At 72.2% G+C, this 115343-nt stretch carries 98 protein-coding genes and 1 riboswitch (2 of these 99 cut by a window edge); of the genes, 38 read left to right on the forward strand and 60 right to left on the reverse strand.

The genetic code is table 11. The annotated features are described in order from the left end of the window. Together ACF1A1_RS22995 and ACF1A1_RS23000 are read left to right on the forward strand one after the other, a co-directional pair. Window positions 1–230 carry the 3' portion of a DUF742 domain-containing protein gene (locus ACF1A1_RS22995; protein WP_392002265.1) on the forward strand. 358 nt of this gene lie to the left of the window's left edge, so the window shows 230 of its 588 coding nt (coding positions 359–588); its start codon lies beyond the left edge, outside the window; it ends in the stop codon at window positions 228–230. Continuing rightward, window positions 211–792: an ATP/GTP-binding protein gene (locus ACF1A1_RS23000; protein WP_029183992.1), complete on the forward strand. Its 582-nt coding sequence runs from the start codon at window positions 211–213 to the stop codon at window positions 790–792. Before ACF1A1_RS22995 ends, ACF1A1_RS23000 begins: the two co-directional genes overlap by 20 nt. A gap of 395 nt (window positions 793–1187) precedes the next feature. Here ACF1A1_RS23000 and ACF1A1_RS23005 read toward each other — a convergent pair whose 3' ends face one another. Both ACF1A1_RS23005 and ACF1A1_RS23010 read right to left on the reverse strand, forming a co-directional pair. Then, window positions 1188–1382, reverse strand: a complete 195-nt coding sequence (locus ACF1A1_RS23005; RefSeq protein WP_392002267.1) for an acyl-CoA carboxylase subunit epsilon — start codon at window positions 1380–1382, stop codon at window positions 1188–1190. A 57-nt stretch (window positions 1383–1439) separates the two neighbouring features. Beyond that, entirely contained in the window at window positions 1440–3044 is a 1605-nt protein-coding gene (locus tag ACF1A1_RS23010) for an acyl-CoA carboxylase subunit beta (RefSeq protein WP_392002269.1), read from the reverse strand. Window positions 3045–3432: 388 nt separating this feature from the next. Between ACF1A1_RS23010 and ACF1A1_RS23015 the strand changes: the two genes are divergently transcribed. The 4 genes from ACF1A1_RS23015 to ACF1A1_RS23030 all read left to right on the forward strand — a co-directional run bounded on the left by ACF1A1_RS23015 (window position 3433) and on the right by ACF1A1_RS23030 (window position 6609). Further along, window positions 3433–4050 carry a YceI family protein gene (locus ACF1A1_RS23015; protein ID WP_392002271.1) on the forward strand — a complete coding sequence of 206 codons (618 nt, stop codon included), beginning with the start codon at window positions 3433–3435 and terminating at the stop codon, window positions 4048–4050. Window positions 4051–4245: 195 nt separating this feature from the next. Beyond that, window positions 4246–4872 carry a hypothetical protein gene (locus tag ACF1A1_RS23020; RefSeq protein ID WP_392002272.1) on the forward strand — a complete coding sequence of 209 codons (627 nt, stop codon included), beginning with the start codon at window positions 4246–4248 and terminating at the stop codon, window positions 4870–4872. A gap of 259 nt (window positions 4873–5131) precedes the next feature. Beyond that, the gene (locus tag ACF1A1_RS23025) at window positions 5132–5650 is read left to right on the forward strand and encodes a GNAT family N-acetyltransferase (RefSeq protein WP_392002274.1); all 519 of its coding nucleotides are present in this window, start codon (window positions 5132–5134) and stop codon (window positions 5648–5650) included. Window positions 5651–5826: 176 nt separating this feature from the next. Further along, window positions 5827–6609 carry a serine protease gene (locus ACF1A1_RS23030; RefSeq protein WP_392002275.1) on the forward strand — a complete coding sequence of 261 codons (783 nt, stop codon included), beginning with the start codon at window positions 5827–5829 and terminating at the stop codon, window positions 6607–6609. 84 nt (window positions 6610–6693) lie between these two features. Here the strand turns inward: ACF1A1_RS23030 and ACF1A1_RS23035 are convergent, their stop codons facing one another. The 9 genes from ACF1A1_RS23035 to ACF1A1_RS23075 all read right to left on the reverse strand — a co-directional run bounded on the left by ACF1A1_RS23035 (window position 6694) and on the right by ACF1A1_RS23075 (window position 17076). Continuing rightward, window positions 6694–8049, reverse strand: coding sequence for a hypothetical protein (locus ACF1A1_RS23035; protein WP_392002277.1), 1356 nt, complete (start codon window positions 8047–8049; stop codon window positions 6694–6696). 186 nt (window positions 8050–8235) lie between these two features. After that, window positions 8236–9846 (reverse strand): citramalate synthase, encoded by a 1611-nt coding sequence (cimA, locus tag ACF1A1_RS23040; protein ID WP_392002278.1) that lies wholly within the window; start codon window positions 9844–9846, stop codon window positions 8236–8238. Window positions 9847–10159: 313 nt separating this feature from the next. Then, a complete protein-coding gene (locus ACF1A1_RS23045) occupies window positions 10160–10762 on the reverse strand; it encodes a TetR/AcrR family transcriptional regulator (RefSeq protein ID WP_392002280.1) in 603 nt (200 codons plus the stop codon). After that, a complete protein-coding gene (locus ACF1A1_RS23050) occupies window positions 10759–10989 on the reverse strand; it encodes a hypothetical protein (protein ID WP_392002282.1) in 231 nt (76 codons plus the stop codon). The genes ACF1A1_RS23045 and ACF1A1_RS23050 overlap by 4 nt, the downstream gene beginning before the upstream one ends. A 9-nt stretch (window positions 10990–10998) precedes the next feature. Next, window positions 10999–12042 carry an agmatine/peptidylarginine deiminase gene (locus ACF1A1_RS23055; protein ID WP_392002283.1) on the reverse strand — a complete coding sequence of 348 codons (1044 nt, stop codon included), beginning with the start codon at window positions 12040–12042 and terminating at the stop codon, window positions 10999–11001. 9 nt (window positions 12043–12051) lie between these two features. Then, entirely contained in the window at window positions 12052–13722 is a 1671-nt protein-coding gene (locus tag ACF1A1_RS23060) for an urease subunit alpha (protein ID WP_392002285.1), read from the reverse strand. Then, window positions 13719–14399, reverse strand: coding sequence for an urease subunit gamma (gene ureA / locus ACF1A1_RS23065; protein ID WP_392002287.1), 681 nt, complete (start codon window positions 14397–14399; stop codon window positions 13719–13721). Before ureA ends, ACF1A1_RS23060 begins: the two co-directional genes overlap by 4 nt. 262 nt (window positions 14400–14661) lie before the next feature. After that, window positions 14662–15750, reverse strand: coding sequence for a branched-chain amino acid aminotransferase (locus ACF1A1_RS23070; protein WP_392002288.1), 1089 nt, complete (start codon window positions 15748–15750; stop codon window positions 14662–14664). 282 nt (window positions 15751–16032) lie between these two features. Next, window positions 16033–17076 (reverse strand): 3-isopropylmalate dehydrogenase, encoded by a 1044-nt coding sequence (locus tag ACF1A1_RS23075; RefSeq protein WP_392002290.1) that lies wholly within the window; start codon window positions 17074–17076, stop codon window positions 16033–16035. A 130-nt stretch (window positions 17077–17206) separates the two neighbouring features. Between ACF1A1_RS23075 and ACF1A1_RS23080 the strand changes: the two genes are divergently transcribed. Beyond that, window positions 17207–18766 (forward strand): purple acid phosphatase family protein, encoded by a 1560-nt coding sequence (locus ACF1A1_RS23080; RefSeq protein ID WP_392002291.1) that lies wholly within the window; start codon window positions 17207–17209, stop codon window positions 18764–18766. Between the two features lie 58 nt (window positions 18767–18824). Here ACF1A1_RS23080 and ACF1A1_RS23085 read toward each other — a convergent pair whose 3' ends face one another. Together ACF1A1_RS23085 and ACF1A1_RS23090 are read right to left on the reverse strand one after the other, a co-directional pair. Next, the gene (locus tag ACF1A1_RS23085; protein ID WP_015493350.1) at window positions 18825–18956 is read right to left on the reverse strand and encodes a hypothetical protein; all 132 of its coding nucleotides are present in this window, start codon (window positions 18954–18956) and stop codon (window positions 18825–18827) included. A 225-nt stretch (window positions 18957–19181) separates the two neighbouring features. Continuing rightward, window positions 19182–20075, reverse strand: a complete 894-nt coding sequence (locus ACF1A1_RS23090) for a LysR family transcriptional regulator (RefSeq protein WP_392002292.1) — start codon at window positions 20073–20075, stop codon at window positions 19182–19184. A gap of 104 nt (window positions 20076–20179) precedes the next feature. Here ACF1A1_RS23090 and ACF1A1_RS23095 point away from each other — a divergent pair, with 104 nt between their 5' ends. Together ACF1A1_RS23095 and ACF1A1_RS23100 are read left to right on the forward strand one after the other, a co-directional pair. Then, window positions 20180–21181 carry an NADP-dependent oxidoreductase gene (locus tag ACF1A1_RS23095; RefSeq protein WP_392002293.1) on the forward strand — a complete coding sequence of 334 codons (1002 nt, stop codon included), beginning with the start codon at window positions 20180–20182 and terminating at the stop codon, window positions 21179–21181. A gap of 67 nt (window positions 21182–21248) precedes the next feature. Next, window positions 21249–21455: a DUF5988 family protein gene (locus ACF1A1_RS23100; protein ID WP_392002295.1), complete on the forward strand. Its 207-nt coding sequence runs from the start codon at window positions 21249–21251 to the stop codon at window positions 21453–21455. A gap of 77 nt (window positions 21456–21532) precedes the next feature. On the opposite strand, the gene ACF1A1_RS23105 is transcribed toward ACF1A1_RS23100, so the two are convergent. The 3 genes from ACF1A1_RS23105 to ACF1A1_RS23115 all read right to left on the reverse strand — a co-directional run bounded on the left by ACF1A1_RS23105 (window position 21533) and on the right by ACF1A1_RS23115 (window position 25064). Further along, window positions 21533–22393 (reverse strand): alpha/beta fold hydrolase, encoded by an 861-nt coding sequence (locus tag ACF1A1_RS23105; RefSeq protein ID WP_392002296.1) that lies wholly within the window; start codon window positions 22391–22393, stop codon window positions 21533–21535. 73 nt (window positions 22394–22466) lie between these two features. After that, window positions 22467–24098 carry an L-glutamate gamma-semialdehyde dehydrogenase gene (gene pruA / locus ACF1A1_RS23110; RefSeq protein ID WP_392002298.1) on the reverse strand — a complete coding sequence of 544 codons (1632 nt, stop codon included), beginning with the start codon at window positions 24096–24098 and terminating at the stop codon, window positions 22467–22469. Window positions 24099–24137: 39 nt separating this feature from the next. Next, entirely contained in the window at window positions 24138–25064 is a 927-nt protein-coding gene (locus ACF1A1_RS23115; RefSeq protein WP_392002299.1) for a proline dehydrogenase family protein, read from the reverse strand. Between the two features lie 164 nt (window positions 25065–25228). Between ACF1A1_RS23115 and ACF1A1_RS23120 the strand changes: the two genes are divergently transcribed. The 5 genes from ACF1A1_RS23120 (at window position 25229) to ACF1A1_RS23140 (ending at window position 31403) form a co-directional block, all read left to right on the forward strand. Next, window positions 25229–26413, forward strand: a complete 1185-nt coding sequence (locus ACF1A1_RS23120) for a PucR family transcriptional regulator (protein ID WP_392002300.1) — start codon at window positions 25229–25231, stop codon at window positions 26411–26413. Window positions 26414–26538: 125 nt separating this feature from the next. Next, window positions 26539–28032 (forward strand): ABC transporter substrate-binding protein, encoded by a 1494-nt coding sequence (locus tag ACF1A1_RS23125; RefSeq protein WP_392002301.1) that lies wholly within the window; start codon window positions 26539–26541, stop codon window positions 28030–28032. Next, complete coding sequence (locus ACF1A1_RS23130) at window positions 28029–29762, forward strand: ABC transporter permease subunit (protein ID WP_392002303.1); 1734 nt, start codon at window positions 28029–28031, stop codon at window positions 29760–29762. Before ACF1A1_RS23125 ends, ACF1A1_RS23130 begins: the two co-directional genes overlap by 4 nt. Next, complete coding sequence (locus ACF1A1_RS23135) at window positions 29752–30729, forward strand: ABC transporter ATP-binding protein (protein WP_392002305.1); 978 nt, start codon at window positions 29752–29754, stop codon at window positions 30727–30729. Before ACF1A1_RS23130 ends, ACF1A1_RS23135 begins: the two co-directional genes overlap by 11 nt. Continuing rightward, window positions 30726–31403 carry an ATP-binding cassette domain-containing protein gene (locus tag ACF1A1_RS23140; RefSeq protein WP_392002306.1) on the forward strand — a complete coding sequence of 226 codons (678 nt, stop codon included), beginning with the start codon at window positions 30726–30728 and terminating at the stop codon, window positions 31401–31403. Before ACF1A1_RS23135 ends, ACF1A1_RS23140 begins: the two co-directional genes overlap by 4 nt. A 72-nt stretch (window positions 31404–31475) precedes the next feature. Here the strand turns inward: ACF1A1_RS23140 and serA are convergent, their stop codons facing one another. The 6 genes from serA to ACF1A1_RS23170 all read right to left on the reverse strand — a co-directional run bounded on the left by serA (window position 31476) and on the right by ACF1A1_RS23170 (window position 41513). Further along, entirely contained in the window at window positions 31476–33065 is a 1590-nt protein-coding gene (gene serA / locus ACF1A1_RS23145; protein ID WP_392002308.1) for a phosphoglycerate dehydrogenase, read from the reverse strand. A 268-nt stretch (window positions 33066–33333) separates the two neighbouring features. Beyond that, the gene (gene ilvC, locus ACF1A1_RS23150) at window positions 33334–34332 is read right to left on the reverse strand and encodes a ketol-acid reductoisomerase (RefSeq protein ID WP_392002309.1); all 999 of its coding nucleotides are present in this window, start codon (window positions 34330–34332) and stop codon (window positions 33334–33336) included. Between the two features lie 140 nt (window positions 34333–34472). Continuing rightward, entirely contained in the window at window positions 34473–34997 is a 525-nt protein-coding gene (gene ilvN, locus ACF1A1_RS23155; RefSeq protein WP_358561389.1) for an acetolactate synthase small subunit, read from the reverse strand. Window positions 34998–35017: 20 nt separating this feature from the next. Then, the gene (locus ACF1A1_RS23160; RefSeq protein WP_392002310.1) at window positions 35018–36871 is read right to left on the reverse strand and encodes an acetolactate synthase large subunit; all 1854 of its coding nucleotides are present in this window, start codon (window positions 36869–36871) and stop codon (window positions 35018–35020) included. Between the two features lie 243 nt (window positions 36872–37114). Continuing rightward, window positions 37115–40135 carry a putative bifunctional diguanylate cyclase/phosphodiesterase gene (locus tag ACF1A1_RS23165; RefSeq protein WP_392002312.1) on the reverse strand — a complete coding sequence of 1007 codons (3021 nt, stop codon included), beginning with the start codon at window positions 40133–40135 and terminating at the stop codon, window positions 37115–37117. 409 nt (window positions 40136–40544) lie between these two features. After that, window positions 40545–41513 carry a 2-hydroxyacid dehydrogenase gene (locus ACF1A1_RS23170; RefSeq protein ID WP_392002313.1) on the reverse strand — a complete coding sequence of 323 codons (969 nt, stop codon included), beginning with the start codon at window positions 41511–41513 and terminating at the stop codon, window positions 40545–40547. Window positions 41514–41589: 76 nt separating this feature from the next. Here ACF1A1_RS23170 and ACF1A1_RS23175 point away from each other — a divergent pair, with 76 nt between their 5' ends. Further along, window positions 41590–42588: an aldo/keto reductase gene (locus tag ACF1A1_RS23175; RefSeq protein ID WP_392002314.1), complete on the forward strand. Its 999-nt coding sequence runs from the start codon at window positions 41590–41592 to the stop codon at window positions 42586–42588. A 153-nt stretch (window positions 42589–42741) separates the two neighbouring features. Then, on the forward strand, window positions 42742–43902 hold the full coding sequence (locus ACF1A1_RS23180; protein WP_392002316.1) for a PQQ-dependent sugar dehydrogenase: 1161 nt from the start codon (window positions 42742–42744) through the stop codon (window positions 43900–43902). A 10-nt stretch (window positions 43903–43912) separates the two neighbouring features. On the opposite strand, the gene ACF1A1_RS23185 is transcribed toward ACF1A1_RS23180, so the two are convergent. From ACF1A1_RS23185 to ACF1A1_RS23265, 17 genes are all read right to left on the reverse strand, one after another. After that, complete coding sequence (locus tag ACF1A1_RS23185; protein ID WP_392002317.1) at window positions 43913–44197, reverse strand: DUF6191 domain-containing protein; 285 nt, start codon at window positions 44195–44197, stop codon at window positions 43913–43915. Window positions 44198–44230: 33 nt separating this feature from the next. Further along, window positions 44231–44491, reverse strand: coding sequence for a type II toxin-antitoxin system RelE/ParE family toxin (locus tag ACF1A1_RS23190; RefSeq protein ID WP_392002318.1), 261 nt, complete (start codon window positions 44489–44491; stop codon window positions 44231–44233). Window positions 44492–44517: 26 nt separating this feature from the next. Next, window positions 44518–47550 carry an AAA family ATPase gene (locus ACF1A1_RS23195; protein ID WP_392002320.1) on the reverse strand — a complete coding sequence of 1011 codons (3033 nt, stop codon included), beginning with the start codon at window positions 47548–47550 and terminating at the stop codon, window positions 44518–44520. 668 nt (window positions 47551–48218) lie between these two features. Then, complete coding sequence (locus ACF1A1_RS23200) at window positions 48219–48839, reverse strand: hypothetical protein (protein ID WP_392002322.1); 621 nt, start codon at window positions 48837–48839, stop codon at window positions 48219–48221. A 35-nt stretch (window positions 48840–48874) separates the two neighbouring features. Then, a complete protein-coding gene (locus ACF1A1_RS23205) occupies window positions 48875–49450 on the reverse strand; it encodes a GNAT family N-acetyltransferase (RefSeq protein ID WP_392002324.1) in 576 nt (191 codons plus the stop codon). Beyond that, complete coding sequence (locus tag ACF1A1_RS23210) at window positions 49428–51656, reverse strand: MMPL family transporter (protein WP_392002326.1); 2229 nt, start codon at window positions 51654–51656, stop codon at window positions 49428–49430. Before ACF1A1_RS23210 ends, ACF1A1_RS23205 begins: the two co-directional genes overlap by 23 nt. Before the next feature lie 203 nt (window positions 51657–51859). Next, a complete protein-coding gene (locus ACF1A1_RS23215) occupies window positions 51860–52282 on the reverse strand; it encodes a hypothetical protein (RefSeq protein ID WP_392002328.1) in 423 nt (140 codons plus the stop codon). Between the two features lie 103 nt (window positions 52283–52385). Beyond that, a complete protein-coding gene (gene gatB / locus ACF1A1_RS23220) occupies window positions 52386–53894 on the reverse strand; it encodes an Asp-tRNA(Asn)/Glu-tRNA(Gln) amidotransferase subunit GatB (protein ID WP_392002330.1) in 1509 nt (502 codons plus the stop codon). Between the two features lie 16 nt (window positions 53895–53910). After that, window positions 53911–54150 carry a hypothetical protein gene (locus ACF1A1_RS23225; protein WP_392002332.1) on the reverse strand — a complete coding sequence of 80 codons (240 nt, stop codon included), beginning with the start codon at window positions 54148–54150 and terminating at the stop codon, window positions 53911–53913. Then, window positions 54147–55649, reverse strand: a complete 1503-nt coding sequence (gatA, locus tag ACF1A1_RS23230; RefSeq protein ID WP_392002333.1) for an Asp-tRNA(Asn)/Glu-tRNA(Gln) amidotransferase subunit GatA — start codon at window positions 55647–55649, stop codon at window positions 54147–54149. The genes ACF1A1_RS23225 and gatA overlap by 4 nt, the downstream gene beginning before the upstream one ends. 5 nt (window positions 55650–55654) lie before the next feature. Beyond that, entirely contained in the window at window positions 55655–55951 is a 297-nt protein-coding gene (gatC, locus tag ACF1A1_RS23235) for an Asp-tRNA(Asn)/Glu-tRNA(Gln) amidotransferase subunit GatC (protein WP_018531282.1), read from the reverse strand. A gap of 97 nt (window positions 55952–56048) precedes the next feature. Continuing rightward, window positions 56049–56540 (reverse strand): cupin domain-containing protein, encoded by a 492-nt coding sequence (locus ACF1A1_RS23240; protein WP_392002334.1) that lies wholly within the window; start codon window positions 56538–56540, stop codon window positions 56049–56051. Between the two features lie 247 nt (window positions 56541–56787). Continuing rightward, the gene (locus tag ACF1A1_RS23245; protein WP_392002336.1) at window positions 56788–59031 is read right to left on the reverse strand and encodes a putative bifunctional diguanylate cyclase/phosphodiesterase; all 2244 of its coding nucleotides are present in this window, start codon (window positions 59029–59031) and stop codon (window positions 56788–56790) included. A gap of 269 nt (window positions 59032–59300) precedes the next feature. Further along, window positions 59301–61493, reverse strand: coding sequence for an NAD-dependent DNA ligase LigA (ligA, locus tag ACF1A1_RS23250; protein ID WP_392002338.1), 2193 nt, complete (start codon window positions 61491–61493; stop codon window positions 59301–59303). A gap of 15 nt (window positions 61494–61508) precedes the next feature. Further along, window positions 61509–62510: a methionine synthase gene (locus ACF1A1_RS23255; RefSeq protein WP_392002340.1), complete on the reverse strand. Its 1002-nt coding sequence runs from the start codon at window positions 62508–62510 to the stop codon at window positions 61509–61511. Between the two features lie 388 nt (window positions 62511–62898). Then, window positions 62899–63588, reverse strand: a complete 690-nt coding sequence (locus tag ACF1A1_RS23260) for an SDR family oxidoreductase (protein WP_392002342.1) — start codon at window positions 63586–63588, stop codon at window positions 62899–62901. Between the two features lie 27 nt (window positions 63589–63615). Continuing rightward, window positions 63616–64155: a TIGR00730 family Rossman fold protein gene (locus ACF1A1_RS23265; protein ID WP_392002344.1), complete on the reverse strand. Its 540-nt coding sequence runs from the start codon at window positions 64153–64155 to the stop codon at window positions 63616–63618. Window positions 64156–64205: 50 nt separating this feature from the next. On the opposite strand from ACF1A1_RS23265, the gene ACF1A1_RS23270 reads away from it, so the two are divergent. Both ACF1A1_RS23270 and ACF1A1_RS23275 read left to right on the forward strand, forming a co-directional pair. Continuing rightward, window positions 64206–64529 (forward strand): DUF427 domain-containing protein, encoded by a 324-nt coding sequence (locus tag ACF1A1_RS23270; protein WP_392002345.1) that lies wholly within the window; start codon window positions 64206–64208, stop codon window positions 64527–64529. A 38-nt stretch (window positions 64530–64567) separates the two neighbouring features. Further along, window positions 64568–65362, forward strand: a complete 795-nt coding sequence (locus ACF1A1_RS23275; protein ID WP_392002347.1) for an alpha/beta fold hydrolase — start codon at window positions 64568–64570, stop codon at window positions 65360–65362. A 208-nt stretch (window positions 65363–65570) separates the two neighbouring features. Here ACF1A1_RS23275 and mnmA read toward each other — a convergent pair whose 3' ends face one another. Continuing rightward, on the reverse strand, window positions 65571–66698 hold the full coding sequence (mnmA, locus tag ACF1A1_RS23280) for a tRNA 2-thiouridine(34) synthase MnmA (protein WP_392002348.1): 1128 nt from the start codon (window positions 66696–66698) through the stop codon (window positions 65571–65573). An 83-nt stretch (window positions 66699–66781) separates the two neighbouring features. Here mnmA and ACF1A1_RS23285 point away from each other — a divergent pair, with 83 nt between their 5' ends. After that, window positions 66782–67441, forward strand: coding sequence for an N-acetylmuramoyl-L-alanine amidase (locus tag ACF1A1_RS23285; RefSeq protein WP_392002349.1), 660 nt, complete (start codon window positions 66782–66784; stop codon window positions 67439–67441). A 212-nt stretch (window positions 67442–67653) separates the two neighbouring features. On the opposite strand, the gene ACF1A1_RS23290 is transcribed toward ACF1A1_RS23285, so the two are convergent. The 3 genes from ACF1A1_RS23290 to ACF1A1_RS23300 all read right to left on the reverse strand — a co-directional run bounded on the left by ACF1A1_RS23290 (window position 67654) and on the right by ACF1A1_RS23300 (window position 69527). Beyond that, window positions 67654–68823 carry a cysteine desulfurase family protein gene (locus ACF1A1_RS23290; RefSeq protein WP_392002350.1) on the reverse strand — a complete coding sequence of 390 codons (1170 nt, stop codon included), beginning with the start codon at window positions 68821–68823 and terminating at the stop codon, window positions 67654–67656. 248 nt (window positions 68824–69071) lie between these two features. Next, a complete protein-coding gene (locus ACF1A1_RS23295; protein ID WP_392002352.1) occupies window positions 69072–69338 on the reverse strand; it encodes a DUF4190 domain-containing protein in 267 nt (88 codons plus the stop codon). 21 nt (window positions 69339–69359) lie between these two features. Next, the gene (locus tag ACF1A1_RS23300; RefSeq protein WP_392002354.1) at window positions 69360–69527 is read right to left on the reverse strand and encodes a hypothetical protein; all 168 of its coding nucleotides are present in this window, start codon (window positions 69525–69527) and stop codon (window positions 69360–69362) included. Between the two features lie 120 nt (window positions 69528–69647). Between ACF1A1_RS23300 and ACF1A1_RS23305 the strand changes: the two genes are divergently transcribed. Continuing rightward, complete coding sequence (locus tag ACF1A1_RS23305) at window positions 69648–70292, forward strand: TetR family transcriptional regulator (protein ID WP_392002355.1); 645 nt, start codon at window positions 69648–69650, stop codon at window positions 70290–70292. Between the two features lie 781 nt (window positions 70293–71073). On the opposite strand, the gene ACF1A1_RS23310 is transcribed toward ACF1A1_RS23305, so the two are convergent. Continuing rightward, complete coding sequence (locus ACF1A1_RS23310; RefSeq protein WP_392002357.1) at window positions 71074–71931, reverse strand: thioesterase family protein; 858 nt, start codon at window positions 71929–71931, stop codon at window positions 71074–71076. A 147-nt stretch (window positions 71932–72078) separates the two neighbouring features. Here ACF1A1_RS23310 and ACF1A1_RS23315 point away from each other — a divergent pair, with 147 nt between their 5' ends. Further along, complete coding sequence (locus ACF1A1_RS23315; RefSeq protein ID WP_392002358.1) at window positions 72079–73308, forward strand: alpha/beta hydrolase; 1230 nt, start codon at window positions 72079–72081, stop codon at window positions 73306–73308. Here ACF1A1_RS23315 and ACF1A1_RS23320 read toward each other — a convergent pair. The 9 genes from ACF1A1_RS23320 to ACF1A1_RS23360 all read right to left on the reverse strand — a co-directional run bounded on the left by ACF1A1_RS23320 (window position 73217) and on the right by ACF1A1_RS23360 (window position 83384). Continuing rightward, a complete protein-coding gene (locus tag ACF1A1_RS23320; protein WP_392002360.1) occupies window positions 73217–73873 on the reverse strand; it encodes a trimeric intracellular cation channel family protein in 657 nt (218 codons plus the stop codon). The genes ACF1A1_RS23315 and ACF1A1_RS23320 overlap by 92 nt on opposite strands. 63 nt (window positions 73874–73936) lie before the next feature. Continuing rightward, on the reverse strand, window positions 73937–75304 hold the full coding sequence (locus ACF1A1_RS23325) for an ABC transporter ATP-binding protein (RefSeq protein WP_392002362.1): 1368 nt from the start codon (window positions 75302–75304) through the stop codon (window positions 73937–73939). Next, window positions 75301–76398, reverse strand: a complete 1098-nt coding sequence (locus ACF1A1_RS23330) for an ABC transporter ATP-binding protein (protein WP_392002364.1) — start codon at window positions 76396–76398, stop codon at window positions 75301–75303. The genes ACF1A1_RS23325 and ACF1A1_RS23330 overlap by 4 nt, the downstream gene beginning before the upstream one ends. Continuing rightward, window positions 76395–77393 (reverse strand): ABC transporter permease, encoded by a 999-nt coding sequence (locus tag ACF1A1_RS23335; RefSeq protein ID WP_392002366.1) that lies wholly within the window; start codon window positions 77391–77393, stop codon window positions 76395–76397. Before ACF1A1_RS23335 ends, ACF1A1_RS23330 begins: the two co-directional genes overlap by 4 nt. 142 nt (window positions 77394–77535) lie before the next feature. Beyond that, window positions 77536–79335, reverse strand: a complete 1800-nt coding sequence (locus ACF1A1_RS23340; protein WP_392002368.1) for an ABC transporter substrate-binding protein — start codon at window positions 79333–79335, stop codon at window positions 77536–77538. Window positions 79336–79403: 68 nt separating this feature from the next. Continuing rightward, on the reverse strand, window positions 79404–80411 hold the full coding sequence (locus tag ACF1A1_RS23345) for an ABC transporter permease (RefSeq protein ID WP_392002369.1): 1008 nt from the start codon (window positions 80409–80411) through the stop codon (window positions 79404–79406). A 336-nt stretch (window positions 80412–80747) separates the two neighbouring features. Further along, window positions 80748–81551, reverse strand: a complete 804-nt coding sequence (locus ACF1A1_RS23350; protein WP_392002370.1) for an enhanced serine sensitivity protein SseB C-terminal domain-containing protein — start codon at window positions 81549–81551, stop codon at window positions 80748–80750. Between the two features lie 181 nt (window positions 81552–81732). Further along, complete coding sequence (locus ACF1A1_RS23355; protein WP_392002372.1) at window positions 81733–82539, reverse strand: enhanced serine sensitivity protein SseB; 807 nt, start codon at window positions 82537–82539, stop codon at window positions 81733–81735. A 170-nt stretch (window positions 82540–82709) separates the two neighbouring features. Next, window positions 82710–83384 carry an AAA family ATPase gene (locus ACF1A1_RS23360; protein ID WP_392002421.1) on the reverse strand — a complete coding sequence of 225 codons (675 nt, stop codon included), beginning with the start codon at window positions 83382–83384 and terminating at the stop codon, window positions 82710–82712. Window positions 83385–83555: 171 nt separating this feature from the next. Next, window positions 83556–83664: riboswitch (glycine riboswitch) on the forward strand. A 209-nt stretch (window positions 83665–83873) separates the two neighbouring features. Here ACF1A1_RS23360 and gcvT point away from each other — a divergent pair. The 5 genes from gcvT (at window position 83874) to ACF1A1_RS23385 (ending at window position 88815) form a co-directional block, all read left to right on the forward strand. Beyond that, window positions 83874–85001, forward strand: a complete 1128-nt coding sequence (gene gcvT, locus ACF1A1_RS23365; RefSeq protein WP_392002373.1) for a glycine cleavage system aminomethyltransferase GcvT — start codon at window positions 83874–83876, stop codon at window positions 84999–85001. 131 nt (window positions 85002–85132) lie between these two features. Beyond that, entirely contained in the window at window positions 85133–85510 is a 378-nt protein-coding gene (gene gcvH / locus ACF1A1_RS23370) for a glycine cleavage system protein GcvH (RefSeq protein ID WP_392002375.1), read from the forward strand. Between the two features lie 15 nt (window positions 85511–85525). Beyond that, window positions 85526–86788: a serine hydroxymethyltransferase gene (glyA, locus tag ACF1A1_RS23375; protein WP_392002377.1), complete on the forward strand. Its 1263-nt coding sequence runs from the start codon at window positions 85526–85528 to the stop codon at window positions 86786–86788. A 59-nt stretch (window positions 86789–86847) separates the two neighbouring features. After that, the gene (locus ACF1A1_RS23380) at window positions 86848–88215 is read left to right on the forward strand and encodes an L-serine ammonia-lyase (RefSeq protein WP_392002379.1); all 1368 of its coding nucleotides are present in this window, start codon (window positions 86848–86850) and stop codon (window positions 88213–88215) included. 48 nt (window positions 88216–88263) lie between these two features. Next, window positions 88264–88815 (forward strand): MOSC domain-containing protein, encoded by a 552-nt coding sequence (locus ACF1A1_RS23385; RefSeq protein WP_392002381.1) that lies wholly within the window; start codon window positions 88264–88266, stop codon window positions 88813–88815. A gap of 365 nt (window positions 88816–89180) precedes the next feature. On the opposite strand, the gene ACF1A1_RS23390 is transcribed toward ACF1A1_RS23385, so the two are convergent. From ACF1A1_RS23390 to ACF1A1_RS23400, 3 genes are all read right to left on the reverse strand, one after another. After that, the gene (locus tag ACF1A1_RS23390; protein WP_392002382.1) at window positions 89181–89843 is read right to left on the reverse strand and encodes an NADPH-dependent F420 reductase; all 663 of its coding nucleotides are present in this window, start codon (window positions 89841–89843) and stop codon (window positions 89181–89183) included. A gap of 165 nt (window positions 89844–90008) precedes the next feature. Further along, window positions 90009–90221, reverse strand: a complete 213-nt coding sequence (locus ACF1A1_RS23395) for an EF-hand domain-containing protein (protein ID WP_392002383.1) — start codon at window positions 90219–90221, stop codon at window positions 90009–90011. A 73-nt stretch (window positions 90222–90294) separates the two neighbouring features. Next, window positions 90295–91209 carry a MerR family transcriptional regulator gene (locus ACF1A1_RS23400; RefSeq protein ID WP_392002385.1) on the reverse strand — a complete coding sequence of 305 codons (915 nt, stop codon included), beginning with the start codon at window positions 91207–91209 and terminating at the stop codon, window positions 90295–90297. Window positions 91210–91255: 46 nt separating this feature from the next. Here ACF1A1_RS23400 and ACF1A1_RS23405 point away from each other — a divergent pair, with 46 nt between their 5' ends. Continuing rightward, complete coding sequence (locus ACF1A1_RS23405; protein ID WP_392002386.1) at window positions 91256–91921, forward strand: GNAT family N-acetyltransferase; 666 nt, start codon at window positions 91256–91258, stop codon at window positions 91919–91921. Between the two features lie 110 nt (window positions 91922–92031). Here ACF1A1_RS23405 and ACF1A1_RS23410 read toward each other — a convergent pair whose 3' ends face one another. The 3 genes from ACF1A1_RS23410 to glgX all read right to left on the reverse strand — a co-directional run bounded on the left by ACF1A1_RS23410 (window position 92032) and on the right by glgX (window position 96506). Further along, window positions 92032–93225, reverse strand: coding sequence for a YncE family protein (locus ACF1A1_RS23410; protein ID WP_392002388.1), 1194 nt, complete (start codon window positions 93223–93225; stop codon window positions 92032–92034). Then, window positions 93225–94037, reverse strand: coding sequence for a polysaccharide deacetylase family protein (locus tag ACF1A1_RS23415; RefSeq protein ID WP_392002389.1), 813 nt, complete (start codon window positions 94035–94037; stop codon window positions 93225–93227). The genes ACF1A1_RS23410 and ACF1A1_RS23415 overlap by 1 nt, the downstream gene beginning before the upstream one ends. A 234-nt stretch (window positions 94038–94271) precedes the next feature. Further along, the gene (gene glgX, locus ACF1A1_RS23420) at window positions 94272–96506 is read right to left on the reverse strand and encodes a glycogen debranching protein GlgX (protein WP_392002390.1); all 2235 of its coding nucleotides are present in this window, start codon (window positions 96504–96506) and stop codon (window positions 94272–94274) included. 152 nt (window positions 96507–96658) lie between these two features. On the opposite strand from glgX, the gene ACF1A1_RS23425 reads away from it, so the two are divergent. The 9 genes from ACF1A1_RS23425 to ACF1A1_RS23465 all read left to right on the forward strand — a co-directional run bounded on the left by ACF1A1_RS23425 (window position 96659) and on the right by ACF1A1_RS23465 (window position 109834). Continuing rightward, complete coding sequence (locus ACF1A1_RS23425; RefSeq protein ID WP_392002391.1) at window positions 96659–97903, forward strand: Ig-like domain-containing protein; 1245 nt, start codon at window positions 96659–96661, stop codon at window positions 97901–97903. A gap of 144 nt (window positions 97904–98047) precedes the next feature. Next, window positions 98048–99295, forward strand: a complete 1248-nt coding sequence (locus ACF1A1_RS23430) for an Ig-like domain-containing protein (protein ID WP_392002392.1) — start codon at window positions 98048–98050, stop codon at window positions 99293–99295. A 79-nt stretch (window positions 99296–99374) separates the two neighbouring features. After that, a complete protein-coding gene (locus ACF1A1_RS23435; RefSeq protein WP_392002394.1) occupies window positions 99375–100142 on the forward strand; it encodes an enoyl-CoA hydratase/isomerase family protein in 768 nt (255 codons plus the stop codon). Between the two features lie 326 nt (window positions 100143–100468). Then, window positions 100469–100972: an ATP-binding protein gene (locus ACF1A1_RS23440; protein ID WP_392002396.1), complete on the forward strand. Its 504-nt coding sequence runs from the start codon at window positions 100469–100471 to the stop codon at window positions 100970–100972. A 288-nt stretch (window positions 100973–101260) separates the two neighbouring features. Continuing rightward, window positions 101261–103186 carry an ABC transporter ATP-binding protein gene (locus tag ACF1A1_RS23445; RefSeq protein ID WP_392002398.1) on the forward strand — a complete coding sequence of 642 codons (1926 nt, stop codon included), beginning with the start codon at window positions 101261–101263 and terminating at the stop codon, window positions 103184–103186. Beyond that, entirely contained in the window at window positions 103183–105039 is a 1857-nt protein-coding gene (locus ACF1A1_RS23450; RefSeq protein ID WP_392002399.1) for an ABC transporter ATP-binding protein, read from the forward strand. The genes ACF1A1_RS23445 and ACF1A1_RS23450 overlap by 4 nt, the downstream gene beginning before the upstream one ends. Before the next feature lie 280 nt (window positions 105040–105319). Further along, on the forward strand, window positions 105320–107365 hold the full coding sequence (locus ACF1A1_RS23455; RefSeq protein ID WP_392002401.1) for a M4 family metallopeptidase: 2046 nt from the start codon (window positions 105320–105322) through the stop codon (window positions 107363–107365). 212 nt (window positions 107366–107577) lie between these two features. After that, window positions 107578–109236, forward strand: a complete 1659-nt coding sequence (locus tag ACF1A1_RS23460; RefSeq protein WP_392002402.1) for a M4 family metallopeptidase — start codon at window positions 107578–107580, stop codon at window positions 109234–109236. Between the two features lie 76 nt (window positions 109237–109312). Further along, window positions 109313–109834 (forward strand): DUF1990 family protein, encoded by a 522-nt coding sequence (locus ACF1A1_RS23465; RefSeq protein ID WP_392002403.1) that lies wholly within the window; start codon window positions 109313–109315, stop codon window positions 109832–109834. Window positions 109835–110317: 483 nt separating this feature from the next. Here ACF1A1_RS23465 and ACF1A1_RS23470 read toward each other — a convergent pair whose 3' ends face one another. Further along, on the reverse strand, window positions 110318–112942 hold the full coding sequence (locus ACF1A1_RS23470) for a glycosyltransferase family 1 protein (protein WP_392002404.1): 2625 nt from the start codon (window positions 112940–112942) through the stop codon (window positions 110318–110320). 266 nt (window positions 112943–113208) lie between these two features. On the opposite strand from ACF1A1_RS23470, the gene ACF1A1_RS23475 reads away from it, so the two are divergent. Further along, on the forward strand, window positions 113209–114426 hold the full coding sequence (locus ACF1A1_RS23475; protein WP_392002406.1) for a S8 family peptidase: 1218 nt from the start codon (window positions 113209–113211) through the stop codon (window positions 114424–114426). Window positions 114427–114702: 276 nt separating this feature from the next. After that, window positions 114703–115343 carry part of the coding region annotated (locus ACF1A1_RS23480) for a maltotransferase domain-containing protein (protein ID WP_392002408.1) on the forward strand (this coding region is incomplete at its 3' end). 685 nt of the annotated region lie beyond the right edge of the window, so 641 of the 1326 annotated nt are shown.

The following is a 115343-nucleotide window of genomic DNA, read 5'->3' on the forward strand; positions in this document are numbered from 1 at the left end:
GGCAGCTGCCCGAGCATCAGCGGATCTGCAACCTCTGCCGTGAGATCAAGTCGGTAGCCGAGATCTCGGCCCTCCTGACAATCCCTCTCGGCGTGGCCAGGATCCTCGTCGCCGACTTGGCGGAGGCGGGACTGGTCGCCATCCATCAGCCCGGCGGCGACGAGAACGCCGGCGGCCAGCCAGACGTGACACTGCTCGAAAGGGTGCTCAGTGGACTTCGCAAGCTCTAGCGGCGGTCCTTCCCGCTCCACCACCTCGGCGAAGATCGTGGTGGCGGGTGGCTTCGGCGTGGGCAAGACCACGTTCGTCGGGGCCGTTTCGGAGATCAACCCGCTGCGCACAGAGGCCGTGATGACTTCCGCTTCGGCGGGCATCGACGACCTCACCCACACCGGAGACAAGACGACCACCACGGTCGCCATGGACTTCGGCCGCATCACGCTGGACCAGGACCTGATCCTGTACCTCTTCGGTACGCCCGGCCAGGACCGCTTCTGGTTCATGTGGGACGACCTGGTGCGCGGCGCGATCGGCGCCATCGTCCTGGTGGACACGCGCCGGCTCGCCGACTGCTTCCCGGCGGTCGACTACTTCGAGAACTCCGGTCTCCCCTTCGTGATCGCCCTGAACGGCTTCGACGGCAACCAGCCGTACTCGCCGGACGAGGTCCGCGAGGCCCTCCAGATCGGCCCCGACACCCCGATCATCACGACCGACGCCCGCCACCGCGCGGACGCCAAGAGTGCGCTGATCACGCTGGTGGAGCACGCGCTGATGGCCCGCCTGCGGTAGGGCAGCCGCGCGACGGCACGACAAGGGGGCGCCCTCTCCGGCCGGAGAGGGCGCCCCCTTGTCATGGACGGACGCCGTCTTCCCGTGCGTCGTGGGTCCAGGAGGTCCGCAGGGCGGTCGCAGCGGCGGCGCGTCCGCGGCGCCACGGGGACGGTCGTCGTCCGCCGCGGGCGGAGGGGGCGGCGGCCTGACGCTCGCCGGGGCGGGCGAGGGCGGTGCGGTGCCTCTCCAGCGCGCTCGCCGAAGGCTTCGGACTCAGGCCGGTCGGGATGCCGGCCGGTTCGCCGGCCGCGCCGGTACGCGCGCCGTGTGAGCCCTTGCCGCTCCCGACCCCAACCGGAAGGCCCCGGCCGCCCTTGCGGGGCGTCGGGGCCTTCGGCGTACGGCGCGGGCGCTCAGCGCCAGCTGTGGGGTGCCCGGAAGCCGGGCTCGCGCTCCAGGCGGCGCCAGCCGGCCCTGGCGCGGCCGCGGTGGGCCGGGGTGGACTCGGAGGAACGGGCGGCGGCGCGGGCCAGGAGGATCGCCGTGATGGCGGCGACTTCCTCGGGCTCGGCGTGGCCCTTCTCGACGCGGATGTCAGGGGTGTCCATGGATGTCAGTCTCCGTGAGAGAGGTTTCCGCGAGGGTGTCGCGGAAAGTCCGCTGGGTTACTGCGGGGGGTTGCCGTGCTTGCGCGAGGGCAGGTCGGCGTGCTTGCTGTGCAGCATCGCCAGGGACTTGACGAGGACCTCGCGGGTCTCGGCGGGGTCGATGACGTCGTCGACCAGGCCGCGCTCGGCCGCGTAGTACGGATGCATCAGTTCGGACTTGTACTCCTTGACCATGCGGGCCCGCATGGCCTCGGGGTCCTCGGCCTCGGCGATCTGGCGGCGGAAGATGACGTTGGCGGCACCTTCGGCGCCCATGACGGCGATCTCGTTCGTCGGCCAGGCGTAGGTGAGGTCAGCACCGATGGACTGGCTGTCCATGACGATGTAGGCACCTCCGTACGCCTTGCGCAGGATCAGGGAGATCCGGGGCACGGTCGCGTTGCAGTAGGCGTAGAGGAGCTTCGCGCCGTGGCGGATGATCCCACCGTGCTCCTGGTCGACGCCGGGAAGGAAGCCGGGGACGTCCAGAAGAGTGATGATCGGGATGTTGAAGGCGTCGCACATCTGCACGAAGCGCGCGGCCTTCTCACTGGCCTCGATGTCCAGGACACCGGCGAGCGTCTGCGGCTGGTTGGCGATGATGCCGACCACCTGGCCGTCGAGGCGGGCCAGCGCGCAGATGATGTTGCGCGCCCAGCGCTCGTGGACCTCCAGGTACTCGCCGTCGTCGACGATCTCCTCGATCACCTTGGTCATGTCGTACGGACGGTTGCCGTCCGCCGGAACCAGGTCGAGCAGGACGTCGCCGCGGCGGTCGGCCGGGTCGGAGCACTCGACGCGCGGGGGGTTCTCGCGGTTGTTCTGCGGGAGGAGGGAGAGGAGGTAGCGGACCTCCGCGATGCAGGTCTCCTCGTCGTCGTAGGCGAAGTGGGCCACGCCGCTCGTCTCGGCGTGCACGTCCGCGCCGCCGAGGCCGTTCTGGGTGATCTCCTCACCGGTGACGGCCTTGACCACGTCGGGGCCGGTGATGAACATCTGCGAGGTCTCGCGGACCATGAAGACGAAGTCGGTCAGGGCGGGGCTGTAGGCCGCGCCGCCCGCGCACGGGCCGAGCATCACCGAGATCTGCGGGATGACACCGGAGGCCTTCGTGTTGCGCTGGAAGATGCCGCCGTAGCCGGCCAGGGCGGAGACGCCCTCCTGGATACGGGCGCCCGCGCCGTCGTTGAGCGAGACCAGCGGGGCACCGGCCGAGATGGCCATGTCCATGATCTTGTGGATCTTCGTGGCGTGGGCCTCGCCCAGCGCGCCGCCGAAGATGCGGAAGTCATGGGCGTAGACGAAGACCGTACGGCCCTCCACCGTGCCCCAGCCGGTGATGACACCGTCGGTGTGCGGCTTCTTCGCCTCCAGGCCGAAGCCGGTCGCCCGGTGCCGGCGCAGCTGCTCGACCTCCTGGAAGGACCCCGGGTCCAGGAGCAGCTCGATGCGCTCGCGGGCGGTCAGCTTGCCCTTGGCGTGCTGCGCCTGGGTCGCCTTCTCGCTCGGCCCGGCCAGCGCCCGCGCACGGATCTCGTGCAACTCGGCGACGCGCCCGCGCGCGTCCGTCGGCTCGGCAGGCTCCGCGGTCGGCTCACCCGTCGTCTCTTCCAAAACGGTCATGTAGTGACCTTACGAAGCCCGCCAAGGAAAGCGAGACGTCGACTCCGTACAGTCTCCGACGCGTTTTCCTGGTACCACTGAACAGAACCAAGGGGGCGTGCAGGCGTTCCGACTGCTCAGAGGGCCTGGCGGTTGTAGAGGTCGCACAAAGGTGACGCGTGAGATCCACTTCACATTCACCGGCGTGGCGCGCCCTCCGGACGGGTGACACGACGAGCCTAGCCCCAGCCGGCGAGCGCCGGAGCGGGGCGGTCGCACACAGCTCCGGCGTCCGCAGTCCACAGATGTTGAAACTTGAACGGAATAGGTCTACGGTCGTTCTCGTTGACGTCGTTGAACGTTCAACATCCTGGATCACCTCCTCGATCCCGTCCCCAAGGAGCACGTCATGGGCATCTTCGGCCGCAAGACCACCGAGTCCACCGAGTCCGCCACCACCCCCGCCGTCGCCGTCGTGAACCCGGAGCTCGCCGCGCTGACCGGCGACTACTCGATCGACCCGGCGCACTCGACGATCGGCTTCGTCGCCCGGCACGCGATGGTCACCAACGTCAAGGGCAAGTTCAACGACTTCACCGGCGCGCTGCACCTGGACGGCACCGACCCGTCGCGGTCCACCGCCACCATCGACGTCAAGATGGACAGCATCGACACCGGGTCCGCCGACCGTGACGGCCACCTGAAGAGCGCCGACTTCTTCCGGACCGAGGAGTTCCCGACGATGACGTTCCGCTCGACCGGTGCGCAGACCCTCGGCGGCGACGACTACCGCATCACCGGCGACCTGACCGTCCTCGGCGTGACCAAGCCGCTCACCATCGACCTGCAGTTCAACGGCTGGGCGAAGGACCCGTTCGGCAACGAGCGCGTCGGCTTCGAGGGCAAGGCCGAGATCCTGCGCTCCGAGTGGGGCCTGACCTGGAACGCGGCGCTGGAGACGGGCGGCGTCCTGGTCTCCGACAAGATCAAGCTGAACTTCGACATCTCGGCGATCAAGAACGCGTGACGTCCCGCCGACCGCCCCTCCCCGAGCGCGCCCGCCCTCCACTCCCCTTGGGAGGGCGGGCGCTCGGCGTGTCCGGGCCGCGCGCCCCGAACGCTTCCTGTACGCACCCCGGGCCGCGCCACGGTCGTCGGCGCCGCTCGTTGACCAGGGCACCCCCGCCGGCACGGCCGGGGAGACCGCGAGCCAGGAGGCGCCATGAGCCCCAGGACAGGACCACAGCACTACCCGGGCGCGAACCGCGACCACTGGTACCAGGACGACTTCGGCGGAGCCCGCATGGAGGTCAACGCCGTCGTCCTGCACACCACCGAGGGCCGATCGCTGCCCGGATACGGGGGCGGCGCCTCCGCGCCGAACCTGACGGCGGTGCCGGACCTCGCCGCCAAGAAGCTGAAGTGGTACCAGCACTTCGACATCGACATCTCCTCGCGTGCCCTGGTCAACAAGCCCGGCGGCGTCGAGACCAACACCCTGAACGTCTGTCAGGTCGAACTCGTCGGCACCTGCGACCCCGAGCTCCACACCAAGTGGAAGACGAGCGGCCATGCCCACATCTACTGGCCCAAGGCCCCCGACTGGGCCCTGCTCGGCGTCGCCCGCTTCCTGGCCTGGATCCACACCCACCACGGCGTCCCCCTGCGCGGCCCGGCCCTGTGGCCCGCCTACCCCAGGTCCGCCGGGAACGGGGGCGGGCAACGGATGAGCGGGGCCCGGTGGAACGACTTCCGGGGCGTGTGCGGGCACATGCACGTACCCGAGAACACGCACGGGGATCCGGGGGCGATCGACTTCGAGCGGCTGATGGAACTGGCGAGGGGCTGACGCAGGGGCGGCATCGGCCCGGGGGCCGGGGGGCGGCCGCCTCCGGTTCCGCGGCGCCGGCCTGGCCGTGTCCTTCCGGATCAGCCCGATGCCGGGCTGCGGCACGGTCCCGGGACGATCCCACGGACACGGCCTGGCCCCGAGCCGGCCGTCGGCGGCGTCCGGGAGGTTCCCGGGGACGGACGACCCCTGGGGGAGCCGTCGGCTTCCCGCCGGAACGCCGTGGACAGGGCTCGGCGCGGTGCCGCATGATCCCCGCATGATCCGAGCCGCCACCGTGCACGACATCCCCGAGATCCGGGCGATGATCCGCGAACTCGCCGACTACGAACGGGCCGTCGAGCAGGCGCGGGCCACGGAGGAGCAGCTCCGGGAGGCGCTGTTCGGGGAGCGGCCGGCGGCGTACGTGCTGATCGCGGAGGACGACGGGAGCGGTGAGACGGCCGGCTTCGCGCTGTGGTTCCCGCGGTTCTCGACCTGGACCGGCACGCGGGGCATGCATCTCGAGGATCTGTACGTCCGGCCGCACGCCCGGGGCGCGGGGCACGGCAGGGCTCTGCTCGCCGCGCTCGCCGCGATCTGTACGCGCAGCGGGTACGAGCGGTTCGAGTGGTGGGTGCTGGCGTGGAACCGGCCCACGATCGAGTTCTACACGTCCCTCGGGGTGGAGTTCCTGGACGAGTGGACGGTGTGCCGGCTGAGCGGAGGGCCGCTCGACGAGCTCGCCGCCACGGCGCCGGCCGTCGGGGAGCGGGCGCCCGGGTCCGGACGTGGCTGAATCGCACCCCTTGTGTGAAAGCTTGCGACGTTCTCATAATCCAGCGACAGATTTGACCTGCCCATGCCAGCAATGGGCTCTTCTTTGTTGCCGCTGTTGTCATGCGCGCGTCAATTCCGTGTCTCGGTTCCACCCGGTTCCACACCCCAGGTCAACCCCCCACGGAAGGCATCACGTTGAAGAGACTCCTCACGGCGCTCAAGAGACTCGCGGTCGTCGGCGCCGCCGCCCTCGCGGTCGCCAGCCTTCAGCCCGTCTCGTCCGCGCAGGCCGCCCCCTCGCCCGTCGTCGGCGGAACCCGCGCCGCGCAGGGCGAGTTCCCGTTCATGGTCCGGCTCTCCATGGGCTGTGGCGGCGCGCTCTACACCCAGCAGATCGTGCTCACGGCGGCCCACTGTGTGGGCGCCACCGGCCCCAACACCAGCATCACCGCCACCGCCGGTGTCGTGGACCTCCAGTCCACCTCAGGCCGCGTCCAGGTCCGCTCCACGTACGTGTACCGGGCCCCGGGCTACAACGGCAACGGCAAGGACTGGGCGCTCATCAAGCTCGCGTCGCCCATCAACCTGGCGACGCTGAAGATCGCCACCACGACGCAGTACAACACCGGCACCTTCACCGTCGCCGGCTGGGGCGCGGCCACCGAGGGCGGTGCCCAGCAGCGCTACATGCTCAAGGCCAGCGTGCCCTTCGTGAGTGACGCGACCTGCCGTTCGTACAGCGGCTACAGCGGTCTGATCGCGAGCGAGGAGATCTGCGCCGGCTACGCGGCCGGCGGCGTCGACACCTGCCAGGGCGACTCCGGCGGCCCGATGTTCCGCCGTGACGCGTCCAACGCCTGGATCCAGGTCGGCATCGTCAGCTGGGGCATCGGCTGCGCCCGGCCCAACGCGCCCGGCGTCTACACCGAGGTCTCCACCTTCGCCTCGGCCATCGCCTCGGCAGCGGCCTCCCTCTGACGCACACCCCCTCTCGTCGTACGACGTCCACGGGCCCGGCGCGCTCCGCGCCGGGCCCGTGCCCATGACGGTGGGAAAGGGGGGTCAGAAGCCTCCGCCGAAGTCCCCGCCGCCGAAGTCCCCTCCCCCGCCGCCGCCGAAGTCGCCGAAGTCGCCGAAGCTCCCGGTGTCGAAGTCCGCGCCGGACACGTCGCCGCCCTCGTAGCCGCCGCCGAAGTCGCCATAACCGGAGCCGTAGTCGGCGGCGTAGGTCGGGGTGGCCATCATGCTGCCGAGCATCGTGCCGATCAGGAGGCCCGGCAGGATGCCACCGCCGAAGTAACCGCCCGCCCAGGGGCCGTAGGCCGGGCCCGCCTCCCAGTACGGGCGGCGGCCGTAGTCGGTGTCGACCTCGCGGATCACCGGGTCGCGGCCGTCGGCCAGGCGGGTCCGGTCGGCCGCGCAGACCGGGACCTCGCGGGGCGCCCCGCCGGGCGGGGTCCAGGCGGCGTCGGCGACGGAGGGACCGTGGCGCGGGTCGAAGAAGCAGGGCGGGCGACGCTCGGGCAGCGGGCTGCCCGCCCTGCGCGCGGTGAGCCGGGCCAGGGAGAAGCGGCCGTCCTCCAGGGCCTCGGTGACGGCGCGGACGTCCTCCGGTTTCGTCGCGGCCGCCATGAACGACTTGGCCTTCTCGTAGGCGTCGAGGGCGTGCTCGTAGTCGGCGCGCATGGCGTCGTCGGCGCCCGGTTCGGCCGGGTGGAAGTCCAGGCGGTCGAGTTCCTCGCCGAAGGCGGTGATGTCCTCGTCGACGACGACCCGGAGCCGTTCGAGGGCGGCCCGCTGTTCCTCCTCGTGCCGCCGGCGGTTGTGGCGTACGAGGGTGTAGGCGCCGGCGCCGCCGGCCACCAGGACCGCGCCCGCGGTGATCAGGGCGGTGGACGAGATTCCGCCGCCGTCGGAGCCGCTCCAGCTCGCGGGGGCCGAGCCGCCCATGTTGGCCAGGGCGCGGTCGGTGAAGTCGTCGAGCTGGGTGGCCGCGTCGGTCTGGCCCTGGACGCTGCCGACGAGGTTGCGGACGGCCGCGTTCGGCAGGACCGCGGGGTCGGCGCGGGCGTCGAAGCGCTCGCCGAGGCGGATGGCGTACAGGCCGGTCACGCCGGTGGCGGTGCGCAGGTCGGTGAAGAGGTTCTCCGTGGGGTAGCCGGCCGGGAGGACCACGACGAACACGGGCTTGTCGGCGCCCTCGATCTTCTTCTGCAGCGCGACGGCGTCGCCCCGCGAGAGGAGGTTCGAGGCCTCTGGCTCGACGTAAACGGGACTCTCGCGCAGAGCCGCGGCGATCGTCGAGACGCTGCTGTCCGCGGCGGCGCGGGGGGCGCCGGCCGAGAGCAGGGTCAGGGTGGCGAGTGCCAGCGCGATCAGCAGTCCGGCGAAGGCACGGGTCGATGATGCGACCTTCATACTTCGAAGCTACCCGAATACGCACAAAATAGGGCACCCCCTGTTGTGTGCAGGGGGTGCCCTGCGGAAAACCGGGGCTGCCGGGTCAGGCCCCGGCGGTACGGCCACCGCGGGTCGTACCGCCGGCACCCGGCGCGTGGACCGCGTTGCCCGGTCTCGCGCGCCGGGGCGGGCCCGTCCGGGCGGCTACTCCGCGGGGTCCACTCCCGCCCGCAGCAAGCCGTACGTGTAGGCATCCTCCAGCGCCTGCCACGACGCCGCGATCACGTTCTCCGCGACGCCCACCGTCGACCACTCTCCCGTGCCGTCGGTGGTGGAGATGAGGACGCGGGTGGTGGACTGGGTGCCGTGGACGCCCTCCAGGATGCGGACCTTGTAGTCGACGAGGTCGAGCTTGGCGAGCTGGGGGTAGATCTTCTCCAGTCCGACGCGCAGGGCCCGGTCGAGGGCGTTGACCGGGCCGTTGCCCTCGGCCGTGGCGACGATGCGCTCGCCCTTGGCCCACAGTTTGACGGTGGCCTCGTTGGCGTGGGTGCCGTCGGGGCGGTCCTCGACGATCGCGCGCCAGGACTCGACCTCGAAGTAGCGCAGGGGCTTGCCCTCGACCTCGGTGCGGAGCAGGAGTTCGAAGCTCGCGTCCGCCGCCTCGTACGTGTAGCCCTTGAGTTCGCGTTCCTTGACGCGCTCCACCACCCGGCCGACCAGTTCGCGGTCGCCGCCCAGGTCGATGCCCAGTTCCTTGCCCTTGAGCTCGACGGAGGCGCGGCCCGCCATGTCGGAGACCAGCATCCGCATGGTGTTGCCGACCAGCTCGGGGTCGATGTGCTGGTACAGGTCGGGGTCGACCTTGATCGCGGACGCGTGCAGGCCGGCCTTGTGGGCGAAGGCCGACACCCCTACGTACGGCTGGTGCGTCGACGGGGTCAGGTTCACGACCTCCGCGACGGCGTGCGAGATGCGCGTCATCTCGCGGAGCCTGCCCTCGGGGAGGACCTTCTTGCCGTACTTCAGCTCCAGGGCGGCGACGACCGGGAAGAGGTTCGCGTTGCCGACCCGCTCGCCGTAGCCGTTCGCCGTGCACTGCACGTGGGTCGCGCCCGCGTCGACGGCGGCGAGGGTGTTGGCCACCGCGCAGCCGGTGTCGTCCTGGGCGTGGATGCCGAGGCGGGCGCCGGTGTCGGCGAGGACGGTCGAGACGACCGCCTGGACCTGCGCCGGGAGCATGCCGCCGTTGGTGTCGCAGAGGATGACCACGTCGGCGCCGGCCTCCGAGGCGGTACGGACGACCGCCTTCGCGTACTCGGGGTTGGCGCGGTAGCCGTCGAAGAAGTGCTCGCAGTCGACGAAGACGCGGCGGCCCTGCTCCGTCAGGTAGGAGACCGTGTCGCGGACCATCTCCAGGTTCTCGTCGAGCGTGGTCCGCAGGGCCAGTTCGACGTGCCGGTCGTGGGACTTCGCGACCAGGGTGATGACCTCGGCGCCCGCGTCCAGCAACGCCTTGACCTGCGGGTCCTCGGAGGCCTTGGCCCCGGCGCGGCGGGTGGCGCCGAAGGCGACCAGCTGGGCGTGCCGGAAGTCGATCTCCTCCCGGGCACGGGCGAAGAACTCGGTGTCGCGCGGGTTGGCGCCGGGCCAGCCGCCCTCGATGAAGCCGACGCCGAAGTCGTCCAGGTGCCGTGCGATCGCGAGCTTGTCGGCGACGGTGAGGTTGATGCCCTCGCGCTGCGCGCCGTCGCGCAGGGTCGTGTCGAAGACGTGGAACGAGTCGTCGAGCTCGCTGGTTGCCGTCTCGGTCATGGTCTCAAGGCTCCTGTTGTGGATCTTCGGTCTTACCGGAATGACCGGCTCCACCGTCCCCCCATGGTCCCGCTCGCTCTCGTTCCCGACTGATGGTGGGCCAGGAAAACGAAAAACCTCTCGCGGGTGCGAGAGGTCTGCGCGCGGGTCGAGGACGACGATGGCCGCCCGTACCTGGTCGTACGTGGCGGTCACTGCGGACCGGCGCGCCTGCTGCCAATAATCGTGGCGAACGAGAGCACGGGGGCAGTCTGGCACAAGCCGCCCCCGTGCTCACCGGGTGTCTCAGGATGCGGGAAGGCTGCTCTCGGGCTCAGGCGTCCGTGAGGAGGGTCCCGCGCAGGAACTCCCGTACGTGGCCGAGCACCTGCTCCCGGTCCGTGCCGCGCAGGCCGATCGCCACGTGGATGGAGAAGCCGTCGAGGAGGGCGCGCAGGCGGGCGGCGAAGCGGTCGGGGTCGACACGGCGGAACTCACCCCGCGAGACCCCCTCGGCGATCAGCGCCACCAGGTCGCGGTGCCAGGCGCCCTCGATGGCGGCCTGGCGGTCGCGGGCGTCCTCGTCGGCGTTCTGCGAGCGGTTCCAGACCTCCAGCCAGAGCGTCCAGTGCGGGTCGCGGTGCCCGTCCGGGACGTACAGGTCGACGTACGCCTCGAGGCGTTCGCGGGCGGAGGCGGAGCGGGTGAGCAGCCGGCCGCGCTCCGCGCCGAGCCGGCCCTCGCTCCATTCCAGGGTCCGCAGGAGCAGCTCGTCCTTGGAGCCGAAGTAGTAGAGGAGATGGCCGCTGCTCATGCCGACCTCGCGGCCGAGCGCCGCCATGGTGAGCTTCTCCAGACCCCGCTCGGCGATCATCTCCATGGCGGCGGCGAGGACCTGCTCGCGCGGCGGGGCCGGGGTGCGACGGGTCGTGCTCATACGGCGGCCGGCCGTGGGCCGTCGGGCAGGACGCGGGTCGCGTACGGCGCCCCGCACGGCCGCGGGGCCACGGCGTACGCGCGGCGCGGCGCGGTCGGCGGGGCGTGCCGGGAGCCGTCGGGGTGCGCCGGCCCGTCGCACCCCGGGCGCGGCGGCGTCCCGGGCAGCGGGCGCGGCGGTTCGGTGGGGCGGGGGCCGCGGGCCGTGCGGAGCAGCAGTGCGTTCACCCGTACGTTCTACCCGACCGTCACCCTGGGCTGCTGCTGGGTGATGCAGTGGATGCCGCCGCCGCCCGCGAAGATCGTGCGGGCGTCGACGAGCGTCACCGTCCGCCGCGGGAACAGGCGGCGGAAGACGCCGGCCGCGATCTCGTCGCGCGGGTCGTCGAAGCCGCACAGCACGACGCCGCCGTTGCAGAGGTAGTGGTTGATGTAGGAGTAGTCGGCCCAGTGGCCGTCGGCCTCCAGGACGGTCGGGGCGGGGACCTCGACGACCTCCAGGCGGCGGCCGCGCGCGTCCGTCTGCGAGCGCAGCAGCCCGATGATCTCCTCGGTCACCTCGTGGTCGGGGTGCGCCGGGTCCGGCTGGTGGTGGGCGACCACGACGCCCGGGCGGGCGAAGGCGGCGACGATGTCGACGTGGCCGAGGGTGCCGAAGCCGTACGGGGGATAGTCGCCGGTCAGGCCGCGCGGCAGCCAGATCGCCTTGCGGGTGCCGAGGTGGGCGTGGATCTCGGCCTCGGCCTCCTCCCGGGACCAGTGCGGGTTGCGCTCGGGGCCGAGCTGGACCGTCTCCGTCAGCAGGACCGTGCCCTCGCCGTCGACATGGATCGCGCCGCCCTCGTTGACGAGCCGGGAGGTGTACGTCCGCGCGCCGGCGAGGTCCGAGACGTACGCGGCGATCTTCGCGTCGTGTTCCCAGCGGGCCCAGTCCTGGGCGCCCCAGCCGTTGAACGTCCAGTCCACGGCGGCGAGTTCACGTCCGTTCGTCAGGAAGGTGGGCCCGATGTCCCGCATCCAGGCGTCGTCCAGGTCGCGTTCGACGGTGTCGACGCCCTCGCCCAGCAGGGTGCGGGCCTCGGCCGACTGCCCGGGTCCGCACACCACGGTCACCGGCTCGAACCGGCGTATCGCGCGGGCGACGGACGCCCAGGCCCGGCGGGCGGCGGCGAGGCCGTCCGGGTCGTCGAAGGTGGGGTTGGGGGACGGCCACGCCATCCAGGTGCGCTCGTGCGGGGCCCATTCGGCGGGCATGCGGAAGCCGTCGGCGGCTGCGGACATCGGTGATCCTCAGAGGAAGTAGAGGCGGTTGAGGGAGACGGACTCGGCCGGTGCGGAGCGCAGCGGCTCGCCGTCGAGGGTGACCAGGCCGGTGCGCTGGTCGACGTCGACCGATCCGGTGCGGGTGTTGAGGCGCAGGTCGGCGGGGCCGATGCCGCGGGTGCCGCGTACGGCGACCCTGCGGCGGCGGGTCGGCATCGTGTCGTTGCCCTGGTCCAGGGCGGCCCGGGCGACGAAGGCGACGGAGAGGTCGGCGGGCGTGGCGCCGTGGGCCCCGAACTGCGGCCCCAGGACCAGGGGTTCGCAGGTGTCCGTCGCCGCGTTGGGGTCACCGACCACGCCGTACGCCGGGAAGCCGGCCTTGAGGACGAGCTGCGGCTTGGCGCCGAAGTACTCCGGCCGCCACAGCACGATGTCGGCGAGCTTGCCGACCTCGATCGATCCCACCTCGTGGGACAGTCCGTGCGCGAGGGCGGGGTTGATGGTCAGCTTGGCCATGTACCGCAGGACGCGCTCGTTGTCGTGGTCCTCGGGCGCGCCGCACTCGGCCTTCATCTTCCCGGCCATGGCGAACGTGCGGCGGACCGTCTCGCCCGCGCGTCCCATGCCCTGCGCGTCCGACGAGGTGATGCCGATGGCGCCCAGGTCGTGCAGGACGTCCTCGGCGCCCATGGTCCCGGCGCGGATGCGGTCGCGGGCCATGGCGGCGTCGCCGGGCAGGTCGGTCTTGAGGTCGTGGACGGAGACGATCATGCCGTAGTGCTCGGCGACCGCGTCCCGGCCGAAGGGCAGGGTGGGGTTGGTGGAGGAGCCGATGACGTTGGGGACGCCCGCCATCTTCAGGACGTTGGGCACGTGTCCGCCGCCGCAGCCCTCGATGTGGAAGGCGTGGACGGTGCGGCCCTCCAGCACGCTCAGGGTGTCCTCGACGGAGAGGCACTCGTTCAGCCCGTCGCTGTGCAGGGCGACTTGGACGTCGTGTTCCTCGGCGACCCGCAGGGCCGTGTCCAGCGCCCGGGTGTGGGCGCCCATGTCCTCGTGCACCTTGAAGCCGGACGCGCCGCCCTCGGCGAGCGCCTCGGTCAGGGGCGCCTCGTGGGACGACGAACCCCGGCCGAGGAAGCCGATGTTGACCGGCCAGGCGTCGAAGGCGCCGAACGCGTGCCGCAGCGCCCACGGCGAGTTGACCCCGACGCCCCACACCGGCCCGAACTCCTGCCCGATGATCGTCGTCACCCCGGAGGCCAGCGAGGCCTCCATGATGCGCGGCGACAGCAGGTGGACGTGCGTGTCCACGGCGCCGGCGGTGGCGATCAGCCCCTCGCCGGACACGATCGACGTGCCCGTACCGACGACGACGTCGACCCCGTCGAGGGTGTCCGGGTTCCCGGCCCGCCCGATCGAGCAGATCCGCCCCGCGCGGATCCCGATGGACAGCTTCCGGATCCCCTGCACGGCGTCGATCACGACGACGTTGCTGATCACGACGTCACAGGTCTCGCGCACGGCGGCGGCCTTGAGGTGCAGTCCGTCGCGGGCGGTCTTGCCGAAGCCGGCGAGGAACTCGTCGCCGTACCGCTGTGCGTCGGACTCGACCCGGATCACCAGGCCCGAGTCGCCGAGGCGGACGCGGTCGCCCGCGCGGGGGCCGTGCGTGGCGGCGTACTCGTACGGATTCACCGCTGTGCTCCCAGGTATCCGCAGGCGGCGGCCCGGCGCAGGGCCTCTTCCTTCGCCCCCGGCGCGTCCAGCGCCCCGTCGACCAGTCCGGCGAAGCCGATCGCGATCCGGTCACCCCCGACCGGCACGAGCCCGACCTCGCTCGTCTCCCCCGGCCCGAAGCGCATCGACGACCCGGCGGGGACGGCGAGCCGCATGCCGTAGGCCCGCTCGCGGACGAAGTCCAGACGCGGATTGGCCTCGAAGAAGTGGAAGTGGGAGGTCACGGAGACGGGCACGGTGGCGGTGTTGGTGACCGTCAGCCGCACGACCGCCTCGGGCTCGGCGTGGACGGGCCCCGGCAGCAGCGCGCCCGGCGCCCGCTCCCCCAGCCCGCCGCCGATCGGGTCGGAGACCACCGCGAGCCGTGAGCCGTCGTCGAAGACGGCCTCGACGTGCACCTCGGTGACGACGTCCGCCACACCGGGCAGGACGTCGTCCGGCCCGAGGACCGACCGCGCGCGCTCGACGGCCTCGGCGAGCCGGGCACCGTCGCGGGCGGCCTCACAGACGGTGTCCGCGATCAGCGCGGTCGCCTCCGGCACGTTCAGCCTCAGACCACGGGCCCTTCTCGCCCGGGCCAGCTCGGCGGCTCCGAAGAGCAGCAGCCGGTCACGTTCGGTGGGGGTGAGTCTCACGTCGCGGCACCTCCTTGCTTGCCTTGCCTTGGGCCACTTTAGAGCATGACTCTAAAGTGTGGCCTACAAGCAACAAAAGGGGTCTGACTTCCCTGCTCCGTCACATCGAACACCGCTCAAAGCTATGAGTCCTCGGCGGACTGCGGCTTCCTGTTGTCCGGGGGGTCGCCGGAGCCCGCGGACCTGTCGCCGTCACCCGCCCGCGCACACGAAAGGGCCGCCGCGGACGCTGGTCCGCGGCGGCCCTGACGAACAGTGAGTTCTAGCCGAGCTGGTGCATCCAGCCGTGCTTGTCCTCGACGGTCCCCCGCTGGATGTCCAGCAGCGCCTCGCGCAGCTTGAGCGTGACCTCGCCGGGCTCGCCGCCCGACTGCTTCCACTCGGCACCGGCACGCTTGACCGTGCCGACCGGGGTGATGACGGCGGCGGTGCCGCAGGCGAAGACCTCGGTGAGGGTGCCGTTCTCGGAGTCGCGCTGCCACTGGTCGATGGAGACGCGGCCCTCCTCGGCCTCGAAGCCGAGGTCGCGGGCGACGGTGATGAGGGAGTCGCGGGTGACGCCCTCCAGGATGGAACCGGTGAGGGACGGCGTGACGATCTTGTCGCCGTAGACGAAGTAGAGGTTCATGCCGCCGAGTTCCTCGACCCACTGGTGCTCGACCGCGTCGAGGTAGCAGACCTGGTCGCAGCCCTTGGCGGCGGCCTCGGCCTGGGCGAGGAGGGAGGCCGCGTAGTTGCCGCCCGTCTTGGCGTCACCCATGCCACCGGGGACGGCGCGGACGCGGTCCTCGGAGACCCAGATGGAGACCGGCTTCACGCCGCCCGGGAAGTAGGCGCCGGCCGGGGAGGCGATGACGAGGAAGAGGTACTCGTTGGCGGGCTTCACGCCCAGGCCGACCTCGGTGGCGATCATGAAGGGGCGCAGGTAGAGGGACTCCTCACCGCCGTGGGCCGGCACCCACCCCTTGTCCTGCTGGACCAGGACGTCACAGGCCTCGATGAACGTCTCGACCGGCAGCTCGGGCATCGCGAGGCGCCGGGCGGAGGCCTGGAAACGCCGCGCGTTCTTGTCCGGGCGGAAGGTGGCGACCGAGCCGTCGGGGCGGCGGTAGGCCTTCAGTCCCTCGAAGATCTCCTGGGCGTAGTGCAGGACGTTGGTGGCCGGATCGAGGGGGATCGGCGCGTACGGAACGAGCTGTCCGTCGTGCCAGCCGCGGCCTTCGGTCCACTTGATCGTCACCATGTGGTCGGTGAAGTGGCGGCCGAACCCGGGGTTGGCGAGGATCGCCTCCCGCTCGGCAGCGGAGAGCGGGCTGGCGGAGGGCTTGAGCTCGATCGTGGGCGTCGTCATGAGTGGTGTCCTTCACCGGTTGTAGTGACGGGCCGCGCTCACTCCCGCACGGCACGTGGCCAGTGCTAGGACGTCCGAGCATTCCCTCATACCGCGGCTCCGCGTTCGATTATCTCGTGGAGCGTACGGCGGAAGAAAACGGGGTGAATGCGGCCCACGGTTGATGGTGGCACCCGGCGACCGCATACGGAAAGCCGCCGGGTGCGGATGCCACCCGGCGGCTTCGAAGGCGTCGAACGGCGCCGGGGGTGCCCCCCACGCCGTGCAGACAGTGGGAGAGGGTCAGCCGGCTACTCGTACGGAGAGCGCGTCACCGATCTCGGAGGTGGAGCGGGCGGGCTTGCCGGTGCGCTCGGCGAGGTCGGCGGAGACGGCGTCCTCGATGCGGGTCGCCTCGGCGTCGTGGCCGAGGTGGCGCAGGAGGAGGGCGACGGACAGGACCGTGGCGGTGGGGTCGGCCTTGCCCTGGCCGGCGATGTCCGGGGCCGAGCCGTGGACCGGCTCGAACATGGACGGGAACTCGCCGGAGGGGTTGATGTTCCCGCTCGCGGCGACGCCGATGCCGCCGGAGACGGCCGCGGCGAGGTCGGTGACGATGTCGCCGAAGAGGTTGTCGGTGACGATCACGTCGAACCGCTCGGGCTGGGTGACCAGGTAGATGGTCGCCGCGTCGACGTGCATGTACTCGGTGGTGACCTCGGGGAACTCCTCGGCCACCGTGTTGAAGACGTTCGTCCACAGGTGACCCGCGAAGGTCAGCACGTTGTTCTTGTGGATCAGCGCGAGCTTCTTGCGCGGGCGGGCCTGGGCGCGGGCGAAGGCGTCGCGGACCACGCGCTCGACACCGAAGGCCGTGTTGACGGAGACCTCGGTGGCGACCTCGTGCGGGGTGCCCTTGCGGATGGTGCCGCCGTTGCCGGTGTACGGGCCCTCGGTGCCCTCACGGACGACGACGAAGTCGATCCGCGGCTCGCCGGCGAGCGGGGTGGCCACGCCCGGCAGGAGCTTGCTGGGCCGCAGGTTGACGTGGTGGTCGAAGGCGAAGCGGAGCTTGAGCAGGAAGCCGCGCTCCAGGACGCCGGAGGGGACGCTCGGGTCGCCGATCGCGCCGAGCAGGATGGCGTCGTGCTTCTTCAGGGCGTCGAGGTCGGCGTCGGTGAGGGTCTCACCGGTGGCGTGGTAGCGCTTGGCGCCGAAGTCGTACTCCTTGGTCTCCAGCTTCACATCCTGCGGGAGGACGGCGGAGAGGACCTTCAGACCTTCGGCCACGACCTCCTGGCCGATGCCGTCACCGGGGATCACTGCGAGATTGATGCTGCGAGACATGCCCGGCACCCTACTCCTCGTCCCATGGGATGACACGGCCCGTCCGGCATACGGACAGCAGGCGTCGTCCGCCCGAGGGCGTTCACCCGTTCGCCTGACGGGTGTTGGGGCGCACGGGAAGGTAGGGGCCATGGAGACACCGGACGTCGGCATCCCACCCCGGCTCGCGGAGCGCCTGAGCATGGCGGAGCAGTACGAGTATCTGCGCACGAGACCGTCCCGGCGCCGGACGCTGGTGTCGGCCGGCGCGGTGGCGGGCGGGCTGCTGACCGGCGGCTCGGCCCCGGCCGGCACGGCGGCGCCGTCCCGCTTCCCCTCTCCCGTCGCCGGGGCGCCCGGTGCGGCCGTCGCCCCCTTCGGACGCCACCTGTCCTTCGGCGCCGACCCGCGCACGCAGATGCGGATCTCCTGGCAGGTCCCGACCCCGGTGCGCCACCCCTACGTGCGGATCGGCACGCGCCCCGACGAGCTGGGCGGCAGGATGGAGGCGGAGGTGCGCGCCCTGCGCACGCCCGGCGTCGAGGGGGTGCGCAGGGCCGTCGAGCAGTACTACGCGCACGCGGCGCTGGACGACCTCCTGCCCGGCACGACGTACTACTACGGCGTCGGCCACGACGGCTTCGACCCGGCCGCCCCGGAACACCGCGCCACGATCACGTCCTTCCGAACCGCTCCGGCCCGGCCGGAGCGGTTCGTGTTCACCGCCTTCGGCGACCAGGGCGTGGGACGGGACGCGGCCGCCGTCGACCGGCTGCTGCTGCGCGAGAAGCCCGCCTTCCACCTGCACGCGGGTGACATCTGCTACGCGGACGGCGCCGGAAGGGGCACGAAGGCGACCGGCTACGACCCGGTGACCTGGGACTCCTTCCTGCGGCAGAGCGAGCCGGTGGCCCGCTCGGTGCCGTGGATGGTGACGACCGGCAACCACGACATGGAGGCCTGGTACTCCCCCGACGGCTACGGCGGCCAGCTCGCCCGTTTCTCCCTCCCGGACAGCGGCTTCGCCCCGCGCACGACCCCGGGCGCGTACACGTTCACCTACGGCAACGTCGGCGTGGTGGCGCTCGACGCGAACGACGTGTCGTACGAGATCCCCGCCAACCTCGGGCACACCGGGGGCCGGCAGACGGCGTGGCTGAAGCGGACGCTGGCCGCGCTGCGGGCGGCGGACGGCGTCGACTTCGTCGTCGTGTTCTTCCACCACTGCGCCTACTCGACCTCCGCGCACGCCTCCGACGGCGGGGTGCGCGCGGCGTGGCTGCCGCTGTTCGCCCGGTACCGGGTGGATCTGGTGATCAACGGGCACAACCACGTGTACGAGCGGACGGACGCCGTGAAGGACGGCGCGGTCGGGCGCACGGTGCCGGTCGGCGGGTCGGCCGATCCGGCCAGGGACGGGACCGTGTACGTCACGGCGGGCGGGGGTGGCCGGGACCTGTACGGCTTCCCGGCGGGCGTGGCGGAGAGCTACGAGGGGCACGTCACCGGCCATGAGCCCGTCGACACCTTCCGGTGGACGAGGTCCCGGGACAGGGCGACGGAGACCGTGGAGTGGTCGCGGGTGCGCTACCGGGGGTTCTCGTTCCTCACGGTGGAGGCGGTCGGCGGTGCCGCGCCCCGGCTGACGGTGTCGGCGCGCGCCTCGGACGGCGCGCGCATCGACCGTTTCGAGGTGCGGCGCGGGGCCTGAGGTCCCGCTCGGGCCCGCGCCGCACCCCGACGGGAGCGGCTCCCGGACCGGGGGTGCCTCAGTGGCCGGTCTCGCCGCCGTTGTCCCGGCGGTCGAGGGCGCGCTGGAGGGCGGCTGCGGCGTTCTTGCGGTCGGACTCGCTCGTGCGGGAGACGTGGCGGACTCGGCGGCGGACGGTCGTCTCGGCCATGGGAAATCGACTCCTTCGACGAAGCAGGGAGTGCGGAAAGGGGTGCGAGACGCCGGATGGGGCGGGGAGCGACGGTGCCGCAGGGGTTGCCTGCACGGGGCTCCGGCTCACGACCGCCATTCGCTGGGTCGAGCGAGACGTTCGGCTCCTACAAAGCTAAGGGAGCAGCGCGCGGCTGTCTCCACAATTACTCGGACTTCCTACTATCTGAGACAGTGCACTGGGTCACACGGCGCTGAACTGGTCTTTCGCGTGTGCGCGCAGCTCCCGGACGAGCGCGCGAACGGCGGCTGCCGTGGCGAGTTCCGGGGTGGTGACGTAGCCGATCCGGCGGGTCGGCCGCTCGGGTCCCAGGTCGGTGATCCGCAGACCGGACGGCACCCGGGTGAGGGAGAGCGCGGGCATGATCGCCATGCCGAGTCCGCTGCCCACCATCGACAGCACGGCCCCGTCGTCCTCGGCGCGCACGGTCGCGGCCGGGATCCAGTCCTGGGCCGCCCACCACTCACGGGTGTAGGAGGAGCAGTTCTCCTGCCAGTCGACGAGCGGCAGCGAGCGGGGGTCGGCGTGCCCGGCCGGGTGCACCAGTGCGTACGGCTCCTCCAGCAGGACGTCGCCGACCAGTCCGGGCGGGACGGGTGCACCGGTGCCGAGGGTCGCAATGCCGAGGTCGGCCCGTCCCTCGGCCACCTCGCCGGTGGTGCCGGGGCCGATCTCCCGTACGACGGTGACGGAGACGTCGATCCCGGGGTGGCGGGCGGCCAGCCGCTCCAGGACGGGGGGCAGCAGGTACAGGGCGGCGCTGCGGAAGGCGGCGATGCGCAGCGGTCCGGCGAGCCGTCCCGGGCCGGTTCCCCTGGTCTCGGCGACGAGCACCTCCAGCATCCGCAGGACGCGGCGGGCGTGGGCGACGGCCCGCGCGCCGGCCGAGGTGGGCCGGGCGCCGAACCGGCCGCGCTCGAACAGCACGACGCCCAGTTTCCGTTCGATGCCGCGCACCGCGTGGGAGACGGCGGACTGGGTGGCCGCGAGCCGCACGGCGGCGGCCGAGAAGCCGCCCTCGTCGGCCACCGCCACCAGGGTCCGCAACTCCTGCGGTGCAAGATCGACCGAGTTCACGCCTGGCTCCCACCTGCGGGTATGAGGACGCTTCATGGATCGTCCCGTTCCATGAGCCCAACCCTCTCCCCGCCCCCGCGCATTCCTGCCTACGGTCCCCTCCCATGACCGACACCGCGCTCACCGTCCAGCAGACCGTCCGCCCGACCGGCTTCCCCACCGCCGGCCACTTCCGCTTCGTCGAGTCCCCCGTCCCGCGGCCCGCGCCGGGCACGGCCGTGGTGGAGAACCTCTACTGGTCGGTCGACCCCTACCACCGCGAAATGATGGACGCGGACTTCGCGTTGAACGCCCCGCTGGAAGGCCGCACGCTGGGCCGCGTCGTCGCCTCGCGCGAACCGGCGCTCCCCGAGGGCGAGATCGTCCTCCACCGGCAGGGCTGGCGCACCCACGCGGTGGTCGGCCCCGAGGAGGTGAGACGCCTGCCGCACCACGACGGCGTGCCCCTCTCCGCGTACCTGAGCGTCCTCGGCGGCACCGGCCTGACGGCCTACGTCGGCCTCACCCGCATCGCCCGGCTCCGCGAGGGCGACGACGTGTTCGTCTCCGCGGCGGCCGGCGGGGTCGGCACGGCGACCGGCCGCTTCGCCCGCCTGCTCGGCGCGGGCCGGCTGATCGGCAGCGCGGGCACCCCGGAGAAGGTGCGCCACCTGACCGAACAGGTCGGCTACGACGAGGCCTTCGACTACCACACCGGTCCCGTCGCCGACCTCCTCGCCCGGTCCGCCCCCGACGGCATCGACGTCTTCGTCGACAACGTCGGCGGCGAGCACCTCGGCGCGGCGATCGGCGCCCTGCGCCGGCGCGGGCGCGTGGTCCGGATCGGCACGGTCGGCCAGTACAACACGCCCGACGCGCCGCCGGTTGTCTTCGACCACGCGGACGTGGTGGAGAAGAGCCTGCGCATCGAGGGTTTCCTGGTGCGCGACCACCGGGACCTCCAGGAGGAGCTGTACGCGTTCGCCGTACCGCACCTGCTCAGCGGGGCACTCGTGGCGGACGAGACGGTGGTGGACGGCTTCGAGCGGATCGTGGACGCGTTCCTGCTGATGCTGCGGGGCGGGAACACGGGGAAGATCCTGGTACGGCGGTCACCCGCCTCTTGATCGTCCACACGACTGATCCTCCACCCGGAGCGTGGCATCGGCTCGCGGTCACGGGAACGGTGAGGGCATGAGCGACACGGCCAAGGCACTTCTCGAGGGCGGCCCGCGGGATCTGCCCGAACGGATCGTCCCGGTCCCGGCCCCCGGAGACGATGTGAAGATCGAGCTGCGGAACGGCTACGAGCACTTCAGGCCCACCGACCGCCACTCGGACACACCGGAGGGCAGGCTGCCGGTGTACGAGTGGTGGGAGCGGACGGAAATGCCCGGCTAGGGCCTGGCGTCGCCGGGCAGGCGGGAAGGTGGACGACAGGGGCCATGGGCCATGTCCGGCGCGCCGGGGACAGCGGCTCATCGCAGCGCCGGCACCACCGCCTCCTCGAAGCCCTCGGGGTCCTCCGCCCACGGCATGTGTCCGGCTCCGGGCAGGATCACCCGGCGCACGTTCGGCAGGGCCCGTTCCAGCGAGTCCACGGCCGAGCGCGGGCGGATGTCCCGCTCGCCGTCCACGATGAGGACGGGCAGGTCGAGGGCCTGGCAGGCGGCGTACAGCTCGGGGGTGCCCCAACTGCGCCTCCGCTCCCGGCCGAGAGCCCTGTTGCACGCGCGGTTGATCCCGAACCAGGGGTCGGCCATGCGTCCGGCGTGCTCGAGCGCCCGCTCCCGGTCCTCGAACTCGACGGACCACTGGAGCACTGCCTGTTCCCGCGCCTCCTCGTCCGTCATTGACCGACGTCCCGTCAGTTCCTGCCAGCGGGCGAGCCGTTCGGGGATTTCACCGAGCCGGGCGAGGAGGTTCTCCCGGTGCGCGGGGTGCCAGTCGGCGTCCGGGCCGATGCCCGTCCCGCTGACGTAGATCAGCGTGCTCACCCGCTCCCGACGCGCGAGCGCGTAGCTCAACGCCAGTTGGGCGCCCCAGGAATGCCCGAGCAGGGCGATCCGGCCGAAGCCGAAGTGGGCGCGTACGGCGTCCAGATCGGCCACGAACCGCTCGGTCGTCCACGGCCCGTCGCAGCGCTGCGAGCGTCCGCAGCCGCGCTGGTCCCAGCGGATCACCGTGGCCCGGCCGGTGAGCGGCTCGGCCACGTCTTCGAACATGTCCCACAGTCCCGGCCCGCCGTGGCACAGCACCAGCGGCTCGCCCTCGCCCGACCGCGCCGCCCACAGCCGCACGCCGTCGTCGGCCGTCACGCTCTCCTCGGTCCACGTCACGGGGCCAGTCTGCCCGCCGGACAGCGGGACGGGCCGGGTCGGAGAAGACCTGGCCCGTCCGGGGTGCGGGGTGTCAGCCCATGTGCGGGTAGATGTAGTCGGTCGGCGGGACCAGCGTCTCCTTGATGGAGCGGGTCAGGGTCCAGCGCGTCAGGTTCTGCGGCGCGCCGGCCTTGTCGTTGGTGCCGGAGGCGCGGCCGCCGCCGAAGGGCTGCTGGCCGACGACGGCGCCGGTCGACTTGTCGTTGATGTAGAAGTTGCCGGCCGCGTAGCGCAGCTTGTTCATCGCGTAGGCCGCCGCGGCGCGGTCGCCGGCGATGACCGAGCCGGTCAGCGCGTAGTCGGACACCGACTCCGTCTGCGTCAGCATCTCGTCGTACGTGTCGTCCTCGTAGACGTGCACGGCGAGGATCGGGCCGAAGTACTCGGTGGTGAAGACCTCGTTCTCCGGGTCCGAGCACTCGATGACGGTCGGGCGGACGAAGTAGCCGACCGAGTCGTCGTAGTCGCCGCCCGCGACGATCGTGCAGGCCGGGTCCGCCTTGGCGCGGTCGATGGCGGCCTTGTTCTTGGCGAAGGCGCGCTCGTCGATGACGGCGCCGATGAAGTTGGACAGGTCGGTCACGTCCCCCATGGCGATGTAGTCGACCTCGGCGGCGAACTCCTCGCGGAAGCCGTCGTTCCAGATCGACGCGGGGATGTACGCGCGGGAGGTCGCCGAGCACTTCTGGCCCTGGTACTCGAAGGCGCCGCGGGTCAGGGCGGTCTTCAGGACGGACCGGTCGGCGCTCGGGTGGGCGACGACGAAGTCCTTGCCGCCGGTCTCGCCGACCAGACGCGGGTAGGAGCGGTACTTCTCGATGTTGGCGCCGACCGTCTTCCACAGGTACTGGAAGGTCTTCGTCGAGCCGGTGAAGTGGATGCCGGCGAGGTCGCGGTGGTTCAGGGCGACCTCGGAGACCTCGATGCCGTCGCCGGTGACGAGGTTGATGACGCCCTTGGGCAGTCCCGCCTCCTCCAGGAGCCGCATGAGCAGCACGGCGGCGTGGGTCTGCGTCGGGGAGGGCTTCCACACGACGACGTTGCCCATCAGGGCCGGGGCCGTCGGCAGGTTGCCCGCGATCGCCGTGAAGTTGAACGGCGTGATCGCGTAGACGAAGCCCTCCAGCGGGCGGTGGTCGAGGCGGTTCCACACGCCCGGGGAGTTGGCCGGGGGCTGCTCGGCCAGGATCTGGCGGGCGTAGTGGACGTTGAAGCGCCAGAAGTCGACCAGCTCGCAGGGGGTGTCGATCTCGGCCTGCTGGGCGGTCTTCGACTGGCCGAGCATGGTGGAGGCGGCCAGCGTCTCGCGCCACGGTCCGGCCAGCAGTTCGGCGGCGCGCAGGATGATCGCCGCGCGGTCGTCGAAGGACATCGCGCGCCAGGCCGGCGCGGCGGCGAGGGCCGCGTCGACGGCGTCCTGGGCGTCCTGCCGGGTGGCGTTGGCGTACGTGCCGAGGCGGGCCTTGTGGTTGTGCGGCTGCACGACGTCGAAGCGCTCGCCGCCGCCCATCCGCTTCTCGCCGCCGATCGTGCAGGGCAGGTCGATCGGGTTGTCGGCGAGTTCCTTGAGCTTGGCCTCGAGGCGGGCACGCTCGGGAGAGCCGGGGGCGTAGCCGTGCACCGGCTCGTTGACGGGGGTGGGGACCTGGGTCACAGCGTCCATGTGTTCCGTAACTCCTTGCGTTGAGCGGGTGGTTCGGGCTCAGCCCTTGCTGACCATGGAGCGGAGGAAGAAGCGCAGGTTCGCCGGCTTCTCCGCCAGCCGCCGCATGAAGTAGCCGTACCAGTCGGTGCCGTAGGCGGTGTAGACGCGCATGCGGTGGCCCTCGGCGGCGAGCCGCAGGTGCTCCTCGCCGCGGATGCCGTAGAGCATCTGGAACTCGTACTCGTCGAGCTTGCGCCCGGCGCGCCGGGCCAGCTCCTGGGCTATGGAGATCAGGCGCGGGTCGTGCGACCCGATCATGGGGTACCCGTCGCCCTCCATCAGCGTCCGCAGAATGCGGACGTACGCCTTGTCGATCTCGTGTTTCTGCTGGTGGGCGACCTCGGCGGGCTCCTTGTACGCGCCCTTGACGAGCCGGACGCGGCTGCCGTTCGCGGCGAGGCGGCGGGCGTCGGCCTCGGTGCGGAAGAGGTATGCCTGGATGACGCAGCCGGTCTGCGGGAAGTCCTTCCGCAGCTCCTCGTGGATGGCGAACATCGAGTCGAGGGTGGTGTGGTCCTCGGCGTCCAGGGTGACGGTGGTGCCGATGGCGGTGGCGGCCTCGACGACCGGGCGGACGTTGGCGAGGGCCAGCTCGTGGCCGCCGTCCAGCGCCTGGCCGAACATCGACAGCTTGACGGACATCTCGACCTTGGGGCCGAGCTCCAGGTCCTTCAGGCGGTCGACGAGCCCCAGGTAGGCGTCGCGGGCGGCCTCGGCCTGGTCGGGCCGGGTGATGTCCTCACCCACGACGTCCATCGTCAGCTCCAGGCCCCTGGCGGTGAGCTCCTTGATGATCGGCACGATGTCGTCGACGGTCTCACCGGGGATGAAGCGGTCCACGACCTGCTTGGTCACCGGGGCCGCCGAGATCAGGCGTCGCATCCGGTCGCTGCGCGACGCGGCGAGAATCACGGGACCCAGCACGGGGCACCTCCACTTACCAACCCATACGAGGCCGATACCCGACGAGCCGGGAACGGCACGGAGAACCACCGTGAAACCTAAGGATCCCTCCGATCGTCGGCCATCGACAGCTGTCACGCATCCGTGCCGCAGATCTCAGACAGATGTATGAAGCGGACCCCGAAATGCGGGAGAATGCCCAGGTGCCATCGGAACACAGGGGCGACTACCAGGAGCTGGTCGACGAGATCTCGGAGCTGCTCGGCGTCCCGGCGACCCTGGAGAACCGCGACTTCGAGCTGATCGCCTTCGGCGCGTACGACAGCGAGGACGAGCTCGACGCCTCCGCGCTGGACCCGGTGCGGGCCCGCTCGATCCTGACCCGGCGCTCGACGGCGGCCGTGCGCACCTGGTTCGAGGGCTTCGGCATCACCCGCGCGACCGCCCCGGTCCGGATCCCGCCGGCCCCGGAGGCCGGCGTGTACCGGGGCCGGCTGTGTCTGCCCGTACGCCATCGTGGAGTCGTCTTCGGCTACGTCTGGCTGCTGGACGACGATCCCGGGCCCTCGGACGCCCAGCTGGCGTCGGCCATGGAGGTGGCCGCGCGGATCGGCGCCCTGCTCGCCGACGAGGCCCAGCACGGCGCCGACCTCACCCGGGAGCTGCGGACGGTGCTCACCGCCGAGCGCGGCTGGCCGCGGGACATGGCGGTGGCGGAGCTGCGCACCGCGCTCGGCGCCCGCGCGGACGTCCCGCACACGGTGGTGTGCGTGGCCCCGTGGCCGTCCGCCGACCCGGACGACGCCCCTTCGCTGCGCACGCTGCCGGGGGCGACGGCGCTGTGCACGGTGCCGTGGGGGGTGGCGGGCCAGTGCCTGGCGGTGCTGGTGCGGCTGCGCTCGACGGACGTCCTGACCCCGGCGGCCTCGGTCGCGGCGCGGTTGCTGGAGCGGAGCCCCGGAGCCGCCGCGGGCATCGGCGCCGGGCGCGTCGGGCTGGCCGAGCTGGGCACGGTGTGGCAGGAGGCGGCCGCCTCGGCGCGGGCGGCGCTGGCGGAGCCGCGGCTCGGCCCGGTCGCGCGGTGGGCGTCGATCGGCCCCTTCCGGCTGCTCACGGCGCTTCCCGCGGAGGCCGCTCACGATCCGGTCGTACGCGTTCTGCTCTCCCCCGCCCACCGGGAACTCGCCCGCACCGCCGAGATCTTCCTCGACTGCGCGGGGCAGGCCGGCCGCACGGCGGCGGAGCTGGGCATCCACCGGCAGACCCTGTACTACCGGCTGTCGCGGGTGGAACAGCTGACGGGTCTGGACCTGGACGACGGGGAGGACCGGCTGTTGCTGCACATGACGCTGAAGGCGCACCGCCTGTGAAGCGCGTCGCGGGTTGCCCTTGAGCCATCTTGCGATCACTTTCGGCCAACTATTGAAAACGATTGTCATCGTGTTACGGTCTGCGCATCCCTTGAACCTTTGACCACCCCTTTACGGAGTGCCCCGTGCGCCTGCCCGCCCGCCGCCTGCTCCCCGTCACGGCTTTCACGGCCGCCTCCGCGCTGCTCACCGGCTGCTTCACCGGCGACGGGTCCGCGTCCGCGGACGCCGACGGCAAGCGCGTGCGCGTCGCGATGATGCAGCCCCCGCGCTCGGGACTGTCCCCGCTCTCCGACGACGCCTTCAAGCTCTCGCGCTGGTCGACCGCCGAGACCCTGGTGAAGCTGGACGCGGAGGGCGACGCCAAGCCCGCGCTGGCCACCGCCTGGCAGCAGAGCGGACGCACCTGGAGCTTCGAGATACGCGACGGCGTCACCTTCCACGACGGCACCAAGCTCGACGCCGAGGCCGTCGTCCGCTCCCTCACCAAGGCCGCCGGCGCCTCCCCCAAGCCCCGCATCCTGGACGGCGTCGAGCTGACCGTGAAGGCCGCCGACGCCGACACCGTCACGGTCACGACCGCCGCCGAGGACCCGCTCGTCCCGCAGCGCCTCAGCTCGCCCCAGCTGTCGATCCTCGCCGCGAAGGCCTACACGGGGAAGACGGTGAACCCGCTCGGCGCGGGCACCGGCCCCTTCGAGCTGACGAAGGTCAACGGCACCTCCTCCGCCACCCTCGACCGCTACGACGCCTACTGGGGCGGCAAGGCCAAGGCCCCCGGCATCGACGTGCGGTTCGTGCCCGACGGCACCGCCCGCGCCGCCGCCCTGCGCAGCGGCGAGGCCGACATCGTCGAGGCGGTGCCGGTGTCGCAGGCCGCGCTGCTGGACGAGGAGCTGGTCACCGAGGTCCCTATGCCGCGCACCAACACCCTCTACCTCAACACCGGGAAGGGCGTGTTCAAGGACGCCTCGCTGCGGGCCGCCGCCCGGGCGGCCGTCGACGCCCAGTCGATCGTGAAGGGCGTGTACGAGGGCCGCGCCGACGTCGCCCAGGGGCTGCTCGGCCCGGCGCTGCCCTGGGCGGCCGGGCTGCGCAAACCGGTGACCCGCGCCAAGGCCGGCGACCCGGCCGGCCGGACCGTCACCATCGGCACCTTCACCGACCGCGCCGAGCTGCCCGAGGTCGCCGCCGCACTGCAACAGCAGCTCCAGAAGGCCGGGTTCACGGTGAAGCTGGACGTGCGCGAGTACGCCAACATCGAGTCCGACGCGCTCGCGGGCGCCTTCGACGCCTTCATCCTCTCCCGGGCCACCGTCCTGGACTCCGGCGACCCGGCCGCCTACCTCTACAGCGACTTCGCCTCCGACGGCTCCTTCAACATCGCCCAGCTCAGCGACCCCTCCGTGGACGCGGCGCTGCGGACGGCCGGGAAGACGGCCACCGGTGACGCCCGCCGCCGGGCCGTCATCGCCGCCGAGGCCGCCGTCCTCGCGACGGACGCGGCCGTGCCGATGCTGCACGAGCGGGTGATCCAGGGCGACGCCGCCGGAGTCGTCGGCGCCGCCCACGACCCGCGCGAGCGGGAGCTGGTCACGGCCGCCACGTACGTCAAGTGAGGTCCCCGGCCGCCGGGTTCACCCGGGCCCTGAGTCTCCTCGCGGTGGTCACCACCGTCGGCCTGCTGCCCTGGCTCTCCGGCCGTGACCCCGCCCTGACCGTCCTGCGCGCCCGCTCCGCCGAACAGGAGCCGACCGAGGAGGCCCTGGACGCCGTACGGCGTGACCTCGGCCTGGACGCGGGTCCCCTGTCCCTGCTGGGGAGGTGGGCCGGTGACCTGGTCCACGGCGACCTCGGCACCTCCTGGGTGTCGGGCACCGACGTCCTGCCCTCCGTGCTGGCAGGGCTCCAGGTGTCGCTGGCCCTGATGGGCGCGGCCCTCGCGGTGGCGGTCCTGCTCGCCGTCGTCCTCGTGGCACCCGTGCTGGTGCGCGGGCGCGCGTCGGCCGGGGCGGGGGCCGCGATGCTGGCCGCCGTCCCGGAGTTCCTGCTGGCGACCGTGGGGCTGCTGGTGTGCGGGGTGTGGCTGGGGTGGCTGCCCACGTCCGGCTGGCAGGGCCCGCGGTACATGGTGCTGCCCGCCGTCGCCCTGGGCGTCCCGGCGGGCGGGCTGCTCGGACGGCTGGTCGCGGACGCGTTGCCGGCCGTGCTGGAGGAACGGTGGGTCGAACTGTGGCGGGGCGCCGGAGTGAGCCGGACGCGGATCTCGGCCGCCGCCCTGCGCCGCGTCCTGCCGCCGCTCGTCCCGCAGTTCGGCATGGCCGCCGTCGGTCTGACCGGTGGCGCGGTCGCGGTGGAGACGGTGTTCGCGGTGCCCGGCATCGGCCGTACGGCGCTGGGGGCGGCCAAGTCGCAGGACCTGCCGCTGCTCCAGGGCTCGGTGCTGGCCCTGCTGCTGCTCGGCCTGGTCACCGGCGCGCTGGCCGCCCTGGCCCGGCGCCGCCTGCTGGGACCGGCCCTGCGGGACGCCTCGCTGGCCCTGCCGCCGGCCCGCCCGGTCCGCACCCACCCGGCGGTTCCGCTGACCCTCGCGGCCGTCCTGCTCACCACGATCGGCTGGGGCCTGCTGCGCGACCCGTACGCAGTGAACACCGCGGTCCGGCTGGCTTCCCCCTCCTGGGCCCACCCGCTCGGCACCGACGGTCTCGGCCGTGACGTGCTGGCCCGCCTCGGGCACGGCGCCGCGGCGACCGTCGGCACGGCGGCGGCCGTGTGCCTGTTCAGCCTGGTCCTGTCACTGGCCCTCGGCTTCCTGCCCGGGGTCGCGGCCGGCGCGGCGGACATCGCCAACGCGCTGCCCCCGGTGATCGTCGGCATCCTGGTCGCCGCGGCGTCGGGTCCCGGCACCGCCGGTGCGGCCCTGGCCGTCGGCGTGATCTCCTGGCCCGCCCTGTCCGCGCACGCGGCGGCCCTGGTGCAGGAGGTCCGCGCCTCGGCGTTCCTGACGGCCCAGCGGGCCATCGGCGCATCCCCGTCCTGGATCCTCACCCGGCACGTCCTGCCCTCGGTCGCCGCCCCCGTCGCCCGCCACGCCCTGCTCCGCCTCCCCGGCATCGCCCTCGCCCTCGCCTCCCTCGGCTTCCTCGGCCTGGGCGCCCAGCCCCCGGCGCCCGAGTGGGGCCTGCTCCTCGACGAGTCCCGCGCGTACGTGGAACGCGCCCCGTGGGCGGCCCTGGCCCCGGCGGTGGCGCTCGCGCTGCTGGCCGGGCTCGCGGTCTCCGGGGCCGCCTACGCACAGGGCCGCAACGCCACCCCCGCCCCGAAGAAGGAGGCCCCAGTTGCCGTCTGAGGCCCTGCTGTCGGTGCGCGACCTGCGCATCTCCTTCGACGGGACCGAGGCCGTACGCGGCGTGTCCTTCGACGTCCGCCCCCGCGAGGTCCTCGCCCTGGTCGGCGAGTCGGGCGCCGGCAAGTCCCTCACCGCGCGGGCCCTGCTCGGCATGGCCCCGCCCGGAGCGACCGTGAGCGGCGAGATCCGCCTGGACGGCTCGACCGATCTCGCCGCCCTCCGCGGCCGCCGCATCTCGCTCGTCCCCCAGGACGCCCTGTCCGCCCTCTCCCCCGTGCACCCGGTCGGCGACCAACTCGCCGCCGCCGTACGGTCGGTGCACCGCGTCTCCCGCCGGGAGGCCCGCGCCCGTGCCGTCGCCGCGCTGGAGCGGGTGGGCATCCCGGACGCCGCCCGCCGGGCCCGGGCCCACCCGCACGAGTACTCCGGGGGCATGCGCCAGCGCGCGGTCATCGCGATGGCCACGCTCAACCAGCCCGACCTGGTCGTCGCCGACGAGCCGACCACCGCGCTGGACGCCGAGCGCCGCGAGCAGGTGCTGCGGGTGCTCTCCGAGCAGCGCGAGGCGGTCGGCGCCGCACTCCTCCTCGTCACCCACGACCTGGACGTCGTCCGCGACCACGCGGACCGGGTGCTCGTCATGTACGCCGGCCGCACGAGCGAACTGGGCCCGGCGCAGGCCGTGCTGAGCCGCCCGCGCGCCCCCTACACCGCCGGCCTGCTGGCCTGCCTCCCCCAGGACGGCCCCCGGCGCCGCCGCCTGCCCACCCTGCCCGGCACTCCCCCGGCCCCCGGCGCCCTCCCTGCGGGCTGCGCCTTCGCCCCCCGCTGCCCGCTGACGACACACCGGTGCCGCGACGAGGAACCGGAGCCCCGCGAGGCCCACGGACGCCTGGTCGCCTGCCATCACGCGGACCGGGTCCCCGACGACGCGGCCGCCTTGTTCGACGAGGAGCGAGCGGCATGACACCCCTGCTGGACGTACGCGACCTCGTGGTCCGCTACGGCACCGTCGCCGCCGTGGACGGCGTCTCCTTCACCCTGGAGCCGGGCGAGACCCTCGCCCTGGACGGCCCGTCCGGCTGCGGCAAGTCCTCCATGGCCCTGGCCGTCCTGCAACTGCGCCGCCCGGACGCGGGCGAGGTCCACTTCGAGGGACGGGAGCTGACCTCCCTCACCGAACGCGAGCTGCGCCCCCTGCGCCCCCGCATGCAGCCGGTGTTCCAGGACCCGTACGGCTCCCTCAACCCCCGCCACCGCATCCGCGACGCGGTGGCGGAACCGCTGAAGGTCCAGGGCCGCTGGACCGACGCCGACGGCCCCGCCCGCGTCGCCGGGCTCCTCGACCGCGTCGGCCTGGACCCCACGTACGGCGACCGCCGCCCCTACGAGCTGTCCGGCGGCCAGTGCCAGCGTGCCGGCATCGCCCGCGCGCTCGCCTCCGAGCCGCGTCTGCTGGTCCTCGACGAGCCGGTGTCCGCGCTGGACCCGTCCGTGCGGGCCGGCGTGCTCAACCTGCTCGCCGACCTCCAGGACGACCTGGGCCTCGGCTACCTGTTCATCTGCCACGACCGGGCCGTCGTACGGCACTTCGCGGACCGGGTGGTGGAGATGCGGGAGGGACGGCTCACCCCGGCCTGAGGACGGGCACGGGCACGAGAAAGCGCCGGCCGGGCTGCACGAGCCCGGCCGGCGCTCTCTTCGTTCAGGTGATCAGACCAGGTTGACCGCACGGGCCGACGTCGCGCCGATCTCCGTCGCGACCTCCGCCAGCACCCCGGCGGACACCGTGTCGTCCACCGTGAGCACGGCCAGCGCCTCACCGCCCGCCGCCGCACGGGCGACCTGCATACCGGCGATGTTGATGCCCGCCTCACCCAAGATGCGGCCCACCGTGCCGACGACGCCCGGACGGTCCTCGTAGCGCAGCACGACCATGTGGTCGGCGAGCGCGAGGTCGACGTCGTAGTCGCCGACCGCGACGATCTTCTGGAGGTGCTTCGGACCGGCCAGCGTGCCGGAGACCGACACCTCCTCGCCGCTGCCGAGCGTGCCGCGCACGGTGACGACGTTGCGGTGGTCGGCCGACTCCGAGCTGGTGGTCAGCCGCACCTCGACGCCGCGCTCCTGGGCGAACAGCGGGGCGTTGACGTACGACACCGTCTCGTCGACGACGTCCTCGAAGACACCCTTGAGGGCGGACAGCTCCAGCACCTTCACGTCGTGCTGGGTGATCTCGCCGTAGACCTCGACGTCGAGGCGGACCGCGACCTCACCGGCGAGCGCGGTGAAGATCCGGCCGAGGCGCTCGGCGAGCGGCAGACCCGGCTTGACGTCCTCGGCGATGACACCGCCCTGGACGTTCACCGCGTCCGGCACCAGTTCACCGGCGAGGGCGAGCCGCACCGACCTCGCGACCGCGATGCCCGCCTTCTCCTGCGCCTCGTCCGTGGAGGCACCGAGGTGCGGGGTGGCGACCACCTGGTCGAACTCGAACAGCGGCGAGTCGGTGCAGGGCTCCTTGGCGTACACGTCGAGGCCGGCGCCGGCGACCCGGCCCTCCTTCAGCGCCGAGTACAGCGCCTCCTCGTCGACGATGCCGCCACGGGCCGCGTTGACCACGCGCACGCTCGGCTTGACCTTGCGCAGCGCCTCGTCACCGATGAGACCGACCGTCTCCGGGGTCTTGGGCAGGTGGACGGTGATGAAGTCGGAGACCTCGAGCAGCTCGTCCAGCGACAGCACCTTCACGCCCATCTGCGCGGCCCGAGCGGGCTGCACATAGGGGTCGTAGGCGACGACCTTCATGCCGAAGGCGGACATGCGCTGGGCGACGAGCGCCCCGATGCGGCCGAGGCCCACGACGCCGAGGGTCTTCTCGGCCAGCTCCACGCCCGTGTACTTGCTGCGCTTCCACTCGCCGTTCTTCAGCGCGGCGTTGGCCTGCGGGATGTTGCGGGCGGTGGCGAGGATCAGACCGCAGGCCAGCTCGGCGGCGGTCACGATGTTCGAGGTGGGGGCGTTGACGACCATCACGCCGGCCTTGGTGGCGGCGGAGACGTCGACGTTGTCCAGGCCGACGCCGGCTCGTGCGACGACCTTCAGCTTGCCGGCGGCCGCGATCGCCTCGGCGTCGACCTTGGTGGCCGAACGGATCAGGATCGCGTCGACATCGGCGATGGCGGGGAGCAGTTCGGCTCGGTCCGCTCCGTTGCAGTGCCGGATCTCGAAGTCCGGGCCAAGCGCGTCCACGGTCGCGGGCGACAGCTCTTCAGCGATGAGTACGACAGGTTTCGAGCTCACGTGAGTCCTCACAGGTCCAATGCGTGCGGACGGCCGTCCCGACGGCCGCAGGCGGAGGAGGGGCTAGCCGCGTGGAAGACGCACGACGTTGTGGGCCTGACGCGTATGTAGTGCAGCAGTCTAGTGCCGTGGCAAAGGTCGTCATGCGCCTCTGCGGAAGGATCACCCGTCCGGGGCTGGACGGGGTGGACAACACCGTTTCCTACGACGTTACCCGCAGTTCGCCAAAGGGGCCGGAGCAGCACGCTCCGGCCCCCGGCCACGAGGCTTACGCCTCCTCGTCGACCCAGCTCATCAGCTTGCGGAGCTGCTTGCCGGTGGTCTCCAGCAGGTGCTCGGAGTCCTGCGACTTGTACTCGTTGTACTTCTTCAGACCGCCGTGGTACTCCGCCATCCACTCGCGGGCGAAGGTGCCGTCCTGGATCTCGGCGAGGACCTTCTTCATCTCGGCCTTGGTGGCGTCCGTGATGATCCGGGGGCCGGTGACGTAGTCGCCCCACTCGGCCGTCTCGGAGATCGACCAGCGCATCTTCTCCAGGCCGCCCTCGTACATCAGGTCCACGATCAGCTTCAGCTCGTGGAGGCACTCGAAGTACGCGATCTCCGGCTGGTAGCCGGCCTCGGTCAGGGTCTCGAAGCCGGCCTTGACCAGCGCGGCCGTACCACCGCAGAGGACGGCCTGCTCGCCGAACAGGTCGGTCTCGGTCTCCTCGGTGAAGGTCGTCTTGATGACGCCGGCGCGGGTGCCGCCGATGCCCTTCGCGTACGACAGGGCGAGCGCGAAGGCGTTGCCGGTCGCGTCCTGCTCGACGGCCGCGATGCACGGGACGCCGCGGCCCTCCTCGTACTGGCGGCGCACCAGGTGGCCCGGGCCCTTCGGGGCGACCATGCAGACGTCGACGCCGGCCGGGGGCTTGATGAAGTCGAAGCGGATGTTCAGGCCGTGGCCGAAGAACAGCGCGTCGCCGTCCTTCAGGTTGTCCTTGATGGACTCCTCGTAGACCTGGGCCTGGATCGGGTCCGGCACCAGGATCATGATGACGTCGGCCTCGGCGGCGGCCTCCGACGGCGTCACCACGCGCAGGCCCTGCTCCTCGGCCTTGGCCTTGGACTTGGAGCCCTCGTGCAGACCGACCCGCACGTCGACACCCGAGTCGCGCAGCGACAGGGCGTGCGCGTGGCCCTGGCTGCCGTAGCCGATGACCGCGACCTTGCGGCCCTGGATGATGGACAGGTCGGCGTCAGCGTCGTAGAACAGCTCGGCCACTTTGGGTTCTCTCCTTGAGTGCAGGTGTTGCGTCCCACCGTATGACGGCGGGCGGAAGGGAAGTCTGGGGGTCTCGGAATGCGGGCGGCCGACGGCGCGCCGACCGCCCGTTTCCGGTCGTGGGCAATCCGGTGCGCGTCCTATGCCGATCGGTCGAGTGCGCGCAGCGAGCGGTCCGTGATCGAACGGGCACCGCGGCCGATCGCGATCGTGCCGGACTGGACCAGCTCCTTGATGCCGTACGGTTCCAGCATCTTGAGCATGGCGGACAGCTTCTCGCCGGATCCGGTGGCCTCGATGGTGACGGCCTCCGGGGAGACGTCGACGGTCTTGGCGCGGAACAGCTGGACGATCTCGACGATCTGGGAGCGCGTCTCGTTGTCGGCGCGCACCTTCACCAGAACGAGTTCGCGCTGAACCGCCTGGGCGGGCTCCAGCTCGACGATCTTCAGCACGTTGACGAGCTTGTTGAGCTGCTTGGTCACCTGCTCGAGCGGCAGGTCCTCCACCCCCACGACGATGGTGATGCGGGAGATGTCGGGGTGTTCGGTGACACCGACCGCGAGCGAGTCGATGTTGAAGCCGCGGCGGGAGAACAGGGCGGCGATCCGGGCGAGGATGCCCGGGGTGTTCTCCACCAGGACGGAGAGCGTGTGCTTGGACATGTCTCTTGGGTCTTCCTCGCTCAGTCGTCTTCGTTGTCGCCGAAGTCGGGGCGGACGTCCCGGGCGGCCATGATCTCGTCGTTGGAGGTGCCGGCGGCGACCATCGGCCAGACCATGGCGTCCTCGTGGACGATGAAGTCGACGACGACCGGGCGGTCGTTGATCGAGTTCGCCTCTTCGATGACCTTGTCGAGGTCGGCCGGGTCCTCGCAGCGGATGGCGTAGCAGCCCATGGCCTCCGACAGCTTCACGAAGTCGGGGACACGGGTGCCGGCGCTGGGCTGCTTGCCGTCCGCCTCCGGGCCGGAGTGCAGCACGGTGTTGGAGTAACGCTGGTTGTAGAACAGGGTCTGCCACTGGCGGACCATCCCGAGGGCACCGTTGTTGATGACGGCGACCTTGATCGGGATGTTGTTCAGGGCGCAGGTGGTGAGCTCCTGGTTGGTCATCTGGAAGCAGCCGTCGCCGTCGATCGCCCAGACCGTCTTCGACGGGGCTCCCGCCTTGGCGCCCATCGCGGCCGGGACCGCGTAGCCCATCGTCCCGGCGCCGCCGGAGTTCAGCCAGGTGGCGGGCTTGTCGTACTGGATGAAGTGCGCGGCCCACATCTGGTGCTGGCCGACGCCCGCCGCGAAGACCGTGCCCTCGGGGGCGAGCCGGCCGATGCGCTCGATGACCTGCTGCGGGGAGAGCGAGCCGTCCTCGGGCTGGTCGTAGCCGAGCGGGTACGTCTCGCGCCAGCGGTCGAGGTCCTTCCACCAGGCGCTGAAGTCGCCCTGGTTGCCCTCGCTGTGCTCCTTCTGCACGGCCTGGATCAGGTCGGCGATGACCTCGCGGGCGTCCCCGACGATCGGCACGTCGGCGGCCCGGTTCTTGCCGATCTCCGCCGGGTCGATGTCCGCGTGCACGATCTTGGCGTACGGGGCGAAGCTGTCCAGCTTGCCGGTGACGCGGTCGTCGAAGCGGGCGCCGAGGGCGACGATCAGGTCGGCCTTCTGCAGACCGGTGACGGCGGCCACCGAGCCGTGCATGCCCGGCATGCCCAGGTGCTGCGGGTGACTGTCGGGGAAGGCGCCCAGCGCCATCAGGGTGGTGGTGACCGGGGCGCCGGTCAGCTCGGCGAGGACCTTCAGCTCGGCGGTGGCGCCGGCCTTGAGGACACCGCCGCCGACGTAGAGGATCGGCCGCTTGGCAGCGGTGATCAGTTTGGCCGCCTCGCGGATCTGCTTGGCGTGCGGCTTGGTCACCGGGCGGTAGCCGGGCAAGTCCATGGTGGGCGGCCAGGAGAAGGTCGTCCTCGCCTGGAGGGCGTCCTTGGCGATGTCGACCAGGACCGGGCCGGGGCGGCCGGTGGAGGCGATGTGGAACGCCTGCGCGATCACCCGGGGGATGTCCTCGGCCTTGGTGACCAGGAAGTTGTGCTTGGTGATCGGCATGGTGATGCCGACGATGTCCGCCTCCTGGAAGGCATCCGTGCCGATCGAGGCGGAGGCGACCTGGCCGGTGATCGCGACCAGCGGCACGGAGTCCATGTGCGCGTTGGCGATCGGCGTGACGAGGTTGGTCGCGCCGGGGCCGGACGTCGCCATGCAGACACCGACCTTGCCGGTGGCCTGGGCGTACCCCTCGGCCGCGTGACCCGCGCCCTGCTCGTGGCGGACCAGGACGTGGCGCACCCGCGTGGAGTCCATCAGCGGGTCGTAGGCGGGAAGGATCGCACCGCCGGGAATGCCGAATACCGTGTCGGCGCCGACCTCCTCGAGAGAGCGGATGAGGGACTGCGCACCCGTGACGTGCTCGACGGACGCGGAGTGCTGTCCTCCGGATCGGGGCCGCGGCTGCGGGTGATGGGCCCCGGTGGCCTGCTCGGTCATCGGCATTCTCTTCTCGATGCTGAGGGTTTTTGCGAGGTTCGTGCGGTGTTCGACTGCTGCGTGGCAGGTGCCTGTGCAACAAAAAACCCCTCGTGCCAAAAGGCAAGCGAGGGGAGCGCGCCGGTGAGGTCGCTGGGGTTCCCGGATCGTCCTCCGGTGGGTCCCAGCTCAGCCGACGCGCTGTCCAAGTACGAGAATTCGGGTGCGCATGGCACTGACCCTCCCCCCGGCACGCACCCAGTGTCAAGTGGGTGGGACAGGGGTCTCATTATGTGAGCGAAGGGCCGTTCCGCCACCCAGCGTGCCGCCTCCCAGGACCGCGGGGACACCACTGGTGTACACCCCCGCGCCACCACCCGCGAACGCGGGCTCGACGGGCCCGTGCGGCACCGGACAGTGGCCGCGGCCGAGCGCCCTGCGCAGCCGGTACTCGTCGAGCGGCCCGGCGAACGCCATGCCCTGCCCGTGCGTACAGCCCATCGCGCGCAGGGCCACGACCTGCTCGGGCAGGTCCACGCCCTCGGCCACGGACTGCAGCCCGAGGTCGCCGGCGATCCGCAGCAGCCCGCTGGTGATCTTGTGCAGCCGCGCGGACTCGACGACACCCTCCACCAGACCGCGGTCCAGCTTCAGTACGTCGACGGGCAGCCGGCGCAGTGCCGTTATGGCCACGCAGCCGCCGCCGAAGCCGTCGAGGGCGATCCGTACGCCGAGCCTGCGCAGCGCGCCCAGACGGCGCTCGAGTTCGTCCAGCGACACGTTCGGCTCTATGTCCGACAGTTCGACGACCAGCGCCCCGGACGGCAGCCCGTGCCGGGTCAGCAGGGCCTCGACCGAGCCCAGCGGCATCGACCGGTCCAGCAGGCGCCGGGCGCCCACCCGGACCACCACCGGCACGTTCAGCCCGCTCGCGGCCCGGTCGGCGGCCTGCTCGACGGCCTTCTCCAGCATCCAGCGGCCCAGCTCGGCCGCCCGGTCGCCGGCCTCCGCGACCCGCAGGAACTCCGCGGGTGTGAAGAGCACCCCCTGGGAGGAGCGCCAGCGGGCATGGGCGGCGACCGACGAGATCCGGCCGTCCTCCAGCCGCACCACGGGCTGGTGCAGCAGCGCGAACTCACCGTCGTGCAGCGCGGCACGCAGCCGCGTGGCCAGCTCCGCCTTCCGTACGACGTCCTGCTGCATCTGTGGCTTGTACAGCTCGACCCGGCCCTTGCCGCCCGCCTTGGCGCGGTACATGGCGAGGTCGGCGTTGCGCAGCAGTTCTCCGGCCCCGAGCCCGGGCTCGGCGAAGGCGACGCCGATGGACGCGGCGACCCGCACCTCGCTGCCGTCGATGAGATACGGCTGGGAGAGCGTGATCCTGAGACGGTCGGCGAGTTCCAGGATGTGCCGCTCCCGGGCGCTGCGGTCGCGGGTGGTGTCGCCGGCGATCAGCGCGGCGAACTCGTCGCCGCCCAGCCGGGAGGCGGTGTCGCCCTGCCGGACCGCGTCCTGGAGCCTGCGGGCGGCCTGCACGAGCAGCTCGTCCCCGGCCTGGTGGCCGATCGTGTCGTTGACGGCCTTGAAGCCGTCGAGGTCGATGAAGAGGACGGCCGTGTTGCGCAGGGCGGTGCCCCGGTCGGAGCTGCGGCGGCCGGACAGCGCCTGCTGGACGCGCCGGGTGAACAGGGCGCGGTTGGGCAGGTCGGTCAGCGGGTCGTGCTCGGCGTTGTGCTGGAGCTGTGCCTGGAGGCGGACCCGTTCGGTCACGTCCCGGCTGTTGAAGATCAGCCCGCCGTGGTGCCGGTTGACGGTCGACTCGACGTTGAGCCAGCCGCCGTCGCCGGAGCGGAACCGGCACTCGATGCGCGTGGTGGGTTCCTCCTGGGGGCTGGCGGCGAGGAAGCGGCGCACCTCGTGCACCACGCAGCCCAGGTCCTCCGGGTGGATCAGCTGGGCCAGCTCCGTGCCCACCAGTTCCTCGGCGGGCCGTCCGTAGACGCCGACGGCGGCCGGGGAGACGTAGCGCAGCACGCCGCTGGGGGCGGCGATCATGATGACGTCGCTGGAGCCCTGCACCAGGGAGCGGAAGTGGTTCTCCTTCTGGGCCAGCTCCTGGGTGAGGGTGATGTTGTCGAGCAGCATGATCCCCTGGCGCACCACGAGGGCGAGCACGACCGCCCCGCCGGTCAGCAGGACCACCCGGTCGACGCTGCGGCCGTGGAGGACGTTGTAGAGGATCCCCAGCGTGCAGACGGCGGCGGCGAGATAGGGCGTGAGGGCGGCGAGGGAGCCGGTGAGGGGCCGGGCGGTCGGATACCGGCCGCGGTCACCGCCCGGCGCGGGGGGCTGCGGGTGCGGGTGGCCGGTGATGCGGTGTCCGGGCACGTGCTCGTGGACCACGCGCGTGTGCCCCTCCTCCCCCGGGCCGTGCTGCCGGCCCGCGGCCCAGGGGGCGTACGCGAGCAGCAGCGAGCCGGCGAACCAGCCCGCGTCGAGGAGCTGGCCCGAGCGGTAGGTGTGGTGCAGCAGCGGTGAGGTGAACAGGGCGTCGCACATCACGGTCAGCGCGAGGGCGCCGACGGCGGTGTTGACCGCCGTGCGGTTGACCGACGTGCGCCGGAAGTGCAGTACGAGCGCCATGCTCACCAGGGCGATGTCGAGGAGCGGGTACGCCAGCGTCAGCGCCGCGTGGGCCACGCTCGGCCCGTCGAGCCGCGCGGCCTGCGCGAGGGCGAGGCTCCAGGCGAGGGTCAGCAGCGAACCCGCGATCAACCAGGCGTCCAGCGCCAGGCAGACCCAGCCCGCCTTGGTCATGGGCCGGGCGGCGAGCACCAGCAGCCCCACGATCGCGGGCGGCGCGAAGCACAGGAAGAACAGGTCGGCGTAGCTGGGGCTGGGTACGGGGCGGTTCAGGACGACCTCGTACCACCCCCAGACCAGGTTGCCCAGGGCGGCCATCGCCGAGGAGAGCGCGAACAGCAGCCAGGCCGGTCGAAAGCGGACCCGGCGGGTGCGCGCGTAGAGGAAGCAGGACACGGCGGCGGCGCCCGCCGCTGCCGCGAGCCCGAAGTCCCCCATGATGAGCGCGAGTTCGTCCGAGCCCCAGCCGAGCGCGGAACCGACGGCGTAGCCCGCGCACAGCAGGGCCAGCACCAGTTGGTGGACCATGCTCGTCGATCCGGGGCCGCCCGGGGACGGCGACTCGGTCAGCGGCGTCCCCGCCGGAGTCTGTGTCCGCAGCGCTCCGTCGAGGAGGGTCGTGGAGGTCGACGGCGAACTCACCGGGGCCTCCCGGTCCGCGCCGCTCCCCAGGCCTGCCGGTCCCGGTGCGTCGGCGGGGTCTGCCTCCTGCGGCCGCTGGGCCCGCGGTGGTGATGGCTGCGCCGACTGCCGTGACCGGGGCCACCGCATCTGCTCGTGGCCGTGCAACAGGGCCGCCGACGGCGGCTCCGCCGCGTCGGATCGTTCGTCCATAGGCCGTGCATCGCCCGTCGCCCCCCTCACAGTCTGAAATGTCCATCCCCGGCGCCGTACGGTCGCGGCGCAGCCCCTGTCGGGACGATACACCAGTCTCGTCACTCAGGGACATAGTTCCTCTACGCTCCGTGACGATCAGCGGCAACGGGGGTACTGACCGCGTTCGGGGGACTGCGGAGGGTGCCCGAACCGGAGGACACGCGTGCCGTGCTCGTCATGACTCGCTTGTGGCGCCCGTCGTAAGGATCACGTTGCGCAGGGGCTCCTGGTTCACGAAACGCCTCAACTGTTCCTTCAACAGCCGCTCGGCGCGTGGCCGGAAGGCGGACGTGGGGCCGCCCACGTGCGGGCTGATCAGCACACCCGGCGCCGTCCACAGCGGGTGGCCGGGGGGCAGGGGCTCGGGGTCGGTGACGTCCAGGGCAGCGGTGAGGCGGCCGCTCTCCAGTTCGGTGAGGAGCGCCTTGCCGTCGACGACCTGGCCACGGGCGATGTTGACCAGCAGCGCACCGTCCTTCATCCGGGCGAGGAAGTCGGCGTTCACCAGGTGGCGGGTGGTCTCGGTGAGCGGCGTGGCCAGGACGACGACGTCGGCCTCGGGCAGCAGGGCGGGCAGTTCGGTGAGTGGGTGCACCGGTCCGCGCGCCGTTGTGCGCTGGGAGCGCGCGACGCGCGCCACCCGCGCGACCTCGAACGGAACGAGCCGGTCCTCGATCGCTGATCCGATCGCCCCGTATCCCACGATGAGGACGGTCCTGTCGGCCAGCGCGGGCCGGAACCCGGCGAGCCACTCCCCCCGGTCCTGGGCGCGCACGAAGTCGGGGACGCCGCGCAGCGAGGCGAGGATCAGGGTGAGCGTGAGTTCGGCGGTGCTGGCCTCGTGCACCCCGCGCGCGTTGCACAACCGCACGCCCGGAGGCAGCGCGTCGATGCCCGGCAGCACGTTGTCGACGCCGGCCGAGAGGGTCTGCACCACCTGGACGGCGCTCAGGTGGGGCAGGGGCCGCAGCACGACCTCGACGGGCTTCATGTAGGGGACCACGTAGTACACGCACCGGGCCGGATCCGCGGGGAAGTCCTCGTCGCCGTCCCAGAAGAGGTAGTTGGGCCCCTCCGGGAGACCGTCGATCCCGTCGGGCGGGAGGGGCAGCCATACGTCGTTCGGCAGGTCAGCAGCAGTCATGGTCTGGAGGCTATGTCAGGCACGCGCGTGTGCAGAGGTTAGGTTGGGGGGCCGGAAAAGGGAGGGTCACGAGCAGGTGGAGCGCAGGACGATCGGCGCGGCGGCGCTCGCGGTGGGGGCCGTCGGACTCGGATGCATGCCGATGAGCTGGGGGTACAGCGGGTCGCGGCAGCGCGGCGACGAGTCGCTGAGGGCATTGCACCGGGCGCTGGATCTGGGCGCGTCCCTGCTGGACACGGCCGACATGTACGGCCCCTTCACCAATGAGCTGCTGGTGGGACGGGCGTTGAAGGAGCGGCGCGAGGACGCATTCGTCTCGACGAAGGTCGGCCTGCTGGTGGGTGAGCAGCACATCGTGGCCAACGGCCGCCCCGGGTACGTGAAACGGGCCTGCGACGCCTCCCTCCGGCGCTTGCAGACGGACGTCATCGACCTCTACCAGTTGCACCGCGCCGACCCCGAGGTGCCGGTGGAGGAGACCTGGGGGGCGATGGCGGAGCTGGTCCAGGCGGGCAAGGTGAGGGCGTTGGGGCTGTGCGCGGTGGGTGCCCGGGGCGGTCGCCGTGGTGGGGGGCGGCTGTACGACGCGACGATCCGGCAGTTGCAGCGGGTGCAGCAGGTCTTCCCGGTGAGCGCGGTGGAGGCGGAGCTGTCGGTGTGGTCGCCGGAGGCGCTGGAGGCCCTGCTGCCGTGGTGCGAGCAGCGGGGCGTCGGTTTCCTGGCGGCGATGCCGCTGGGCAACGGCTTCCTGACCGGCACGCTGACCCCGGGCGGGGGCTTCGAACCGGACGACATGCGCGCCCGGCACCCTCGGTTCACCGCCGAGATGATGGCCGCGAACCAGCCGATCGTCGCCGGTCTGCGCCGGGTGGCCGCGCGCCACGGGGCGGCCGTGACGCCCGCGCAGGTGGCGCTGGCGTGGGTGCTGGCGCAGGGGCCGCACGTGGTGCCGGTGCCGGGGACCAAGCAGCAGCGGTGGGTGACCGAGAACGCGGGGGCGGCCGGGCTGCGGCTGACGGAACAGGACCTGGCCGAGGTGGCGGAGCTGCCAGCGGCGCAGGGGTCGTGGGACTAGAGGACCGGACGGCGCGGGGTCGCGGCGGGCATCGGGTTTCGGTGATCGGGAACTCGTGGGCCGCGAGCGGTGTATGACAAGGAGAGGGCTGCCGTTGGACACCCGCCGGGAGAACCCGCCGTCGGTACCCGCCGCGTCGAAGGGACCAAGATCGTGCAACGTCGAGCAGTAACGGCCGTGCTGGCCGCGAGTGCGCTCCTGTTGGCGGCGGGCTGTTCCTCCGACGGAGGAACCCCGGGCGCCGGCGCGAGCCCGTCCCCCAGCCCCACGGTGACGGAGGGCTCGTCCCCGGGGCAGGCGGCCGAGGAGACCCCGCCCGCCAAGGGCACGGTCAAGGTGGTGCGTACGGTCGCCGAGGGCCTGGACAGCCCGTGGGGCCTCGCCCCGCTCCCCGAGGGCGGTCTGCTGGTCTCCTCCCGCGACGAGGGGACGATCACGCGGGTGGACGAGACGACCGGCGGGAAGACGGAGCTCGGCGAGGTGCCGGGCGTCTCGGCCGCCGGTGAGGGCGGTCTGCTCGGTATCGCCCTCTCCCCCGAGTACGCCTCGGACCACATGATCTACGCGTACTTCACCTCGGCCTCGGACAACCGCGTCGTCCGCATGCTGTACGACCCCGATCGGCCCTCCGGCGACCAGCTGGGCGCCCCGGACACGGTCTTCAAGGGCATCCCCAAGGGCATGATCCACAACGGCGGCCGGATCGCCTTCGGCCCCGACAGGATGCTCTACGTCGGCACGGGCGAGAGCGGCGACCAGGGCCTGTCCCAGGACAAGGAGTCCCTGGGCGGCAAGATCCTGCGCCTGACCCCGGAGGGCGAACCGGCTCCGGGCAACCCGTTCCCCGGCTCCCCGGTGTACTCGTACGGCCACCGCAATGTGCAGGGGCTGGCCTGGGACGGCAAGCAGCGGCTGTTCGCCGCGGAGTTCGGCCAGCAGACCTGGGACGAGCTGAACGCGATCGAGCCGGGCGCCAACTACGGCTGGCCGGAGGCCGAGGGGAAGTCGGACGACGCCCGGTACCGCAACCCGCTGGCCCAGTGGGGCACGGACGAGGCCTCCCCCAGCGGCATCGCCTACGCCGAGGGCTCCGTCTGGATGGCCGGCCTGAGGGGGCAGCGCCTGTGGCGCATCCCGCTGAAGGGCACGGAGGCGTCGGCGGACCCGCAGGCGTTTCTCGGGAGCGAGTACGGCCGGCTGCGCACGGTGGTCGCGGCGGGCGGCAACAAGCTGTGGCTGACGACCAGCAACACGGACGGCCGGGGCGCGCCGAAGGCGGGGGACGACCGGATCCTGGAGCTCGAGGTGAGCTGAGGCCCACGCCTCACTGCCGCGGCCGCTCCCCGTCCACGGAGTCCCCGGCGGCCTCCGCGTCGTCGGCGTCCGTGGCGTCCGTTGGGGTGTCCGTGGTGTCCGTGGGGGTGTCCGTGGCGTCCTCGTCGGCCGTCGGCTTGGGCGGGCGGACGACGACCTTGCCCGAGGTGAGGTCTATCGGACCGCGCCCGGGGTCGGCGTCGCCGACGTCCTCCCGGGTCAGCTCCAGCCGGTTCTGCTCGTCACTGGTGTGCTTGCGGCCCGGGGAGAACAGTTCCTCGAAGGCGTTGAACATGGTTCTTCCTTTCGGGCCGCGTCGCGGCGGTGGTCACTCGTCGTCTATGAGCGACTGGTCGAGGATCGCCACCGAGACGAGGATCAGGAACGCTCGGTGGATCATGTAGTCGACGGTCAGGCCGGGCGCCACGGAGACGACGCGGATGTCCTCGCCGCTGACCGCCTTCGACACCGGAGTGAACGGATCCTCGGCCAGCTTCAGCAGACCGCGCTCCAAGAGCTTGCGCCGGTCCTCTGCGAGAGCGTCACGCTGCGCTGCCGCGCGCTCGGTGTACTCGATCTGGTACAACACGGCTCCTCCCTGGTCGCCTGCCGCCATTATCCCGCGACCGGCCGGCCGTCCGCCCCCGCCGGGAACAGACCCAGCCGGTGCGCCACCGCCGCGGCCTCCCCGCGCCCCGAGACGCCCAGCTTGGCGAGGATGTTGGAGACGTGGACGCTTGCCGTCTTCGGCGAGATGAAGAGTTCCTCGGCAATCCGGCGGTTGGTGCGGCCGGCGGAGACCAGGCGCAGGACGTCGCGTTCGCGGCCGGTGAGGCCGAGGGCCCGGGCCGGGTCGTCGGGGGTGGGCGTCGCGGTGGCGGTGAGGGTGAGGCGGGCGCGCCCGGCGAGGCGGACGGCGGACTCGGCGAGGGAACGGGCGCCCAGGTGGCCGGCGACGGCGTGGGTGAGGCGGAGCAGTTCCGTGGCGTGGTCGCGCCCGGGCTCGGTGCCTCCCCCGGTGAGGAGGGCCTCGGCCAGCCGGTACCGGACGCGGGCGAGGTCGTACGGCCGCTCCAGGCGTTCGAAGGCGATGACGACCTCGGACCACAGGCCGGGGGTGTCCAGGCCCTCGGCGCGGCGGAGTTCGGCGCGCACCCACAGGTCGACGGCGGCCCAGACGGGGGCGCCCGTGGCGAGTCTCCCGGCGGCCTGGCGGATGCGGGCGAGGACGTCCGCCCTGCCCTGCCGGGCGGCGGGCAGGTCGCGGGCGTCGGCCTCGGCCGTGGCGGCGGCCAGCAGCACCGGCCAGCCGTGGCGCTGGGTGCCGGGCGGGAAGCCGGCGTCGAGGGCGCGCTCCAGTTCGGCGCGGGCGTCGAGCAGGCGGCCCTCGCCCGCGGCCACGCCGATCGCGATCCGGGTGAGCGGCAGCGTCTGCCGCGGCAGGGAGTCGTGGGGGCCGTAGCGGGCCCGGGCGGTGGCCAGGTGACCGGCGGCTTCCGTGAGGTCGCCGCGGCCGAGGGCGAGGTGGGCCCTGCGCAGCGCGCCGGCGCCCCGCGGTCCGGCGCCGCGGCCGATGCGCAGGGCGCCCTCGGCGGCCTCCGCGGCGGCCTCCCAACGGCCCAGCGAGTACAGCGAGTCGGACAGGGTGACCCACGCCCACGCCTCGGAGTCCAGCAGGCCGAACCGGCGGGTGAAGGCGATGCCCTCCTCCAGGAGGGGGACCGCCTCGCGGGAGCGGCCCACGGCCTCGAGGCCGGCGGGCAGGCTCACCCGGGCACGGCCGGCCACGGAGGTCCTGCCCTCCTCCAGCGCCCGTTCCCCGACCTCGTACAGCTCCCTCAGCCCGGCCTCGATGTCGCCCGCGTCGACCATGAGGCCGGCGAGGGTGAGGCGGGCGTTCAGCTCGGTCTCGCGGACGCCGACCATGCGCGCGTACTCCACGGCGCGTTCGGCGGCCGTGAAGGCCTCGGGTCCGGGGTCGTGCGCCATCGACCAGTTGGCGACGGTGGCCAGCACTTCGGCGTGCACCTCGGAGGGCGGCAGCCCGCGTACGAGATCCTGCGCGGTGGCCAGTTCCGCCCGGCCGTCGCCGCGGGCCTGCGCCCGCACCAGCCGGGAGCGCTGCACCCAGAACCAGGCGGCAAGCAGCGGGTCGTTCTCGTCCTCCAGGAGGTGCAGTGCCCGCCTGGTGATCCTCAGGGCGCGTTCCCGTTCCCCGCAGAGCCGGCCGGCGACGGCGGCCTCCGCCATGAGGTCGACGTAGCGCAGGGGTGGGGTGGCGGGGGCGCGGCCGCGGGGAGCGGGGATCTCGGTGTGGCCGACCGGGCGCGGACGGGCCCGTACGTCCTCGGGAGCGGTCTCCCACAGTTCCATCGCCCTTTCCAGGAGCCGCAGTTGCTCGCTGTAGGCGTGGCGGGAGCGGGCGGCGTCGGAGGCGTCCAGGACGGCGGGGAGCGCCTTGGCGGCGTCGTGGGCGTGGTACCAGTGGCCGGCCAGGCGCGGGACGCGCTCGTCGGCGGGGACGAGCGTCGGGTCGGCCTCCAGCGCTTCGGCGTAGCGGCGGTTGAGGCGGGAGCGTTCGCCGGGCAGCAGGTCGTCGCTGACGGCCTCGCGCACCAGGGAGTGGCGGAAGCGGTAGCCGTCGCCGGTGGGCGCGGCGAGCAGGATGTGGGCGCCGACGGCGGCCCGCAGCGCCTCGATGAGGTCGTCCTCGGCGAGCCGGGCGACCGCGGCCAGCAGCCGGTGCTCGACGGTGGAGCCGCCCTCGGCGACGATCCGGACGACCCTCTGCGCGCCCTCGGGCAGCGCCTCGACGCGGACGAGCAGCAGGTCACGCAGGGAGTCGGTGAGACCGGCGCGGAAGCCCTCGTGGGCGGCGACGGCGAGTTCCTCGACGAAGAAGGCGTTGCCGTCGGAGCGTTCGAAGATGGCGTCGACCTGGGCGGGGTCGGGTTCGTGGGCGAGGATGCCGGCGATCTGGCGGCCGACCTCCTCGCGGGTGAAGCGGGCCAGTTCGAGGCGGCGGACGGTGCGCAGCCGGTCGAGTCCGGCGAGCAGGGGGCGCAGCGGGTGGCGGCGGTGGATGTCGTCGGAGCGGTAGGTGGCGAGGACGACGAGGCGGCCGGCGCGCAGCGTGCGCAGGAGGTAGGAGAGGAGGTGGCGGGTGGAGGCGTCGGCCCAGTGGAGGTCCTCCAGGGCGACGACGACGGTGCGGTCGGCGGCGACGCGTTCCAGGAGGCGGGCGGTGAGTTCGAAGAGCCGCGCCATGCCCTCCTCGTCGTGCCGTCCCGCACCCGCCTCGCCCAACTCGGGCAGCAGCCGGGCGAGTTCGTCCTCCTGCCCGGCGGCCGCGGCGGCCAGCTCGTCCGGCAGGGCGCGGCGCAGGGCGCGCAGGGCGGTGGAGAACGGGGCGTACGGCAGTCCGTCGGCGCCGATCTCGACACAGCCGCCGAGCGCGACGACGGCGCCCCGGTGGCAGGCGGCGGTGGCGAACTCCTCGACGAGGCGCGTCTTGCCGACCCCGGCCTCGCCGCCGATCAGCAACGCCTGTGGCTCTCCCGCGGTGGTGGCGCGGGAGAGCGCGTCGTTCAGGATGTCCAACTCGTCGGCGCGACCGACGAAGACGGGGCTGACGGACCTGGTCTCCACGGGGCGAGCATCGCACAGGGCTCCGACAGCACCCCAGCCGTTGCCGCCGCCCGACCTCTCGCGGGGGCGACGGCCGACACCCTCAGCAGGCCCGTCGCGCCGTACGGCCGGTCCCCGTGCGGCGTCGCTCCCGTGCCGCGGCGCCCCCGTGCGGCGGCCCTCCCGTGCGGCAGCGCTCCCGTGCGGCGGCGCTCACGCCGGGCGGGCGGGCCGCGGCCGGCGGTGGCGGGGGGCGCGGTTCGCCTCTCAGCGGCCTCGGGGGCGCGTTCAGCAGCCTCGCGGCAGGTGGTGCGCCGACCTCGGGCGGCCTCGCGGGTCAGTCGCCCGCGCTCGGCGCGGCGGCTCGGCCGGGCTGGGCTGGGCGGGGCTCGGCCCGGCGGGACGGGGCTCTGGCCCGGGGCTGGGCTGGGCGGGGCTCGGCCCGGCCCGGCGGACTGCTGGAGCTCGTACGCGTACACGGTGGGTCCCTCGGGGGAGCCGGGCGGGAGTGGCTCCGCTTGCTGCGATGCCTCACCCCTCGCCTCCCGGGGTGTCCGTCGCCTGGGAAGAGTTCCGCGTCTTCGACGATCGCGTGGGGCCTCGGACACGTGTGAGGGGCCTCGGGGTGGGCCGCAAGGTGCTCGCGGCCCACCCCGAGGCCCCTCGGGACCTGCGGGACCTGCGGTGGTTCAGCCCGTGGACGGCAGTCCGAGCAGGACGTCGGTGTACTTCAGGACGGCCAGCAGCAGACCGACGACGCCGAGCGAGACGCCCGCCCAGGCGACCGACTTGATCCACGGCGCCTGCGGCCTGCCGGGCGCCCCGAAGGCGGGCCGGGCCAGCACCACGACGCCGGTGATCAGCGCGGCCAGCGCGAAGAGGCCGGCCCACAGGGCGGTGGCCTGCCAGGCGTCGCCGTAGACCGCCTCGATCTGCTTGGCGACGCTCGCCGTCCCGCTCGACGAGGCCTCCAGCTGGCCTACGAGGGTCTGGCGCGCGGAGGCGACGGTGCCGATCCAGCCGCCGCTCAGCGAGACGAGGCCCAGCGCGGCGGAGACCACGGCGCCGGCGCCCTGGCCGACGCCCGAGGGGCCGTCCTCCTTGCCGGAGCCTTCCTCGGCGGCGAGCTCGTCACGGGCGGGCTCGTCACCGTCACGGATGCCGGCGGTCTCGTTCTCGGGCTCGGCCGCCTTGTCCGTGGCGTCCGCCGCGTCGTCCTTGGTGATGTCCACCCTCTCCTCGTCGCGCTTCGCCTCGGTGGCCTCGGCGCCCGTCGTGGCGCCGGCCTCGTCAACAGTCTTGGTTCCCATGCCTCGCACCGTACGGACGCTCTCTGAGAGGTCTCTTAATGATCGTTGTGAGCGGCACGCGCGCGTGCGGAGCGCCACTCGGGGGCCAGCACGGACCACACTTCGAGGTCGTGCCGCACCCCACCATAGGGGTGCGCCTCCCGGTGGACACCATCCCGGGTCATGCCGAGCCGCCGGGCGACGTTCAGGCTGGGCCGGTTCCCGGCGGCCGCGACCCACTCCACGCGGTGGATCCCGCGCTGCTCGACGGCGAAGTCGATCAGCACGCGCATCGCGCGCGTGACCAGTCCGCGGCCGGTGGCGGCGGGTTCCAGCCAGCAGCCGACCTCGCAGTTTCCCTGCTCGGCACGGAAGTTGAGGAAGAGCACACCGCCCACGAGCTTGCCCTCCAGCCACAGCCCGTGCAGGGAGCCGGTGTCGGCGGCGCGCATGTCGGCGTACCGCTGGAGCAGGGCCCGCGCGGAGGCCACGTCCGTCTCCTTCGAGCCGAAGGGGATGAACCGCCCGATGAACTCCCGGCCCCGGTCGAGGTGGGCGAGGAACTCCTCGGCGTGCCACGGCTCCAGGGGGCGCAGTTCGGCTCCGTCGTCACCCAGCGATATCGCGTACATCCGGCTGCCGCTCCTTCTCGAGTTCCGCCACGACCTCGGTGAGCCTCTCATGGGCGGCACGGGACTCGGGCGGTTCGATGCTGATGCGCGGCAGGCACCTGTCGAGCCGGCGCGGCAGCCACCAGTTGGCGCCGCCGAGCAGGTGCATCAGGGCGGGCACGAGGAGGGTGCGCAGGACGAACGCGTCGAGGGCTACGGCGGCGGCCAGCGCGATGCCGAACATGGCGATCACCCGGTCGCCGCTGAGGACGAAGGCGAGGAAGACCGAGATCATGATGACCGCCGCGGAGTTGATCACCCGGCTGGTCTCGGCGAGGCCGACCCGGACGGCGCGCCGGTTGTCGCCGGTCTCCAGCCACTCCTCGTACATCCGGCTGACCAGGAAGACCTGGTAGTCCATGGAGAGCCCGAACAGCACCGACACCATGATCACGGGCAGGAAGGGCTCGATCGGGCCGGCGCGGCCCAGCCCCAGCAGCTCGCTCCCCCAGCCCCACTGGAAGATCGCGACGACCACGCCGAAGGCGGCGGTGACGGCGGCGACGTTCATCGCGGCGGCCTTGAGGGGGATGCCGACGGAGCGGAAGGCGAGCAGGAGCAGCAGACAGCCGAGGCCGACGACCGCGGCGACGAACAGCGGCAGCTTGCCGACTATGACCTCCGCGAAGTCGTCGTAGCCGGCCGTCACCCCGCCGACCCGCACGTCGAGGGAGGTCCCGCGCTCGGCCCGCGGCAGCACCTCGTCGCGCAGCCGGTCGACGAGTTCGCTGGTCCGCCGCGACTGCGGGGAGGACTCGGGGACGACGGTGAGGTACGCGGTGTCGCCGCCCGCGCCGTACGTCACCGGCGTCACAAAGGCCACGCCCTCGGTGGTGCGCAGGGTGGCGTCGAGGTTGTCGAGGGCGAGCCGGTCCGCGGCGCCGTCGACGTGCGTGACCAGCGTCAGCGGGCCGTTGACGCCGGCCCCGAAACCCTCGGCCACCAGGTCGTAGGCCTGGCGGGTGGTGCTGGACGCCGGGTCGTTGCCCTGGTCGGAGGTGCCCAGGCGGAGGGAGAGCGTGGGCAGGGCGAGGACGGCGATGACGAGGAGGGCGAGCGCACCGAGCGGCTTGGGGTGGCGCTCCACGAACGCCGACCAGCGGGCGGCCAGGCCGGTCGGCAGCTCCGGCTCGGGCCCGTGCTCGGCCAGCCGGCGCCGTTCGCGGCGGCTGAGGGCGCGCGGGCCGATGAAGGACAGCAGGGCGGGCAGCAGGGTCACGGAGGCCGCGACCGTCAGCACGACGGTCAGGGACGCGGCGATCGCGACGCCGTTGAGGAAGTTCAGGTGCAGGAGCAGCATGCCCAGCAGGGCGATGCACACGGTCGCACCCGCGAAGACGACCGCGCGGCCCGTGGTCGCCACGGCGCCCGCGGCGGCCTCGGTGACCGCCAGCCCCCGCTTCAGACCGCGCCGGTGCCGGGTGACGATGAACAGCGCGTAGTCGATGCCGACGCCGAGCCCGATGAGCAGGCCGAGCATGGGCGCGAAGTCGGCGACGGTCAGGGCGTGCCCGAGCAGCACGATCCCGGCGTAGGCGGTGCCGACGCCGACCAGGGCGGTGGCGATGGGCAGCAGGGAGGCGGCGAGCGAGCCGAAGGCGAGGAACAGCACGACCGCGGCCACGACCACGCCGACGGCCTCGGCGAGGTGCCCGCCGGAGGGCTCGGTGAGGGCGATGGCGCTGCCGCCCAGCTCCACCCGGAGCCCGTCGGTCCGGGCCGACTCGGCGGTGTCGACGACGGCCCGCGCCTCGCCCCGGTCGATGTCCTCGGCCCGGTCCTCGAAGACGACGGTGGCGTACGCCGTCCGTCCGTCCTCGCTGATCCGGGCGGCGCCCCGCTCGTCGTAGGGGCTGGTCACGGACGCGACCCCCGGCAGGTCGGCGATCCGCTCCAGGGTGCGGGTCATGGTCTGTTCGACGGCTGCGGCGCGGACGGTGCCCGAGTCGGTGTGCCACACCACGGTGTCGCTGTCGCCGCCGAGGTCCGGGAAGCCCTCCGCCAGCAGCCGGGTGGCCCGGCCGGACTCGGTGCCGGGGACCTCGTAGTCGTTGGAGTACGAGGAGCCGGTGACGACGGCGGAGGTGGCCGTCCCCGCGAGGGTCAGGAGCCAGAGCAGGACCACGACGAGGCGATGGCGAACACACCGGTGTGCGAGGGCTGCCACGAACGTGCTCCCGGGACGAAGGGTGGATCTTTGACCGGGAACAGTCGTGCGTGAACTGAACAGCCCGCAAAGAACTCATGAGCGATGCGAGGCCACTCTCGCAGCCGAAACGTGATCGTCTGCCGCGTTCATGGGGCTGCTCACAGGAGTGCGAGGCAGATCACAGGACAATGACAGGGCGGATGTCGGGCCTCGTCACGGGCTCAGTCCGACTGATCACCGACCGCCATGATCATCACTCCGGCGATCAGCAGCCACAGCGCGCGCCGGGTACGGCCCCGCGAGCCGAGGACCGCGGCGAAGGCGCAGACGGCGGCGCCGAGGGCGTAGGCCGCCGGGACGAGGACCGGCGCGGAGCCGGTGAGGCGCAGCAGCGCCGCGGCGAGGCCGGCGAGGGTGAGGAGGGCGCCGGTGCCGGTCGCCGCCCAGCGGGCCCGCCGGGCCTCCTCGGTGCCGTCCTCGTCGTCCGGCCCGGGATCCTCGTCCGTCTCCGGGTGCGGGTTCTCGTCCGTCTCCGGGTTCGCGTCCGTCACCGGGTCCCGGGGCGTCCGCCCCTCGGTCTCCTGATCGTCCATCATGTCGGCCCGTATGTCGTCCTGGATGTCGGAGTCGGTACGTCCACTCATGGCGGGCGAGCGTAGCGCCTCGGCCTGAGCGGGCGGAGCGCGGGATGACGCGGCGAGGGGGACGCATCGGTGCCGACGCGTCCCCCTCGGGAGTTCGCGGGGGTCAGCCGACGCCCAGCTTCTCCAGGATCAGCTCCTTGACGCGGGCCGCGTCCGCCTGGCCGCGGGTGGCCTTCATGACCGCGCCGACCAGGGCGCCGGCCGCGGCCACCTTGCCGCCGCGGATCTTGTCCGCGATGGCCGGGTTGCCGGCGATGGCCTCCTCGACGGCGGCGGTGAGCGCGCCCTCGTCGGAGACGACCTTCAGACCGCGCTTCTCGACGACCTCGTCCGGGGTGCCCTCGCCCGCGAGGACGCCCTCGATGACCTGGCGGGCCAGCTTGTCGTTCAGGTCGCCGGACGTCACCAGCTCGGTGACGCGGGCGACCTGCTCCGGCGTGATCGCCAGTTCGTCGAGCGCCCTGCCCGACTCGTTGGCGCTGCGGGCCAGTTCACCCATCCACCACTTGCGGGCGGAGGCCGCGTCGGCACCGGCGTCGATCGTGGCGACGATCGGGTCCAGCGCACCGGCGTTGAGGATCGCCTGCATGTCGGTGGCGGAGATCCCCCACTCCTCCCGCAGCCGGTTGCGGCGGACCAGCGGCAGCTCGGGCAGAGCCGCGCGGATCTCCTCGACCCACTCGCGCGAGGGGGCCACCGGCACGAGGTCCGGCTCGGGGAAGTACCGGTAGTCCTCGGCCTCCTCCTTCACCCGGCCCGAGGTCGTCGACCCGGTGTCCTCGTGGAAGTGGCGGGTCTCCTGGACGATCGACCCGCCCATGCTCAGCACGGCCGCGTGGCGCTGGATCTCGAAACGGGCCGCGCGCTCCACGGACCGCAGCGAGTTGACGTTCTTCGTCTCGGAGCGCGTGCCGAACGTGTCGGAGCCCTTCGGCATCAGCGACAGGTTCACGTCGCAGCGCATCTGGCCCATCTCCATCCGGGCCTCGGAGACACCGAGCGCCCGGATGACCTCGCGCAGCTCACGCACGTAGGCCCGCGCCACCTCGGGGGCCCGCTCGCCCGCCCCGACGATCGGCTTGGTGACGATCTCGATGAGCGGGATACCGGCGCGGTTGTAGTCGAGCAGCGAGTGCGAGGCGCCGTGGATACGGCCGGTCGCGCCGCCGACGTGGGTGGACTTGCCGGTGTCCTCCTCCATGTGGGCGCGCTCGATCTCCACCCGGAAGACCTCGCCGTCCTCCAGCTGCACGTCGAGGTAGCCGTCGAAGGCGATCGGCTCGTCGTACTGGGAGGTCTGGAAGTTCTTCGGCATGTCCGGATAGAAGTAGTTCTTCCGGGCGAAGCGGCACCACTCGGCGATCTCGCAGTTCAGCGCGAGGCCGATCCTGATCGCGGACTCGACGCCGGTCGCGTTGACGACCGGGAGCGCGCCGGGCAGGCCGAGGCACACGGGGCAGGTCTGCGAGTTGGGCTCGGCGCCCAGCTCGGTCGCACACCCGCAGAACATCTTGGTCTTGGTGCCGAGTTCGACATGGACCTCGAGGCCCATGACGGGGTCGTACGACGCCAGCGCGTCCTCGTACGACACGAGGTCGATCGTGGTGGTCACGGTGAAAACTTCCCTCTCAGCCCAGCAGGACGTCGTCGTCGCCCAGCCGCTTCAGCTCGCGGTAGAGAATGGCCAGGTTGGTGACGACCGCGGCACCGGTCACGACGGCGTCGAGCAGCCGCAGCGTGTCGTTGTCACCGCGGGCCTTCTTGATCTGCTTGTAGACACCGACGGCGCCGAACGCCGACGTGGCCATCGAGATGTAGAGACCGGACTTGGACTTCTTGAAACCCTTGGCCTTGGTCAGTGCACTCACAGCGACGGAGCCTCCTCGATCAGCGGGTGGCCCCACTTTTTCACGAAGGCGGCCTCGACGGCGGCGCCGACCTTGTACAGCCTGTCGTCCTTCAGCGCCGGGGCGATGATCTGCAGGCCGACCGGGAGGTTGTCCTCCGGGGCCAGACCGCAGGGGAGCGACATGGCCGCGTTGCCCGCCAGGTTGGTCGGGATGGTGCACAGGTCGGCCAGGTACATCGCCATCGGGTCGTCGGCGCGCTCGCCGATCGGGAAGGCGGTGGTGGGCGTGGTCGGGGAGACGATCACGTCGACCTGCTCGAACGCCTTCTCGAAGTCGCGCGTGATGAGCGTCCGGACCTTCTGCGCGGAGCCGTAGTACGCGTCGTAGTAGCCGCTGGACAGGGCGTACGTGCCGAGCATGATGCGGCGCTTCACCTCGGCGCCGAAGCCCGCCTCACGGGTGAGGGAGGTGACCTCCTCGGCGGAGTGGTTGCCGTCGTCGCCGGTACGCAGGCCGTAGCGCAGGCCGTCGAAGCGGGCGAGGTTGGACGAGCACTCGGACGGGGCGATCAGGTAGTACGCCGACAGGGCCAGGTCGAAGGAGGGACAGTCCAGCTCGACGATCTCGGCGCCCAGTCCCCTCAGCAGTTCGACGGACTCGTCGAAGCGCTGGATGACGCCGGCCTGGTAGCCCTCGCCGCGGAACTGCTTGACGACGCCGACGCGCATGCCGGCGACGCTGCCGTTGCGGGCGGCCTCGACGACCGGCGGGACCGGGGCGTCGATGGAGGTCGAGTCGAGCGGGTCGTGCCCGGCGATGACCTCGTGCAGGAGGGCCGCGTCCAGGACCGTACGGGCGCAGGGCCCGCCCTGGTCCAGGGAGCTGGAGAAGGCGACCATGCCGTAGCGGGAGACCGCGCCGTACGTCGGCTTCACGCCGACCGTGCCGGTGACGGCGGCCGGCTGGCGGATGGACCCGCCGGTGTCGGTGCCGATGGCGAGCGGGGCCTCGAAGGAGGCGAGGGCGGCGGAGGAACCGCCGCCGGAGCCGCCGGGGATGCGGGTGAGGTCCCACGGGTTGCCGGTCGGCCCGAAGGCGCTGTTCTCCGTCGACGACCCCATGGCGAACTCGTCCATGTTGGTCTTGCCGAGGATGACGACGTCGGCGGCCTTCAGCTTCCGGGTGACGGTCGCGTCGTACGGCGGGATCCAGCCCTCGAGGATCTTCGAACCGACGGTCGTCGGGACGCCCTCGGTGGTGAAGATGTCCTTGAGCGCGAGAGGGACGCCGGCCAGCGGGCCGAGCTTCTCGCCGCGCTCCCGCTTCTCGTCGACGGCCCGGGCCTGCGCCAGGGCGCCCTCGCGGTCGACGTGCAGGAAGGCGTGCACCTTCTCGTCGACGGCCTCGATACGGGCCAGGTGGGCCTCGGTGACCTCGACGGCCGTGAGCTCGCCGGAGGCGATCCTCGCGGCGATCTCGGCGGCGGTGAGCTTGATGATGTTGACGTTGTCCGTCATGGCGGTTAGTCCTCCCCCAGGATCTGCGGCACCTTGAAACGCTGCTGCTCCTGGGCCGGGGCGCCGGAGAGCGCCTGCTCGGGGGTGAGCGACGGACGGACCTCGTCCGCCCGCATGACGTTCGTCAGCGGGAGCGGGTGCGAGGTCGGCGGTACGTCTTGGTCGGCGACCTCGCTGACGCGGGCGACCGCGCCGATGATGTCGTCCAGCTGTCCCGCGAAGTGGTCGAGCTCTTCGGGCTTCAGCTCCAGACGCGCCAGCCGGGCGAGGTGGGCGACCTCCTCGCGCGTGATGCCAGGCATGCAGCGTTCCTCTGGGGTGAGTGTGAGTGGTTTGGGCCCAATCCTAGGGGGCGGGGCCGCGTGCCCGTGAAACGGTTTGCCCGGGGCGGCCGGTACGTCACCGGCGGGCCTCCCAGGCGGGGCTGCTGAGGAAGTGGTTGTCGTAGAGCTCCTGCACCTCGAGGAGGCTCTCCGGGGCGGCCTCCCCCAGCCGGATGCGCTGGAGGTGGCGGAAGTACTCGAAGCGCTCGACGCCCGGCGTGATGACGATCAGGAGGTCGGCGGTGCTGCCGGGGGCGGCGGCGAAGGCGTGCGGCCTGCCCGGCGGGACGATGACGAGGTCGCCGCGCTCCGCGCCGACGACGTCGTCGCCGGACAGGAGCCGGGCCTCCCCGTCGAGCAGGAAGAACATCTCGGCGGAGTGGTGGTGCAGGTGCGGGCGGGCGCCGTCGGCGCCCTCCGCGAGGGTGACCCGCACGGTGGAGAGCGCGCCGCCGGACGCGCTGCTGTCGGCGAGCAGTTTGACGGCGACGGGGTCGCCGCCGACGACCTCCGCGTCGGCGTCGCGGACGATCACGGAGTCGTCGAACTCCGGCACGAACAGTGACATGGCTTCTTCCCCTGGGCTGGTGGTGAGTGCGGTGCGCTCGTCCGGCCGCCGACCGGGACAACGACGGCGGTGGCGCGGTGCATTCCGCGGGCGACGGCCCTGTGCCGCGCGTTCTCGTTCAGCCGTGCCGTCGTGCCGCTGTGCTGCCGTGCCGTCGTTCAGCCGTGCCGCCGTGCCGCCGTGCCGCAGGACGATCACGCGAGGGGGCGTCCCCAGGCGGGCCGGACCGGTCGGCGCCGTGGGAGGGTCACTCGTCCGCGGCGGCCGCCGGCAGCGCCGCCGCGGGGCGTTGCCAGCCCCGCGACCCCCGCGCCCGCAGCCATGCCGTCGTCTCCTCCGGGGGCATCGCCGCCGCGACCAGCCAGCCCTGTACGGCGTCGCAGCCGAGGTCGCGCAGCCGCTCCCAGGTCTCGTCGTCCTCGACGCCCTCCGCGACGACGAGCAGACCGAGGGAGTGCGCGAGGTCGACCGTGCAGCGCACGATCTCCGCGTCCTCGGTGTCCACCGCCAGCCGGGCCACGAAGGACCGGTCGATCTTCAGCTCGCTCACCGGCAGCCGGCGCAGATGGACGAGCGAGGAGTAGCCGGTGCCGAAGTCGTCCAGGGACATCTTCACGCCGTGCCCGGTCAGCCCGTTCAGGGTGTCGGCGGCGCGCTGCGGGTCCTCCAGGAGGACGTGTTCCGTGATCTCGAGCTGGAGCGCTCCCGCGGGGACTCCGTGCCGGGCGAGGCGTGCCGCGACGGAGCCGGCGAAGCCGGGGGTGTGGACGTCGCGCGGGGAGACGTTCACCGCGACCGGCACGTACAGCCCCTGGGCCCGCCATGCGGCGACCTGTCCGAGGGCCGTCTCCAGCACGTAGTCCGTGAGGTGCGGCATCAGTCCGGAGGACTCGGCGATCGCTATGAACTCGTCGGGCGGCACCTTCCCCCGCTCGGGGTGCACCCACCGCACCAGCGCCTCGAGGCCGGCGACCTGCCCGTCGAAGCGGACCTTGGGCTGGTAGTGCAGCTGGACCTCGTGGGCGTCGAGCGCGCGCCGCAGGTCGCCCAGCAGACCGAGCCGGTCGGGGGTGTTCGAGTCGCGCTTGGACTCGTAGACCTCGACGCCCGTACGGTCCCGTTTGGCCTGGTACATCGCCACGTCCGCCCGGCGCAGCAGCCCCTCCGCGTCGAGGGCGTGGTCGGGGAAGACGGCGACGCCGGCGCTGGCCTCCAGCACGAGGGTGAGCCCGTCGAGGTCGAGCGGCGAGCTGAGGGCGGAGACGAGGCCGCGGGCGACGCGGGTCGCCGAGGTCGTGGAGTCGGCGACGGGCAGTAAGACGGCGAACTCGTCGCCGCCGAGCCGGGCGACCTCGGCCCCGCGCGGGAGGGCGAGCCGGAGCCGGTCGGCTATCTGGAGGAGGAGCCGGTCACCGGCGAGATGACCGAGCGTGTCGTTGACCGAACGGAAACGGTCCAGGTCGATCAGCATGAGGGCGGCCCGGGCACCGATGCGCTCGGCGTCGTCCAGGGCGGTCCAGATGCGCTCTCCGAGCCACTGACGGTTGGGCAGCCCGGTCAGCGGGTCACGCAACTGCTCCTCGGCCCGGGCGCGGGCCATCCACAGCGTGGAGTCGAGGGCGATGAGCGGGATGGCGAACAGGGGCAGCAGGATCGGCTTGGCCACGGCCACCACGCACACCAGCGGGGCTATGCCGAGCAGGGCGACCGCGACCAGCCCCTGTCTGACCAGGGCGGTGCGGGCGACGGTGGGCAGACCGCCGGCGCGGGGCGCGTGCAGGTACCAGAGCAGGACCCGGGTGACCGCCAGGTAGGCGACGGCGACCAGCACCACCTGGGGGGCCGTGTAGAGCGTCCAGGTGTCGGGGGTCCAGGGTTTCTCGACGGACGGCACCGGCCCGCAGGCCGCCAGCAGCAGCGCACCGGTGCCGATGCCGAGGATGTCCACCGCGCCGTGCAGGACGCCCTGCCGCCAGCGGTGGCGGCGGGCTATGCCGACCAGGACGACGACGGTGAGGCTGACCAGGCCGGCGGGCACCCAGCCGTACAGCAGCAGGACGGCGAGGGTGAGGGCGGCGCCGGAGCCGGTGCCGCCCCACCAGCGGGCCCGGCCGAGCATGACCAGATGGCCGACGATGACGCCGGTGAGCACGGCCAGCGACCAGCCGGCGGTGCCGGCCGGGAAGAGCGCGTGGTGGCCGGTGAAGGCGCGGTAGAAGCCGGCGCCGAGGAGCAACCCGGCCGCCGCGACGACCGCCGCGGGCAGCGCGGGCCAGGACGGGGGCCGTTCGGCCTCGCTGCCGGGCAGCGCGGACGCGCCGGCTCCGGCGGGGGACCGGTCGGGGGCGCGCGGGTCCACGGAGGTGTGCGATGTGCCGGCGCGCGCCTCGGCGCGCTCCGACCACGCCACCCACCGGCTCCCCCACCGGACGCCGGTGCCCCGGCGCCGGCGCAGCCGTGAGTCCGGGGCGGCGCTCTCGGTCGGTTCCATTCCCGTCCCTCTCACAACCGGCGGTGCCCACGCCACACGGCCCACTGCCCGACAACCCTTGGGCGGCGCCGCGTTGGAAAACTCTTCCCCCGCCCATCACGAGCACGGGGATGCCCCGACCGCAGCTGGGCACGGCAGGCGCACGTCTCAACACTAGGCCGCAGAAGGCTTCCACGGGCACCGGTCGTCGACGGTTGCCCGAATGCGCCCCGGCCACCCTTATGCATCTGATATGCGCCGATCGGGTGGCCTTCAACCGCCGTTCCTCGCTACTCCGTCACGGGAAGCGCGGCTTCCGCCGCCGCCTCGGGGCCCTGTTCCAGGAGGACGGTGAAGCCGTCCTCGTTCAGAACGGGCACTTTGAGCTGCATCGCCTTGTCGTACTTCGATCCCGGGCTGTCACCCACAACGACGAATGACGTCTTCTTCGAAACCGAACCGGTCACCTTCGCTCCGCGGCTCTGCAGGGCGTCCTTGGCACCGTCGCGGGTGAAGTGTTCGAGCGTGCCGGTCACGACGACCGTCAGGCCTTCGAGGGGGCGGGGGCCCTCGTCCTCGCCGGAGCCCTCCTCCTCCATACGGACGCCGGCGGCCTTCCACTTGCGAAGGATCTCGCGGTGCCAGTCCTCGGCGAACCACTCCTTGAGGGAGGCCGCGATGGTCGGACCGACCCCGTCGGTGCCGGCCAGTTCCTCCTCGCTCGCCTGGTCGATGCGGTCGATGGAGCGGAACTCCCGCGCCAGCGCCTCGGCCGCGACCGGCCCGACGTGGCGGATCGACAGACCGGTGAGGACGCGGGCGAGCGGGCGCTCCTTGGCGGCGGCGATGTTCTCCAGCATGGCGACCGCGTTCTTCTTCGGCTCGCCCTGCTGGTTGGCGAAGACCGTGACGATCTTCTCCTCGCCCGTCTTCGGGTCGCGCTTGGGCAGACCGCTGTCCTGGTCGAGGACGTACGCCTTGATGGGCAGCAACCGCTCGATGGTCAGGTCGAACAGATCACCCTCGTCGGCCAGCGACGGGTCCTCCGGCTCCAGCGGCTTGGTGAGGGCCGCGGCGGCGACGTACCCGAAGTGCTCGATGTCCAGCGCCCGGCGGCCGGCCAGGTAGAAGAGGCGCTCGCGCAACTGGGCGGGGCAGGTACGGGCGTTGGGGCAGCGCAGGTCGACGTCGCCCTCCTTCATCGGGCGCAGCGGAGTACCGCACTCGGGGCACTCGGACGGCATCACGAACTCGCGCTCGCTGCCGTCGCGCAGGTCGACGACCGGCCCGAGGATCTCCGGGATGACGTCACCGGCCTTGCGCAGCACGACCGTGTCGCCGATGAGGACGCCCTTGGCCTTGACGACGTCCTGGTTGTGCAGTGTCGCGAACTCGACCTCGGAGCCGGCCACGGTGACCGGCTCGACCTGGGCGTACGGCGTCACACGGCCCGTGCGACCCACGCCCACGCGGATGTCGACGAGCTTGGTGTTGACCTCCTCCGGCGCGTACTTGTACGCGATCGCCCAGCGGGGGGCACGGGCCGTGGAGCCGAGCCGGCCCTGGAGCCGGATCTCGTCGAGCTTGACCACCACCCCGTCGATCTCGTGCTCCACCGAGTGCCGGTGCTCGCCGTAGTACGCGATGAACTCCCGTACGCCGTCGAGGTCGTCGACGACCCTGTTGTGCGTGGCGGTGGGCAGCCCCCAGGCCTTGAGCATGTCGTAGGCCTCGGAGAGGCGGGTGAGGCCCTCGTAGCCCTCCAGGGCTCCGATGCCGTGGACCACCATGTGCAGGGGGCGGGTGGCCGTCACGCGCGGGTCCTTCTGCCGCAGTGAACCGGCCGCCGCGTTGCGCGGGTTGGCGAAGGGCTTGTCGCCGGCCTCGACCAGGCGGGCGTTGAGCTCCTCGAACTTCTCCATCGGGAAGTAGACCTCGCCGCGGATCTCCACGAGCGTGGGGACGCCGTCGCCGGAGAGCCGGTCCGGGATCTCGGCGATGGTGCGCACGTTGGGCGTGATGTCCTCGCCGGTGCGGCCGTCGCCGCGGGTCGCCGCGCGCGTGAGGCGGCCGTTCTCGTAGGTGAGGTTGACGGCGAGGCCGTCCACCTTCAGCTCGCACAGGAAGTGGTACGCGGAGGCGCCGACGTCCTTGTGGACGCGCTCGGCCCAGGCGGCCAGCTCCAGGTCGTCGAAGGCGTTGTCCAGCGACAGCATGCGCTCGCGGTGCTGGACCGCCGTGAAGTCCGTCTCGTAGGCGCCCGCGACCTTCTGGGTCGGCGAGTCGGGCGTGCGCAGCCCGGGGTACCGCTCCTCCAGTGCCTCCAGGGAACGCAGGAGACGGTCGAACTCCGCGTCGCTGATGACGGGAGCGTCCTTCACGTAGTACCGGAAGCGGTGCTCCTCGATCTGCTCAGCGAGCTGCGCGTGCTGCTCCCGTGCCTCCGTAGGCACCGTCGTCTCCGCTTGCTTGTCGCCGGCCACCGTGTTGTCCTCCCGTTACTCTGGGTTGTCCGCGAGGGATCTCGCCGCCCGGACGCAGTGCGCGAGTGCCTCTCGTGCGTACGCGGGGGACACCCCCGCGAGGCCGCACGCCGGCGTGATCGTGACCGCTTCCGCGAGAAGCCCCGGTCGCAGCCCCAGCCTGCGCCACAGCGTCCTGACACCCATGACGCTACCGGCAGGGTCCGACAATGCGGTCTCCGTCCCCGGCACCACACCGGCGAAGAGGCGGGTACCCCCTTCCACCGCCTCGCCGATCGCGTCGTCGTCACGCTCGGTGAGGAGCGAGAAGTCGAAGGAGACGCCTGCCACGCCGGCCCTGCGCAGGAGGGCGAACGGGACGTCCGGCGCGCAGGAGTGGACCACGACGGGGCCGCCGTCGTGCACCCCGACCACGTCCCGGAGCGTCGCCTCGACGACCTGGCGGTCGACGGCGCGGTGGGCGCGGTAGCCGCTCGCGGTCCTCACCTGGCCGCGCAGGACGGCGGTGAGGGAGGGTTCGTCGAGCTGGAGCACGAGCCCGGCGCCCGGGATGCGGCGGTGGATCTCCTCGAGGTGCAGGCGCAGGCCCTCCCTGAGGGAGGCGGCCAGGTCGCGGCAGGCACCGGGGTCGGAGAGGGCGGCCTCGCCGTTCTTCAGCTCCAGGTTGGCGGCGAGGGTCCACGGGCCGACCGCCTGGACCTTCAGCGGGCCCTCGTACCCCTGCGTGAACTCCTCCAGCGCGTCGAGGTCCTCCCCCAGCCACGACCTGGCCCGCCGGGTGTCCCGGCCCGGCCGGTCCCCGATGCGCCAGCCGCTGGGCTCCACGCGCGCGTACAGCTCCACGAGCATGCCCGCCGTCCGGCCGATCATGTCGGCACCGGGGCCCCGGGCGGGGAGTTCGGGGAGGAACGGGAAGTCCTCGAAGGAGCCGGTGGCGGCCTTGGCGGCCTCTCTGGCGTCGCCGCCGGGCAGGGAGCCGATGCCGGTGGCGGGGCCGAAGCGCGTGTCGTCGTTCACGGGTGAAGCCTACGTACGGCGCGGGGGGCGGTGTGCCGGTGCGGGCCCGGTTCCTTCGTTCCGTCGGTTCGCGGCCGGGGTGCGGTGCGACCCGGGCCTCTTCCCGCCCCCACCGCCCCTGCCCGTCCCCGGGCGCTGCCGCCCCCGGACCCCGCTCGGGCCCTGGCCTCGTCCTCGGGCGCCGGAAACCGGCCGAGTGGCGCGGACGTCGGCAACCGACCGAGTCGTTTCCTCAGGCGCCGGACCGTCCGAGTGCGGCGGACGGGCCCTGGTGACCGGCCGAGTCGGGTGATGGGTGGGCGCAGGCAGGCCGGGGCCCGGCGGCGAAGCCCCGGGACGGGACGGGACGGGACAGGCAGGAACGGCGGCGAGGGCGGGAAACCCCTCGTCACCACCCCGGTCGTACCGTCACGTCGTTGATCTCCGCGTCCCTCGGCAGATCGATCGCCATCAGGATCGTCGTCGCCACCGACTCGGGGTCGATCCACCGCGACGCGTCGTACTCCTTGCCCTCCTGCTGATGGACCTTGGCCTGCATGGGGCTGGCCGTGCGGCCGGGGTAGACGGAGGTGACGCGGACGCCGTTGCGGTGCTCCTCGTGGCGGAGGGAGTCCGCCAGGGCCTTCAGGCCGTGCTTGGACGCCGCGTACGCCGACCAGTCGGCGTGGGCGTTCAGGCCGGCGCCCGAGTTCACGAACAGCACGTGCCCCCGGGCGGCGCGCAGCTGCGGCAGGAAGTGCCGGGTCAGCTCGGCGGGCGCGACGAGGTTGACGTTGAGCTGGTGGCGCCAGGACTTGGGGGTGAGGTCGCCGACCGGGCCGAGGTCGACCACGCCGGCGATGTGCAGCAACGAGTCCACGCGGTCGGGCAGCGTCTGGTGCGAGAAGGCCCAGGACAGCTTGTCGGGGTCGGCCAGGTCGCCGACGAGCGTCTTCGCCCCGGGGAACTCCGCCGCCAGCTCCTTCGCACGCCCCGCGTCGCGCGCGTGCAGCACGAGGTCGTCCCCGCGCGCGTGGAGGCGGCGGGCGACGGCCGCACCGATGCCGGAACCCGCTCCGGTGATCACATGAGTAGCCATGCCCGCCATGCTCGCATCACCGGACGCTCACGCGATGCCCTGGCTCTCCTCCAGGTAGGCCAGCGCCCCGACCGGCTCCTCCGCGAAGAACACCAGGTCGGTCAGGGGCCGGGGCAGGAACCCCTCGGCCTCCATCCGCCGGAACTGCTCCTTCAGCCCGTCGTAGAACCCGGCCGTGTTGAGCAGGACGACGGGCTTGTCGGTGTGGCCGTGCTTCTTCAGCTCGAGGATCTCGGTGGCCTCGTCGAGGGTGCCCGTCCCACCGACCATGATCACCACCGCGTCGGCCTTCTCCAGGAGCAGCTTCTTGCGTTCGGCGAGGTCACGCGCGATCACCATCTCGTCGGCACCCTGGCGGACCTTGGCCGCGAGGAAGTCCACGGACACCCCGCACAGCCGGCCGCCGGCCTCCTGCACCCCGTCGGCCACCACCTTCATCAGCCCGACGTCGGAGCCGCCCCACACCAGGGTGTGCCCGCCCTTGCCGAGCAGTTCGGCGAACTCACGGGCGGGGCGGGTGTAACGGTCGTCGAGGTCGGCGGCGGAGAGGAAGACACAGATACGCATGGCGCCACCGTACGCGGGAAGAACCGGCGGCCCGCGAGCGCTGTTCCGGTATGGCCCGAGGACACACGATCACGATCGAGCAGAGCGCCCGGCACATCAGGGTCGTCCACGGCGACCGGGTGCTGGCCGAGACCGACCGGCCCCTCGTCCTGCGCGAGACCGGCTGTCCGGTGCGGTACTACATCCCCGCCGAGCACGTACGCCTGGACCTCCTCACCCCTTCCGCCACCCACACGCACTGCCCGTTCAAGGGCACGGCGTCCTACTGGTCGCTGCCCGACGCGCCGGACCTGGTGTGGGCCTATCCCGATCCCGAGCCGGACGTGGCCGCGATCAAGGACCACCTCTGCTTCTACGAAGTGGAAGTGTCGTAGGCGGATGACCGGCGTGCCGTGGGGCAGTCTGCTCTGACATGGACAAGAAGACCTTTTCGCGCGACGGAACGGAACTCGCGTACGCACGCGCCGGACAGGGCCCCGCGGTCGTTCTGGTGAGCGGGGCGATGTCCACGGGCGGCACCGTGGCGCCCCTGGGCAGGCTCCTCGCGAACCGCTTCACCGTCCTCTGGTACGACAGGCGGGGCCGCGGCGAGAGCGGAGACACGGCGCCGTACGCGGTGGAACGCGAGGTCGAGGACCTGGCCTCGCTCATCGACGCGGCCGGCGGGGAGGCGGCGCTCTACGGCATCTCGTCGGGCGGCGCGCTGGCGCTGGAGGCGGCGGCCAGTGGGCTGCCGGTGCGGCGGGTGGCGGTGTACGAGACGCCGTTCGCCCTGGACGAGGAGGAGGCGCGGGGCCGCGCCGAGTACACCGCGCACCTCACCGAGGCGCTGGCGCAGGGGCGGCGCGGGGACGCCGTCGAGCTGTTCCTGCGGCTGACGGGCCTGGCCGAGGAGATGATCCAGCGGGCCCGCCAGTCGCCGATGTGGGCCGGCATGGAGGCGATCGCGCCGACCCTCGCCTACGACGACGCCGTCATGGGCGGCGGGCGGGTCCCCCGGGAGCGGCTGGCCTCGGTCGGCGTACCAGTGCTGGCCGTGGCGGGCGAGGCCAGTCCGCGCCCGCTGCGGGAGGCCACGCGGGCGGTGGCGGAGGCGGCGCCGCACGGCACGTACCGGGCGCTCGAAGGGCAGACCCACATGGTCGATCCGAACGTGCTCGCACCGGTGCTGGCCGAGTTCTTCGGCGAAGCGGCCGGCCGGCCCTAGAAACCGGTCCGTCCGATCCCGCCCTGCCGAGTCGCCGGCCGTCGCGGACACGCGGACGCCGGGGGGCGGCCCACCGCACGACGTGCCGGGCTGCCCCCGGCTCCACGGCCGGGCCGGAGGAGCTGTAGGGGATCCCGGGCCGGTGAGGTCTGTCGACAGTCCGTCGGAGGTCTGTCGTCCGGGCTTCCGGGTTCCGGGTTCCGGGCGATCAGACCGTCGCCGTCGCCCGCGCCGTCGAAGCGATCGTCGCCGAGCCCACCACGCGCGTGCCGTCGTAGAGCACGATCGCCTGTCCAGGGGCGACGCCGCGGACCGGCCGGGTGAAGGTGACCTCCAGGGTGCCGTCGACGAGTTCGGCGGTCACCTCGGTCTCGCCGCCGTGGGCGCGCAGCTGGGCGGTGTAGGTGCCGGGGCCGGCGGGGGCGGCTCCGCACCAGCGGGGCTTGACGGCGGTCAGGCCGGTCACGTCCAGGGCGGCCACGGGGCCGACCGTGACCGTGTTGTTCACCGGCGAGATGTCGAGGACGTAGCGCGGCTTGCCGTCCGCGGCCGGGGTGCCGATGCGCAGGCCCTTGCGCTGGCCGATGGTGAAGCCGTACGCGCCCTCGTGCGTGCCGAGCTTGTTGCCGGCCTCGTCGACGATGTCGCCCTCGGCCTTGCCGAGCCGCTTGGCGAGGAAGCCCTGGGTGTCGCCGTCGGCGATGAAGCAGATGTCGTGGGAGTCGGGCTTCTTGGCGACCGCGAGCCCCCTGCGCTCGGCCTCGGCGCGGATCTCGTCCTTCGTGGTGACCGTGTCGCCGAGGGGGAAGAGGGCGTGGGCGAGTTGCTTCTCGTCCAGGACGCCGAGGACGTACGACTGGTCCTTGGCCATGTCGGAGGCGCGGTGCAGTTCGCGGCTGCCGTCCTCCCGGAGGATCACCTTGGCGTAGTGGCCGGTGCAGACCGCGTCGAAGCCCAGCGCGAGCGCCTTGTCGAGGAGGGCGGCGAACTTGATCTTCTCGTTGCAGCGCAGGCAGGGGTTGGGGGTGCGGCCGGCCTCGTACTCGGCGACGAAGTCCTCGACGACGTCCTCGCGGAAGCGGTCGGCGAGGTCCCAGACGTAGAAGGGGATGCCGATGACGTCGGCGGCGCGGCGGGCGTCGCGGGAGTCCTCGATGGTGCAACAGCCCCGCGCGCCGGTGCGGAACGACTGCGGGTTCGCGGAGAGCGCGAGGTGGACGCCGGTGACGTCATGGCCGGCTTCCGCGGCGCGGGCGGCGGCGACGGCCGAGTCGACCCCGCCGGACATGGCGGCGAGTACGCGAAGGGGGCGGGGGCGCTGCGAGGTCTCAGTCATAACGCTTCCAGGGTACGGGGCGCCGGGAACCGCGGCCCGCGAGTATCCGTTGTGGATCTCGCGGGCTGAGGAAGGGACGGGCCATGGGGCAGAGGAAGCGCGACGCCGACCGGCGCATCGGGCGGCGGGCGCTGCTGATCGGCGGGGCGGTGGCCGCCACGGGGTCGGCGGTGCTGGCGCGTGACGAGCTGGCACATCTGTGGTGGCGGCTGCCGGGGGTGCGGAAGTCCCGCGTGGAGGGCGCGGTCGACTACCGGGGCGCGCGGTGGGTGGCGGCCTCCGACGCCAACTTCCGCTGGGCCGACCGGCCGGACGACTACGGGATCGACATGGTCGTCGTCCATGTCACACAGGGCGACCTCGCCAGCGCGGTGCATGTCTTCCAGGACCCGGCCCACCAGGCGGCCGCCCACTACATCGTCGGCAAGGACGGGCGCGTCACCCAGATGATCCGCGAGCTGGACGTGGCGTACCACGCGGGCAACCGCGCGTACAACGAGCGGAGCATCGGCATCGAGCACGAGGGCTTCGTGGACCGGCCGCAGGACTTCACCGACGCCATGTACGCGGCGTCCGCGCGGCTGACGGCCCGGATATGCCGGCGGTACGGCATCCCCGTCGACCGCGAGCACATCATCGGGCACGTCGAGGTGCCGGGGACGGACCACACCGACCCGGGCGAGCACTGGGACTGGGACCGGTACCTGCGGCTGGTGCGGGAGGCCCACACCGCCGCGGCCTGAGGCCCGGGCGCCGGGCGCCCACCCTCGTGCGAGGCCCGCCGCGCGGGTTTACGTCACACCCGCCGCGCGGCTCACGCCAGACCCACCGCGCGCGCTCAGGCCTGAGCGCCGCGCGGGCTTACGTCACAGCCACCGCCCGGCTCACGCCAGACCCACCGCGCGGGCCTACGTCACACCCGCCGCGGGGGCTCGCGCCTGACCGCCGCGCGGGCTTACGTCAGGCCCGCCGCGCGGGCCCGTTCCACCGCCGGGCCGATGGCCTTGGCGACCGCCTCGACGTCGGCCTCGGTGGAGGTGTGGCCGAGGGAGAAGCGCAGGGTGCCGCGGGCCAGGTCCGGGTCGGTGCCGGTGGCGAGCAGGACGTGGCTGGGCTGGGCGACGCCGGCGGTGCAGGCGGAGCCCGTGGAGCACTCGATGCCCTGGGCGTCCAGGAGCAGCAGCAGGGAGTCGCCCTCGCAGCCCGGGAAGGTGAAGTGGGCGTTGGCCGGGAGGCGGCCCTCCGGTGCCGGGTCGCCGCCCAGGATCGCGTCCGGGACGGCCGTACGCACCGCGGCGACCAGGGCGTCGCGCAGGGTGCCGATCTCGCGGGCGAACCACTCGCGCTGCTCGGCGGCGAGGCGTCCGGCGACGGCGAAGGAGGCGATCGCGGGGACGTCGAGGGTGCCGGAGCGGACGTGCCGCTCCTGGCCGCCGCCGTGCAGGACGGGTACGGGCGTGTACTCGCGGCCCAGGAGGAGGGCGCCGATGCCGTAGGGACCACCGATCTTGTGGCCGGAGACCGTCATCGCGGCGAGGCCGGAGGCGGCGAAGTCGACGGGGACCTGGCCGAGGGCCTGGACGGCGTCGGCGTGCAGGGGGACGCCGAACTCGGCGGCGGCCTCGGCGAGTTCACGGACCGGCATGACCGTGCCGATCTCGTTGTTGGCCCACATGACCGTGGCCAGGGCCACGTCGGCCGGGTTGCGGGCGATCGCCTCGCGCAGCGCGTCCGGGTGGACCCGTCCGTAGGCGTCGACGGGGAGGTACTCGACGGTCGCGCCCTCGTGCTCGCCCAGCCAGTGCACGGCGTCGAGGACGGCGTGGTGCTCGACGGGACTGGCGAGGACCCGGGTGCGGGTCGGGTCGGCGTCGCGGCGGGCCCAGTACAGGCCCTTGACGGCGAGGTTGTCGGCCTCGGTGCCGCCAGAGGTGAAGACGACCTCGCTGGGGCGGGCGCCGAGCGCTTCCGCGAGGGTCTCGCGTGCTTCCTCGACCGTGCGGCGGGCCTGGCGGCCGGATGCGTGGAGGGAGGAGGCATTGCCGGTGATGCTCAGCGCGGCGGTCAGCGCCTCTGCCGCCTCCGGGAGCATCGGGGTGGTCGCGGCGTGGTCGAGGTAAGCCATGGTGAGGCGATTCTACGGCGCGCCGGCGGCGGGCCTCGGGGAGAGTCGCCGTGGGCCCGCGGCGCGGGCCGTGGGCCTTGCCCGGGGTGCACCCGGCGCGGGCGGCGGGGCGCCCGGCGCCGTCACCCGCGCCCCCGGCGCCGTCACCCGCGCCCACGCTCCCCGTCGCCCCGGCGGAACGACCGCCCACCGCCGGCCACCGCCGGCAGCGCGGCAACCGGAACCGGCCTCGAAGGCCGCTCACCCGGTCAGAAGCTCCACGAGATCGTCGAGTCCGCCTGCATGAAGGCCACCAGCACCACCAGGTCGGCGACGCCCAGGGTCAGGCCGAGCCAGGCGCGGCCCCGGCGCTGCGTGCCGCGCCAGAGGGCCAGCGAGGCCAGGACGATGGCGGTCGGGCCGAGGAAGACATTGAGGACGAGGAGGCCGACGAGGCCGAGGATGAAGGACGCGACGGCCATGCCGTCGGTGTCCCGGATGCCCGTGCGGCGCGTGGCCGGTGCGGTGAGCTGCATGGTCGTTCCCGCTCCTTCCGGTCAGTGGGTCGAGGTGTGGCGACGGCGGCCGTGGCGCTCGCGGAGCGCGAAGATGCCGAGCCAGACGGCGATCACGACGGCGATGGCCAGACTGAAACCGAGCGGCGCGTGGGCGACGGTGCCCATGACGACGCCGAGCAGCAGCAGTGCGGCGACGAGGAACAGCATGGGATCGAATCCCTCCGTAAAGTTTCGGTGAACAGTTGTAGTAACAGTTGTTCACTGACTCCCGAGTCTAGCGTGCTCCACGGCTTTGCAATTACGGAGAACAGTTGTTAACTGGATGACATGAGTCACACCCTCGGCATCCGGGCGGCCCAGAAACAGAAGACCCGGCAGGCCCTCCTGGACGCGGCGTTGGCGCTGCTGGAGGAGCAGAGCCTGAGCAGCCTGGGCCTGCGCGAGGTCACCCGCGCCGTCGGGGTCGCCCCGACCGCCTTCTACCGGCACTTCCGCTCCACGGCGGACCTCGGCGTAGCCCTGGTCGAGGAGGCGCTGGGCGGGCTGCACCCGATGATCAGGACCACCGTGGCCGCCGCCGACTCCAGCGATGAACGCATCACGCGCGCTGTCGAGTTGATCGCCCGTCACGTGGACGCGTACCCCGCGCATGTCCGTTTTATCGCCCGTGAGCGACATGGCGGAGTCCAGGTGGTCCGGGAGGCGATCCGGAACCAACTGGCCCGCTTCGCCGAGGAGGTGGGGACCGAGCTGGCCAAGGACCCCGAGGCGCAGGGCTGGAGCGACGACGACCTGCTGATGCTCTCGCACCTCTACGTCGACCAGATGCTCATCACGGCCTCGCTGTTCCTGGAGGCCCAGGAGGCGGCGGAGGGCGGCGAGGTCTCCGCCGAGGACCGCGAGCGCGTCAGCCGGCTCGCGACCCGTCAGATGCGGCTCATCAGCATCGGCCGCCACCACTGGCTCGACTGAGCCGGCCCGGTGCGCCCGGGCGCATGCGAGAGGCGGCCCACTCGCATGCCCGAGTGAACCGCCCTCCGCGCGGGATGCCGGTGTTCCCGTGGATCCGCCGTCAGCCCTGCTGCTGCCCCCGGCCGTCGCCGGGCCCGCCACAGCCGCCGCCCTGCCCCCCGCCGGGGCCGCCCCGCCCGCCACCGGGGCCACCGCTCGGCATGCCCGAGGGAGCGCCGCTCGGGACGCCCGTCGGCGTGCCGGTGGGCGTTCCGGTCGGCGCCCCCGACGGAGCCCCTGAGGGCGCCCCCGAGGGCGCCCCAGACGGCGCCCCAGACGGCGCGCCGCTCGGCATCCCGGACGGCGCCCGACACGCCTGCTGCCCGGAACTGCCGCTGTTCGCGGACGAGGAGTCGCCCGAGCCGCAGGCCACCAGGGCGAGCGGCGAGAGCGCCGGCAGGGCCACCGCGGGGGCGAGACGCACCGGCTTGAGCATACGCTTCATGAGAACCAACTCCGAGGAGGATGAGGGAGCCCTGAGATGCGCGCACTCAACCAACGGCGTCTGGGCCTTCCTTGGGTCCGCCCTGTATCCCGCCTGTCGATCAGGCAGAGCACACCTCAAGACACCGCCCCGGCCCGGCAGTTCACCGCGGGCCGCGGTCGGCGCACCGGTACGGCTCCGTGACGGAGGCGGCCGCCGCCCGCGGTGGTGCGGGACGCACGGAGCAAGGCGGAGCGAGGGCGCGTACGGACACCCCCGAGTTCCCCCGGCCGCTCGACGCCCCCCGGGCCACGGGCGTCACCCCAGCCGGACCCGCGCCAGTTGTCGCGACTGCGCCACCAGCCGGTCCGCGCTGTCCCACACCTCGGCGTCCTCCTCCAGGAAGCCGCCGGCGAGGTTGCGGGTGGTGATGGACACGCGCACGGGGCCCGGGGCCGGGCGATGGCGGACGTGGACGGTGAGTTCGACCGTCGGGACCCAGCCGGCGATGCCCAGGTCGAACGCGGTGGGCGGCAGGGCGTCCACCGCGAGGAGCAGTGAGAGCGGGTCGGCGTCGCGGCCGTCGGCCAGGCCGAACCAGGCCCGCATCTCGCCCCTGCCGGAGGGCTGTCCGAGCGCCCAGCCGATGGTCGAGGGGTCGAGCTTGAGCATCAGCCGCTCGGCGATGGGCTGCTGGTCGGCGTCCGGGGCGGGGGCGGGTCCGTCCTCGGGCCCGAAGCACTGGCTCATCGGCGGGATGGCCGGGGGCTTGGCGGAGGTGCGGACGTCGTCGGGGAGGGCGTCGAGGTCGCCGTAGGAGGCGAGGACGCGGATGCGTTCCACCTCGCGCCCCTCCTCGTCGTACTGGACGAGGGAGGCCTGGCCGGTGGAGAGGGTGCGGCCGGTGCGGACCGTCTCCGTGCGGACCACCGCGGGGCCGGGGCGGGAGGCACTGAGGTAGTGCGCGGAGACGGTGAACGGGTCGCGGTGCGGCAGGGTGTCCGCCAGGGCGCGGCCCAGGACGGCGAGGAGGTAGCCGCCGTTGACGGCGCCGAAGACGGTCCAGCCGGCCGAGAGGTCGGTGTCGTAGACGCCGGGCGCGCGGGGGGTGACGGCGGTGTCGCGGTCGAACTCGCTGTTCCCGACGACGGCCGGGGCGGTGGCTGCTTCAGGCATGCCTGAACGGTACAACAAGCAATTACTAAGCGGTAGCTTTCCGCTGTGGGCCCGGTGCGGTCGGCATGGGTGAACGGCGGGCAATTTCCCGGTAAGTGTCCGTTCTCGTCCGTAAACCCGCGGCCCCGGTTTCCCCTCTCCAGGAACATGAGCCTCACCGGGACTCCGTTCCTCTCCACCCTGATCGTGCTGTCCGTCGTCGCCGTCGCCCTGCCGCTGCTGCTGTGGTCGCGCCTGCGCGGACCGCGGGTCCTGCGGGCCACGGCCCGGATGCTGATGCTGCTGTTCGCCCAGGGCACGGCGGTCGCCCTGGTCTTCGTCCTGGTCAACAACTCCAACAACCTGTACGACGACTGGGACGACCTTCTCGGCACCGGCAGCCATGTGCAGCAGGCCGCCGACCTGGGCGCCGACGGCACCGGAGGTATCGCGCTGGAGCACCTGCCCAAGGTCCGGCAGAAGTTCACCCTGGCCGAGGGCCCGGGCATGCACGCGGCCGGCGGGGTGCGCGTCACCCAGCTCAAGGGCCGCGTCTCCGGCGTGAACGCCGAGGTCTACGTATGGCTGCCCCCGCAGTACGACGACCCCGCCCACCGGCACCGCACCTTCCCCGTCGTCGAACTGCTGCCGGGCTACCCCGGCTCGGCGAAGTCCTGGTTCGGGACGCTGCGCGCGCACGAGCAGCTGCTGCCGCTGATGCGCGAGGGCAAGGTCGCTCCGTTCATCCTGGTCGCGCCGCGCACCACACTGCTGCCCGGCGTGGACACCGGCTGCGCGAACATCCCCGGCACCGTCAACGCCGACTCGTGGCTGAGCGTCGACGTACCGAAGATGGTCATGGACAACTTCCGGGCCGATCCCGCGCCCACGGGCTGGGCGGTCGCCGGGTATTCGGCCGGGGCGCACTGCGCGACCAAGCTGGCCGTCGCCCACCCCGACCGCTACCGGGCCGCGGTGAGCCTGTCCGGCTACAACGACCCGATCGCGGAGCGCACCTCCCTGGCCGCGCAGAGCCGCAGCCTGCGGGAGCGGAACAACCCCTGGGTGCTGCTGCGCAGGGCCGCCGAGCCACCGGCCGTCGCCCTGTACGTCTCGGGCCAGCCGGGCGACGGCTACGAGGCCGGCGTGGCGCTGGAGCAGGAGGCGAAGGCACCGACGACCGTGCACGTCGTCTACGTCCCGAAGAGCGCGGGCGGCCACACCATGGCGCTGTGGCGGCCGCAGGTGGTGCCGGCGTTCCGCTGGCTGACCGTGCAGATGGGCCGCATGCCCACCCTGAAGGGCGCTACTCCTCGCGGACCGTCGAGCGGCGGTTCCACGCACGCGGCGCTCGCCAGTGATACCGCATCGCGAGCAGCCGCAGGGCGAAGGCGGTGACCGCGGCCGCGCCGCTGGCCACGGGCGTGAGGACGTCGTAGCGGATGCAGAGCGCCACCATCGTGGCGCCGACGATCGCGGGGACCGCGTAGAGGTCGCGGTCCCAGCGCAGCAGCGACGGCACCTCGTTGGCGAGGACGTCGCGCAGCACGCCGCCGCCGACCGCGGTGGCCAGGCCCAGGGCCGCCGACGCGGTCAGACCCAGGCCGTGGTCGTACGCCTTCGTCGTGCCCGCGACGCAGAACAGGCCGAGGCCGGCCGCGTCGAAGACGTTCACGCCGGTCTGGATGCGCTCCACCTGGGGGTGCAGGAAGAAGACGAGGAGGGCGGCGAGCAGCGGGGTGAGGAAGTACCCCAGGTCCGTGAAGGCGGCGGGCGGCACCGCCCCGATGATCACGTCCCGGAAGATTCCCCCGCCCAGCGCGGTGACCTCGGCGAGCACGGCGATGCCGAAGACGTCGAAGTTCTTGCGGACGGCCAGCAGCGCGCCGGAGATGGCGAAGACGAAGATGCCGATCAGGTCGAGGCCGTGCTGGACGGAGGGGCTGAAGAGTTGCTGGAGCACCCTACTATTCTCACCCAACACGAAGCCCCCGCCTTACATTGCAAGGCGGGGGCTCGCTGCTGCTTACTTCTCCTTGGTCGGAGGCTCGGCAGGAGGCTCCTCCGCGGAAGGCTCCTCCGCGGAAGCGTCTTCCCCGGCAGCCCTCTCCTCGGCAGCCGCCACCTCGGGGGCCGCCTTCTCCGGGGCCGCCTTCTCGGAAACCGCCACCTGGGAGGTCCCCTCCGTACCGGCCGGCTCCTTGGCGACCTCCGCCGCCACCGCCGCCGACGTCTCCGCCGACTCGGCGAGCACCTCGTCGGCCACCAGCTCCGCCGCCTCCTTCGCGGCGGTCAGCAGGACGGTGTCCTGCGGAGCCTGGTCCTCGAAGTTCTCCGGGTGGTGGCAGGCCACCTGCTGGCCGGGACGCAGCTCGACCAGCTTCGGCTCGGTGGTCCGGCAGATCTCCGTCGCCTTCCAGCACCGGGTGTGGAAGCGGCAGCCGCTCGGCGGCGAGATCGGCGAGGGCACGTCACCCTTGAGCAGGATGCGCTCGCTCTTGGCGTTCTTGCGCTTGGGGTCCGGGATCGGCACCGCCGACATCAGCGCCTTGGTGTACGGGTGCATCGGCGTCCGGTACAGCAGGTCCCGGTCGGCCAGCTCGACGATCTTGCCGAGGTACATCACCGCGATCCGGTCCGAGACGTGCCGGACGACCGAGAGGTCGTGCGCGATGATCACGTACGTCAGACCGAGCTCCTCCTGGAGGTCGTCCAGGAGGTTCACCACCTGCGCCTGGATCGACACGTCCAGCGCGGACACCGGCTCGTCCGCCACGACCAGCTTCGGCTTCAGGGCGAGCGCGCGGGCGATGCCGATGCGCTGGCGCTGGCCGCCGGAGAACTCGTGCGGATAGCGGTTGTAGTGCTCGGGGTTGAGACCCACGACCGACAGCAGCCGCTGCACTTCCTTCTTGATGCCGCCCTCGGGCGTGACGCCCTGGAGCCGGAAGGGAGCGCCGACGATCGTGCCGATGGTGTGGCGCGGGTTCAGCGACGAGTACGGGTCCTGGAAGATCATCTGCACGTCGCGGCGGAGCGGACGCATGCCCGCGACGCCCAGGTGCGTGATGTCCTTGCCCTGGAACTCGACCTTGCCGCCGGTCGGTTCGAGCAGCCGGGTGATCAGCCGGCCCATCGTGGACTTGCCGCAGCCGGACTCGCCCACCACGCCGAGCGTCTCGCCGGAGCGGACCTCGAAGTCCAGCCCGTCGACCGCGTGCACCGCACCGACCTGCCGCTGGAGCAGGCCCTTCTTGATCGGGAAGTGCTTCTGCAGGCCGGTGACCTTCAGCAGCACCTCGCCGGGGGCGGCGTCCTCGGTGAGGGTGGCCCCCTCCTTCCGAGGAACGTCGGCCTGCGCGGGGATGCTCACCGCTTTCTCGTCGTCACTCACAGCTTCGGCGCAATCTCTTCGGTCCAGATACGCTCCCGCTGCTCCTTGCCCAGATGGCAGGCGGCCCAGTGCCGGCTGCCGACCTCGGCGAGCTCGGGACGGACGGTGCGGGTGACGTTGTCCTTCGGGAGGTCCGCGTACGGGCAGCGCGGGTTGAAGGCGCAGCCCGACGGGATGTTGATCAGCGAGGGCGGAGAGCCCTTGACCGGGATCAGGCGCTCCTGCTGCTCGCGGTCCAGCCGCGGCATCGAACCCAGCAGACCCCAGGTGTAGGGGTGCCGGGGCTCGTAGAACACCTTCTCGGCCGGGCCCCGCTCGACGCAGCGGCCGCCGTACATCACCAGGATGTCGTCGGCCAGTTCGGCGACGACGCCCAGGTCGTGGGTGATGACGATGACCGCCGAGCCGAACTCCTTCTGCAGGTCGCGGATCAGGTCGAGGATCTGCGCCTGGACGGTCACGTCGAGGGCGGTCGTCGGCTCGTCCGCGATCAGCAGTTCGGGGTTGTTGACCAGCGACATCGCGATCATCGCGCGCTGGCGCATACCGCCGGAGAACTCGTGCGGGTAGCTGTCGACCCGCTTGTCGGGCTGCGGGATGCCCACCCGGTCGAGCATCTCGACCGCGCGGCGCTTTGCGGTCTTCTTGTCGACGTCGTGGTGGATCCGGTACGCCTCCACGATCTGCTGGCCGATCGTGTAGTACGGGTGCAGCGCCGACAGCGGATCCTGGAAGATCATCGCCATCTCGCGGCCACGCAGCTTGCGCACGTGGTCCGGGTCCGCGGACAGCAGTTCGGTGCCGTCCAGCCAGATCTCGCCGGAGATCTGCGCCTTGCGCTTGCCGTACTGGCCGGCCGTGTGCAGGCCCATGATGCCGAGCGAGGTCACCGACTTGCCGGAGCCCGACTCGCCCACGATGCCGAGGGTCTTGCCCTTCTCCAGCTGGAAGCTGAGCCCGTCGACGGACTTCACCAGACCGTCGTCGGTCGGGAAGTGCACCTTCAGGTCGCGCACTTCCAGGAAGGCACTCGGGGCCGGCGAGCCGCCCGTGGGCTCGCCCACGGCCGATCCGGTCTTGCTGAGTTCGGTCATGCGAGCCTCACTCGGGGGTCGATCACGGCGTACAGGATGTCCACCACGAGGTTGGCGACGAGCACCGCGAGAGAAGTGATCAGGGTGACGCCCAGGATGATGGGCAGGTCCTGGTTCTTGATGGCGTTGAGCACGGCCTGGCCGAGGCCGGGCAGGTTGAACGCCGTCTCGGTGAGGATCGCACCGCCGATGAGGGCGCCCAGGTCCATGCCGAGCATGGTCAGGAGAGGCGTCATCGTGGAGCGCATGGCGTGCTTGCCGATGACGGTCCGCTCCTGGAGGCCCTTGGCGCGGGCGGTGCGGATGTAGTCCTCGCCGAGGATCTCCAGCATGGTGGCCCGGGTGATGCGCGCGTACATCGCCGCGTACAGGAACGCGAGGGTGACCCACGGCAGGATCATCCCGCCGAACCAGCCACCGAAACTGTCCTCCAGGGGCACGAACTGGCCGTCGAACCAGTCCAGCCCGAAGACGAAGATCGACAGGGCGACCATGCCGGTGAAGTAGATCGGCAGGGAGACGCCCGACAGCGCGACGAGCATCGCGCCGCGGTCCCACAGGCTGCCCCGCTTCAGCGCGGAGAGGACGCCCGCGGCGACGCCGAAGACCAGCCACAGCACGGCGGCACCGAGCGCGAGCGCCAGGGTCACCGGGAAGCGGTCGGTCAGCACCGGCCAGACGGCCTGCTCACTGCGGAAGGAGTAGCCGAAGCACGGGGCGGAGCAGTGGATGGTGTCCCCGCCGCCCGTGTAGGTGCGGCCGGCGAAGATGCCCTTGAAGAACTCCCAGACCTGGGCGTAGATCGGGTCGCCCAGGCCCAGCTTCTCGCGCACACCCTCGACGGCGGCAGGGTCGGCCTGCTTGCCCACGAAGCTCAATGCGATGTCGACGCCAGCCCACTTGGGGATGAGGAAGAAGATGCCGAAGACCACCATGACGATGACCACGAGCATCACTGCGGCGGCGAAGAACCGCCTGATGAGGTAAGCGAGCACAGCTCTCGGCCCGCCGCGGACCACGGGCCACCGGAGGTCTCCCCCACTGCCTCGAGGGCGTGGGAGGTGTCCCCAGGTGGCCCGCGATCACGCCGCGCCGGCCTTCACCTGCCTTTCGTGCCGTTCGGCGGGTGTGCCGGGACTACTTCTTCGGGTTCTTCAGACCGAGGTTGACGAAGTCGTACTGACCGCTGTAACCGTCGGTCGTGTAGACGTTCGCCAGGTTGTCCGAGCGCCAGTTGATGAACCGCTCGAAGACGAAGGGCAGGTAGTACGCGCCCTCCATCACCTTGTGGTTGATCTCCGTGGCGATCTTGGCCTTGCCGGCGTCGTCCAGCGTGGTGACGTACGAGTCGAACAGGCCGTCGATCGTCTTGTCGTTGATGAGCGCGTAGTTGTTGTTACCGCTCTGCTGGATGTACTTGCTGCTCCACAGCGGCAGACCGAAGCCCTGGACGGACGGGAAGTCCGGACCCCAGCCCATGATGATGATGCCGTAGCCCTTCTTCTTCACGTTCGAGGGGCTGCCGATGATGCCGGAGGTCTGCGAACCGTCGTACTGGTCGATCTCGGCGGTGATGCCGATCTTCTTCAGCGACGCCTGCAGGGACTGCGCGGTGGCCACCTCGACCGGCTTGTTGTTGCGGACCGCGATGGTGGTCTTGAAGCCGTTCGGCTGGCCGCAGGCCTTCAGGGCCTCCTTGGCCTTGGCGACGTTGCCGTTCTTGTTGGCACCGGCGAGCTCGTACGGGTCGTACTTCTGGCCCTCGGAACCCGGGACGGACGGCGGCAGCATGTTCGTGCCGATGTCACCGCCGGCGATGGGGCCGCCGCGCGCGGTCTGCAGCGACACGTGGTCGGCGCCCAGGATGACGGCCTTGCGGCACTCGATGTTGTTGAACGGCGCCACGCTCTGCGGGAAGACCGCGTAACGGATGTAGCCGGAGACCGGGTTGTCCAGGTTGGCCTTGTGCTCCTTCAGGGCGGTGGTGCGGCCCTGCGGCGACATGCCGGTCTGGTTCAGGTCGAGGTCCAGGTCACCGTTGAGCAGACGCTGGTCGAGCTGGTTGGCGTCCGAGAAGAACTGGATGGTGATCTTGTCCGGGTAGGCCTTGCGGACCGGGTCCGAGGCCTGCTTCCACTCGGTGTTGCGGACCAGGGTGAGTTCCTTGCCCGGGCTGTACGACTGGAACTTGTACGGGCCGGAGGAGAACGGCTTCAGGCCGTACTTGGACTTGGTGTCCTTGTCCTGGCGGACCGGCGAGGCCGAGACCAGGGCCAGCATCTCCTCGAAGTCGGAGTTGGCCTGCGGCAGCTTGAAGACGATGGTCTTGTCGTCCGGCGTCTCGATGGCCTTCAGACCCAGCTTGTCCGCGGAGGTGTCCTTGTACGGGCCCGGGTACGTGCCCTTGGGGTCCAGCACGTCCTTCAGGTACGTCGGACCGCCGGCCAGCACGTCCTGCGCCCACACGCGCTCGATGCCGTACTTGACGTCCTTGGAGGTGATCGGCTTGCCGTCCTCCCAGGTGATGCCGTCACGCAGGGTGTACGTGTAGGTCTTGCCGTCGTCCGTGACCTTGGCGGTGGAGGTGGCGAGGTCCGGGGTGATCTCGGCACCGGCCGCGCCCGGCTCCGCCTTGTTCGTGACCAGCTGACGGCTGTAGTAGCGCGCGAAGTTCCACATCATGCCGTAGTAACCGCGCGTGGTGTCCCACGAGTCGGCGTCCTGCGCGGCACCGAACTTCAGCGTGCCGCCCTTCTTGGCGAGCGAAGCCTGGGCGACCTTGTTGTTCGCGGCGTCGAAGCCGGCGGCGCCGGTCTTCGAGCCGTTGCCGCCGTCGTCCGAACCGCCGCCGCACGCCGCCGTGGTCAGCAGCGCGGCCACCGCGGCGGCAGCGGCAAACGCCTGCTTCCGCCGCCCTGAGGTGCGTTGGGTAGTCACGATCTCGGATCCTCCGGATTGATGAGAGACCCCGTGTGAGTGCCACGGGACAGTTGGGGTGCAGCGGTTCAGCGGGATGCCTTCGGGTCCAGCGCGTCCCGGACGCCGTCGCCGAAGAGATTGAAGGCCAGCACGGTGATGAAGATCGCCAGACCCGGGACCACCATGTACATGGGGTCCGACTCGTAGTAGTCGATCGCGCTGGAGAGCATCTGCCCCCACGAGGCCGTGGGCGGCTTGACGCCCACGCCCAGGAAGCTGAGCGCCGCCTCGGTGAGGATGTTGGTCGGGATCATCATCGTCGTGTACACGACGATCGGGGCGACGAGGTTGGGCAGCAGTTCCTTGAACAGGATGTACAGCCGCCCCGCGCCCAGCGACCGGGCGGCCTCCACGTACTCGCGCTCGCGCAGGGAGAGCGTCTGGCCGCGCACCACGCGCCCGATGTAGGGCCAGCCGAAGAAGCCGATGACCAGGATCATCACGAAGACGCGCACGCTCGACCCGGTCAGGCCCAGCATGTTGTTCGGCATGACGGAGACCAGCGCGATGATGAACAGCAGCTGGGGGAAGGCGAGCAGGCCGTCCATGACCCGGCTGATGAGGGAGTCGACCCAGCCGCCGAAGAAGCCGGCGAGGATGCCCAGGACGGTTCCGAGGATCACGGCGACGACGGCCGACAGGAAGCCGACCAGCAGCGAGATCCGGGCGCCGTAGAGGATGCGGGCGAAGATGTCGCGACCGTTGACCGGCTCGACGCCGAGCAGGTGGTCGCCGCTGATGCCGCCGAGGGAGCCCGTGGGGGTGCCGAACAGCGGGTCGATGAGGTTCTCGTGATACTCGTTCGGGTCCTGCCCGAGGAGGCCCGTGATGACCGGGGCGAGCAGCGCGACCAGGACGAGGAAGAGCACGACGACGCCGCCCGTGAGGGCAAGCCTGTCCCGCTTCAGGCGCTCCCAGGCGATCCGTCCCAGGGAACGACCCTGAACGGCCTTCGCGCCGGCGGCCGCTACCGCCGCTTCATCGGCCGCGCTCGGGGCCGCTTCCGCGGTCGGCTCGTGCAATGGTGCCGTCATCTGGCAGGGACCCCTCTCAACCGGCGATAACCGGCCCGCACTTGCCGCTGTAGCGGCGTGATCAGTCCGTCGTACACAGGGGCGAAGCACCCCTGGTGCGGGAGTCTTCAACGCTTTGGCGATCTGTTGCCAGACTTGGCAGGGAAAGGATGCGTAAACGTGATGCGGTCAGTGGGGTTCCGTTATCCGGACGGCGGGTAACGGCCGTCGGACAGTGACTTATTCGGGCAGATCGCTCTAAAGAGGGACAAACATTGCTCATCTACGCGCGGAGAAGCGTGAGTCCGTCCCGGCCCGTCTCAGGCCGGGACGGGGAGGGGCGGGAGTGCGGACGGGTCAGTAGCGGCCGGCCGGCGGGTAGCCGTAGCCCGCGGCGGGGGCCTGGGCCGGGGCGGCCGGGGCCGGGGCGTGGGCCTCGCGGTCGTAGAACGGACGGGCGTGGGCGCGCATCCACATCACGACCGGGTCGTAGTCGTCGCTCATGGCGACCGTCGACACCGGCAGCCCTTCCGGGACCGCGCCGATCGACTGCTGCATCATCGCCCGCACCGCGTCCACGGCCGGCGGGGAGGTGTCGTACACGTCGAGCCCGAGGGCGAGGTACGGCGCGCCCAGGGCGGGCTGCACCCAGGCACGGCGCAGCGAGCGCAGCGCGGGGGTCCGGTGGGCGTTCTGCGCGAGGAGGGCGTAGAACTGCGGGATCTCGATGGCGGGCTCGGACAGCCGCAGCGGTCCGGCCGGCTGCCGGTCCAGGCCCGTGGCGATCCGGCGCAGGTCGAGCCAGGGGATGCCGACGCCGCCGCCCGGGGCGTGCGGGTTCAGCCAGAGGCCGTAGCGGTCCGGGTAGAGGGTGCGCGCCACGTCCAGGCCGTCGACCACCTCGTACGACCTGTTCCAGCCGCTGGCCGAGAGCTCCTGGGCGGAGGTGACACAGGGGGCGTAGCCGTGGCCCTCGACCTCCATGGCGCCGTATTGGGCGTCCGGGGAGCCCGCCTGGCCCTGCCACAGCAGCATCCAGACCTGGCCGGTGGTCGGGGTCGCGAGCGCGCGCAGGAGCGCCTCGTAGGCGTCGTAGCGCCCGGGCGTGACCTGGCGCAGCATGTGCTCGACCTGCCCGGCCGCGATGCCGCTGGCGCTCACCTGTACCGCCCCTTCGATTAGTTGCCCGCGTTGGAGACCAGCTTAGGTGGCTCCGCCGACAACGGGCGCCCACCGAGGGGTGGGTTGTTCGTTGTCGGCGGGTGCGGGTGGTCCGTGGCCCGGCGCGCCCACGCGGCCGAGCCGTGCGTCGGCGCCGCCCCGCGCCCCTTTCCGACCGCGTTCACCGGCCCCGGGTGTAGAAGGGCCGGACCCTTTCCTTCAGCCACCTGCCGACCGGGTCCTCCGTCACGTCCAGGAGAATCAGATTGACCGGCCACGCCACGGCGACCGTGCCCAGGGCCCTGCCCAGGGCCTCCAGCGGCACGGCCCGCAGGTCTCCTTCCCACTGGGAGAGTTCGACGCCGACGAACATGACCGGGTCGGCCGTTTCGATGGCGGCGAGGCAGCGGCGGGCGGTGAGGACGACGCCGGTCGCCTCGAACTCGGCCGAGGCCGCGGAGAGGAAGTCGACCGGGTCGTCCTGCCAGTCGGGTTCGAAGAGGCGGACGCGGCCGCCGCTCGCGGGGCCGTCCAGCGGGGTGCGGCCCACGCGGCACAGCTCGGCCACGGCCGGCGGGGGCAGCGGCATGCCGACCACGCCGTCCGGGTTCACCGCGATGCCCACCTGCGGCGGCAGCCCGCGCGCGAACTCCACGGCCGGCGCGATCGTGTACGACATGTGCGACCCGACGACCTGACGGAACTGCTCCTCGGAGCTGAAGACGGGCACGTAGGCCTGGCCGTCCAGCTCCAGCGTGGGCAGGTCGAGGGGGCCGCTGTGCGGGCCGCCGCCGCTGGGCAGCGGAACCCACACGAAGCTGCGGCCGAGCACCTCCAGGATCCGCCCGCCGGCCCCGGGCACGCCGAGGGAGGCCGAGAGCACCTCTTCCAGCTCGTTGCCGGGCCATCCGCCGTGCGACGGGGGGTGCGTCTGTGCCGGGAAGTCCGCGGAGAAGTCCGCCGGGAAGTCCGCCGGGGGGAAATCCATCTGCCTACCGCCTGCTGGGAACCACTGCTGTGGCTGAAAGGCTAGCGGGTGCCGCCCAAGCGCCCGCGCGGTCCGCGGAGCCGCACCCGGACGGGTGCCCCGCGGCCGGGCGGGCGCACGGGCCGGTGCGGGGTCCTTCGGTCCCCGGAGCGGGGCTGCCCACGCCGGCCTCAGTCCGTGAAGCCGATGCGGCGCAGGGCGTCCGCCGCGGGGCGGTCGAGGAGGATCGCCGAGGTGCAGCCCGCGGGAAGGCGGCCCTTCTCGACGGAGCGGAGGAGGCGGGAGGCGGCGCGGCGGTGGCGCAGGAAGGCATAGCGCGAGACGCCCCGGCCGCGTTCGCGCTGGCCCTCCAGTGCCGTGCCGGGGGTGACGTCGAGCAGCAGCAGGTGCAGGATGCCGCCGCGGCGGCGGGCCTCGCGGGCCAGCCAGTCGCGCACCCAGGCCTGCGTGCCGCAGTCGTGCACGACGACTCCCTCGCCGGAGCGCAGGGCGCGGCGCAGGCCGGCGTAGTGCGCGAGGCGGACGAGGGGGCGGTAGAGCCCGTACGGCAGGAAGCGCGGCATACGGGCGTCCCAGCGGTCGCGGGTGTCCTGGGAGTCGATGCGGAGGCCCTGGACCGTGCGTCTCATCAGCGTGGACTTGCCGCTGCCGGGCAGGCCCGTGACCACCACCAGGTCGTGGGGGCCGAACAGCAGGCCGTGCGGGCTGTGGCCGGCGCGGTCGCGCAGGTCGCGGACGACGGGCGCGCGCGTGGGACCGCACGCCTCCCGGGCCGGGGCCTGCGGCTGCGCGGGCAGCGCGACCGCCGAGGTCGTCGCGTACGCCGTGGTCCTGTTCACCGTGATCGTCCTCCCCTTGGGGTCAGACAAGTCTTCTCCCCATCGAGCGTAAAGAGAACGTAATGCGCGGTGCCTTCCGTTTTCGTGCGCGAACCGCCACAAGCCGGTTACAGATGCGACCTGCCGCGATCGGGCGGGGCGTGCGATGATGTCCGCGCCAACTGCATACCGGCCGTTTGAATCCGCGCGGGAGAGTTCCCGGCAGGAGCTGCGACAGCTTCGCCGGGGCGCCGAAGGAGCAAGTCCCTCCCTTGAATCTCTCAGGCCCCGTTACCGCGCGGGCGAGGCACATCTGAAAAGCGGGCCGGCCCCTGTCCGGGGACGGCTCCACCCACGGTGCAAGCCACGATCACGCGATCGACCGCCCCGGTCATCCGCGATCATGGCGAACCTCTCAGGTTCCGATGACAGATGGGGAGGAACGACCTCGCCTTCCCCCATGCTCGGCTGCGCTCGCGCGGGGGAACCCCCATCGCCCTGGGAGACGAACGCCCGATGAGCAGTACCGAACCCACTCCGCAGCGCCGCACCGCGCTCGACGCCGTCCACCGCGCGCTCGGCGCGACGATGACCGACTTCGCCGGCTGGGACATGCCCCTGCGCTACGGCTCCGAGCGCGACGAGCACCAGGCCGTGCGCACCCGGGCCGGCCTGTTCGACCTCTCGCACATGGGCGAGATCACCGTCACCGGCCCGCAGGCCGCGGCCCTGCTCGACTACGCCCTGGTGGGCCACATCAGCGCCGTGAAGCCGGGCCGCGCCCGCTACACCATGATCTGCCGGGCCGACGGCGGCATCCTCGACGACCTGATCGTCTACCGGCTCGCCGACACCGAGTTCATGGTCGTCGCCAACGCCTCCAACGCCCAGGTGGTGCTGGACGCGCTCGCGGAGCGTTCCGCCGGCTTCGACGCCGAGGTGCGCGACGACCGGGACGCCTACGCGCTGATCGCCGTCCAGGGGCCCGAGTCCCCGGGCATCCTGAAGTCGCTCACCGACGCCGACCTCGACGGCCTGAAGTACTACGCCGGTCTGCCCGGCACCGTCGCCGGCGTGCCGGCGCTGATCGCCCGCACCGGCTACACCGGCGAGGACGGCTTCGAGCTGTTCGTGAGGCCGGAGCACGCGGCCGAGCTGTGGCAGGCCCTGACCAAGGCCGGCGAGGGCGCCGGTCTGGTCCCCTGCGGCCTGTCCTGCCGGGACACGCTGCGCCTGGAGGCGGGCATGCCGCTGTACGGGCACGAGCTGTCGACCGGGCTGACCCCGTTCGACGCCGGGCTCGGCCGGGTGGTGAAGTTCGACAAGGAGGGCGACTTCGTGGGCCGCGAGGCGCTCGCCGAGGCGGCCGGCCGCGCCGAGGAGAACCCGCCGCGCGTCCTGGTCGGCCTGGTCGCCGAGGGCCGCCGCGTCCCGCGCGCCGGGTACGCCGTCGTCGCGGGCGGCGCGGTGATCGGCGAGGTCACCTCCGGTGCCCCCTCCCCCACGCTGGGCAAGCCGATCGCGATGGCGTACGTCGACGCCGCCCACGCGGCGCCGGGCACGCCGGGTGTCGGCGTGGACATCCGGGGCAGCCACGAGCCGTACGAGGTCGTGGCGCTGCCGTTCTACAAGCGCCAGAAGTAGACACTCACAGCGGAAAGCCGCGACCGGCGGCGGTCCGCGTGCGTGACCCTGCGCACATTTCCGCTGCTCACGTGCGTTTTCAGCAGTCCCCCATTCATCAGCACTCCCCCGGGTACAGGAGAATTCAGGCCATGAGCAACCCCCAGCAGCTGCGCTACAGCAAGGAGCACGAGTGGCTGTCGGCCGCCGAGGACGGCGTGTCGACGGTCGGCATCACGGAGCACGCGGCCAACGCGCTCGGCGACGTGGTCTTCGTCCAGCTCCCCGAGGTCGGTGACACGGTGACCGCGGGCGAGTCCTGCGGCGAGCTGGAGTCGACCAAGTCGGTCAGCGACCTGTACTCGCCGGTCACCGGCGAGGTCGTCGCGACCAACCAGGACGTCGTCGACGACCCGGCGCTGGTGAACTCCGCTCCGTTCGAGGGCGGCTGGCTGTTCAAGGTACGCGTCACGGGCGAGCCGGAGGAGCTGCTCACCGCCGACGAGTACACCGCCTACACCGCCGGCTGAGGAGTCGTACACCCGATGTCCGTTCTGAACACGCCCCTGCACGAGCTCGACCCGGAGGTCGCCGCCGCGGTCGACGCCGAGCTGAACCGCCAGCAGTCCACCCTCGAGATGATCGCCTCGGAGAACTTCGCTCCGCTCGCGGTCATGGAGGCGCAGGGCTCGGTCCTCACCAACAAGTACGCCGAGGGCTACCCGGGCCGCCGCTACTACGGCGGCTGCGAGCACGTCGACGTCGCCGAGCAGATCGCGATCGACCGGCTCAAGGAGCTGTTCGGCGCCGAGTACGCCAACGTCCAGCCGCACTCGGGCGCCTCCGCCAACCAGGCCGCCCTGTTCGCGCTGGCCCAGCCCGGTGACACCATCCTCGGCCTGGACCTGGCGCACGGCGGTCACCTGACCCACGGGATGCGGCTGAACTTCTCCGGCAAGCAGTTCGACGTGGTCGCCTACCACGTCGACGACGCCGGTCTGGTCGACATGGCCGAGGTCGAGCGGCTCGCCAAGGAGCACCGGCCGAAGGTGATCATCGCGGGCTGGTCGGCGTACCCGCGCCAGCTGGACTTCGCCGAGTTCCGCCGGATCGCCGACGAGGTCGAGGCGTACCTGTGGGTGGACATGGCGCACTTCGCCGGTCTGGTCGCGGCGGGCCTGCACCCGAACCCCGTCGCGTACGCGGACGTCGTCACCTCCACCACCCACAAGACGCTGGGCGGCCCGCGCGGTGGCATCATCCTCGCCCGGAAGGACTTTGCGAAGAAGCTGAACTCGTCCGTCTTCCCGGGCTTCCAGGGCGGCCCCCTGGAGCACGTGATCGCGGCGAAGGCGGTCTCCTTCAAGGTCGCGGCGAGCGAGGAGTTCAGGGAGCGCCAGCGCCGTACCGTCGAGGGCGCGAAGATCCTCGCCGAGCGGCTGACGGCCCCCGACGCCCGTGCGGCCGGGATCAACGTCCTGTCCGGCGGCACGGACGTGCACCTGATCCTGGTCGACCTGCGCGAGTCCGAGCTGGACGGTCAGCAGGCCGAGGACCGCCTGCACGCGGTCGGCATCACGGTCAACCGCAACGCGGTCCCGAACGACCCGCGCCCGCCGATGGTCACCTCGGGCCTGCGCATCGGCACCCCCGCCCTGGCCACCCGCGGCTTCACGGCCGAGGACTTCGCCGAGGTCGCGGACGTGATCGCCGAGGCGCTCAAGCCGTCCTACGACGCCGAGTCCCTCACGGCGCGGGTCGCGGCCCTGGCGGACAAGCACCCGCTGTACCCCGGCCTGAACAAGTAAGTCCCCCGGGTGGGGCACCCGGACCGGGTGCCCCACCCTCCCCGTATTGAGGAGTCACCGTGGCCATCTCGGTCTTCGACCTGTTCTCGATCGGCATCGGCCCGTCCAGCTCCCACACGGTCGGCCCGATGCGCGCGGCGCGCATGTTCGCGCGGCGGCTGCGCAACGAGGGCCTGCTGGGCTCCGTCGCCTCCCTGCGGTGCGAGCTGTACGGCTCGCTCGGCGCGACCGGACACGGCCACGGCACCCCGAAGGCGGTGCTGCTCGGCCTGGAGGGCGACTCGCCGCGCACGGTGGACGTGGAGACGGCCGACGAGCGGGTCGAGGCGATCAGGGCGGCGGGCCGGCTCCGGCTGCTCGGCGAGCACGAGATCCCGTTCGACGTCGACGCGGACCTGATCCTGCACCGCCGCGAAACCCTCCCGTACCACGCGAACGGCATGACGCTGTGGGCGCACGACGAGCAGGGCACGGAACTCCTGACGAAGACGTACTACTCGGTGGGCGGCGGCTTCGTCGTCGACGAGGACGCGGTGGGCGCCGACCGCATCAAACTCGACGACACGGTCCTGAAGTACTCCTTCCGCACCGGCGACGAGCTGCTGCGGCTGACGAAGGAGACGGGCCTGTCGATCTCCTCGCTGATGCTGGAGAACGAGCGGGCCTGGCGGACGGAGGAGGAGATCCGCGCGGGCCTGCTGGAGATCTGGCGGGTGATGCGGTCGTGCGTGGCGCGCGGCATGTCCCGCGAGGGCATCCTGCCGGGCGGCCTGCGGGTGCGCCGCCGCGCCGCGGTGACGGCACGCCAGCTGCGTGCCGAGGGCGACCCGTTGGCCCACTCCATGGAGTGGATCACGCTGTACGCGATGGCGGTGAACGAGGAGAACGCGGCCGGCGGCCGGGTGGTGACGGCCCCCACGAACGGCGCGGCCGGGATCATCCCCGCCGTCCTCCACTACTACGTCGACTTCGTGCCCGGCGCGGACGAGGACGGCGTCGTCCGCTTCCTCCTCGCGGCCGGCGCCATCGGCATGCTCTTCAAGGAGAACGCCTCCATCTCGGGCGCGGAGGTCGGCTGCCAGGGCGAGGTGGGCTCGGCCTGCTCGATGGCGGCGGGCGCGCTGGCGGAGGTCCTCGGCGGCTCCCCCGAACAGGTCGAGAACGCGGCCGAGATCGGCATGGAGCACAACCTCGGCCTCACCTGCGACCCGGTCGGCGGCCTCGTGCAGATCCCCTGCATCGAGCGCAACGGCATGGCCGCGGTGAAGGCGGTCACGGCGGCCCGTATGGCGATGCGCGGCGACGGCTCGCACAAGGTGTCCCTGGACAAGGTCATCAAGACGATGAAGGAGACGGGCGCCGACATGTCGGTCAAGTACAAGGAGACGGCGCGCGGGGGGCTCGCGGTCAACATCATCGAGTGCTGAACCCCGCCGGGCCGTGCCCGGCGGAAGGACAGAGGGGAGCTTCGCGACATGGGTGAGACCGGTGGGCGCGTCACCGCGGTCAGCAGGAACGGGGATTACTCGTTCACCAAGCCCAACCGCGACAGCGTCACGCTGGTCGCCGGGTTCGGGGTGGAGGGCGACGTGCACGCCGGGGCGACCGTGAAGCACCGGTTCCGGATGCGGAAGGACCCCTCGCAGCCGAATCTGCGTCAGGTGCACCTCATTCACGAGGAGTTATTCGAGGAGGTGCGGGGGTCCGGGTTCGAGGTGGCGGCCGGGGAACTCGGGGAGAACGTGACCACCCGGGGGGTCGATCTGCTGGGGCTGCCGGTCGGGACGCGGTTGCGGCTGGGGGCGGAGGCCGTCGTCGAGGTGACCGGGCTGCGGAATCCGTGTGCGCAGATCGACGGGTTCCGAAAGGGGCTGTTGAAGGAGGTCGTGGGCAAGGGCGCCGATGGCCGGGCCGTGTTCAGGACCGGCGTGATGAGCGTCGTCGTGAGCGGGGGCGTGGTGCGGCCCGGGGACCCGGTCACCGTCGAGTTGCCGAACGGGCCGCACCGGCCCCTGGAGATCGTCTGAGTCGGCCGGCCCAGGGCCCGTCGTGTGGATCACGCCGCTGACGCGGCGCCCGGCACGCGCATCCGTCGGCGTTGTCGTCGGTTGCCGATGCTCCCCGTCGACGCCCTCCTCCGCCTTGCAGTGGCACGCACCGGGCCCTGCTCACCGGCGCCGACGAGCCACCGTGGACTCCCGGCGGGCCCGACCCGAACGACCGCGCCCTGGGGCCCTTCTGATGGATCTCCGCGGCGTCGCGACGCCCGGCACGCACTCTCGCCGCACCGCGCGAAAGCCCAAGTAGCGCCGCTACGAGGACTTCCGCGCCGCACGCCGAGAGCACGCACCGGACGCCGCTCCTTCTCCCACGGAGATCCATCAGAAGGGCCCTAGCCGCGGAACTCCGGCGTGCGCTCGGGGCTCGCCTCCGCCAGGGCCTTGGTGACCTCGGCGACGCCGCCGCGCAGGCCGTAGACGGGGGTGTCGGGCTGCTGGCGCCAGGAGTCGTCGAGGCCGCCCGCGTCGACCGTGTCGAAGCCGAGTTCGTCGATGAGGGCGCGGACCTTAGCCTTCGCCGCCTCGTCGTCGCCGGCCACGGGCAGTGCCATGCGGTCGGGGTCGCCGGCGGGGCGCGGGCGGTCCAGGATGTCCTGGGCGTAGGTGCCGTTGAAGGCCTTGATCACGGGGTGTCCGATGTGGCGTTCCGTCCAGCGGCTCTCGGTGAGGCCCTCGTCCTCGATCGCGGCGATCCGGCCGTCGCGCTGCTTCGGGTAGTAGTTGCCGGTGTCGATGACGGCCACGCCCTCGGCGGCGCCGTCGAGAATGCCGGAGGGCAGGTCGGGGACCGCCTTCAGGGGGATCGTGACGACGACGATCTCCGCGTCCCGAGCCGCCTCCCGCACCGTGACCGGGACCGCGCCCGTCTCCTCGGCCAGGGCGGTGAGGGTGTGCGGACCGCGGGAGTTGGCGACGGAGACCTCGTGGCCGAGGGCGGTGAGCCGTCGGGTGAGGTTGCCGCCGATGTTGCCCGCGCCGATGATGCCGATCTTCATGACAGGGCCCTTTCAGAAGGGTTCAGATTCATGCATGCGCATGCGTTCTGTGGGGGCCAACCCTGCCCGGGCACGGGTTATTCCGGACCGTCCCGGCCGGGACGGCGGGACCGGACACGGGAGGTGGGGGGCGCCCCGCCGGGCACCCCCCACCTCCCGCTCACGTCACTTGCTCAGGTACGTCCAGAACTCGTCGAACGACAGCACCTTGTCGCCGTTGAGGTCGCGGCTCTTGATGACGACCTCGGCGACCGACTCGGTGACGTTCCAGTCGCCCGCCTGGGCGAGGGCGGTCTTGAACTCGGCCGCGGTGATGAAGCCGTCACCGTCCGTGTCGATCCGCTGGAACTGCTTGCGCGCTTCTTCGATGTCCGCCACCGGTCCGCCCCTTTTCGTCATACCTCGCAGGCCATGCCCTGCTGGTCTTGCCGTCGTACTGACGCAGGTCAGATTAACGGTCCGGGTGGGCGCGCAACGCGGCGACCACCCACGCGAACTCCTCCTCGTACGACGACTGCGCCTCCAGCCCGTTCACGACGGCCGACAACCGGCGGTAGCGGGCGACCCGTTCGTTCGAGGCCGCCGTCAGCCGTTGCAGTACGGCGGACCGGTCGGCGTCACCGAGCAGGCCGCGCAGGATGCCGTCGGCCTCCGGGGCGTCGGGGGCGACGCCGGTGCGCAGGGCCTCGCCGGCGAGTTGGACGAGGCGGCTCATGAACCACAGGGAGGTGCCCGCGGGGACCTCGGGCCCGCGGTCGGCCGCATTGAACTCGACCATCCTGCGCATCAGCGAGCGGAACTCCTGGTCCCGCATCAGCTCGGCCAGCTCCACCCAGGCGTCGACCTGCTCCGGGGTGGGGTCGTCCGGCAGTTCGGCGGCGTGGAAGCGCAGCCGGGTGCGGATGTCGGGGTCGGTGGTGTCGAGACCGTCGAAGATCTCCGTCAGGAAGTCCTCGACGATCCGCCGGCGCTCGGCCGCCGACAGGCGGGCCAGTCTGTTCATCAGGGTCATCTCCTCTGCGGTCGAGCCGCGTCGTGCCACGGTCGACAGCACCGCACGGGTCACCTTCAGCGAGCGGATCTGCGCGTCCAGCGCGGCCACGTGCGCGGCCGCCACCTGCGCGACGGTCGCCTCCCCGGCCAGCACCTCGCGGACGGCGTCCAGGCCCAGGCCCAGTTCACGCAGGGTGCGGATCAGCTCCAGGCGGGCGGCGGACTCGGCGTCGTAGAGGCGGTAGCCGCCCGCGGAACGGGTGACCGGGGTCAGGACGCCCTCGTCGGACCAGTAGCGGATGGTGCGCACGGTCAGTCCGGTGGCCCGGGCCAGCTCGCCGATGGTGAGAAGTCCGCTGCCGTCGTCGATCATGTGTGTGAGTCTGGACCTTCCAGTGGGTGGAGACTCAAGGAGCGTTGTGGAGACGTTGCGGGAGATTCTCGACGCGGCGGCGCGGGGCGTCTTCCCGCCGGCGGACGGCGGGACGACCGTCGTGCCGCAGCACTCCCCCCGGGACGCCGGTGTGCTGTCCTTCACGGCGCACTCCGTCGTCTTCACGGACGAGGACCCGCGGTGGGTGTACGAGACACTGGCGGCGGTGGGGTGCGACCCGCTGGCCGCGACCATGAACCCGCGGTTCCTGACGGCCCTTCTGGAGCGCACGGGACGCACCTGCGAGACCGTCGACGCGGTCCTGGTGGGCTCCCCGCTGCCGGGTGAGCCGCCGCTCGCGCTGGCGGAGACCGAGGACGCCGGGCATCCCCGCGTCATCCACGCCCGCCGGCGGCGGGACGACGTACGCGTGTGGACGGCGCGGGGCGGGGTGCTGGTGCTGGGGCGCGGGATCGCCGGCCGGCTGGAGGTGTCGGTGGAGGTGGACGAGGAGGCACGGCAGCGGGGGCTGGGGCGGTCGCTGGTGACCGCGGCCCGCCATCTCGTCGACGAGCCCGTGTGGGCGCAGGTCGCACCGGGGAACGCCCGCAGCACGCGGGCGTTCCTGGCGGCGGGTTACCGTCCGGTCGGAGCGGAGGCGCTGCTCGGTGCCGTGCCTCGGGGCGCGGGTCGTGCCGGCAGCCGCTCCTGATCCCGGCCCGGGTCGTCCTGGTCACCGGGCAGACGCCGGTCAGGTGCTCCCGGTCCGTGCCGCCGGGGAAGCGCGGGTGGCGTGTCGACCGACCCCCCGTCAGCGGGAGCTCAGCGGAAGATGCCGGTGTGACCCAGGGAGTAGCGGCCCGGCTGCGGGTAGACGGCGAGGCCGTGCGGGCCGCTGCCGACCGGGATGCGGGCCAGCTCGGTGCCGTTGCTCGTGTCGATGGCGTACACCTCGTCGTCGTACCGTCCGGACAGCCACAGGACCTTGCCGTCGGCCGAGACGCCGCCCATGTCGGGGCTGCCGCCGTCGGACAGGTGCCACTTCTTGGTGAGCTCGTTGCGGGTGAAGTCGAAGACGGAGACGGTGCCCTCGCCGCGGTTGGAGACGTACATCTCGCCGGAGTCGCGGCTGACGTAGAGGCCGTGGCAGCCCTTGCCGGTGCGCAGGAGGGTGGGCTCGGTGAACTTGTCGCCGTCCAGGACCCACATGCCGTCGGCCATCATGTCCGCGATGTAGAACCGCTTCCCGTCCGGCGAGATCTTCACGTCCTGCGGCATCGCGCCCTCGAAGGGAAGCTTCTGCTGGCCGACGACCTTCATCTTCTCGGTGTCGACCTTGAGGAGTTCGCCGCTGAACTCGCAGGAGACGATGAAGTACCTGCCGTCGAGGGAGAAGTCGGCGTGGTTGACGCCGTAGCAGGTGACCGGTTCCGTCCTGACCCGCTTCATGGTGTGCGGGTCGCGGAAGACGAGTTCGCGGTCGAGCGAGGCCATGACGACGGCGTACTTGCCGTTGGGCGTGAAGTAGAGGTTGTACGGGTCGTGCACCTCGACCTCCTTGCCCGCCCTGCCGGTCTTCGGGTCGATGGGGGTGAGGGTGTGGCCTCGGTTGTTGTTGACCCACAGGGTCTTCAGGTCCCAGGACGGCACGACGTGCTGGGGCTGGCGGCCGACCGGGATGGTCTCGATCACCTCGTACGTCTTCGGGTCGATGACGGAGACGGTGTCGGACTCGGTGTTGGGGACGTAGACCCGGGACGGGAAGTCCTTGACCACCGGGGAGAGCCGGTTCGGGCGGTCGGCCGCGTAGACGTCCTCGGGGTCGAGGACGGGCGGCATGCCGGGCAGGCCCTGGACGGCCGGCTTCTTCACCGGGGCCGGGACCGCGGCCTTGGTGGGCTTGGTGGTGCCGGCCGCCCGGTCCCCGGCGTCCGTGCCGCAGGCGGCGAGGACGGCGAGGGCGGCGCCGGCGAGAAGGGCGCGGTGCACGAGGGTGCGGTGCGGGGTGTGGCGCATCAACTGAGCAGCTCCGTGGTGGTGACCGCGCGCAGACCGCGGCGGTCGAGTTCGGCCAGGACGGCGGGGAGCGCGGCGACCGTGTCCGCGTACCCGAAGTGCAGGCTCACGACGGACCCGTTGCGGATCTGGTCGAGGACCGTGCGGGCGACGGCGGGGCCGCCGGGGGACGTGAAGTCGAGGGAGTCGACGTCGTAGCAGAGGACGTGCGGGTAGCCGGCGCGGCGGGCCAGGGCCTCGACGGCCGGGGAGGCGCGGGCGGCACGGGAGGGGCGGAACCAGGTGCCGATGGATCCGGTGAGCCGGCGCAGCCGGTCCGCACACGCGACGATCTCCCGCTCCGCCTCCGCCTCGGGCAGGGCGTTGATGTCGAGGTGGCGGTGGGTGTGGTTGCCGAGGTCGTGGCCGCCGTCGAGGACGCGGCGGGCGAGCCCGGGGTGCTCCTCGAGCCAGGTGCCGACGGCGAGCACGGTGACCCGGGCGCCGTGCCGCTCGGCCTCGTCGAGGAGGGCGCGGGCGGTGGCGGGGTCGCCCTGGCCGTGGAAGGTGAGGGCGACGCGGGGGCGGTCGCGCGGGCCGTGGGTGATCTGGGCGGGGTGGCGGGGATGGGCCCGAGGGACGGGGGCCGGCCGGGTGGGGGCCGGGCGGGGCGGGGTGGGGGAAGCCGGGGCGTGGGAGGCGGGGGCGTGGTGGGTGACGGTGTCGGAGGAGGGACCGTCCGGGGCGCACGCGGCCGCGAACGCGCTCCCTACGACGATCCCGGCACCCGCCCGCAGCGCGGCACGGCGGTCGGTCGAAGTCACCCGCACCATTTAAGGGGCAGGGCGCGGCAAAACGGGTCATTCACCCGTTGGCGCCGGAAAGGGCGTCGAGGGCCGCGACGCCCTGGCCCCTGCTTCGGGCGGTGGGCCCCGCGCACTCCCCGGACGCGGTGATCCGGTACCGGCTGGGGTGGGGACGGGGGAAGGCGGCGTACGGGGCTGCGGGCGCCGGGGCCGCTCGGGGACCCGGAGTGCGAGGCCCCGCCCGCCCTGCGGCCCCGCTCCTCAGCCCACCACCCGCAACAGCAGGACCGCCCGTGCCGGCACCGTCACCGCCGCGCCCGCCCGGTGCGTGACCCCCGGCGCCTCCGCCTGCTCCTCCCTCGACGTGTCGACGATCACCTCGTACCGCTCCGCCCACGGCGGCCCCGGCAGGACGAAGCTCACCGGGCGGTCCCCCGCGTGCAGGACGGTGAGGAAGCTGTCGTCGGTGATCGGCGCGCCCCGTGCGTCCCGGCCCGGGATGTCCCGCCCGGACAGGTACATGCCCAGCGTGGCCGCGGGGGCGAACCAGTCCCCCTCCGTCATCTCCGTACCCCGCGTCGTGAACCAGGCCAGGTCCCGCAGCCCGTCCGCCGAGTGCGACCGCCCGGAGAAGAACGCCCGCCGGCGCAGGACGGGATGCCGGTGACGCAGCGCTGTCAGCCGGGAGGTCAGGTCGAACAGCGCCTTCCAGCCGGGCTCCTCCAGCAGGTCCCAGTCCACCCAGCTGATCTCGTTGTCCTGGCAGTACGCGTTGTTGTTCCCCCGCTGCGTGCGGCCCAGTTCGTCCCCCGCGACCAGCATCGGCACGCCCGTCGACAACAACAGCGTCGTCATCAGGTTCCGCAGCTGCCGCCGCCGCAGCGCCCGCACCCGCTCGTCGTCCGTCTCCCCCTCCGCCCCGCAGTTCCAGGAGCGGTTGTCGTCCGTGCCGTCGCGGTTGCCCTCGCCGTTGGCCTCGTTGTGCTTGCGCTCGTAGGAGACCAGGTCGCGCAGGGTGAAACCGTCGTGCGCCGTGACGAAGTTGACCGACGCGTACGGCCGCCGCCCTCCCCACGCGTACAGGTCGCTCGACCCCGACAGCCGGTACCCCATCTCCCGTACGTCCGGCAGGGCGTGCCGCCAGAAGTCCCGCACGGCGTTGCGGTAGCGGTCGTTCCACTCCGTCCACAGGGGCGGGAAGGCGCCCACCTGGTAGCCGCCCGAGCCGACGTCCCACGGCTCGGCGATCAGCTTCACCCGCCGCAGCACCGGATCCTGCGCGATGACCGCGAGGAACGGCGAGAGCATGTCCACGTCGTGCATGGAGCGGGCCAGCGTGGCCGCCAGGTCGAAGCGGAACCCGTCCACGCCCATCTCCGTCACCCAGTAGCGCAGGGAGTCGGTGATCAGGCGCAGTACGTGCGGCTGGACCACGTGCAGCGTGTTGCCGCAGCCCGTGTAGTCGGCGTACCTGCGCGCGTCCGACTGGAGCCGGTAGTAGCCGCGGTTGTCGATGCCCTTCAGCGACAGCATGGGCCCCAGCTCGCCCGCCTCCGCCGTGTGGTTGTAGACCACGTCGAGGATGACCTCGATGCCGGCCGCGTGCAGCGCGCGCACCATCCGCTTGAACTCGCCGACCTGCTGTCCGGCCGTCCCGGAGGAGGCGTACGCGGCGTGCGGGGCGAAGTAGCCGATGGAGTTGTAGCCCCAGTAGTTGCGCAGCCCCCTGCGCAGCAGGTGGTCCTCGTGGGCGAACTGGTGCACCGGCAGCAGCTCCACCGCCGTGACGCCCAGTTTCACCAGGTGCTCGATCGCCGCCGGGTGCGCGAGACCGGCGTACGTGCCCCGCAGTTCCTCCGGAACCCCGGGGTGCTGCCAGGTGAAGCCGCGCACGTGCAGTTCGTAGATCACCGAGTCCGCCCAGGGCGTCTTCGGCCGGCGGTCGTCGGCCCAGTCGTCGTCATCGTGGACGACGACGCCCTTGGGGACGTGCGGCGCGGAGTCGCGTTCGTCGCGCACGGTGTCCGCGACCTGCTGCTGGGGCCAGTCACGGACGTGCCCGTACACCTCGGGTGGCAGACCGAACTCGCCGTCCACCGCACGCGCGTACGGGTCCAGGAGCAGCTTCGCCGGGTTCCAGCGGCCGCCGGTCCACGGGTCCCAGCGGCCGTGCACCCGGTAGCCGTAGCGCTGTCCGGGCATCACGCCGGGGATGAAGCCGTGCCAGATCTCGTGCGTGAGTTCGGTGAGCCGGGCGCGGGTCTCGCGGCCCTGCTCGTCGAAGAGGCACAGCTCGACCGCCTCCGCGCCGCCCGCCCACAGCGCGAAGTTGGTGCCCGCGACGCCGTCCGGGCCGACCCGGAAACGGGCGCCGAGCGGCATCGGCGCGCCCGGCCACACGGGCACGCCGGGCGTCCTGCGCCGTGCCCCGTTCACGACGGTGGAGGCAGCGGTGCGCTCCTCCGCCACCGTCTCCTGCTCGGCTGCGCTGGACACCGTTCCGCCTCCCGCGGCTCATGGCACGACGCGGGCCAAGGGCGTACGGCGTCCCGGCCGCGGCTCCCGTAGCGTCGTCCTCCCCCCTGTTCTGCCCAGACCGTGCCTCGCACTCACGTTTCCCCGGAGCGGGGCCCGTCGTTGGACACCGTGTGAGGCACGTACAACGGCGCGCACGGCGCGCGGGGGCCGCTTTGGCCGCCGTAATGACATGGGCAGGACTGTTGGCCGGGGCCGCCGGCTGCACCGGGGACGACGCCGGCGGGCTCGACCGGGTGCTCGGGAAACCGCCGGCCCCCGAGGACGTCATCCGCGTCACCCCCGCGGACGGCAGCAAGGAGGTGCGCCCCGAGCAGGGGCTCAGAGTGCGGGTGCCCGACGGGCGCCTGGAGTCGGTGAAGGTCGTCAAGGCGCAGGACGCGCAGGAGACCCCGGTGCCGGGCCGGATCTCCGCGGACGGGCTGAGCTGGCGCCCGCACGACAACCGGCTCGCGCTCGCCGCCCGCTACACGGTCGACGCGGTGGCCGTCGACGGCGACGGCCGGCGCTCGGCCCGCCACACCACGTTCACCACGCACGTCCCCGAGGAGCGCTTCATCGGGTACATCGCGCCCGAGAACCGGTCCACGGTCGGCACCGGGATGATCGTGTCGATGAAGTTCAACCGGGAGATCGAGAACCGCGCGGCCGTCGAACGCGCCGTCCAGGTCACGGCCAGACCGGCCGTCGAGATCCGGCCGCACTGGTTCGGCAACGACCGCCTCGACTTCCGTCCCCGGGACTACTGGCGGCCCGGCACCAAGGTCACCGTCGCCCTGCGGTTCCGGGACGTCGAGGGCGCGCCCGGCGTCTTCGGGCTCCAGTCCAAGACGTTCTCGTTCACCATCGGCCGCCACCAGGTCTCCGTCGTCGACGCCGCCCGGCACACGATGAAGGTGCGGCGCGACGGCGACCTGATCGCCACCGTGCCCATCACCGCCGGGGCGCCCAAGACGACGACGTACAACGGGAAGATGGTGGTGACCGAGATGCACGAGCTGACCCGGATGAACGGCGCCACGGTCGGCTTCACGAAGAAGAACGGCAAGGCCGAGTACGACGTCCCGGACGTGCCGCACGCCATGCGGCTGACCGACTCGGGCACCTTCCTGCACGGCAGCTACTGGGCGTCGGCGGACGTCTTCGGGCGGCGCAACATCAGCCATGGATGCGTGGGCCTCAGGGACATCAGAGGCGGGAGTTCGGAGACGCCCGCGGGCTGGTTCTTCGACCGCAGTCTCATCGGGGACGTCATCGAGGTCGTCAACAGCAAGGACAAGCAAGTGGCTCCCGACAACGGGCTCGGAGGCTGGAACATGGACTGGGAGGAGTGGACGGAAGGCAGCGCGGTGAACTGACCCCTTCGTCGCAAGGTCGAAGTTGGGACTGAACAGTGACAATTGGGGGTCACCAGTGCCGCTGACCTTGTGGTTAATATGCGCGCAGCGTGGGCGACGCGTCTGCGTGCGGGCCTCACCGGCCCGGGGGAGGGGAGAACAGAATTGAACGTGCGACCGATACCGGGGGCGTCGGTTGGTGGCCGCTCACGCGGCCGCAACAAGCGGTTGGCACTGATCGTCGGGGGGCTGCTGCTGGCCGTCACGGGCTGCGGCGGCGGAGCGTCCGACTCCGGCTCGGGGAAGGGCGAGGACAAGAAGGGCTCCGGCTCCGCCACCGCGCAGAGCGGGCAGTCCGAGGCGGTCGTCACCATCGCCCCCCGGCACGGCGCGAAGTCCGTCGACACCAGCGGCGCCCTCAAGGTCACGGCCGCCAAGGGCAAGCTGACCGAGGTCGTCGTCAAGGACACCGAGGGCACGGCGGTCCCCGGCACGATCTCCGCGGACGGCGCCGGCTGGACGCCCAGCACGCACCTGGCGGCCGCCACCACCTACCAGGTGCACGCGGTCGCGAAGGACTCCGCGGGCCGTACGGCCGCCGAGGACGCGAGCTTCACCACGCTGACGCCGGAGAACACCTTCGTCGGCAACTTCACGCCGGAGGACGGCTCGACGGTCGGTGTCGGCATGCCGTTCTCGATCCGGTTCACGCGCGGCATCACCAAGCCGGACGACGTCGAGAAGGCCATCCGGATCAAGACGGAGCCGGCCGTCGACGTCCAGGGCCACTGGTTCGGCAACGACCGCCTCGACTTCCGCCCCGAGCAGTACTGGAAGGCCGGCACCAAGGTGACGGTCGAGCTGAACCTCGACGGCGTCGAGGGCCGCAAGGGCGTCTACGGGAAGCAGTCCAAGACCGTCTCCTTCACCATCGGCCGCAACCAGGTGTCCGTCGTGGACGCCAAGAAGCGCACGATGAAGGTCATGCGGGAGGGCAAGGTCGTCAAGACCATCCCGGTCACCACCGGCAAGCCCGGCTACGCCACCTGGAACGGCCAGATGGTCATCAGCGAGAAGTTCACGGTGACCCGCATGAACGGCGACACGGTCGGCTACGACGGCGAGTACGACATCAAGGACGTCCCGCACGCCATGCGCCTGACCAACTCGGGCACCTTCGTGCACGGCAACTACTGGGGCGGCGACGCCTTCGGCAACTACAACGCCAGCCACGGCTGCATCGGCCTGCGCGACGTGCGCGGCGGCTACGACAGCGGCGTGCCGGCCGCGTGGTTCTTCAACCACTCGATGATCGGCGACGTGGTGGTCGTGAAGAACTCCACCGACCCGACGGTCGACCCGGCCAACGGCCTCAACGGCTGGAACATCCCGTGGGCGGAGTGGACGAAGTAGGTCCCACCCGATTGACGGGCCCGGTGCTGTGACGGACAGCACCGGGCCCGTCGTCGTTAGTGCCCGTTAACCTGCTGGCATGACCGTGAATCTCGAAGTCTCCGAGGGCGTCGGCACCCTGCGCCTCGACCGCCCGCCCATGAACGCGCTGGACGTCGCCACGCAGGACCGGCTGAAGGAACTGGCCGAGGAGGCGGGCCGTCGCGACGACGTCCGCGCCGTGGTGGTCTACGGCGGCGAGAAGGTGTTCGCGGCGGGCGCGGACATCAAGGAGATGCAGGCCATGGACCACACGGCGATGGTCCTGCGAGCCCGCGCCCTGCAGGACTCCTTCACGGCGGTGGCCCGCATCCCCAAGCCGGTGGTGGCCGCCGTGACCGGCTACGCACTGGGCGGTGGCTGCGAGCTGGCGCTGTGCGCGGACTTCCGGATCGCCGCGGACAACGCGAAGCTGGGCCAGCCCGAGATCCTGCTCGGCCTGATCCCCGGCGCGGGCGGCACCCAGCGTCTGTCCCGGCTGGTCGGCCCGTCCAAGGCGAAGGACCTCATCTTCACGGGCCGGATGGTGAAGGCGGACGAGGCGCTGACGCTGGGCCTGGTGGACCGGGTGGTCCCGGCCGGCGAGGTGTACGCCCAGGCGCACGCGTGGGCGGCGAAGCTGGCCCAGGGCCCGGCGATCGCGCTGCGCGCGGCGAAGGAGTCGATCGACACCGGTCTGGAGACGGACATCGAGACGGGTCTCGCCGTGGAACGGAACTGGTTCGCGGGCCTGTTCGCGACCGCCGACCGCGAGATCGGCATGCGGAGCTTCGTGGAGGAGGGGCCGGGGAAGGCGAAGTTCCTGTGAAGTCCCTCGACACGACCGGCGGCCGGCCGGTTCGGTGAGACTCCTCTCCGCGAATCCCTCCCAGAACTGCGGCTAGTGACGGTGTGTCTCGTCCGGGTCCCTCGATGGGGCGGTTTATGGAAGCCTTAAGGCACCCTTAAGCCTGCCTTGTCGAGGGTGCCCGTCGACTGCCTCCGGGCACGCTGTCACCACAGGTCGGCAGGGCTTTGACAGGCCCTGAACCACCTTTGGCATATGCCGGTCGAATCGTGTGGAATGAGAGCTTCCGGGGGGTCTATTCCCCCGGAACCACCACGGAGGAGCCCCCCGACGGCCATGATGGGGGCATGGCGGGGCTGGAGGGTTTCGAACAGCCGCGAGGGCACGGGCGTGTGGCCGCGGCACGCTGGTCGCCTGCGGTCGAGGACGAACGGGCGCTCAAGGCGCTGGAGTTGTTCGGCAACCCGACGGAGGCGGAGGTTCCGCTGCCGTCCCGGCCCGAGTCCGCCGCCACCGCCCGCCGGCTCACCCAGGTCGTCGTCCTCCGTCAGTGGCAGCTCACCCCCAAGACGACCGAGGACGCCGTCCTGCTCGTCTCGGAACTCGTCGGCAACGCCGTCCGCCACACCGGCGCCCGCGTCTTCGGCCTCCGGATGCGCCGCCGTCGCGGCTGGATCCGCGTCGAGGTCCGCGATCCCTCACGCGGGCTGCCCTGTCTGATGCCGGTGCAGGAGATGGACGTCAGCGGCCGGGGCTTGTTCCTCGTCGACAAGCTGGCCGACCGGTGGGGGGTCGATCTGCTGCCGCGGGGGAAGACGACGTGGTTCGAGATACGGGTCCCGGAGCGCTGAGAGCGGTTCAGCAACCGGCCCGTACCCCTCGTCCCGGGCGGGCCGGCCCGCAGGAGCGGTCCGCGTGGCCCCGGCGGCGGGCACGGCGGGGGGTTCCGCGAGGTGCGGGGTGCGCGCCGGGCGGCCACGAGCCGGGGCATCGGCCGATCGGATGATGTCGGCGTACGAGCGTGCCCGGGTCCGCGCGGCCCGCCGGCTCGAACACGCAGGTCGTAGGAGCGAGGCCCGAGTCCGGTCCGGCGAAAACTCGGTGGGCGATGTCAGTGGCGGTCCGTAGGCTCGCCGGTGATGTCGACGACGCCTGCACCCCCCAAGGACCGCTCCGCGGTACGGACGTTGCTCCGCCTGTGGCCGTATGTGCGGCCGGTGCGGGTGCGGCTGTTCACCGCGGCCCTCGTCGCGATCGTGGCCTCCTGCACGGGCCTGGTGATCCCGCTCGTCCTGAAGTGGATGGTGGACGGGCCGGTCGCCGACCGGGACCCGGCGGGCGTGTGGCTGGGCGCGCTGTACCTGCTGCTGCTGGGCGTCGCCGAGTCGGTCCTGTTCGGGCTGCGGCGGTGGCTGGTGGCGCGGCCGCTGTCCCATGTCGAGGCGGAGATGCGGGCGGAGCTGTACCGGCATCTCCAGCGGCTGCCGGTCTCCTTCCACGACCGCTGGCCCTCGGGCCAGTTGCTGTCCCGGGGCACCACCGACCTGATGCTGCTGCGCATGTTCCTCGCCTTTCCGCTGACCTTCCTGCTGGTCAACGGGGTGACGATCCTCGTCGGCGTGATCATCATGCTGCTCCAGGACTGGACGCTGGGACTGGTGATCCTGGGGCCGGCCGTGCCCGTGATCGTCATGTGCGTGGTCTTCGAGGGCCAGTACTCGCGGGTGGCGCGGCTCGCGCAGGACCAGGTGGGGGATCTGACGACGGTCGTCGAGGAGAGCGTGCTCGGCATCCGGATCATCAAGGGGTTCGGGCGGCACCGCAGTCAGGCGCGGGCGTTCCGGGAGCTGTCGGGGACGCTGCGCGGGACCGAACTGCGCAAGGCCCGGCTGCTGGCGACGATCTGGGCGGTCATCATCACCCTGCCCGAGGTGGCCATCGGGGCGGCGCTGGTGTTGGGGGCGGTCCAGGTGGCGGACGGGGAGCTGTCCGCGGGGACGCTGGTCGCCTTCCTTTCCACGGCCCTGGCGCTGCGGTGGCCGGTGGACTCCATCGGCTTCCTGCTGGCGATGAGTCAGGAGGCGGCCACGGCGACCGAGCGGTACTTCGAGGTGATGGACGCGGAGCCGGAGTCGCCGACGATCGCCACGGCGCGTCCGGCGCACCCGGCCGAGGGCGGTCTGCGGTTCGACGACGTCGTCTTCCGCTATCCCGACGCCGCCCCCGGCTCCCCGCCCACCCTCGACCACGTCGACCTCCACATCCGCCCCGGTGAGTCCATGGCGCTCGTCGGGGCCACCGGGAGCGGCAAGACCACCCTCACCGCCCTGGTCCCCCGGCTGCACGAGGTGACGTCCGGGCGGATCACGCTCGACGGGGAGGACATCACCGCGATGTCCCGCGAAGAGCTGCGGTCGAAGGTGGCCGTCGCCTTCGAGGAACCCACCCTCTTCTCGGCGAGCGTCGGGGAGAACGTGCTCATGGGGGCCGGGGACAGCGCCGGACCGACCGAGCTGGAGCGGGCGCTGGCGGTCGCGCAGGCCGAGTTCGTGCACGCGTTGCCGCAGGGCACCGACACGCAGGTCGGGGAGCAGGGGCTCAGTCTCTCCGGCGGGCAGCGGCAGCGGATCGCGCTCGCGCGGGCCGTCGTCGGCCGGCCCCGGTTCCTCGTCCTGGACGACCCGCTGTCCGCGCTGGACGTCCACACGGAGGCCGCCGTGGAGGCGGCGCTGCGGCAGGTCCTCGCCGACACCACCGCGCTGATCGTGGCCCACCGCCCGTCCACCGTGCTGCTCGCCGACCGCGTCGCCCTGCTGTCGGACGGCCGGATCACCGCCGTGGGCACCCACCACGAACTCCTGCGCAGCAACGCCGAGTACGCCCGCCTCATGTCCGGCGAGCAGTCCGGGGAACGGCCGGGAGAACGGTTCGGGGAACTCCCGGGCGCACTGCGGGCAGAGCGGTCCGGGGGACTGCCGGGAGAACACTCCGGGGAACTGCCGGGAGAGCAGTCCGGGAAACAGTCCGCCGATCAGTTCGGGGAACAGGAGGCCGACCGCCGATGACCACCCCCACGACCTCCTCCCCCACCACCGACGACGCGGACCTTCCCCCCGCCAAGGACACCGGCGACCCCTTCGACCGGGACGTCCTGCCCACCCCTCCGGGGGCCACGGCCGCGCTGCTGCGCTCGCTGCTCGCCCCGATGAAGGCGCGCGTCGCCCTCACCACGCTCCTGCTGCTGTTCCAGCAGGCGGCCGTGCAGGCGGGCCCGCTGCTGGTGGCGTACACCATCGACCGCGCCGTACCGGCGTTCCGCAGTGACGACAACGGCCCTCTGGTCGCCGTGGCCGTCGGGTACCTGGTGTGCGCGCTGGCCTCCGGCGGGCTGCAGTACGCCTTCCTGATCGCCTCCGCCCGGGTCAACCAGGACGTGCTGCTGGACCTGCGCGGCCGGATCTTCCGGCACGCGCAGGCGCTGAGCGTCGACTTCCACGAGCGCTACACCTCGGGCCGGCTCATCTCCCGCTCCACCACGGACGTGGAGTCCCTGCGCGAACTGCTCAGCGAGGGCTTGCAGGAACTGGCCACCGTCGTCCTGTCCTTCCTCTACATCGCGGCGATGCTGCTCTGGCTGGACCTGGGGCTGGGGGCCGTCGCGGTGGCCTCCTTCGTGCCGCTCCACCTCCTCGTCCGGATCTACCAGCGGCGCGCCGGGCAGGTGTTCCGGACGCGGTCCACCGCGATCGCGGCCGTGATCGTGAAGTTCGTGGAGACGATGAACGGCATCCGTCCGGTGCGCGCGTTCCGCCGCGAGGCCGTCAACGACGCCGACTTCCGGGTGCTGAACCGGCGGCACGAGCGGACCAACGGCGACGCGCTCCTGGAGATGGCCCGGTACGTCATCGGTTCGCGGCTGGTCGCCAACACGGCCGTGGCGCTGATCGTGCTGTGGGGCGCGTACCGGGTGGCCGGCGACTCGCTGGAGCTGGGTGTGCTGGCGGCGGCGGTGCTCTACCTGCGGCGGCTGTACGACCCGATCGACCGGCTGGCCATGTTCCTCAACTCCTACCAGTCGGCGGCGGCCTCGCTGGAGAAGATCGCGGGCCTGCTGGCCCAGGCGCCGTCCGTGCCGGAGCCGTCCGCTCCCAAGGAGCTTCCGGCCCGGCGCGGCGGACTGCCGGGCCGTGAGGTCGTGTTCGACGGGGTCGGTTTCGGCTACCGCACCGGCGGCGAGGTGCTGCCCCGCTTCGACCTCACCCTGCCGGCCGGGCAGACGGTCGCGGTGGTCGGCTCGACGGGTGCCGGCAAGTCCACGCTGGCCAAGCTCCTCGCCCGCTTCTACGACCCCACGGCCGGCCGGGTCCTCCTCGACGGCGTCGACCTGCGCGACCTGGCGATGCCGGAACTGCGGCGCGGGGTGGTCATGGTGACGCAGGAGGCGTTCCTGTTCTCCGGCACGGTCGCCGAGAACATCGCCATCGGGCGGCCCGACGCGAGCCGGGAGGAGATCGAGCGGGCGGCCAAGGCGATCGGCGCGCACGAGTTCGTCAGCGCCCTGCCCGACGGCTACGACACGGACGTCCGCAAGCGGGGTGGCCGTATCTCCGCCGGGCAGCGCCAGCTGGTCGCCTTCGCTCGGGCGTTGCTCGCGGATCCGGCGGTGCTGATCCTCGACGAGGCGACCAGTTCCCTGGACATCCCGGGCGAGCGGGCCGTGCAGGCGGCGATGGCGACGGTGCTGAAGGGCCGTACGGCGGTGGTGATCGCGCACCGGCTGTCGACCGTGGAGATCGCCGACCGGGTGCTCGTCATGGAGCACGGGAGGATCGTCGAGGACGGCAGTCCGGCCGAACTGATCGCGGGGACGGGCCGGTTCGCGGACCTGCACCAGGCCTGGCGGGACAGCCTGGCCTGAACCGCCCTGCGGCAGGCGGGGACGCCCACCGAGCCGTCGGCGCACCCTTCCGGTCCGTATATCGAACATGAACTCCCGGACAACGAACCGTTTCCGGCCAACTTTCTGACGCGCCCCTGACAGATAGCGCTGTCGGCTGCCACTCTTCCCACTGCTGGTTCACAGCAACCCCACAGCATCACCCCGTTCTGCGTACCGCCCTTTGTCGTGCCCGGACGGCTCACCCGTCGTCCGGTCTCCCCTGGCCGCGGGACCCGCGGCCGCGCAGAAGGAGTCAGCGTTGAACAGCAGTTCTTCCAGACGCACCTCCCACACCCCGTACCGCAGAGCCGCGGCCGTCGCCCTCGTCGGCGTCTCCGCGCTCATCGCCGCCGCCGTGCAGTCCGGCGCCGCGACGGCCGCCCCGGAGAAGGCACCGCAGGCGGCCGGCCAGGCGATCCCGGGCTCGGAGTCGGTCCGGCTCTCCCCCGCCCAGCGCGCCGAGCTGATACGCGAGGCCGACGCCGACAAGGCGCGGACCGCCGAGGAACTGGGCCTGGGCGCCAAGGAGGCGCTCGTCGTCCGGGACGTCGTCAAGGACGCGGACGGCACGGTCCACACCCGCTACGAGCGCACCTACGCGGGCCTGCCGGTGCTCGGCGGCGACCTGGTCGTCGAGAGCACGCCGGCCGGGGCGACGGAGTCCGTCGTCAAGGCCACCCGGGCCGCCATCGCGCCGGCCACCACCACCGCCCAGCTGCCCGCCGCCCGGGCCGAGGCCCAGGCGCTGGCCGCCGCGCGGGCGGAGGAGGCCAAGAGCCCGGACGTCAACCGCGCGCCCCGCAAGGTGATCTGGGCCGCGAACGGCACGCCGACGGTGGCGTACGAGACGGTCGTGGGCGGGTTCCAGCACGACGGGACCCCGCAGGAACTGCACGTCATCACGGACGCCACGACGGGCGCGAAGCTGTACGAGTGGGAGGCGATCGAGACCGGCACCGGCAACACGGTGTACAGCGGTCAGGTCCCGCTCACCACCACGCAGTCCGGGTCGGCGTACAACCTCACCGACGGCGCGCGCGGCAACCACAAGACGTACAACCTCAACCGCGGCACCTCCGGCACCGGCACCCTCTTCTCGGGCGCCGACGACATCTGGGGCAACGGCAGCCCGTCCAACCTGGAGTCGGCCGCCGCCGACGCCCACTACGGCGCCGCCCTGACCTGGGACTACTACAAGAACGTGCACGGGCGCTCCGGCATCCGCGGCGACGGCGTCGGCGCGTACTCGCGCGTCCACTACGGCAACAACTACGTCAACGCGTTCTGGTCGGACAGCTGCTTCTGCATGACGTACGGCGACGGCTCCGGCAACGCCAACCCGCTGACCTCGATCGACGTGGCCGCCCACGAGATGACCCACGGGCTCACCTCCAACACGGCCGGGCTCAACTACAGCGGCGAGTCCGGCGGTCTGAACGAGGCGACCTCGGACATCTTCGGCTCGACCGTCGAGTTCTACGCCAACAACTCCTCCGACATCGGTGACTACCTCATCGGCGAGGAGATCAACATCAACGGCGACGGCACCCCGCTGCGCTACATGGACAAGCCCAGCAAGGACGGCTCGTCCAAGGACAACTGGTACTCCGGCATCGGCTCGGTCGACGTGCACTACTCGTCCGGCCCGGCGAACCACTTCTTCTACCTGCTGTCCGAGGGCAGCGGCACCAAGACCATCAACGGTGTCACCTACAACTCGCCCACCGCGGACAACCTGCCGGTCACCGGCATCGGCCGCGACAAGGCGGAGAAGATCTGGTTCCGCGCCCTGACCACGAAGTTCACCTCGACCACCAACTACGCGGGCGCCCGCACCGGCACCCTCGCGGCGGCCGGTGAGCTGTACGGCACCACGTCGCCCGAGTACACGGCGGTGGCCCACGCGTGGGCGGGCGTCGCGGTCGGCTCGCGTCCCGGTGGCGGCGGTGGCGGCGGCACGTCCTTCGAGAACACCACCGACGTATCGATTCCGGACAGGGGCGCGGCGGTCACGTCGTCGATCACCGTCTCCGGGCGGACGGGCAACGCGCCGTCGAACCTCGCGGTGGCGGTCGACATCGTCCACACCTACATCGGTGACCTTCAGGTGCAGCTGGTCGCCCCCGACGGCACGGCGTACACGCTGAAGGCGTACGGCACCGGTGGCAGCACGGACAACCTCAACACCACGTACACGGTGAACGCCTCCTCCGAAGTCGCCAACGGCACCTGGCAGTTGAGAGTCCAGGACAACGCGGCCCAGGACACCGGCCACATCAACAGCTGGAAGCTGACCTTCCCGTAGGTCACCGCTGCGGAAGACCTCGCGCACAGGCGTCGCCCCGGTGGGTCAACTCCCGCCGGGGCGGCGCCCGTTCACCTTCCCGAAACGTTCACCGGACAGTCGACTTTTGGCCAACATCACCGCCCGCTCCTGACATGTACGCGCCCCAGGTGTCACTCTTCCTCCACCCGCCGCACCAGCACCAGAGCGCTTCCCCCACAAAAGGAGCTTGTGTGTCCACCGTCTACGCGCGTCACAAGCGCACGACTCTGGCCGTCGCGACCGCCGTCGCCGCCGGAGCCCTCATCACCGCCGGCATGACCACCGGCGCCTCCGCCCAGAGCGACGCGACCGCCGCCCGGGCCGAGGCCGGCGCCGTCCCGGTCGCCCTGGCCCCGGCCGCCCGCACCGCCCTGATCAGGGAGGCGGACGCCGCCGCGGCCGAGACGGCGGACGAGATAGGCCTGGGCGCCCAGGAGAAGCTCGTCGTCCGCGACGTCATCAAGAACGCGGACGGCACGACCCACACCCGCTACGAGCGTACGTACGCCGGACTCCCGGTCCTCGGCGGCGACCTGGTGATCCACGAGTCGGAGTCCGGCGAGACCGAGGGCATCACCAAGGCCACGAAGGCCACCATCGAGGTCGCCGACCTCACCGCGGACGTCACCGGGGCCGCGGCCGAGAAGCAGGCCCTGAAGGCCGCCCGGGCGGAGGGCTCCACCAAGTCCACGGCGGACAAGGCCCCGCGCAAGGTCGTCTGGGCGGCGGACGGCAGGCCGACCCTCGCGTACGAGACCGTCGTCGGCGGCTTCCAGCACGACGGCACCCCGCAGGAGCTGCACGTCGTCACCGACGCGCGGACCGGCGAGAAGCTGTACGAGTGGGAGGCCATCCAGACCGGAACGGGGCACAGCCAGTACAACGGCACCGTGCCGATCGGCACCGCGCCGTCGGGCTCGGCCTACCAGCTCAACGATGCCACCCGCGGCGGCCACAAGACGTACAACAAGGCCCGCGCCACGTCCTCCTCGGCGGGCACGCTCTTCACCGACGCGGACGACGTCTGGGGCACCGGCACCGCGACCAGCTCCTCGACCGACCAGAACGCGGCGGTGGACGCCCACTACGGCGCCCAGGTCACCTGGGACTTCTACAAGAACGTCCTGGGCCGCAACGGCATCAAGAACAACGGCGTCGCCGCCTACTCCCGCGTCCACTACGGCAACGCGTACGTCAACGCCTTCTGGTCCGACAGCTGCTTCTGCATGACGTACGGCGACGGCGCGGGCAACGTCAAGCCGCTGACGTCCCTGGACGTGGCGGGCCACGAGATGACCCACGGCCTCACCTCGAACACGGCCGGGCTCAACTACTCCGGCGAGTCGGGCGGCCTCAACGAGGCCACGTCGGACATCCTCGGCACGGCGGTGGAGTTCTACGCGGCGAACGCCAAGGACCCGGGCGACTACCTCATCGGCGAGAAGGTCGACATCCGCGGCAACGGCACCCCGCTGCGCCACATGGACCAGCCCAGCAAGGACGGCTCGTCGGCCGACTACTGGTCGTCGACGCTGAAGAACCTGGACGTGCACTACTCGTCCGGCCCGGCGAACCACTTCTTCTACCTCCTGTCGGAGGGCAGCGGCAGCAAGACCATCAACGGGGTGACCTACAACTCCCCGACCTCCAACGGCTCGACGGTCACCGGCATCGGCCGCGCCAAGGCGGTCCAGATCTGGTACAAGGCCCTGACCGAGTACTTCACGTCCACCACCACGTACGCGGGCGCCCGCACCGGCACCCTGAGCGCGGCGGCGGCGCTGTACGGCTCCACCAGCACCGAGTACAAGGCGGTGGCGGCGGCCTGGTCGGCGGTCAACGTCGGCTGACCGACGACGCGTCGGCCGAGAGCGGGCGGCACCCGGGGCGAAGGCATTCCCGGGTGCCGCCCTACGCTTGGGCACCATGTCTTCGGAGGACTTCACGTACGCCGACGTCGGTGCCACCCGCGACCGCCCCGGCTTCTGCCCGCCCGGCTTCCATCCCCTGCACGTCCGAGCCCGGCTGGGCGAGGGCGAACCGCTGTTCCGCCGCGCCGCGGAAGCGGTCATGACGTGGGAGATGCACCGCGCGATGGGCGTCGGCGTCGACGCGAGCGCGGAACGCGCGGCCGCCGAGGCGCACGTCACCATCACCCTGGCCGGCCTCGTCAAGGCCCCCTGCCGAGTGATCTGGACGGTGGAGGAACCGAGGCGGGCGGGCTGGGCGTACGGCACGCTGCCCGGCCACCCCGAGTGCGGCGAGGAGTCCTTCGTCGTCGACCGCACGGGCGACGGCACGGTCTGGCTGACGGTGTCGGCGTTCAGCCGGCCGGCGAAGTGGTACGCACGGGCGGGCGGCCCGGCCACCCGGGGCTTGCAGCAGGCGTACGCGCGCCGGTGCGGGACGGTCCTGCGCGGGCTCTGCGAGGACGCCGCCGAGGACTGACCCGAGCGACCGCCGCCTCACCCGGCCGCGCCCACGGGCGCCTGGGCCGCCGATGCCGGGTTCCGCGTGGCCGGCCGGGTCTGCCGGCACGCCCGGGACCGAGGAGTCCGAGAAGCCGGGCCGCCGGTGTGCGCCGGACGCGCGGTGTGGCGTCACGGGGGTCGGCGGCCGGGGAGGCGGGCCGGCCCGGGCCGCCGTCACGCCCGCGCGGGCCCGTGTCACCGGCCCGCCCACTGCGAACGACAGCGCCGTGCCGGCACCGCCCGCGCGCCTGTCGTTGCCGTCCTCGGTGGACCATCCGCCCAGGAGTCGGCGTGCTCCGGCTCACTGCCGTTCGTACACCGCGAGGAACCCCTCCGCGCCTCGTCGCCCGCCCCCGGAGCGTTGACGCGACGGTGGCGCGGAGGCCCGCGTGCGCGCGGTCGTGGCGGCGGGTCGCCGGGGAGGGGCCGGACTCCCCGGCGACGGCCTTCCGCCGGCGCGTCAGCGCATCAGCACCCCCGCCCCCTCCGCCAGCTCCTCCGACGGACCGGCCACCAGTCCCAGCTCCGCCCCCGACGCCAGCAGGCGGTGGTTCGGGAGGATGCGGACGGTGTAGCCGTAGGGGCCGGTGCGGTCGAGGGACAGCGGGCCCTCGTAGACCCAGCGGCCCTCCAGATCCGGTCCGCCCACCGGTTTCAGCGGGACCGTCGAGGCGTCCGTGATGCGGTCCTCGGTGTCGACGCGGCCGGAGACGGCCTGGACCTCGACGTCGTCGGGGGCGAGGTCGCCGAGGGTCAGCCGCACCCGCAGGGCGAGGGTGGTGCCGAGTTCGGCGGTCGGGGTGGCCGCGGAGGTCTCGACGTGGTCGACGGTGACGGCGTGCCAGGCCGCCCGTACCCGCGCCTTCCAGGCGGCCAGGTCGCGGGCCGCGTCCGGGTCCAGGGCACGGTGGGCCCGGGCTGCGGGGGTGTAGAGCCGTTCGACGTACTCACGGACCATGCGGCCGGCAAGCACCTTCGGGCCGAGCAGGGTGAGGGTCTGGCGGACCATCTCGATCCAGCGGTCGGGCAGGCCGTGCCGGCCCTGTTCGTAGAAGCGGGGCGTGATCCGCTGTTCCAGCAGGTCGTACAGTGCCGCCGCCTCGATGTCGTCGCGGTGGTCGGGGTCCGTGCCGGCGCCGTCCGCCGTCGGGATCGCCCAGCCGAAGTCGGGCTGGAACCACTCGTCCCACCAGCCGTCCAGGACCGAGAGGTTGAGGCAGCCGTTCAGGGCGGCCTTCATGCCGCTGGTGCCGCAGGCCTCCAGGGGGCGCAGGGGGTTGTTCAGCCAGATGTCGCAGCCGGGGTAGAGCTTCTGCGCCATCGCCATGCCGTAGTCCGGGAGGAAGACGATGCGGTGGCGGACCCGTGGGTCGTCGGAGAAGCGGACCAGCTCCTGGACGAGCCTCTTGCCGCCGTCGTCCGCCGGGTGCGCCTTGCCCGCGACGACGATCTGGACCGGGCGCTCCGGGTGCAGCAGCAGGTCCATCAGGCGGTCGCGGTCGCGCAGCATGAGGGTGAGGCGTTTGTACGACGGGACGCGGCGCGCGAAGCCGATGGTGAGGACGTCGGGGTCGAGGACGCCGTCGATCCAGCCCAGCTCGGCCGTGCCGGCGCCGCGTTGCCGCCAGGAGGTGCGCAGCCGGCTGCGCACCTCCAGGACCAGCTGTTCGCGCAGGGTCCGGCGGAGGTCCCAGATGTCCTGGTCGGGGATGTCGGCGACGGAGTCCCAGCGGTCGGAGCCGCCGACGCTGAGCGCGTCCTCGGTGCGCTGGGCGCCGATCTGGCGGGCGCCCAGCCGCAGGACCTCCGGGGCGACCCAGGTCGGGGCGTGCACACCGTTGGTCACGGAGGTGATCGGCACCTCCTCGGCGTCGAAACCGGGCCACAGGCCGGCGAACATCTCGCGGCTGACCTGGCCGTGCAGCAGCGAGACGCCGTTGGCGCGCTGGGCCAGGCGCAGACCCATCACGGCCATGTTGAACAGGTTGGGCTCGCCGCCGGGGTAGGTCTCCATGCCCAGGCCGAGGATGCGGCCCACGTCCATGCGCGGGAGTTCGGCGCCGGGGCCGAAGTGCCGGGCGACCAGCTCGCGGTCGAAGCGGTCGATGCCGGCCGGGACGGGGGTGTGGGTGGTGAAGACCGTGCCGGCCCGGACGGCCTCCAGGCCGGAGTCGAAGTCGAGCCCCTCGTCGCAGAGTTCGGCGATCCGCTCCAGGCCGAGGAAGCCGGCGTGCCCCTCGTTGGTGTGGAACACCTCGGGCGGGGCGTGGCCGGTGAGGCGGCAGTACGTCCGTACCGCCCGGACACCTCCTATCCCGAGCAGCATCTCCTGGAGCAGCCGGTGCTCGCTGCCGCCGCCGTAGAGCCGGTCGGTCACCCCGCGTTCGCCGAGGTCGTTCTCCTCGACGTCCGAGTCGAGCATCAGCAGCGGGACACGGCCGACCTGGGCCAGCCAGACCCGGGCGCGCAGCAGGCGGCCGCCGGGCAGGGCGAGGGAGACCTGGGCGGGGGTGCCGTCGTCCTCCTTCAGCAGGGTCAGCGGCAGCTCGTTGGGGTCGAGGACGGGGTAGTGCTCCTGCTGCCAGCCGTCCCGGGAGAGGGTCTGGCGGAAGTAGCCGTGGCGGTACAGCAGGCCCACGCCGATCAGCGGGACGCCCAGGTCGCTGGCCGCCTTCAGGTGGTCGCCGGCCAGGATGCCGAGGCCGCCGGAGTACTGGGGCAGGGCGGCCGTGATGCCGAACTCGGGCGAGAAGTAGGCGACGGCGGACGGGAGTTCGGCCGCTCCGTCCTGTGTCTGGTACCAGCGGTCGCCGGTCACGTAGTCGTGCAGGTCGTCGGTGGCCGCGGTCAGCCGGCGCAGGAAGCGGCGGTCCTCGGCCAGTTCGGCGAGGCGCGCGGGACGCAGACTGCCGAGGAGCCGCACCGGGTCACCGCCCGAGGCGGCCCAGCGTTCGGGGTCGACTGACTGGAAGAGGTCACGGGTTTCCGCGTGCCAGGACCACCGCAGGTTGCGGGCCAGGTCACTGAGCGGCCGGAGGGGTTCGGGGAGAAGGGGTCGGACGGTGAATCGACGGATCGCCTTCACATTCCACCTCGGCGTGCGTAAGGAAGAGACGCACGGCGGTGTGCGTCTACGTCGGTTATGACGGTACCGGCGTCGGCGTCGGCGTCGCTGGGGGCTGGCCGCCCCCGGACCGGCCGATGTCACCGCTCCTGCCCCGGAAGCCGCCCCCTTATGGCCGGTTCCGCCCCCACAGGCCACCTTGTGGCGCTTCGCCCCACACGAGAGGCTGCGCAGTGCGTACCCGGCACGCGCCGCCGTACGCCGAGTCGAGGAGGGGAACTCGAGCCATGGCACGGACGCGAAGTCGGCGTCTGCGCCGGGTGGGGGGTCTGATCGCGGTCGTCACGGCCGCGGTGCTTTCGGCCGTCACCCTGCCCGCGCACGCCGCACCGGAGGGGACGATACGCGGCGCCGGAGCACCCGGCGCCGTCGGCGGCAGCTACCTGGTGACGCTCAAGGAGGGGGTGAGGGCCCCGGCGGCCGGTGACGGCATCGCCGCTCGGTACGGGGCGAGTATCAGCCATACCTACGGCACGGTCCTCAACGGCTTCGCCGTCGAGGCGAGCGAGAGACAGGCTCGGCGCCTGGCGGCCGACCCGCGGGTCGCCTCGGTCGTACAGGACACGCGGGTGACGCTGCACGCGACGTCACGGGGGCAGACGACCCAGCAGAGCCCGCCGTCCTGGGGGCTGGACCGCATCGACCAGGCGTCCCTGCCCCTGAACGGCAGGTACACCGCGCCGAAGTCCGCGGGGGCCGGTGTGACGGTGTACGTCATCGACAGCGGGATCCGGATCACGCACAGGGACTTCGGCGGCCGGGCCTCCTACGGCTGGGACTTCGTCGGCGGCGACCGCACCGCGTCCGACGGCAACGGCCACGGCACCCATGTCGCCGGGACGGTCGCGGGTGCGAGCCTCGGTGTCGCGAAGAAGGCCAGGGTGGTGGCCGTGCGCGTGCTCGACGACGCCGGCGCGAGCACCACCGCGCGGGTCATCGCGGGCATCGACTGGGTCACCCGGCACGCGCACCGGCCGGCGGTCGCCAACCTCAGCCTGGGCGGCCCGTACAACGCGCACCTGGACGCCGCCGTCCGCGCCTCGATCGCCTCCGGGGTCACCTACACCGTCGCCGCTGGCAACGACGGGCACTCGGCGGCCCTGCACTCCCCCGCCGGGGTGCGCCAGGCCGTCACCGTCGGCGCCACCGACCGCAAGGACGCCCGGGCACCCTTCTCCAACCACGGTTCCACCCTCGACCTGTTCGCCCCGGGCGTGTCGGTCGCCTCCGCGTCGCACACGAGCGACACCGGACGGTCGGCCTACTCCGGTACGTCGATGGCGGCGCCGCACGCGGCGGGCGCGGCCGCGCTGTATCTGGCCGGCCACCCGGCGGCCAAGCCCGCCCAGGTCGAACGGGCCCTGGTCGCGGGGGCGTCGAGCGGCAAGGTGTCCGGTCGGGGGGCCGGTTCACCGGACAGACTCCTGCGGATCCCGCGGTCGTAGCGGCGGGATGCCGTCACCGGCCCCGTTCCCCGCGAACGGGGCCGGTCTTGTACGTAGACATACGCGTGAGTAGTTAACAAAGTGCCGGATTGCTCACCCGAATAGGGTGGGAAGGCTCCTCCGGTACACGACCCCGTACGACCCGAGCACACCCCCGGCACCGTCCGGACACGAGTACGACCCCGGGCCCGCCCGGGCACACCCGGCACCCCCCACCGCAGGACCCACCTCCCCACATCCATCCGCCCACCTACGTTGATGCGGACAGGAGCGGTCATGCCCGCCACGCACCATTCGTCAGCACCCCCGACACCCCGTACGTCGCGCGCCAAAGCGCCCGCAACGCCCACGACATCCTCCGTGCCCCCCGCCGACGCCGGAGCGCCGGCCCCGGAGCGATCCTCCGCGGGTGACGTGCCCGCCGTGGGGCGCATACCCGTCCTCGACGTCCGCCCGGTCGTCCAGCACGGACGCCGGCCCGCCAAGGCGGTCACCGGAGAGACGTTCCAGGTCTCGGCCACCGTGTTCCGCGAGGGTCACGACGCCGTCGCCGCCAACGTCGTCCTGCGCGACCCCGAGGGCCGCCCCGGTCCGTGGACGCCGATGCGTGAACTGGCGCCCGGAACCGACCGCTGGGGCGCCGAGGTCACCCCGGACGCGCCGGGCCGCTGGACGTACACCGTGGAGGCCTGGAGCGACCCGGTCAGCACCTGGCGCCACCACGCCCGGATCAAGATCCCGGCGGGGATCGACACCGGCCTGGTCCTGGAGGAGGGCGCCCGCCTCTACGAGCGGGCGGCCGCCGGGTTGTCCGGCGACGAGGGGCGGGAACGGGACGTCCTGCTCGCCGCGGTCGACGCCCTGCGCGACGAGGACCGCCCGGCCGCCTCCCGGCTCGCGGCGGCGCTGACCCCGGA

It is taken from the genome of Streptomyces sp. NPDC014995 (assembly GCF_043080745.1).
Lineage (GTDB): Bacteria > Actinomycetota > Actinomycetes > Streptomycetales > Streptomycetaceae > Streptomyces.

Coding starts and splice junctions, on each gene's coding strand:
- ACF1A1_RS23300 (WP_392002354.1), bottom strand. CDS start 69,527: ATGCTGTTCCTCGTCGCCGCACTGCTGCTGCTCGGCGTCGTCATGGGC.
- ACF1A1_RS23415 (WP_392002389.1), bottom strand. CDS start 94,037: ATGGTGCGGGTGACTTCGACCGACCGCCGTGCCGCGCTGCGGGCGGGT.
- ACF1A1_RS23200 (WP_392002322.1), bottom strand. CDS start 48,839: ATGGGAACCAAGACTGTTGACGAGGCCGGCGCCACGACGGGCGCCGAG.
- ACF1A1_RS23025 (WP_392002274.1), top strand. CDS start 5,132: ATGATCCGAGCCGCCACCGTGCACGACATCCCCGAGATCCGGGCGATG.
- glyA (WP_392002377.1), top strand. CDS start 85,526: ATGTCCGTTCTGAACACGCCCCTGCACGAGCTCGACCCGGAGGTCGCC.
- mnmA (WP_392002348.1), bottom strand. CDS start 66,698: ATGACTGAGACCTCGCAGCGCCCCCGCCCCCTTCGCGTACTCGCCGCC.
- ACF1A1_RS23295 (WP_392002352.1), bottom strand. CDS start 69,338: ATGCAGCTCACCGCACCGGCCACGCGCCGCACGGGCATCCGGGACACC.
- pruA (WP_392002298.1), bottom strand. CDS start 24,098: ATGGACGCTGTGACCCAGGTCCCCACCCCCGTCAACGAGCCGGTGCAC.
- ACF1A1_RS23075 (WP_392002290.1), bottom strand. CDS start 17,076: ATGTCTCGCAGCATCAATCTCGCAGTGATCCCCGGTGACGGCATCGGC.
- ACF1A1_RS23070 (WP_392002288.1), bottom strand. CDS start 15,750: ATGACGACGCCCACGATCGAGCTCAAGCCCTCCGCCAGCCCGCTCTCC.
- gcvT (WP_392002373.1), top strand. CDS start 83,874: ATGAGCAGTACCGAACCCACTCCGCAGCGCCGCACCGCGCTCGACGCC.
- ACF1A1_RS23290 (WP_392002350.1), bottom strand. CDS start 68,823: ATGGCTTACCTCGACCACGCCGCGACCACCCCGATGCTCCCGGAGGCG.
- ACF1A1_RS23410 (WP_392002388.1), bottom strand. CDS start 93,225: ATGCGCCACACCCCGCACCGCACCCTCGTGCACCGCGCCCTTCTCGCC.
- ACF1A1_RS23245 (WP_392002336.1), bottom strand. CDS start 59,031: ATGGAACCGACCGAGAGCGCCGCCCCGGACTCACGGCTGCGCCGGCGC.
- ACF1A1_RS23085 (WP_015493350.1), bottom strand. CDS start 18,956: ATGGCCGAGACGACCGTCCGCCGCCGAGTCCGCCACGTCTCCCGCACG.
- ACF1A1_RS23310 (WP_392002357.1), bottom strand. CDS start 71,931: ATGCCTGAAGCAGCCACCGCCCCGGCCGTCGTCGGGAACAGCGAGTTC.
- ACF1A1_RS23400 (WP_392002385.1), bottom strand. CDS start 91,209: ATGATCGACGACGGCAGCGGACTTCTCACCATCGGCGAGCTGGCCCGG.
- gcvH (WP_392002375.1), top strand. CDS start 85,133: ATGAGCAACCCCCAGCAGCTGCGCTACAGCAAGGAGCACGAGTGGCTG.
- ACF1A1_RS23160 (WP_392002310.1), bottom strand. CDS start 36,871: ATGACCGAGCAGGCCACCGGGGCCCATCACCCGCAGCCGCGGCCCCGA.
- ACF1A1_RS23355 (WP_392002372.1), bottom strand. CDS start 82,539: ATGGATTTCCCCCCGGCGGACTTCCCGGCGGACTTCTCCGCGGACTTC.
- ACF1A1_RS23305 (WP_392002355.1), top strand. CDS start 69,648: ATGAGTCACACCCTCGGCATCCGGGCGGCCCAGAAACAGAAGACCCGG.
- ACF1A1_RS23215 (WP_392002328.1), bottom strand. CDS start 52,282: ATGAGTGGACGTACCGACTCCGACATCCAGGACGACATACGGGCCGAC.
- ACF1A1_RS23265 (WP_392002344.1), bottom strand. CDS start 64,155: ATGCGTATCTGTGTCTTCCTCTCCGCCGCCGACCTCGACGACCGTTAC.
- ACF1A1_RS23205 (WP_392002324.1), bottom strand. CDS start 49,450: ATGTACGCGATATCGCTGGGTGACGACGGAGCCGAACTGCGCCCCCTG.
- ACF1A1_RS23270 (WP_392002345.1), top strand. CDS start 64,206: ATGGCCCGAGGACACACGATCACGATCGAGCAGAGCGCCCGGCACATC.
- ACF1A1_RS23095 (WP_392002293.1), top strand. CDS start 20,180: ATGACCGACACCGCGCTCACCGTCCAGCAGACCGTCCGCCCGACCGGC.
- ACF1A1_RS23120 (WP_392002300.1), top strand. CDS start 25,229: ATGCGGGAGAATGCCCAGGTGCCATCGGAACACAGGGGCGACTACCAG.
- ACF1A1_RS23240 (WP_392002334.1), bottom strand. CDS start 56,540: ATGTCACTGTTCGTGCCGGAGTTCGACGACTCCGTGATCGTCCGCGAC.
- ACF1A1_RS23390 (WP_392002382.1), bottom strand. CDS start 89,843: ATGAAGATCGGCATCATCGGCGCGGGCAACATCGGCGGCAACCTCACC.
- ACF1A1_RS23185 (WP_392002317.1), bottom strand. CDS start 44,197: ATGTTCAACGCCTTCGAGGAACTGTTCTCCCCGGGCCGCAAGCACACC.
- ACF1A1_RS23315 (WP_392002358.1), top strand. CDS start 72,079: ATGAGCCTCACCGGGACTCCGTTCCTCTCCACCCTGATCGTGCTGTCC.
- ACF1A1_RS23020 (WP_392002272.1), top strand. CDS start 4,246: ATGAGCCCCAGGACAGGACCACAGCACTACCCGGGCGCGAACCGCGAC.
- ACF1A1_RS23435 (WP_392002394.1), top strand. CDS start 99,375: ATGACCGTGAATCTCGAAGTCTCCGAGGGCGTCGGCACCCTGCGCCTC.
- ACF1A1_RS23440 (WP_392002396.1), top strand. CDS start 100,469: ATGGCGGGGCTGGAGGGTTTCGAACAGCCGCGAGGGCACGGGCGTGTG.
- ACF1A1_RS23140 (WP_392002306.1), top strand. CDS start 30,726: ATGACACCCCTGCTGGACGTACGCGACCTCGTGGTCCGCTACGGCACC.
- ACF1A1_RS23100 (WP_392002295.1), top strand. CDS start 21,249: ATGAGCGACACGGCCAAGGCACTTCTCGAGGGCGGCCCGCGGGATCTG.
- ACF1A1_RS23275 (WP_392002347.1), top strand. CDS start 64,568: ATGGACAAGAAGACCTTTTCGCGCGACGGAACGGAACTCGCGTACGCA.
- cimA (WP_392002278.1), bottom strand. CDS start 9,846: ATGACCGAGACGGCAACCAGCGAGCTCGACGACTCGTTCCACGTCTTC.
- ACF1A1_RS23385 (WP_392002381.1), top strand. CDS start 88,264: ATGGGTGAGACCGGTGGGCGCGTCACCGCGGTCAGCAGGAACGGGGAT.
- ilvN (WP_358561389.1), bottom strand. CDS start 34,997: ATGTCCAAGCACACGCTCTCCGTCCTGGTGGAGAACACCCCGGGCATC.
- ACF1A1_RS23465 (WP_392002403.1), top strand. CDS start 109,313: ATGTCTTCGGAGGACTTCACGTACGCCGACGTCGGTGCCACCCGCGAC.
- ACF1A1_RS23005 (WP_392002267.1), bottom strand. CDS start 1,382: ATGGACACCCCTGACATCCGCGTCGAGAAGGGCCACGCCGAGCCCGAG.
- ACF1A1_RS23450 (WP_392002399.1), top strand. CDS start 103,183: ATGACCACCCCCACGACCTCCTCCCCCACCACCGACGACGCGGACCTT.
- ACF1A1_RS23010 (WP_392002269.1), bottom strand. CDS start 3,044: ATGACCGTTTTGGAAGAGACGACGGGTGAGCCGACCGCGGAGCCTGCC.
- gatC (WP_018531282.1), bottom strand. CDS start 55,951: ATGCCTGGCATCACGCGCGAGGAGGTCGCCCACCTCGCCCGGCTGGCG.
- ACF1A1_RS23015 (WP_392002271.1), top strand. CDS start 3,433: ATGGGCATCTTCGGCCGCAAGACCACCGAGTCCACCGAGTCCGCCACC.
- ACF1A1_RS23330 (WP_392002364.1), bottom strand. CDS start 76,398: ATGACCGAACTCAGCAAGACCGGATCGGCCGTGGGCGAGCCCACGGGC.
- ACF1A1_RS23045 (WP_392002280.1), bottom strand. CDS start 10,762: ATGAGCACGACCCGTCGCACCCCGGCCCCGCCGCGCGAGCAGGTCCTC.
- gatA (WP_392002333.1), bottom strand. CDS start 55,649: ATGACGGACAACGTCAACATCATCAAGCTCACCGCCGCCGAGATCGCC.
- ACF1A1_RS23055 (WP_392002283.1), bottom strand. CDS start 12,042: ATGTCCGCAGCCGCCGACGGCTTCCGCATGCCCGCCGAATGGGCCCCG.
- ACF1A1_RS23260 (WP_392002342.1), bottom strand. CDS start 63,588: ATGGCTACTCATGTGATCACCGGAGCGGGTTCCGGCATCGGTGCGGCC.
- ACF1A1_RS23345 (WP_392002369.1), bottom strand. CDS start 80,411: ATGACGGCACCATTGCACGAGCCGACCGCGGAAGCGGCCCCGAGCGCG.
- ACF1A1_RS23475 (WP_392002406.1), top strand. CDS start 113,209: ATGGCACGGACGCGAAGTCGGCGTCTGCGCCGGGTGGGGGGTCTGATC.
- ACF1A1_RS23080 (WP_392002291.1), top strand. CDS start 17,207: ATGGAGACACCGGACGTCGGCATCCCACCCCGGCTCGCGGAGCGCCTG.
- ACF1A1_RS23170 (WP_392002313.1), bottom strand. CDS start 41,513: ATGACTGCTGCTGACCTGCCGAACGACGTATGGCTGCCCCTCCCGCCC.
- ACF1A1_RS23445 (WP_392002398.1), top strand. CDS start 101,261: ATGTCGACGACGCCTGCACCCCCCAAGGACCGCTCCGCGGTACGGACG.
- ACF1A1_RS23285 (WP_392002349.1), top strand. CDS start 66,782: ATGGGGCAGAGGAAGCGCGACGCCGACCGGCGCATCGGGCGGCGGGCG.
- ACF1A1_RS23035 (WP_392002277.1), bottom strand. CDS start 8,049: ATGAAGGTCGCATCATCGACCCGTGCCTTCGCCGGACTGCTGATCGCG.